Source organism: Serratia sp. CY55921 (genome assembly GCF_052167655.1).
Classification (GTDB): domain Bacteria; phylum Pseudomonadota; class Gammaproteobacteria; order Enterobacterales; family Enterobacteriaceae; genus Serratia; species Serratia ureilytica.
On sequence record NZ_JBJNMU010000001.1, the window covers coordinates 110175 to 223620 of the forward strand.

At 60.5% G+C, this 113446-nt stretch carries 109 protein-coding genes (2 of these 109 only partly in view); 80 read left to right on the forward strand and 29 right to left on the reverse strand.

What is annotated here, in order from left to right; genetic code table 11:
- From fadI to sixA, 3 genes are all read left to right on the forward strand, one after another.
- Positions 1-508, forward strand: partial view of an acetyl-CoA C-acyltransferase FadI gene (gene fadI / locus ACJ8M3_RS00590; protein WP_089197277.1) — the 3' end only. Its footprint begins 803 nt before the window's first position; the window shows 508 of its 1311 coding nt (coding positions 804-1311); its start codon lies beyond the left edge, outside the window; the stop codon is at positions 506-508.
- On the forward strand, positions 508-2673 hold the full coding sequence (gene fadJ / locus ACJ8M3_RS00595) for a fatty acid oxidation complex subunit alpha FadJ (RefSeq protein WP_089197276.1): 2166 nt from the start codon (positions 508-510) through the stop codon (positions 2671-2673). The genes fadI and fadJ overlap by 1 nt, the downstream gene beginning before the upstream one ends.
- A 389-nt stretch (positions 2674-3062) precedes the next feature.
- Positions 3063-3545 (forward strand): phosphohistidine phosphatase SixA, encoded by a 483-nt coding sequence (gene sixA / locus ACJ8M3_RS00600; RefSeq protein ID WP_004936230.1) that lies wholly within the window; start codon positions 3063-3065, stop codon positions 3543-3545.
- A gap of 69 nt (positions 3546-3614) precedes the next feature.
- On the opposite strand, the gene smrB is transcribed toward sixA, so the two are convergent.
- Entirely contained in the window at positions 3615-4145 is a 531-nt protein-coding gene (gene smrB / locus ACJ8M3_RS00605; protein WP_025303720.1) for an endonuclease SmrB, read from the reverse strand.
- A gap of 170 nt (positions 4146-4315) precedes the next feature.
- Here smrB and prmB point away from each other — a divergent pair, with 170 nt between their 5' ends.
- From prmB to ACJ8M3_RS00635, 6 genes are all read left to right on the forward strand, one after another.
- A complete protein-coding gene (prmB, locus tag ACJ8M3_RS00610; protein ID WP_025160157.1) occupies positions 4316-5248 on the forward strand; it encodes a 50S ribosomal protein L3 N(5)-glutamine methyltransferase in 933 nt (310 codons plus the stop codon).
- 65 nt (positions 5249-5313) lie between these two features.
- Complete coding sequence (gene aroC, locus ACJ8M3_RS00615) at positions 5314-6399, forward strand: chorismate synthase (RefSeq protein WP_033643909.1); 1086 nt, start codon at positions 5314-5316, stop codon at positions 6397-6399.
- Between the two features lie 5 nt (positions 6400-6404).
- A complete protein-coding gene (gene mepA / locus ACJ8M3_RS00620; protein WP_025303719.1) occupies positions 6405-7232 on the forward strand; it encodes a penicillin-insensitive murein endopeptidase in 828 nt (275 codons plus the stop codon).
- Positions 7233-7235: 3 nt separating this feature from the next.
- Positions 7236-8042 (forward strand): sulfite exporter TauE/SafE family protein, encoded by an 807-nt coding sequence (locus ACJ8M3_RS00625; protein WP_025303718.1) that lies wholly within the window; start codon positions 7236-7238, stop codon positions 8040-8042.
- 80 nt (positions 8043-8122) lie between these two features.
- Positions 8123-8680, forward strand: a complete 558-nt coding sequence (locus ACJ8M3_RS00630; RefSeq protein WP_033643908.1) for an elongation factor P hydroxylase — start codon at positions 8123-8125, stop codon at positions 8678-8680.
- 32 nt (positions 8681-8712) lie between these two features.
- Positions 8713-8994: a YfcL family protein gene (locus ACJ8M3_RS00635; RefSeq protein ID WP_089197275.1), complete on the forward strand. Its 282-nt coding sequence runs from the start codon at positions 8713-8715 to the stop codon at positions 8992-8994.
- Positions 8995-9034: 40 nt separating this feature from the next.
- On the opposite strand, the gene mnmC is transcribed toward ACJ8M3_RS00635, so the two are convergent.
- Positions 9035-11056, reverse strand: a complete 2022-nt coding sequence (mnmC, locus tag ACJ8M3_RS00640) for a bifunctional tRNA (5-methylaminomethyl-2-thiouridine)(34)-methyltransferase MnmD/FAD-dependent 5-carboxymethylaminomethyl-2-thiouridine(34) oxidoreductase MnmC (protein ID WP_089197704.1) — start codon at positions 11054-11056, stop codon at positions 9035-9037.
- 170 nt (positions 11057-11226) lie between these two features.
- Here mnmC and fabB point away from each other — a divergent pair, with 170 nt between their 5' ends.
- Together fabB and ACJ8M3_RS00650 are read left to right on the forward strand one after the other, a co-directional pair.
- Entirely contained in the window at positions 11227-12447 is a 1221-nt protein-coding gene (gene fabB, locus ACJ8M3_RS00645) for a beta-ketoacyl-ACP synthase I (protein ID WP_016926857.1), read from the forward strand.
- Positions 12448-12659: 212 nt separating this feature from the next.
- Entirely contained in the window at positions 12660-12881 is a 222-nt protein-coding gene (locus ACJ8M3_RS00650; protein ID WP_004936201.1) for a hypothetical protein, read from the forward strand.
- Positions 12882-12932: 51 nt separating this feature from the next.
- On the opposite strand, the gene apbE is transcribed toward ACJ8M3_RS00650, so the two are convergent.
- On the reverse strand, positions 12933-13964 hold the full coding sequence (apbE, locus tag ACJ8M3_RS00655) for an FAD:protein FMN transferase ApbE (protein WP_047025285.1): 1032 nt from the start codon (positions 13962-13964) through the stop codon (positions 12933-12935).
- 153 nt (positions 13965-14117) lie between these two features.
- Between apbE and ACJ8M3_RS00660 the strand changes: the two genes are divergently transcribed.
- Positions 14118-15230 (forward strand): SLC13 family permease, encoded by a 1113-nt coding sequence (locus ACJ8M3_RS00660; protein ID WP_089197274.1) that lies wholly within the window; start codon positions 14118-14120, stop codon positions 15228-15230.
- On the opposite strand, the gene pepT is transcribed toward ACJ8M3_RS00660, so the two are convergent.
- A complete protein-coding gene (pepT, locus tag ACJ8M3_RS00665; protein ID WP_042785118.1) occupies positions 15227-16474 on the reverse strand; it encodes a peptidase T in 1248 nt (415 codons plus the stop codon). The genes ACJ8M3_RS00660 and pepT overlap by 4 nt on opposite strands.
- 217 nt (positions 16475-16691) lie before the next feature.
- On the opposite strand from pepT, the gene ACJ8M3_RS00670 reads away from it, so the two are divergent.
- Positions 16692-17588 carry an endonuclease/exonuclease/phosphatase family protein gene (locus tag ACJ8M3_RS00670; RefSeq protein ID WP_016926861.1) on the forward strand — a complete coding sequence of 299 codons (897 nt, stop codon included), beginning with the start codon at positions 16692-16694 and terminating at the stop codon, positions 17586-17588.
- Between the two features lie 27 nt (positions 17589-17615).
- Here ACJ8M3_RS00670 and pdxR (ACJ8M3_RS00675) read toward each other — a convergent pair whose 3' ends face one another.
- On the reverse strand, positions 17616-19049 hold the full coding sequence (pdxR, locus tag ACJ8M3_RS00675) for a MocR-like pyridoxine biosynthesis transcription factor PdxR (RefSeq protein WP_199560468.1): 1434 nt from the start codon (positions 19047-19049) through the stop codon (positions 17616-17618).
- A gap of 93 nt (positions 19050-19142) precedes the next feature.
- Here pdxR (ACJ8M3_RS00675) and ACJ8M3_RS00680 point away from each other — a divergent pair, with 93 nt between their 5' ends.
- On the forward strand, positions 19143-19598 hold the full coding sequence (locus ACJ8M3_RS00680; protein WP_033643902.1) for a rhodanese-like domain-containing protein: 456 nt from the start codon (positions 19143-19145) through the stop codon (positions 19596-19598).
- Positions 19599-19602: 4 nt separating this feature from the next.
- Here the strand turns inward: ACJ8M3_RS00680 and flk are convergent, their stop codons facing one another.
- Positions 19603-20631, reverse strand: a complete 1029-nt coding sequence (gene flk / locus ACJ8M3_RS00685; protein ID WP_089197272.1) for a flagella biosynthesis regulator Flk — start codon at positions 20629-20631, stop codon at positions 19603-19605.
- Positions 20632-20836: 205 nt separating this feature from the next.
- Here flk and ACJ8M3_RS00690 point away from each other — a divergent pair, with 205 nt between their 5' ends.
- The 4 genes from ACJ8M3_RS00690 to ACJ8M3_RS00705 are packed head-to-tail and all read left to right on the forward strand — an operon-like array spanning position 20837 to position 24491.
- Positions 20837-21199, forward strand: coding sequence for a hypothetical protein (locus ACJ8M3_RS00690; RefSeq protein ID WP_033639760.1), 363 nt, complete (start codon positions 20837-20839; stop codon positions 21197-21199).
- 49 nt (positions 21200-21248) lie between these two features.
- Positions 21249-23285 carry a protein-disulfide reductase DsbD family protein gene (locus ACJ8M3_RS00695; protein WP_089197271.1) on the forward strand — a complete coding sequence of 679 codons (2037 nt, stop codon included), beginning with the start codon at positions 21249-21251 and terminating at the stop codon, positions 23283-23285.
- Entirely contained in the window at positions 23282-23998 is a 717-nt protein-coding gene (locus ACJ8M3_RS00700) for a DsbA family protein (RefSeq protein ID WP_089197270.1), read from the forward strand. Before ACJ8M3_RS00695 ends, ACJ8M3_RS00700 begins: the two co-directional genes overlap by 4 nt.
- Positions 23991-24491 carry a protein disulfide oxidoreductase gene (locus tag ACJ8M3_RS00705; RefSeq protein WP_069100266.1) on the forward strand — a complete coding sequence of 167 codons (501 nt, stop codon included), beginning with the start codon at positions 23991-23993 and terminating at the stop codon, positions 24489-24491. Before ACJ8M3_RS00700 ends, ACJ8M3_RS00705 begins: the two co-directional genes overlap by 8 nt.
- Here ACJ8M3_RS00705 and pdxR (ACJ8M3_RS00710) read toward each other — a convergent pair.
- Entirely contained in the window at positions 24488-25954 is a 1467-nt protein-coding gene (gene pdxR, locus ACJ8M3_RS00710) for a MocR-like pyridoxine biosynthesis transcription factor PdxR (protein ID WP_089197269.1), read from the reverse strand. The two genes, ACJ8M3_RS00705 and pdxR (ACJ8M3_RS00710), sit on opposite strands and share 4 nt — an antisense overlap.
- A gap of 172 nt (positions 25955-26126) precedes the next feature.
- On the opposite strand from pdxR (ACJ8M3_RS00710), the gene ACJ8M3_RS00715 reads away from it, so the two are divergent.
- A complete protein-coding gene (locus ACJ8M3_RS00715; protein ID WP_089195014.1) occupies positions 26127-27122 on the forward strand; it encodes a DMT family transporter in 996 nt (331 codons plus the stop codon).
- Between the two features lie 155 nt (positions 27123-27277).
- Positions 27278-27907: a CatB-related O-acetyltransferase gene (locus ACJ8M3_RS00720; RefSeq protein WP_089197268.1), complete on the forward strand. Its 630-nt coding sequence runs from the start codon at positions 27278-27280 to the stop codon at positions 27905-27907.
- 121 nt (positions 27908-28028) lie between these two features.
- Here the strand turns inward: ACJ8M3_RS00720 and ACJ8M3_RS00725 are convergent, their stop codons facing one another.
- The 4 genes from ACJ8M3_RS00725 to ACJ8M3_RS00740 all read right to left on the reverse strand — a co-directional run bounded on the left by ACJ8M3_RS00725 (position 28029) and on the right by ACJ8M3_RS00740 (position 32285).
- Positions 28029-28826, reverse strand: a complete 798-nt coding sequence (locus ACJ8M3_RS00725) for an MrpH family fimbial adhesin (RefSeq protein WP_142075822.1) — start codon at positions 28824-28826, stop codon at positions 28029-28031.
- 502 nt (positions 28827-29328) lie between these two features.
- Complete coding sequence (locus tag ACJ8M3_RS00730) at positions 29329-30846, reverse strand: tripartite tricarboxylate transporter permease (protein WP_004936157.1); 1518 nt, start codon at positions 30844-30846, stop codon at positions 29329-29331.
- 11 nt (positions 30847-30857) lie between these two features.
- Positions 30858-31289 (reverse strand): tripartite tricarboxylate transporter TctB family protein, encoded by a 432-nt coding sequence (locus ACJ8M3_RS00735; protein ID WP_033643891.1) that lies wholly within the window; start codon positions 31287-31289, stop codon positions 30858-30860.
- Positions 31290-31304: 15 nt separating this feature from the next.
- Complete coding sequence (locus tag ACJ8M3_RS00740) at positions 31305-32285, reverse strand: Bug family tripartite tricarboxylate transporter substrate binding protein (protein ID WP_033643890.1); 981 nt, start codon at positions 32283-32285, stop codon at positions 31305-31307.
- A gap of 274 nt (positions 32286-32559) precedes the next feature.
- Between ACJ8M3_RS00740 and ACJ8M3_RS00745 the strand changes: the two genes are divergently transcribed.
- From ACJ8M3_RS00745 to ACJ8M3_RS00755, 3 genes are all read left to right on the forward strand, one after another.
- On the forward strand, positions 32560-32889 hold the full coding sequence (locus ACJ8M3_RS00745; RefSeq protein ID WP_033643889.1) for a hypothetical protein: 330 nt from the start codon (positions 32560-32562) through the stop codon (positions 32887-32889).
- 167 nt (positions 32890-33056) lie between these two features.
- Entirely contained in the window at positions 33057-33731 is a 675-nt protein-coding gene (tctD, locus tag ACJ8M3_RS00750; protein ID WP_033643888.1) for a transcriptional regulator TctD, read from the forward strand.
- Entirely contained in the window at positions 33718-35136 is a 1419-nt protein-coding gene (locus tag ACJ8M3_RS00755) for a sensor histidine kinase (RefSeq protein ID WP_033651954.1), read from the forward strand. Before tctD ends, ACJ8M3_RS00755 begins: the two co-directional genes overlap by 14 nt.
- Here ACJ8M3_RS00755 and ACJ8M3_RS00760 read toward each other — a convergent pair.
- Positions 35133-36053: a DMT family transporter gene (locus ACJ8M3_RS00760; RefSeq protein ID WP_046687555.1), complete on the reverse strand. Its 921-nt coding sequence runs from the start codon at positions 36051-36053 to the stop codon at positions 35133-35135. The two genes, ACJ8M3_RS00755 and ACJ8M3_RS00760, sit on opposite strands and share 4 nt — an antisense overlap.
- A 117-nt stretch (positions 36054-36170) precedes the next feature.
- Between ACJ8M3_RS00760 and ACJ8M3_RS00765 the strand changes: the two genes are divergently transcribed.
- From ACJ8M3_RS00765 to hisP, 15 genes are all read left to right on the forward strand, one after another.
- Positions 36171-36944 carry an AraC family transcriptional regulator gene (locus ACJ8M3_RS00765; RefSeq protein WP_033643885.1) on the forward strand — a complete coding sequence of 258 codons (774 nt, stop codon included), beginning with the start codon at positions 36171-36173 and terminating at the stop codon, positions 36942-36944.
- A 53-nt stretch (positions 36945-36997) separates the two neighbouring features.
- Positions 36998-38119 (forward strand): 4-phosphoerythronate dehydrogenase PdxB, encoded by a 1122-nt coding sequence (gene pdxB, locus ACJ8M3_RS00770; RefSeq protein ID WP_033651952.1) that lies wholly within the window; start codon positions 36998-37000, stop codon positions 38117-38119.
- 110 nt (positions 38120-38229) lie between these two features.
- Positions 38230-39240: an aspartate-semialdehyde dehydrogenase gene (locus ACJ8M3_RS00775; protein ID WP_033643883.1), complete on the forward strand. Its 1011-nt coding sequence runs from the start codon at positions 38230-38232 to the stop codon at positions 39238-39240.
- Positions 39240-40061, forward strand: coding sequence for a tRNA pseudouridine(38-40) synthase TruA (truA, locus tag ACJ8M3_RS00780; RefSeq protein WP_046687554.1), 822 nt, complete (start codon positions 39240-39242; stop codon positions 40059-40061). The genes ACJ8M3_RS00775 and truA overlap by 1 nt, the downstream gene beginning before the upstream one ends.
- A gap of 78 nt (positions 40062-40139) precedes the next feature.
- The gene (locus ACJ8M3_RS00785) at positions 40140-40802 is read left to right on the forward strand and encodes a DedA family protein (protein ID WP_004936130.1); all 663 of its coding nucleotides are present in this window, start codon (positions 40140-40142) and stop codon (positions 40800-40802) included.
- A 232-nt stretch (positions 40803-41034) separates the two neighbouring features.
- Positions 41035-41943, forward strand: a complete 909-nt coding sequence (gene accD / locus ACJ8M3_RS00790; protein ID WP_033643880.1) for an acetyl-CoA carboxylase, carboxyltransferase subunit beta — start codon at positions 41035-41037, stop codon at positions 41941-41943.
- 191 nt (positions 41944-42134) lie between these two features.
- On the forward strand, positions 42135-43400 hold the full coding sequence (folC, locus tag ACJ8M3_RS00795; protein WP_033643879.1) for a bifunctional tetrahydrofolate synthase/dihydrofolate synthase: 1266 nt from the start codon (positions 42135-42137) through the stop codon (positions 43398-43400).
- On the forward strand, positions 43401-44153 hold the full coding sequence (gene dedD, locus ACJ8M3_RS00800) for a cell division protein DedD (RefSeq protein ID WP_033643878.1): 753 nt from the start codon (positions 43401-43403) through the stop codon (positions 44151-44153).
- Positions 44154-44387: 234 nt separating this feature from the next.
- Positions 44388-44888 (forward strand): colicin V production protein, encoded by a 501-nt coding sequence (cvpA, locus tag ACJ8M3_RS00805; protein WP_004936119.1) that lies wholly within the window; start codon positions 44388-44390, stop codon positions 44886-44888.
- Positions 44889-44909: 21 nt separating this feature from the next.
- Positions 44910-46427 (forward strand): amidophosphoribosyltransferase, encoded by a 1518-nt coding sequence (purF, locus tag ACJ8M3_RS00810; RefSeq protein WP_033632500.1) that lies wholly within the window; start codon positions 44910-44912, stop codon positions 46425-46427.
- A 140-nt stretch (positions 46428-46567) separates the two neighbouring features.
- Positions 46568-47140 carry a UbiX family flavin prenyltransferase gene (locus ACJ8M3_RS00815; protein ID WP_033643877.1) on the forward strand — a complete coding sequence of 191 codons (573 nt, stop codon included), beginning with the start codon at positions 46568-46570 and terminating at the stop codon, positions 47138-47140.
- 304 nt (positions 47141-47444) lie between these two features.
- Positions 47445-48227, forward strand: coding sequence for a histidine ABC transporter substrate-binding protein HisJ (gene hisJ, locus ACJ8M3_RS00820; protein ID WP_033643876.1), 783 nt, complete (start codon positions 47445-47447; stop codon positions 48225-48227).
- 82 nt (positions 48228-48309) lie between these two features.
- A complete protein-coding gene (locus tag ACJ8M3_RS00825) occupies positions 48310-48996 on the forward strand; it encodes a histidine ABC transporter permease HisQ (protein ID WP_033635345.1) in 687 nt (228 codons plus the stop codon).
- Positions 48993-49697 carry an ABC transporter permease gene (locus tag ACJ8M3_RS00830; protein ID WP_033643875.1) on the forward strand — a complete coding sequence of 235 codons (705 nt, stop codon included), beginning with the start codon at positions 48993-48995 and terminating at the stop codon, positions 49695-49697. Before ACJ8M3_RS00825 ends, ACJ8M3_RS00830 begins: the two co-directional genes overlap by 4 nt.
- Before the next feature lie 21 nt (positions 49698-49718).
- Positions 49719-50492 (forward strand): histidine ABC transporter ATP-binding protein HisP, encoded by a 774-nt coding sequence (gene hisP / locus ACJ8M3_RS00835; protein ID WP_004936098.1) that lies wholly within the window; start codon positions 49719-49721, stop codon positions 50490-50492.
- 7 nt (positions 50493-50499) lie between these two features.
- Here the strand turns inward: hisP and ACJ8M3_RS00840 are convergent, their stop codons facing one another.
- The 3 genes from ACJ8M3_RS00840 to yfcG all read right to left on the reverse strand — a co-directional run bounded on the left by ACJ8M3_RS00840 (position 50500) and on the right by yfcG (position 52543).
- Positions 50500-51414 (reverse strand): TIGR01777 family oxidoreductase, encoded by a 915-nt coding sequence (locus ACJ8M3_RS00840; protein WP_089197267.1) that lies wholly within the window; start codon positions 51412-51414, stop codon positions 50500-50502.
- Positions 51415-51430: 16 nt separating this feature from the next.
- Positions 51431-51802, reverse strand: a complete 372-nt coding sequence (folX, locus tag ACJ8M3_RS00845) for a dihydroneopterin triphosphate 2'-epimerase (RefSeq protein WP_025303682.1) — start codon at positions 51800-51802, stop codon at positions 51431-51433.
- A 111-nt stretch (positions 51803-51913) separates the two neighbouring features.
- Entirely contained in the window at positions 51914-52543 is a 630-nt protein-coding gene (yfcG, locus tag ACJ8M3_RS00850) for a GSH-dependent disulfide bond oxidoreductase (protein WP_016926886.1), read from the reverse strand.
- A gap of 233 nt (positions 52544-52776) precedes the next feature.
- On the opposite strand from yfcG, the gene yfcE reads away from it, so the two are divergent.
- Together yfcE and yfcD are read left to right on the forward strand one after the other, a co-directional pair.
- Positions 52777-53328 (forward strand): phosphodiesterase, encoded by a 552-nt coding sequence (gene yfcE, locus ACJ8M3_RS00855; RefSeq protein WP_033643871.1) that lies wholly within the window; start codon positions 52777-52779, stop codon positions 53326-53328.
- 100 nt (positions 53329-53428) lie between these two features.
- Complete coding sequence (gene yfcD, locus ACJ8M3_RS00860; RefSeq protein ID WP_004936086.1) at positions 53429-53974, forward strand: NUDIX hydrolase YfcD; 546 nt, start codon at positions 53429-53431, stop codon at positions 53972-53974.
- 53 nt (positions 53975-54027) lie between these two features.
- Here yfcD and ACJ8M3_RS00865 read toward each other — a convergent pair whose 3' ends face one another.
- The gene (locus tag ACJ8M3_RS00865) at positions 54028-55047 is read right to left on the reverse strand and encodes a LacI family DNA-binding transcriptional regulator (RefSeq protein ID WP_033651947.1); all 1020 of its coding nucleotides are present in this window, start codon (positions 55045-55047) and stop codon (positions 54028-54030) included.
- A gap of 310 nt (positions 55048-55357) precedes the next feature.
- Between ACJ8M3_RS00865 and ACJ8M3_RS00870 the strand changes: the two genes are divergently transcribed.
- From ACJ8M3_RS00870 to ACJ8M3_RS00900, 7 genes are all read left to right on the forward strand, one after another.
- Positions 55358-55801, forward strand: a complete 444-nt coding sequence (locus tag ACJ8M3_RS00870) for a PTS sugar transporter subunit IIA (protein WP_033643869.1) — start codon at positions 55358-55360, stop codon at positions 55799-55801.
- Between the two features lie 92 nt (positions 55802-55893).
- Positions 55894-56175 carry a PTS sugar transporter subunit IIB gene (locus ACJ8M3_RS00875; RefSeq protein ID WP_025303676.1) on the forward strand — a complete coding sequence of 94 codons (282 nt, stop codon included), beginning with the start codon at positions 55894-55896 and terminating at the stop codon, positions 56173-56175.
- 23 nt (positions 56176-56198) lie between these two features.
- A complete protein-coding gene (locus ACJ8M3_RS00880) occupies positions 56199-57578 on the forward strand; it encodes a PTS ascorbate transporter subunit IIC (protein ID WP_046687550.1) in 1380 nt (459 codons plus the stop codon).
- Between the two features lie 13 nt (positions 57579-57591).
- Positions 57592-58443: a transketolase gene (locus ACJ8M3_RS00885; protein WP_180336639.1), complete on the forward strand. Its 852-nt coding sequence runs from the start codon at positions 57592-57594 to the stop codon at positions 58441-58443.
- On the forward strand, positions 58436-59395 hold the full coding sequence (locus ACJ8M3_RS00890) for a transketolase family protein (protein ID WP_042785104.1): 960 nt from the start codon (positions 58436-58438) through the stop codon (positions 59393-59395). The genes ACJ8M3_RS00885 and ACJ8M3_RS00890 overlap by 8 nt, the downstream gene beginning before the upstream one ends.
- A 223-nt stretch (positions 59396-59618) precedes the next feature.
- A complete protein-coding gene (locus tag ACJ8M3_RS00895) occupies positions 59619-60089 on the forward strand; it encodes a putative T6SS immunity periplasmic lipoprotein (protein ID WP_229597901.1) in 471 nt (156 codons plus the stop codon).
- An 89-nt stretch (positions 60090-60178) separates the two neighbouring features.
- On the forward strand, positions 60179-60625 hold the full coding sequence (locus ACJ8M3_RS00900; protein WP_046687549.1) for a hypothetical protein: 447 nt from the start codon (positions 60179-60181) through the stop codon (positions 60623-60625).
- 111 nt (positions 60626-60736) lie between these two features.
- Here ACJ8M3_RS00900 and pta read toward each other — a convergent pair whose 3' ends face one another.
- Positions 60737-62896, reverse strand: a complete 2160-nt coding sequence (gene pta, locus ACJ8M3_RS00905; RefSeq protein ID WP_004936066.1) for a phosphate acetyltransferase — start codon at positions 62894-62896, stop codon at positions 60737-60739.
- Positions 62897-62970: 74 nt separating this feature from the next.
- Positions 62971-64173 (reverse strand): acetate kinase, encoded by a 1203-nt coding sequence (gene ackA / locus ACJ8M3_RS00910; RefSeq protein ID WP_004936063.1) that lies wholly within the window; start codon positions 64171-64173, stop codon positions 62971-62973.
- A 358-nt stretch (positions 64174-64531) separates the two neighbouring features.
- Between ackA and yfbV the strand changes: the two genes are divergently transcribed.
- From yfbV to ACJ8M3_RS00930, 4 genes are all read left to right on the forward strand, one after another.
- Positions 64532-64987: a terminus macrodomain insulation protein YfbV gene (gene yfbV, locus ACJ8M3_RS00915; protein ID WP_004936061.1), complete on the forward strand. Its 456-nt coding sequence runs from the start codon at positions 64532-64534 to the stop codon at positions 64985-64987.
- 142 nt (positions 64988-65129) lie between these two features.
- A complete protein-coding gene (locus tag ACJ8M3_RS00920) occupies positions 65130-65624 on the forward strand; it encodes a YfbU family protein (protein WP_033643864.1) in 495 nt (164 codons plus the stop codon).
- Positions 65625-65641: 17 nt separating this feature from the next.
- Positions 65642-66298 (forward strand): sugar phosphatase, encoded by a 657-nt coding sequence (locus ACJ8M3_RS00925; RefSeq protein ID WP_089197266.1) that lies wholly within the window; start codon positions 65642-65644, stop codon positions 66296-66298.
- Between the two features lie 79 nt (positions 66299-66377).
- Positions 66378-68228, forward strand: coding sequence for an SLC13 family permease (locus ACJ8M3_RS00930; protein ID WP_442514596.1), 1851 nt, complete (start codon positions 66378-66380; stop codon positions 68226-68228).
- Between the two features lie 26 nt (positions 68229-68254).
- On the opposite strand, the gene yfbR is transcribed toward ACJ8M3_RS00930, so the two are convergent.
- Positions 68255-68854: a 5'-deoxynucleotidase gene (gene yfbR / locus ACJ8M3_RS00935; RefSeq protein ID WP_025303666.1), complete on the reverse strand. Its 600-nt coding sequence runs from the start codon at positions 68852-68854 to the stop codon at positions 68255-68257.
- Between the two features lie 107 nt (positions 68855-68961).
- A complete protein-coding gene (locus ACJ8M3_RS00940) occupies positions 68962-70176 on the reverse strand; it encodes a pyridoxal phosphate-dependent aminotransferase (RefSeq protein WP_019453720.1) in 1215 nt (404 codons plus the stop codon).
- Positions 70177-71032: 856 nt separating this feature from the next.
- Between ACJ8M3_RS00940 and lrhA the strand changes: the two genes are divergently transcribed.
- The 14 genes from lrhA (at position 71033) to nuoN (ending at position 87751) form a co-directional block, all read left to right on the forward strand.
- The gene (gene lrhA / locus ACJ8M3_RS00945; protein ID WP_033643860.1) at positions 71033-71977 is read left to right on the forward strand and encodes a transcriptional regulator LrhA; all 945 of its coding nucleotides are present in this window, start codon (positions 71033-71035) and stop codon (positions 71975-71977) included.
- Positions 71978-72684: 707 nt separating this feature from the next.
- Positions 72685-73122, forward strand: a complete 438-nt coding sequence (gene nuoA, locus ACJ8M3_RS00950) for an NADH-quinone oxidoreductase subunit NuoA (RefSeq protein ID WP_004936040.1) — start codon at positions 72685-72687, stop codon at positions 73120-73122.
- 15 nt (positions 73123-73137) lie between these two features.
- On the forward strand, positions 73138-73812 hold the full coding sequence (locus ACJ8M3_RS00955; protein WP_004936039.1) for a NuoB/complex I 20 kDa subunit family protein: 675 nt from the start codon (positions 73138-73140) through the stop codon (positions 73810-73812).
- Positions 73813-73908: 96 nt separating this feature from the next.
- A complete protein-coding gene (gene nuoC / locus ACJ8M3_RS00960; protein ID WP_033651942.1) occupies positions 73909-75705 on the forward strand; it encodes an NADH-quinone oxidoreductase subunit C/D in 1797 nt (598 codons plus the stop codon).
- Positions 75706-75707: 2 nt separating this feature from the next.
- Complete coding sequence (gene nuoE / locus ACJ8M3_RS00965) at positions 75708-76259, forward strand: NADH-quinone oxidoreductase subunit NuoE (RefSeq protein ID WP_069100276.1); 552 nt, start codon at positions 75708-75710, stop codon at positions 76257-76259.
- Positions 76256-77602: an NADH-quinone oxidoreductase subunit NuoF gene (nuoF, locus tag ACJ8M3_RS00970; RefSeq protein WP_015378579.1), complete on the forward strand. Its 1347-nt coding sequence runs from the start codon at positions 76256-76258 to the stop codon at positions 77600-77602. Before nuoE ends, nuoF begins: the two co-directional genes overlap by 4 nt.
- Positions 77603-77678: 76 nt before the next feature.
- Positions 77679-80417 carry an NADH-quinone oxidoreductase subunit NuoG gene (gene nuoG, locus ACJ8M3_RS00975; protein WP_080376483.1) on the forward strand — a complete coding sequence of 913 codons (2739 nt, stop codon included), beginning with the start codon at positions 77679-77681 and terminating at the stop codon, positions 80415-80417.
- Entirely contained in the window at positions 80414-81391 is a 978-nt protein-coding gene (gene nuoH / locus ACJ8M3_RS00980; RefSeq protein ID WP_033643858.1) for an NADH-quinone oxidoreductase subunit NuoH, read from the forward strand. The genes nuoG and nuoH overlap by 4 nt, the downstream gene beginning before the upstream one ends.
- Before the next feature lie 14 nt (positions 81392-81405).
- A complete protein-coding gene (nuoI, locus tag ACJ8M3_RS00985; RefSeq protein WP_025160170.1) occupies positions 81406-81948 on the forward strand; it encodes an NADH-quinone oxidoreductase subunit NuoI in 543 nt (180 codons plus the stop codon).
- 13 nt (positions 81949-81961) lie between these two features.
- Positions 81962-82519, forward strand: a complete 558-nt coding sequence (gene nuoJ, locus ACJ8M3_RS00990) for an NADH-quinone oxidoreductase subunit J (protein ID WP_019453717.1) — start codon at positions 81962-81964, stop codon at positions 82517-82519.
- Positions 82516-82818, forward strand: coding sequence for an NADH-quinone oxidoreductase subunit NuoK (nuoK, locus tag ACJ8M3_RS00995; RefSeq protein ID WP_004936014.1), 303 nt, complete (start codon positions 82516-82518; stop codon positions 82816-82818). Before nuoJ ends, nuoK begins: the two co-directional genes overlap by 4 nt.
- On the forward strand, positions 82815-84662 hold the full coding sequence (nuoL, locus tag ACJ8M3_RS01000) for an NADH-quinone oxidoreductase subunit L (protein ID WP_004936005.1): 1848 nt from the start codon (positions 82815-82817) through the stop codon (positions 84660-84662). The genes nuoK and nuoL overlap by 4 nt, the downstream gene beginning before the upstream one ends.
- Positions 84663-84757: 95 nt before the next feature.
- Complete coding sequence (nuoM, locus tag ACJ8M3_RS01005; protein WP_033643857.1) at positions 84758-86287, forward strand: NADH-quinone oxidoreductase subunit M; 1530 nt, start codon at positions 84758-84760, stop codon at positions 86285-86287.
- A 6-nt stretch (positions 86288-86293) separates the two neighbouring features.
- Positions 86294-87751 carry an NADH-quinone oxidoreductase subunit NuoN gene (nuoN, locus tag ACJ8M3_RS01010; RefSeq protein ID WP_033635324.1) on the forward strand — a complete coding sequence of 486 codons (1458 nt, stop codon included), beginning with the start codon at positions 86294-86296 and terminating at the stop codon, positions 87749-87751.
- A 59-nt stretch (positions 87752-87810) separates the two neighbouring features.
- On the opposite strand, the gene ACJ8M3_RS01015 is transcribed toward nuoN, so the two are convergent.
- Entirely contained in the window at positions 87811-88686 is an 876-nt protein-coding gene (locus ACJ8M3_RS01015; protein WP_047574272.1) for a LysR family transcriptional regulator, read from the reverse strand.
- Between the two features lie 288 nt (positions 88687-88974).
- On the opposite strand from ACJ8M3_RS01015, the gene ACJ8M3_RS01020 reads away from it, so the two are divergent.
- A complete protein-coding gene (locus tag ACJ8M3_RS01020; RefSeq protein WP_060660434.1) occupies positions 88975-90210 on the forward strand; it encodes an MFS transporter in 1236 nt (411 codons plus the stop codon).
- A gap of 130 nt (positions 90211-90340) precedes the next feature.
- Complete coding sequence (locus tag ACJ8M3_RS01025) at positions 90341-90850, forward strand: DUF1097 domain-containing protein (RefSeq protein ID WP_033643854.1); 510 nt, start codon at positions 90341-90343, stop codon at positions 90848-90850.
- Here the strand turns inward: ACJ8M3_RS01025 and ACJ8M3_RS01030 are convergent.
- Positions 90830-91813 (reverse strand): LacI family DNA-binding transcriptional regulator, encoded by a 984-nt coding sequence (locus tag ACJ8M3_RS01030; RefSeq protein ID WP_089197264.1) that lies wholly within the window; start codon positions 91811-91813, stop codon positions 90830-90832. The genes ACJ8M3_RS01025 and ACJ8M3_RS01030 overlap by 21 nt on opposite strands.
- A gap of 268 nt (positions 91814-92081) precedes the next feature.
- Between ACJ8M3_RS01030 and idnO the strand changes: the two genes are divergently transcribed.
- The 8 genes from idnO to menE all read left to right on the forward strand — a co-directional run bounded on the left by idnO (position 92082) and on the right by menE (position 100343).
- On the forward strand, positions 92082-92846 hold the full coding sequence (gene idnO, locus ACJ8M3_RS01035) for a gluconate 5-dehydrogenase (protein WP_033643852.1): 765 nt from the start codon (positions 92082-92084) through the stop codon (positions 92844-92846).
- A gap of 23 nt (positions 92847-92869) precedes the next feature.
- Positions 92870-93901, forward strand: a complete 1032-nt coding sequence (idnD, locus tag ACJ8M3_RS01040) for an L-idonate 5-dehydrogenase (protein WP_033643851.1) — start codon at positions 92870-92872, stop codon at positions 93899-93901.
- Positions 93902-93982: 81 nt separating this feature from the next.
- Positions 93983-94294 (forward strand): stress response protein ElaB, encoded by a 312-nt coding sequence (elaB, locus tag ACJ8M3_RS01045; protein WP_033643850.1) that lies wholly within the window; start codon positions 93983-93985, stop codon positions 94292-94294.
- A gap of 380 nt (positions 94295-94674) precedes the next feature.
- Positions 94675-96351 (forward strand): 2-succinyl-5-enolpyruvyl-6-hydroxy-3-cyclohexene-1-carboxylic-acid synthase, encoded by a 1677-nt coding sequence (menD, locus tag ACJ8M3_RS01050; protein WP_089197262.1) that lies wholly within the window; start codon positions 94675-94677, stop codon positions 96349-96351.
- Entirely contained in the window at positions 96348-97118 is a 771-nt protein-coding gene (gene menH / locus ACJ8M3_RS01055; protein ID WP_089197261.1) for a 2-succinyl-6-hydroxy-2,4-cyclohexadiene-1-carboxylate synthase, read from the forward strand. Before menD ends, menH begins: the two co-directional genes overlap by 4 nt.
- Before the next feature lie 11 nt (positions 97119-97129).
- Positions 97130-97987: a 1,4-dihydroxy-2-naphthoyl-CoA synthase gene (gene menB, locus ACJ8M3_RS01060; RefSeq protein WP_089197260.1), complete on the forward strand. Its 858-nt coding sequence runs from the start codon at positions 97130-97132 to the stop codon at positions 97985-97987.
- Positions 97987-98970, forward strand: a complete 984-nt coding sequence (menC, locus tag ACJ8M3_RS01065; protein WP_033643847.1) for an o-succinylbenzoate synthase — start codon at positions 97987-97989, stop codon at positions 98968-98970. Before menB ends, menC begins: the two co-directional genes overlap by 1 nt.
- Positions 98958-100343, forward strand: a complete 1386-nt coding sequence (gene menE, locus ACJ8M3_RS01070) for an o-succinylbenzoate--CoA ligase (protein WP_089197259.1) — start codon at positions 98958-98960, stop codon at positions 100341-100343. Before menC ends, menE begins: the two co-directional genes overlap by 13 nt.
- Before the next feature lie 44 nt (positions 100344-100387).
- Here menE and katA read toward each other — a convergent pair whose 3' ends face one another.
- Positions 100388-101824, reverse strand: a complete 1437-nt coding sequence (gene katA / locus ACJ8M3_RS01075) for a catalase KatA (protein ID WP_042785089.1) — start codon at positions 101822-101824, stop codon at positions 100388-100390.
- A 338-nt stretch (positions 101825-102162) separates the two neighbouring features.
- Here katA and ACJ8M3_RS01080 point away from each other — a divergent pair, with 338 nt between their 5' ends.
- A complete protein-coding gene (locus tag ACJ8M3_RS01080) occupies positions 102163-102702 on the forward strand; it encodes a YfaZ family outer membrane protein (protein WP_033643844.1) in 540 nt (179 codons plus the stop codon).
- Positions 102703-102763: 61 nt separating this feature from the next.
- Here ACJ8M3_RS01080 and tyrP read toward each other — a convergent pair whose 3' ends face one another.
- On the reverse strand, positions 102764-103972 hold the full coding sequence (tyrP, locus tag ACJ8M3_RS01085) for a tyrosine transporter TyrP (RefSeq protein WP_004935940.1): 1209 nt from the start codon (positions 103970-103972) through the stop codon (positions 102764-102766).
- Positions 103973-104217: 245 nt separating this feature from the next.
- Between tyrP and ACJ8M3_RS01090 the strand changes: the two genes are divergently transcribed.
- Complete coding sequence (locus tag ACJ8M3_RS01090) at positions 104218-105414, forward strand: nicotinamide mononucleotide deamidase-related protein YfaY (RefSeq protein ID WP_033651929.1); 1197 nt, start codon at positions 104218-104220, stop codon at positions 105412-105414.
- A gap of 3 nt (positions 105415-105417) precedes the next feature.
- Here the strand turns inward: ACJ8M3_RS01090 and ACJ8M3_RS01095 are convergent, their stop codons facing one another.
- Entirely contained in the window at positions 105418-106626 is a 1209-nt protein-coding gene (locus ACJ8M3_RS01095; protein WP_232094465.1) for an FAD-dependent oxidoreductase, read from the reverse strand.
- 116 nt (positions 106627-106742) lie between these two features.
- Between ACJ8M3_RS01095 and ACJ8M3_RS01100 the strand changes: the two genes are divergently transcribed.
- Both ACJ8M3_RS01100 and ACJ8M3_RS01105 read left to right on the forward strand, forming a co-directional pair.
- A complete protein-coding gene (locus tag ACJ8M3_RS01100) occupies positions 106743-107564 on the forward strand; it encodes an AraC family transcriptional regulator (RefSeq protein WP_033643841.1) in 822 nt (273 codons plus the stop codon).
- Between the two features lie 231 nt (positions 107565-107795).
- The gene (locus ACJ8M3_RS01105) at positions 107796-107948 is read left to right on the forward strand and encodes a Hok/Gef family protein (protein WP_004935921.1); all 153 of its coding nucleotides are present in this window, start codon (positions 107796-107798) and stop codon (positions 107946-107948) included.
- Between the two features lie 59 nt (positions 107949-108007).
- On the opposite strand, the gene yfaE is transcribed toward ACJ8M3_RS01105, so the two are convergent.
- From yfaE to ubiG, 4 genes are all read right to left on the reverse strand, one after another.
- Entirely contained in the window at positions 108008-108268 is a 261-nt protein-coding gene (gene yfaE / locus ACJ8M3_RS01110; protein ID WP_015378558.1) for a class I ribonucleotide reductase maintenance protein YfaE, read from the reverse strand.
- Positions 108269-108271: 3 nt separating this feature from the next.
- Positions 108272-109402, reverse strand: a complete 1131-nt coding sequence (gene nrdB / locus ACJ8M3_RS01115; RefSeq protein ID WP_019453694.1) for a class Ia ribonucleoside-diphosphate reductase subunit beta — start codon at positions 109400-109402, stop codon at positions 108272-108274.
- A gap of 67 nt (positions 109403-109469) precedes the next feature.
- Positions 109470-111758 (reverse strand): class 1a ribonucleoside-diphosphate reductase subunit alpha, encoded by a 2289-nt coding sequence (gene nrdA / locus ACJ8M3_RS01120; protein ID WP_033632525.1) that lies wholly within the window; start codon positions 111756-111758, stop codon positions 109470-109472.
- A gap of 438 nt (positions 111759-112196) precedes the next feature.
- Positions 112197-112922 (reverse strand): bifunctional 2-polyprenyl-6-hydroxyphenol methylase/3-demethylubiquinol 3-O-methyltransferase UbiG, encoded by a 726-nt coding sequence (gene ubiG, locus ACJ8M3_RS01125; RefSeq protein ID WP_033644327.1) that lies wholly within the window; start codon positions 112920-112922, stop codon positions 112197-112199.
- A gap of 212 nt (positions 112923-113134) precedes the next feature.
- On the opposite strand from ubiG, the gene gyrA reads away from it, so the two are divergent.
- Positions 113135-113446, forward strand: the 5' end (the start) of a protein-coding gene (gyrA, locus tag ACJ8M3_RS01130) for a DNA topoisomerase (ATP-hydrolyzing) subunit A (RefSeq protein WP_033643840.1). The gene runs 2331 nt beyond the window's last position; only the first 312 of its 2643 coding nucleotides appear in the window; it begins with the start codon at positions 113135-113137; the stop codon falls past the right edge of the window.

A 113446-nucleotide genomic window follows, 5' to 3' on the forward strand; every position in this document is an offset into this window, starting at 1 on the left:
TGCGGCCAACAGCACGCCGTTGACCGACGGTGCGGCGGCGGTACTGATGATGAGCGAATCGCGCGCCAAAGAGCTGGGGCTGCAGCCGCTCGGCTATCTGCGCAGTTTCGCCTTTGCCGCCATCGACGTGTGGGAAGACATGCTGCTGGGGCCCTCCTACGCCACGCCGCTGGCGCTGGATCGCGCCGGCATCGGCCTGGCCGATCTGACGCTCATCGACATGCATGAAGCCTTCGCCGCGCAAACGCTGGCCAACCTGAAGATGTTCGCCAGCGAAGCGTTCGCCCGCGAGAAGCTTGGCCGCAGCCAGGCAATCGGCGAAGTGGACATGGACAAATTCAACGTATTGGGCGGTTCTATCGCCTATGGTCACCCGTTCGCCGCCACCGGCGCGCGCATGATTACCCAGACGCTGCGTGAGCTGAAACGCCGCGGCGGCGGGCTGGGCCTGACCACCGCCTGCGCCGCCGGCGGGTTAGGGGCCGCGATGATCGTGGAGGTGGAATGATGAGCGTCGAAAACGCATTGCACGAGCAGCGCGCCAAACCGTCGGCCTTTCAACTGACGATCCGCCCCGACAACATCGGGGTGATCACCATCGACGTGCCGGGCGACAAGGTCAATACGCTCAAGGCCGAGTTCGTCGAACAGGTTAACGACGTGCTGATCCGCGCGCAGCAGCATACTGCGCTGGAAGGGCTGGTGATCGTTTCCGGCAAGCCGGACTCGTTTATCGCCGGCGCTGATATCACCATGATCGCCGCCTGCACCAGCGCCAAAGAGGCGGAAACGCTGGCCAAGAAAGGGCAGAGCACGCTGGCGCAGATCGCCGCCTTCCCGGTACCGGTGGTGGCGGCCATCCACGGCGCCTGCCTGGGCGGCGGGCTGGAATTAGCGCTGGCCTGCCACGGCCGCGTCTGTTCGCTGGATGACAAAACCGCGCTCGGTCTGCCGGAAGTGCAGCTGGGCCTGCTGCCGGGCTCCGGTGGCACTCAGCGCCTGCCGCGCCTGATAGGCGCCGCCAAGGCGCTGGACATGATCCTGACCGGCAAGCACATTCGCGCCCGCCAGGCGTTGCGCATGGGGCTGGTGGACGACGCCGTGCCGCAATCGATTTTGCTGCAGACCGCCATCGAGCGGGTGAAACAGGGCTGGAAGCATCAGCGCGAGCTGCCGTGGCAGGATCGTCTGCTCAACGGCCCGCTGGGCAGAAATCTGCTGTTCAGCATCGTGCGCAAGAAAACGTTGGCGAAAACGCACGGTAACTACCCGGCGGCGGAGCGCATCATTCAGGTGGTGCGCACCGGGCTGGATCACGGCAGCGCCAGCGGCTATGAAGCCGAAGCGCGCGCCTTTGGCGAGCTGGCGATGACGCCGCAATCGGCGGCGTTGCGCAGCCTGTTCTTCGCTTCCACCGCGCTGAAAAAAGAGCGGGGCGGCGATGCTCAGCCGCGCGCCTTGCATCGCGTCGGCATTCTCGGCGGCGGCCTGATGGGTGGCGGCATCGCCTGCGTCACCGCCACGCGCGGCGGTTTGCCGGTTCGCATCAAAGACATCAATGAAACCGGCATCAATCATGCGCTGAAATACAGTTGGGACGTGCTCGGCAAGCGGGTGCGCAGCAAGCGCATGCGCCCGGCGGAACGGCAAAAACAGATGATGCTGATCTCCGGCTCTACCGATTACACCGGCTTCGAGCAGGTGGATATCGTGGTCGAGGCGGTGTTTGAGGATCTGGCGCTGAAGCAGCAGATGGTGGCCGAGGTCGAAGCGAACTGTGCACCGCATACCGTGTTCGCCTCCAATACTTCCTCGCTGCCTATCGGTCAAATCGCCGAACAGGCCCAGCGGCCGCAGCAGGTGATCGGTCTGCACTACTTCAGCCCGGTGGACAAAATGCCGCTGGTGGAAGTGATCCCGCACGCTGGCACAAGCGAAGAGACTATCGCGACCACCGTGGCGCTGGCGCACAAGCAGGGCAAGACCGCCATCGTGGTGGGCGACAGCGCCGGTTTTTATGTCAACCGCATCCTGGCGCCGTACATCAACGAAGCGGCGCGCTGCCTGCTGGAAGGCGAGCCCATTGAATCGCTGGACAAAGCGCTGGTGGACTTCGGCTTCCCGGTCGGCCCCATCACCCTGTTGGACGAAGTGGGCATCGACGTCGGCACCAAGATCATTCCGGTGCTGGTCGAGGCGCTGGGGCCGCGCTTCGCCGCGCCTGCCGCGTTCGATGCGGTGCTGAAGGACGGGCGCAAAGGGCGCAAGAACGGCCGTGGCTTCTATCTTTACCCGAGCGAGGGGCAGCAGCGTCAGCGGCGTAAGCGCGCGGATACCTCATTGTATACGTTGCTCGGCGTCACGCCGAAGGCGCACATGCTGCCGGCGACCATTGCCCAGCGCTGCGTGATGATGATGCTGAACGAAGCGGCGCGCTGTCTGGATGAAGGCGTGATCCGCAGCGCGCGCGACGGCGACATCGGTGCGGTATTCGGCATCGGTTTCCCGCCGTTCCTTGGCGGCCCGTTCCGCTATATGGATGAACTCGGCGCCGAGAAAGTGGTGAAGACGCTGGACTACCTGCGTCAGCAGCACGGCGAGCACTTCGCGCCGTGCGAGCGCCTGCAGCGCATGGCGCAGCAGGGCGAACGTTTTTACCCGCTGGGGAGTTGAACGCAGGGCGGCCCGATTTGCACTATAGTTGCAACAGGGCCGCGTTGTGATCGCCATCACTCCTTGCGACAGCGTCAGCCCGTGAGGCTGTACAGCAAGGCTGCGGCAGCGGTAAGTTAGCTTGAGCGCCATCAATAATTTTCATGGCGAAAAGGTTAAAATTTAACCCGTTGAATTGATTGTTCTATGAGCAATCGAGGTTTGCCCGGGGAGGATTGCTGTAAAAAACAGCGTTTTCTTTACGCAAACTTTCAGGCAAAATGCCCGGCCGCCATAAAGAGACGGCGCGTTATCGTTTTAAAGCTTTGGCTTTGGGGTTGTAAAACTCGGCGGTACAGCACGCACGGCGTTTCTGTATAGCGTTACTTTGTCAACAACAGCGGTGCAATATGCAAGTTTTGATTATGCGTCACGGAGAGGCGGCGCTCGAGGCAGCCAGCGATGCGGTAAGGCCCCTTACCCTGTGCGGCCGCGACGAGTCCCGTCAGATGGCGGCCTGGTTGAACACCAAGTCTGTAGATATTGAACGCGTGCTGGTCAGCCCCTATCTGCGGGCCGAACAGACGCTGGCGACGGTGCGTGAAGCCTTGACGCTGCCGGAGGGCGAAGAAGTGCTGCCCGAACTGACGCCGGGCGGGAACGCCGAACAAGTCGGCAGCTATCTTCAGGCGCTGGCGATGCAAGGGGTGAGCTCGGTGCTGATCGTGTCGCACCTGCCGCTGGTGGGGTATCTGGTGGCGGAACTGTGTCCGGGCGAGTGCCCGCCGATGTTCGCGACCTCGGCGATCGCCAACGTCGATCTGCCGGCGGACGGCAGCTACGGCAAATTTGAATGGCAGGTCAGCCCGTCGCAGGTGATGGCCAAAGTGTGAGCCGCGGATGCGGTGCGGAATAAACTCAGGGCGATGTTTGACATCGCCCTGAGTCGTTTCTGCGGGAGGCTATTCTGCCAGCTCCACCAACAGCAGGACGGCGGCGTTGCCGCCCCATTCCTTCGGCGCCTGATGGAACGCCAGCACGTCGGGATGCTGCGCCAGCCACAGCGGCGTTTGCTGTTTGAGAATGTGTTTGCCGTGCCCGTGCATCACGCAGGCACAGTGTACATGCTCGCGTTTGCAGGCGGCGATCAGCGCCCCCAATTCCTGCTTGGCCTGCAGCTGAGTCAGGCCGTGCAAATCAAGAAACAGCTCCGGCGAATAATCGCCGCGTCGCAGCTTCTTCAGCTCATACGGGCTGCTGCCGGGGCGCACGTAGCGCGTCGGGCCTTCCTCTTCCAACTGCGGCTGATATTCATCTGAAAAATAATAGCTGGCATCGACCTGCTCCTGCAGCAGCCGCTGCGGCGCGACCTGTTTGACCTTGAGCTTCGGCGGGCGGTGGACGATGGTGTCCTGGCGCAGCTTTTTTGCGCCTGCCACCGACTCTCTGAAGAGCTGTTGTTCGTCTTTGCTCAGAGGGGGCTTGTTCTTCATGCTTCATTCACCGGAAATCGTTTATTTCGCTAGTTTACCTTGTGAATGAGCGCTGTCGACGCAAAACTCGGGCCAGAGTGAAAAGCGCGAGGGGCGCGCGTGATTTGTCGCGGGCTTCATGGCAAACTATGCGGCTAAATCATGAAACACAGCGCCTGCCGGAGGGCAAATTGGACAAAATTTTCGTCGACGAAGCAGTGAACGAACTGCACACCATTCAAGATATGCTGCGCTGGACGGTAAGCCGTTTCAACGCCGCCAATATCTATTATGGTCACGGAACCGACAATCCGTGGGACGAAGCGGTGCAATTGGTGCTGCCAAGCCTGTTTCTGCCGTTGGACATTCCGGAGGACATGCATACCGCTCGTCTGACTTCCAGCGAGCGCCATCGCATCGTTGAGCGCGTGATCCGCCGCGTCAACGAGCGTATCCCGGTCGCCTACCTGACCAACAAGGCCTGGTTCTGCGGCATGGAATTCTACGTCGACGAACGCGTGCTGGTGCCGCGCTCGCCGATCGGCGAGTTGATCAACGATCGTTTCAGCGCGCTGATCCCGCACCCGCCGCGCCATATTCTCGACATGTGCACCGGCAGCGGCTGCATCGCCATCGCCTGTGGCTACGCTTTCCCGGAAGCGGAAGTGGACGCGGTGGACATCTCCAGCGAAGTGCTGGCGGTGACCGAGCGCAATATTCAGGCGCACGGCGTCGAGCACCAGGTGATCCCGATCCGTTCCGATCTGTTCCGCGACGTTCCCGCGATCCAGTACGATCTGATCGTCACCAACCCGCCGTACGTCGATGCGGAAGACATGTCGGATCTGCCGCAGGAGTTCCGCTTTGAGCCGGAACTGGGGCTGGCGGCGGGCAGCGACGGCCTGAAGCTGGTGCGCCGCATCCTGGCCTGCGCGCCGGACTACCTGACCGACGACGGCGTGCTGATTTGTGAAGTGGGCAACAGCATGGTACATCTGATGGAACAATATCCGGACATCCCGTTCACCTGGCTGGAATTCGAAAACGGCGGCGACGGCGTGTTCATGCTGACCAAACAGCAGCTGGTGGATTGCAAGGATCACTTCAGCCTCTATCGCAGCTAAGCCGCATTTCCAAGGCCCGCATGGCGGGCCTCATAACGATAAAAGACTAACGGTAAGGAGCCGTGATGGCAGGAAACAGTATTGGGCAGATTTTCCGCGTCACCACCTTCGGTGAATCTCACGGGGTGGCGCTGGGTTGTATCGTCGACGGCGTGCCGCCCGGCATCCCGCTCACCGAAGCCGATTTGCAACACGATCTGGACCGCCGTCGTCCGGGCACCTCGCGTTACACCACCCAGCGTCGCGAACCGGATCAGGTGCGCATTCTCTCCGGCGTATTCGAAGGCGTGACCACCGGCACCAGCATCGGTCTGATCATTGAAAACACCGATCAGCGCTCGCAAGACTACAGCGCCATCAAAGACGTGTTCCGTCCCGGGCATGCCGACTACACCTACGAACAGAAATACGGTCTGCGCGACTATCGCGGCGGCGGCCGCTCTTCGGCGCGTGAAACCGCCATGCGCGTCGCGGCGGGCGCTATCGCCAAGAAATACCTGCAGCAGAAGTTCGGCGTGCAGGTGCGCGGCTATCTGGCGCAGATCGGCGACGTGACCTGCGAGCTGAAAGACTGGGATCAGGTCGAACAGAACCCGTTCTTCTGCCCGGATCCGGACAAGCTGGAAGCGCTGGACGAACTGATGCGCGCGCTGAAAAAAGAGGGTGACTCCATCGGCGCCAAGGTCAGCGTGATTGCGGAAAACGTGCCGGTTGGCCTGGGCGAGCCGGTGTTTGACCGCCTCGATGCCGATCTGGCGCACGCGCTGATGAGCATCAACGCGGTGAAAGGCGTGGAGATCGGCGACGGATTCGCCGTGGTGACCAAACGCGGCAGCGAAAACCGCGATGAAATCACCCCGGAAGGCTTCCAAAGCAACCATGCTGGCGGCATTCTCGGCGGCATCAGCAGCGGCCAACCGGTGATCGCGCATCTGGCGCTGAAGCCAACCTCCAGCATCATGGTGCCGGGCCGCACCATCAATCGCCACGGGGAAGCGGTGGAAATGGTGACCCGCGGTCGCCACGATCCGTGCGTGGGCATCCGCGCCGTACCGATCGCCGAAGCGATGATGGCGATCGTGTTGATGGATCACCTGCTGCGCCAGCGTGCGCAAAACGGTGATGTGGTTTCCGACGTGCCTCGCTGGTAATCGCCATGAAAAACTGGATGTTGGGCCTGGTGGCCCTGACGGCCTCCGCTTCCGCCATGGCGCTGACGCCGTGGCAGAAAATCGACCATCCGGTGGCCGGCGCGCCGCAGGCGGTGGGCGGTTTCGCCAACGGCTGCATCATCGGCGCGCAGCCGTTGCCGCTGAATTCACCGGACTATCAGGTGATGCGTACCGACCAGCGCCGCTATTTCGGCCATCCGGATCTGCTGGCGTTCATACAGCGTCTCAGCAGCAAAGCGAACCAGAAAGCGCTGGGCACGGTGCTGATCGGCGACATGGCGATGCCGGCCGGCGGGCGCTTCAGCAGCGGCCACGCCAGCCACCAGTCTGGGCTCGACGTCGACATCTGGCTGCAGCTGCCGCGCCAACGCTGGAGCGCGCAGCAATTGCTCAAGCCGCAGCCGATCGACCTGGTGTCGGGCGACGGCAAACAGGTGGTGGCCAGCCAATGGCAACCGCAGATTGAGTCGCTGATCAAACTGGCGGCGCAGGATGCGGACGTGACGCGCATCTTCGTCAACCCGGCGATCAAGCAGCGTCTGTGCCTGGACGCCGGCGCCGATCGCGCCTGGCTGCACAAGGTGCGGCCGTGGTTCGGCCACCGTGCGCACATGCACGTGCGTCTGCGTTGTCCGGCCGGCAGCCTGGAGTGCCAGGAGCAGGATACGCCGCCGCCGGGCGATGGCTGCGGCGCCGAACTGGCGAGCTGGTTCGTACCGCATCAGCCGAACGCGAAGCCGGGCAAACCCGTGCCGCCGCCGTTACCGCCTACCTGTCAGGCATTGCTGGATCACCATTTCTCAGCGGAATAACACATGGACTGGTTCGTCATTGGCCCCGAGATGCTCGGGGTGTTGTTTGCGGTAGCGCTGCTGGCGGGGTTTATCGACTCCATCGCCGGCGGCGGCGGATTACTGACGGTGCCGGCCTTGCTGGCAGTGGGGGTTCCTCCGGCGCAGGCGCTGGCGACCAATAAGCTGCAGTCGGTCGGCGGCTCTTTCTCCGCCAGTCTGTACTTCATTCGTCGGCGAGCGGTGAACCTCAACGACCAGAAGCTGACGATTTTTCTGACGCTGATCGGCTCGATCGCCGGTGCGATTCTGGTGCAGCACATGCGCGCCGATTTGCTGCGGCAGATGTTGCCGCTGCTGGTGATCGGCATTGGTCTCTATTTCTTGTTGATGCCGCGACTGGGTGAGGAAGATCGTCAACGCCGCCTCGGCGCCTTGCCGTTCGGGCTGGTAGCCGGCGGTTGCGTCGGGTTTTACGACGGTTTCTTCGGCCCCGGCGCCGGCTCATTCTACGCGCTGGCCTATGTGACGCTGTGCGGTTTTAACCTCGCCAAGTCCACGGCGCATGCCAAGGTGCTGAACTTCACCTCCAACGTCGGCGGGCTGGCGCTGTTCATCATCGGCGGCAAGGTGGTGTGGAGCATCGGTCTGGTGATGCTGGTGGGGCAGGTGCTGGGGGCGCGTCTGGGGGCGCACATGGTGCTGACCCGCGGGCAGAAGCTGATTCGGCCGATGATCGTGATCGTCTCGCTGGTGATGAGCCTCAAGCTGCTGTACGACAATCACGGCGCGGAAATTCAGCAGTGGTTGACCGCCTTGGTGCACGGTTAAAGATGAAGAGGGGGCGTTGCTTACGCGCCCTGTCTTATCGGGTATAATGGCCTCTTTATTTTTGTGGTTATAGAGTTTTTATGTCAGACACGCAGACCCGTCATCGCTATGAACAGCTGATCGAGATCTTCAATCAGTGCTTCAGCGATGACTACAACACCCGCCTGGTGAAGGGCGACGACGAACCTATCTACCTGCCGGCCGACGACGAATTGCCGTATCACCGCATCGTGTTCGCCCACGGCTTCTACGCCAGCGGCCTGCATGAAATTTCGCACTGGTGCATCGCCGGCGAAGCGCGCCGCCAACTGGTGGACTTCGGTTACTGGTATTGCCCGGACGGGCGCGACGCGCAAACCCAGAGTGAATTCGAAGCGGTGGAGATCAAACCGCAGGCGCTGGAATGGATGTTCTGCGTGGCGGCCGGTTTCCCGTTCAACGTCAGCTGCGACAACCTGAACGGCGATTGCGAACCGGATCGCATCGCGTTCCAACGCAAGGTGCGCGCCCGGGTATTGGCGCTGCTGGAGCAGGGAATACCCACAAGGCCTGCGCGCTTTATTCAGGCGTTGCAATCGTTCTACAATACGCCACCGTTGGCGGCCGAGCACTTTCCGTATCCGGAAGATCTCAACTGACGCCACAGCCCGTTATTTAATGAGGAAATTTGATGATCGCAGAATTTGAAGCGCGCATTTTGGCGCTGATTGATGACATGGTAGAGCACGCCAGCGATGATGAACTGTTTGCCGGTGGCTACCTGCGCGGTCATCTGACGCTGGCGGTGGCCGAGGCGGAAGAGCAGGGCGAACACACCGCCGAAGCGCTGAAAACGCGGGTGGAGGAGAGCCTGCACAAAGCGATCGCCGCCGGGGAACTCTCGCCGCCGGATCAGATCCTGGTGCGCGGCATGTGGGAAAACCTCTATCAGGCTGCAACCCCTGCCGCCTGATCGTCATGCCGGGGCGCGTCGCCGCGCCCCTCAAGGTTGATTAAACCGCACGTCCTTTCAGCAATTTCCGCACCCACATCCGATTCGGATTCAACGCCGCCAGCAGGCGCGCATCACCCGGCAACGGTTCGCCGAACAGCTGCGCCGCCAAAATTTCCGCCGCCAACGGCGCCGAGCACAAGCCGCGCGAGCCTAACCCGCCGATAGCGAACAGACCGGGATAGACCGGCGCATCGGCGACGGTTTCGCCGCGCTGGTTCTGCCGCTGCAAATCCTGATACTGTGCCAGCGTGGCCTGATAGTCCGGCAGCGCGCCGACCATCGGCAAATGATCGCGGGTGGCGCTGCGCACGCCGCAGCGCGCCTGATGAGCGCTGACGTCCACCTGCTGCGGCCAGGACTGCTCCGGTAGACAGCGCAGCAGGCGCTCGCGGTTCTCCTGTTGCTCCTGCTCGCGGTAGTCGGTGGCGATGTCGCCGCGCTGGTAGCTGGCGCCAATGCAGTGGTGGCCGTTGTTGGCATTAACCGGCGTCAGGTAGCCGTCGTAACACAATACCTGTTTCAATTGACCGAGGGCCGGCGAGCTTGGGATATGCGACACCTGCCCGCGTACCGAATACAGCGGCAGGGCTTCCGTCGGCGCCAGTTCGGCCAACCGATGGCCGTTGGCCAGGATCACCGTCGCATGGCATCGGCTGTCGCCGTTGGCGAAATCGATGCGCCAGCCGTTTTCTTCCTGCGTCAGCCTCTGTGCATCGTGCCGGTAGTGGCAGACCAAGCCCTGACGCTGCGCCAGCGCGATAGCGCCGCGCGTCAGCTCGGCCGGGCAGAGCCAGCCGCCTAGCGGGTAGGTGATGCCGCCAAAGCCGGTATCAACACCGCACCGTTCGCTGAGCGTCTCGCGGTCGGCCGCCATCGCCAAGGCCTGCGGCCAGTCGGTTTTCAGCATATTGGCGATCTTGGCGCCGCTCTTTTCGTCATAGGCCAACTGGCTGACGCCGCACCACTGGTGATCAAAGGCGACGCCTTGTTGCAACAGGGCATCGTACTGGCGGCGGGCGAAGGGAAACGCGGCGCTGAAAAAGCTCTCCAGCGCGTCGCCGCTGCCGTTCAGCAAAGGATAAATCGCGCCCTGGCGGTTGCCGGATGCGCCCTCGGCCGCCTGCTCATCGGCGCAGTACAGCGTGACGGTGGCGCCGCGGCGCAGCAAGGCCAGCGCGGTGAGCGCGCTGGCGACGCCGCCGCCGATCAGGGCGATGTCGGCGGTGTTATCCGTCGCCGGGCGTCGATACCAGGGCGCCGGATGTGCGGCGGGCTGCGCATCGGCCGGGAGCTCGCCGGCGAGCATCTCACGCTTTTGGCCGAAGCCTTTGCAGCGGTTGACCTGAAAACCGGCCTGTTGCAAGCCGCGGCGCACGAAGCCGGCGGCGGTAAAGGTGGCGAAGCTGCCTCCCGGCCGGGCGAAGCGCGCCATGGCGACGAACAGTTGATCGGTCCACATGTCGGGGTTTTTTGCCGGCGCGAAACCGTCGAGGAACCAGGCATCCACCTGGTTATTCATGCTGGCGTCAAACTGCGGCAGCAGATCGTTGACGTCGCCGAACCACAGATCGAGCGTAATGCGGCCTTCGGCTAACAGCAGGCGATGGCAACCCGGCAACGGCAGCGGCCACTGGGCGCGCAGCTCGTCGGCATAAGGCGCCAACTCCGGCCAGCGTGCATGCGCCGCCGCCAGGTCAGCCTGCTGCAGGGGGAATTTTTCGAAGCTGATAAAGTGCAGGCGCTGCAGCGTCGCGTCCGGCTCGGCTTGACGGAAGCCGGCGAAGGCCTGCCACAGCGTGAGGAAATTGAGCCCGGTGCCGAACCCGGTTTCCGCCACGACAAACAGCGAACGCGGATGGGCGGCGAAACGTTGCGGCAGCCGATTGCCGTGCAGGAAGACGTAGCGAGTTTCTTCCAGCCCATCCTGATTGGAAAAATAGACGTCATCAAACTGTTTCGAAACAGGTGTACCCTGTTCGTTCCAGGTTAGCGTTGCGGTTTGGATGGGGGCGTGGTTCACGGTCAATGGCTCGAAATTCAAGGGATGCCGCGAATTCTAACGGCGCTGGCGCCCCGGCGCAAACTGGACAACAATAAAGCTGAAAAACGCTGATCGGACTTGTTCGGCTTACATCTGTACGCTAAAGTGCGATGCAAAATCCCGTAGGTAAATAGTGGAAGAGGTATTGAATGAAACGTGCAGTGATTACTGGCCTGGGAGTTGTCTCCAGCATTGGTAATAACCAGCAGGAGGTCCTGGCAAGCCTGCAGGAAGGACGTTCTGGGATCACTTTCTCCCAGGAGCTGAAAGATTCCGGCATGCGTAGTCACGTATGGGGGCAAGTTAAGCTCGACACTACCGGCCTGATCGACCGCAAGGCGGTGCGTTTCATGAGCGACGCTTCCATTTATGCCTTCCTGGCGATGCAAGAAGCGATCGCGTCTTCCGGACTGAAGGAAGAAGAGTATCAAAACAACCCGCGCGTAGGCCTGATCGCCGGTTCCGGCGGCGGTTCTCCGCGCTTCCAGGTGTTCGGCGCCGATGCGATGCGCAGCCCGCGCGGCCTGAAAGCGGTTGGCCCGTACGTGGTGACCAAGGCCATGGCTTCCGGCGTTTCCGCCTGCCTGGCAACGCCGTTCAAAATCCACGGCGTGAACTACTCCATCAGCTCCGCTTGCGCCACCTCCGCGCACTGCATCGGCAACGCGGTTGAGCAAATCCAGCTGGGCAAACAGGACATCGTGTTCGCCGGCGGCGGCGAAGAGCTGTGCTGGGAAATGGCCTGCGAGTTCGATGCGATGGGCGCGTTATCCACCAAATACAACGACACGCCGGAAAAAGCGTCCCGCACCTATGACGCCGATCGTGACGGTTTCGTCATCGCCGGCGGCGGCGGCATGGTGGTGGTTGAAGAGCTGGAGCACGCGCTGGCGCGCGGCGCGCACATCTATGCGGAAATCGTCGGCTACGGCGCGACTTCCGACGGCGCCGACATGGTTGCCCCTTCGGGTGAAGGCGCAGTGCGCTGCATGAAGATGGCGATGCAGGATCTGGATGCGCCGATCGATTACATCAACGTGCACGGCACCTCTACGCCGGTAGGCGACGTGAAAGAGCTGGGCGCCATTCGTGAAGTGTTCGGCGACAATACCCCGGCCATCTCCTCCACCAAGGCGATGACCGGCCACTCGCTGGGCGCCGCGGGCGTGCAGGAAGCGATCTACAGCCTGCTGATGCTGGAGCACGGCTTTATCGCACCGAGCATCAACATCGAAACCCTGGATGAACAGGCGGCCGGCATGAACATCGTGACTCAGCCGACCCAGCGCGAGCTGACCACCGTGATGTCCAACAGCTTCGGCTTCGGCGGTACCAACGCCACGCTGGTGATGCGCAAACTGGCGAAATAATCCCGCCGGCACGTCATTCCGCCAAAAAGCCCGCGTTTTCGCGGGCTTTTTACTGCCCGAAGCCCACCGGCCGGGCGCTCGGAGTTTTCCCAAATCACATCCCCTGACACATCATTACCTCGCCATTACACGCGTTGGGCATACAATAGCCAGGTAGCGTGATTATCGCTCGGCGTAGCTTTCTAAAGTGATCGAACATTGAGGCAAGAAGTATGAAAAAGTTAATTGCGGTTGGGTTACTGTCGGCCGTGTTGGCCGGATGCGCCACCGATTCTCCCTGCGTGCCGGTCTACGATGACCAGGGGCGTCTGGTGCACACCAACACCTGTATGAAGGGCACCACTCAGGATAACTGGGAAACCGCGGGCGCGATCGCCGGCGGTGCGGCGGCGGTTGCCGGTCTGACCCTCGGTATCATCGCGCTGACCAAGTGATCGGCGCGGAACAGGAATAAGCCCGGCCATTGCGCGCCGGGCTTTTTTATCTCACTGCACTAAAAATGCTTTGAACTGCGGCGTCATCACGGCGCTGAAACCGTCGTCGGTTTTGCTGATCAGGTAGACCGCCAGCCCTTTCTCTTCTGCGAGCTGCAACGCTTTCTCCGGGCCCAGCACCATCAAGCCGGTATCCCAGCCGTCGGCCTCGAGTGCGGTCGGGGCGATCACCGTGGCGGAAACCAGTCGGTGGTTTATCGGCCTGCCGGTGGTCGGATCGATGACATGGGAGTAACGCTGGCCGTTTTGTTCGAAGTAGTTGCGGTAGCTGCCGGCGGTGCTGATGCCGTAACCGTGCAGATCCACCAGCGCCTGCACCGCATTTTCACGATCGGTCGGCTTTTGGATCGCCACCCGCCAGGGTTTGCCCTGGCCGTTGACGCCGCGTGAAGAGACCGCGCCGCCTACCGACACCAGGTAGTTGGTAATGCCGTGACGGTTCATCAGGCGCACCAGCTCATCGGCACCATAGCCTTCGCCCAGCGTCGAGAGATCGACATACATGCCCGGCAGATCTTTTTGCAGCCACTCCCCGCGATTGTCGCTGATCAGCTTTAGGTGCTGCAGGCCGATGTTCTGCTTCGCCGCGTCGATCTGCGCCTGTTCCGGCACCTTGACCGGATGCTTGTCTGGGCCGAACCCCCACAGGTTCACCAGTGGGCCGACGGTGATGTCCATGGCGCCGCCGGTATCGCGGCCGATGCGTTGGGCCATCAATACGATGTCCGCCATGCCGCGCGGGATAGGCTGCGGCTCGAGGCTGGCGCTGCGGTTAAACCGCGACAGCACCGAATCGGCGCGGTAGGTAGAGATATCGTCGTTGGCCCGTTCGAGCACCGTGTCGATCTGCCGCTGCAGCTCTTGTTTGCCGATCGCGACGTCACCGCTGACCTTAACGCTGTAGAAGGTGCCCATGGTCTTGCCGTCGATATCGATTTGCGGGCGAGAGGCGGGATCGTCACAGGCGGCGAGCAGGGCGCATAAGGCGCTGAGCAACGCCCCTTTAGCGAGCAGGGAAGCCATAACATGTCCTTTGAAAACCGTGAAAGCCGCTACAAATAAAGTAAAGCGCGGCAAATGAAAAGCGGATAAAGGTAAAATAGCATTTTGCTGGCGCTGAAGCCGCGTCTGAGCTAACGTCTGCCCATTCTTTTCGGTGAGGTTCACACTGCCGCTATGAGTTCAACCGCCATTTCTCGGCTTATCCACCCCTTTGTCAAAGATCGCTTCTTGCATACATTGCTGCTGGCCGGCGTGGTGATGTTCGCTTTTCATCCGCAACCGCTGTCGGCGCTGGGTGGTTTCATCGACTGCCGTACCCTCATCACCCTGTTGGGGCTGATGCTGCTGACCAAAGGGGTGGAGGTCAGCGGCTACTTCGATTTTGTCGGCCGCAAGATTATCAACCGCTTGCACAGCGAACGGCGGCTGGCGCTGTTCCTGGTGTTTTCCGCCGCGCTGCTGTCGTCGTTTCTTACTAACGATGTGGCGCTGTTTATCGTCATTCCGCTCACCATCACGCTGAAAAAGCTGTCGGCGCTGCCGGTGGGCCGTTTGATCATCTTTCAGGCGCTGGCGGTGAACGCCGGTTCGCTGCTGACGCCGATCGGCAACCCGCAAAATATCCTGCTGTGGAGCCGCTCCGGCCTTTCTTTCCTCGGCTTCATCGGCCAGATGGCACCGTTTGGCGCCGCGATGATGCTGAGCCTGTTGGCGTTGACCTGGTTCAGCTTCCCGGCGCGCGACATCGTGAAAACGCCGAATACCGAGGGCTACCCCTATCAACGGCCGCTGTTGCTGAGCTGCGTGGGGCTGTATGCGATCTTCCTGCTGTGCCTGGATATCGGTCTGCCGCTGTATGGGCTGCTGGCGGTGTTCGCCGGCTTTTTGTTGCTGGCGCGCCGGGTGCTGTTGCAGATCGACTGGAGTCTGATTTTCGTGTTCGCCGCCATGTTCATCGATGTCGGCCTGTTTACCCGTTTGCCGCCGCTTCAGCCGGCGTTCGCCGCCATCGCCGGGCTGAGCGAGGGGAGCGTGTATGCGTTGGGCGTCGGGCTGTCGCAGATCGTCAGCAACGTGCCGGCCACCATACTGTTGCTCAACTATGTGCCCTCGAGCGCTCAGTTGGCCTATGCGGTCAACGCCGGCGGCTTCGGGTTGGCGATCGGATCGCTCGCCAACCTGATTGCGCTGCGCATGACGGGGGAGCGCAAGATCTGGTTGCGCTTCCACTATTATTCGCTGCCGCTGTTGGTATGGGCCGCGTTGCTCGGCTGGGTGATGAGCTAAGCCGGTTGGCCGCTTTGTCGCGCGGCCAGCAGGCAAATGCTGCGGGTCACCTGATAGGATTTCACGAAGGCGCTGACGGGTAAAAACTCGAAGCGCGAGTGGAAGTTATGCGCGCCGGTGAAGTAATTGGGCGTCAGGATGCCACGGCTGGAGAGCGCCGCGCCGTCGGTGCCGCCGCGCATCGGGATCACCTTCGGCGGGATGCCGTGGGCGGCGAGGGCGCCGAAGATCAGATCGATGGCGCGCCGGTCCTCGCCGATGGCGTTGCTGATGTTGCTGTAGATGTCGCTGACGCTGCAGCTGACGTTGGCCCGCGGATAGTTGGCCGCCACCTGGCGCACGGTCTCCTCAAGGCGGGCTTTGCGTGCCTCGAACGCCGCGCGATCGAAGTCGCGAATCGACACCTTCAGCGTCGCCTGATTGGCGTTGGCGGCCAGATCGGTGAACCAGAAATAGCCCTCGCGCCCTTCGGTGTGCTCCGGAGTATCCTGCACATCGAATCGGTTAATGATGTCGTTGGCGATGCGTATCGGGTTGATTAATACGTTTTTCGCCGACATCGGGTGGGCGGTCACCCCCTCGATGCGGATCTCCGCCGCCGCCGCGTTGAAATTCTCGTACACCACTTCACCCAGTTCGCAGCAGTCGATGGTGTAGGCGAAATCGACGGGGAAACGCTGCAGATCCAGCGCCTTGGCGCCGCGCAGGCCGATTTCTTCGTCCGGCACGAACGCCACCACGATATCGCCGTGGCGATCGGCCGCGGTCAGGTTGGCCAGCAGCGTCATCACCACGGTGACTGCCGCCTTATTGTCGGCGCCCAGCACGCTGGTGCCGTCGCTGAACAGGATCTCTTCGTTCCGGTAGGGCAGGATCTCCGGATGCTCGGCGGTACGCAGCCAGATGTCCTGCTCGGCATTCAGGCATAAATCCTCGCCGGTGAAGCGCAGGCGCTGCGGGCGAATCTCGGGCGACAGGCCGACGTCCACGGTGTCGATATGCGTGATGAAGCCGATGCGCGGCGCGCCGGGTTGGGTGCCGGGCTTGCGGGCGGTCACGGTGGCGTGCTCGTCGATTTGAACGTCGGCCAGGCCGAGCCGGCGCAGCTCGTCCGCCAACAGTTGCGCCATCTCATGCTGCCCCGGCGTGCTGGGCAGGGCGGTTGCGGCGGCGTCGCTCTGGCTGGTCACCGCCAGATAGCGGAAGAAACGTTCGGTAAGCTGTTCGGCAATCGGGCTGGTCATCGGAACTCCTCGCGGTTGGCAATCTACCGGTTTTAAAACGAAATCAGCCGATTGTCCAACGGCGCAATGCGTAAACCGCCAGAATGCGAAGCATCGCGCAGAAACGAAAAATAGCGGTGCAACTAGGAAATAGTCGCAGGTTTCTGCGGCAAAATCGGTGTTAGCTGTGGGCCGGGAAGCGCCCGCATAACACTTATCTGTCCCTCAAGGAGAATTCATGCACACCGGTCACGCTTTGCTCATCACCTTACTGTCCCTGGGCATCTCTCACAGCGCCTGGTCGTCCGCCGATACCGGGCACGCCAACAGCAACGCCAACAGCCGCGAGGTGGCCAGCGCGTTGGGCGGCCTGAAGAACAAAACCTACGAACTGGAACAGGCGCCGAAGATCCGCGTCGCCAGCTTCAATATCGCCGCCGGCAAGGTCAGCGACATGACCGCTATCGCCAAGGCGATTCGCGCGATGAACGTCGACGTGGTGGCGCTGCAGGAGGTGGATAAACTCACCGCCCGCAGCGGGCGGGTCGATCAGGCGGCGGAACTGGCGAAGCTGACCGGCATGCAGGCGGTGTTCGGCCGGGCGATCGATTTCGACGGCGGTGAATACGGACTGGCGTTTCTCTCGAAGTATCCGCTGCACGACGCCGTGATCTATCCGTTGCCGTCCGGCCAGCGCGAGCAGCGCATCGCCTTCAGCGCCAAGGTTGATGTGCCGGAGTTCCCGACGCCGATCACCCTGTTCAACACCCACCTCGATACCAAGGAAGATCCGACGATGCGTCTGGATCAGGTGCGGGAGCTGAACGATCGCACCATCGAAGTGCGCGGCATCAAACTGCTGTTCGGCGACATGAACGACGTGCCGGGCAGCGTCACCTGGCTGGAGCTGAGCCGCTATTGGAACGATATCATGCCCAATGGGCAAGATGGCCGCAGCTGGCCGGCGGAAAACGCCGAAATCAAGGTGGATTACATCTTTAGCGGCAATGCGCAGCGTTGGCATCTGGACAGCCTGACGGTGCCGAACGCCAGCGGCGATTGGAACGGCGTGCACTGGCCGGCGGTGAGCGATCACCTGCCGCTGGTGGCGGAGATGCGCCTGACCGAGCAATAAGCCGGCCGGCGTCTCTCCGGGGCAGGGCTAAGCCGCGGCGATCCGCGCCAGCCGCTCGACGGCGCTGCGGATCTCGCCCGGCGTCAGGGCCGAAAAACCCAGCAGCCAGCCGTCGCGCTGGGCCTGAATCGTTTGGTATTGCGCCGTTAACCCGGGCGTAAGGACGCCGAGCCGCCGCGCCTGTTGGCTGAGCGCCGCCTCCCGGCCGGGCGGCAGCCAAACGCTGAGCTGCAGGCCGCCGGCGGCGGGAGCGGCCGTGGCGAAGTGGCTCAGCTTTTCGCGCACTTCCGTCAGCAGCACATCGCGCCGGCTGTGGTAGAGCTGGCGCATGTAACGAATATGCGCGGCGAAGTGCCCCTGGCGGATGAACTCGGCGGTCACCGCCTGCATCAATTGCGCGCTGTGGCCGTCATAGACCGTGCGTGCGGTGACGAAGGGGGCGACCAGCGCGGGCGGCACGATCAGGTACGCCAGCCGCAGCGAAGGGAACAACGATTTGGAGAAGGTGCCGAGATAGAGCACCCGGCCATGGCGATCCAGGCCTTGCATCGCCGGAATCGGCAGCCCGTCGTAGTGAAACTCGCTGTCGTAATCGTCCTCAATGATCCAGGCCTGTTGCCGCTCCGCCTGCGCCAGCAACGCTAAGCGGCGTGCCAGGCTGAGGGCCGCGCCGGTCGGGTATTGGTGCGAGGGCGTCAGATAAATCAAACGCGGATCGGGCAAGGAAGGTTCTGCTCGCAGGCCATCGCCGTCTACCGCCACCGGCGTCAGCGTGGCGCCGGCGCTGATAAAGGCGTTTCTCGCCCCGGCGTAACCCGGCTCTTCCATCCAGACGCTGTCGCCGCTGTCCAACAGTAAGGTGGCGATCATTTGCAGCGCCTGCTGCGAACTGGTCAGCACGATAACCTGGCTCGCATCGCAGACTACGCCACGCGTTTGGTTGACGTGGGTGGCAATGGCTTCGCGCAGCGGCAGATAGCCTTGCGGATCGCCGTAGCGCAGCAGGCTTTCCCCCTGCAGGCGCAGGCGTTGAGCGGTCAACTGCTTCCACAGGGCCAGCGGAAACGCGCGCAGGTCCGGCGAGCCGGCAGCGAAGGCCTGAGGGTTCTGCGGATCGCGGCAGCCGCCGGTGTGCACGATCTGTTGGCCGCGCAGCGAAAGGCGCGGCATGGCGGTGCGGGTCGCCGGCGGCGGCGATTTGGCGATGCGGATAGCCACAAATGTGCCCTGGCCGACGCGGCGCTGCAAATACCCCTCCGCCTCCAACTGGCCGTACGCTGCTTCGACGGTCACCCTTGAGAGGTTCAGATCCCCAGCCAGCACTCGGCTGGAGGGCAGCCGTTGCCCAACGCTCAATGCGCCGTGGTGGATGGCCTGCCGCAATGCCGCACACAGACGATCGCGCAGCGTGCCGATGGCCTGGGGCGATTGCTGAAACAGCGTGATCAGCGTGTGCCGCATAATGGGTCTTATCATGAGTAAAAAATGGGTATCAATCATAAGACCAAAATCGGGCACTATTGTCATCTGTCTTGATCAACGGGAGTGAGTGATATGTCGAAAGAATCCTTGGTGCTGGCCTTTCCGCCGGCAGCGCCGGAAGAGAGCCTGGCCTATCTGGCGGCCAAGCTGAGCCGCTATGCGGATGCCTGGGACGTGGCGGAAGATTTGCGCAATGGCGTGGACGGGATGGTGGTGATCGACACCCGTGCGGAGGCGCTGTACGCCGCCGGGCATATCCCCGGCGCGCTCAGCTTGCCGCATCGCCTGATGGATGAAGCCGGCACGGCGCACCTGGATCGCCAAAAGGTGTATGTGACCTACTGCGACGGCATCGGCTGCAACGGTTCCACCAAAGGCGCCTACAAGCTGGCGAAGTTGGGGTTTAGGGTGAAGGAGTTGATTGGCGGGCTGGATTTCTGGCTGCGCGACGGCCATCCGTTGGCCATCGGCGAACTGCCGGGGTCACTGCGCTCCCGGGCGGCCGCAGCGGACTGCGGCTGCGCCTGAGGCGTTAAAACACCAGCGCCAGCACGACGGCCAGCGTCAACAGCAGCAGGATCAGCGCCACGGCGGGCTTGCTCAGCGCTTTTTGCAGCGGCAGAGGCAGGGCGGCGATCAGCGGGTTGAGCAGCGGCTGCGGTTCGACAGGGGGGCTGGCGATCGGCTGCGCCTGGCCGGCTTTCTCCAGACGGCGGGCAAACAGCTGATGAATGGCGTCGCTCATTTGCGGATGCGTCAGCGGCGCGTTGGCGCCGCAGTTGAAGCGCGTCTGGCAATAGTCGTTCATCTGCTGCAGTTCTTGCTCATCCGCCGGCTGTTTGAGCGCCGCCAGCAGGTTGTTCAGCGTTGGCGCGTTCTGCGGGCTGAGCGCCACCTTCACCTGTAAAAACTGGTTCAGCAGCTGGAAGTGGCGCGCCGGCAGCGGATCGTTGGTTTTCACGCCCACCAGATCGAACAGCGTTTGCCAAATTTTAGCCGGCGCTTCACCGGTCGCGGCGCTGAGTTTGGTGACCTGCTGCTGCAGGCTTTGATGCTCTGCGGGCAGCAGCGGGCGATCGCTGGTGGCGGTTTGCTGCGGTTGGGGAATGGTCAGGCCGCCGGTCTGCAACAGATTCAGCACCTGCTGCAGCTGCGGTGGGCTTAGCTGGCTCAACACCGTATGGCCGAACCGTTGACGAATAAAGTCACTGACCGCCTGGCGATTATTGCCCTGCGGCAGCAACTCGGCCAGCTGTTGCAGCAGTTGGCGCCCGGCATGGTTTTGCTGCGCCTGCGTCAGGCGCGTTTGCAGCAGCTGTTCCGCCGGTTGAAAATGGCGCGCCAGCAGTTCGCCGCCTTTGTCGGCGCCGAGATCGTGACGCAGAGACGCCCAGATCTCCGCCGATTTTACCGGGCTGAGCGTCATGATTTTCACGATCAGTTTTTCCAGCGTTGTGCGCTGCGCCGGAGAGAGGGGTTGATCGTCAGTGGCCGCCGTTTTGCCCGGGGAAGGGGGGCGCTCGCCGGCGATTGGGGTGCCCGGCCCACTCAAAGGTTGCATATCACCAGTCCTTCGCTGTGTATCCCCGCAGTGTGCCTGGAGGAGAGAATCGTCATTGTACCCGGCGAAAAGCGCAGGCTTACCCTCTATGATACCTGTAATTCGCCGCCATCAATACCGCCGCTCAGACATTTCTTTACCGACAAAACGTTGCTAATCGCGTCTGCGCCGCTAAGATAACCCCAGATCTGAACATGAGGATGGCATGGTTAAACGGCAGCGGATTGCAAAATGGTTTTTATGCCTGGCTTGCCTGGTGGTGCTGACGTGCATGACCCAGCGCATGGCGGGCCTGCATGCGCTGCAGCAAACGCTGGGGATCCCGGCCGCCACCGCCGTTCAATCCAGCGACGCCGCCGCCGAAGCGCAGCCGACGCCCTGTGAACTGAGCGCCAAATCATTGCTGGCCGCGCCGCCGGTAATGTTCGAAACCGTGCTGTTCGGGCTGGGTCTGCTGCTGGCGCTGTTGGCGCCGACCATTGCCGCGCGTCTGCGCATTCCTCCTCCTCGCGCCATTTCTCCGCCCACCCTCAGGGTGCACCTACGATTATGTGTCTTCCGTGAATGAGTTAATCGCCCGTTTTTCGCGGTGAATTAATCATTTATGGAGAATTAACATGTTAAAAATTATCAGGCTGGCCTGCGCTTGCCTGTTTATGCTGTGGCTGCCCGCCTTGCAGGCGGCGGACAGCGGCTGGCTGCAAAATCCGGCCAACGATCATGCCAAGGTGCGGCTGCGCGCCGACACGTCACAGCCGGGAGAGACCCGTCTGCTGCTGTCGGTCGAGCTGCAAAAAGGCTGGAAAACTTACTGGCGTTCCCCGGGTGAAGGCGGCATCGCGCCGGCTATCGTCTGGCAAGGCCACCCACCGCCGGCGATCTGGCACTGGCCGACGCCGCAGCGTTTCGAGGTGGCCGGCATTTCCACCCAGGGCTATCACGATCGGGTCACGCTGCCGATCGTGGTGCCAGGCCCGGTATCCGGCCCGCTGGCGGGCACCCTGACGCTGTCCACCTGCAGCAACGTCTGCATTCTGACCGACTACCCCTTCAGTCTGGATCTGACGGCGCCGAACGATCCGCAGTTTAATCACGACTTCGCGCAGGCGATGGGGCAAGTGCCGATCGCCGCCGGGTTGACGGATAACGTCAAGGCCGGGTATCGCAGCGGCGAGCTGCAGATTGCCGCCGAACGCGCCGCCGGCTGGCAACAGCCCGCGCTGTTCTTCGATACGCTGGCGGATGCCGATCTCGGCAAGCCGAAGGTCGAGACCGACGGCGCTCAGCTGTTGGCGCGAGTGCCGGTCAGCGACGGTTGGGGAGAGGCGGCGCCGGATCTGCGCGGCAAAACGCTGACGCTGGTGATCGACGACGGCGGCATGGCGCAGCAGATAACGCTGCCGATCGGCGAGCCGCTGGCCGCGCCGGCCGGTGCGGCGTTCCCGTTATGGCAGGCGGTATTGATGGCGCTGGCGGGCGGGTTGATCCTCAATCTGATGCCGTGCGTCCTGCCGGTGTTGGGCATCAAGCTCGGTTCCATCCTGCAGGTGGAGCGGCGCGATCGGCGCAGCGTACGGCTGCAGTTCCTGGCGTCGTCGCTGGGTATTGTCGCCTCGTTTATGGCGTTGGCCCTGCTGATGACGCTGCTGCGGCTCGGCAACCACGCGCTCGGTTGGGGCATTCAGTTCCAGAATCCGTGGTTTATCGGCTTTATGGTGCTGGTGACGCTGCTGTTCAGCGCCAACCTGTTCGGCCTGTTCCATCTGCGCCTCTCATCCGATCTGAATACCTCGCTGGCCACCCATAACGGGCACGGTCTGAGCGGCCATTTCTGGCAGGGCGCGTTCGCCACGCTGCTGGCGACGCCGTGCTCGGCGCCGTTTCTCGGCACGGCGGTGGCCTTCGCGCTGGCGGCGTCGTTGCCGGTGCTGTGGGGCATGTTCATCGCGCTCGGCATCGGCATGAGCCTGCCGTGGCTGCTGATCGCCGCCTGGCCGTCGCTGGCGCTGCGGTTGCCGCGTCCCGGCCGCTGGATGAATACCGTCAAGCTGGCGATGGGGTTGTTGATGCTGGCGTCGTCGCTGTGGTTGCTGAGTCTGCTGAGCAATCATATCGGCGTGCAGGCTACGCTGTGGCTGGGGGGGTTGGCGCTGCTGGCACTGCTGCTGGCGGTGTGGCGCCGGCAGGGGGCACGGTTGGCGGCCAAGCTGGCGGCGGGCACGTTGGTGCTGGCGGGCGCCGTCTTGCTGGCCGGCTCGCTGACCGCCGGTCTGTGGCACCAGCCGTTGCAGGATCGGGTGCAGTGGCAACCGCTGAGCGAACAGGCGATCGCCGAGGCGCTGGCGCAACATAAACGGGTGTTCGTCGACGTCACCGCCGACTGGTGCGTGACCTGTAAAGCCAACAAATTCAATGTGCTGCTGCGCGATGACGTACAGCGGGCGTTGAGCGCCGATGATGTGGTCGCGCTGCGCGGCGACTGGAGCCGCCCGTCGGCCGACATCAGCGCCTTCCTGCAAAGGCGCGGCAGCGTCGCCGTGCCTTTCAACCAAATCTATGGCCCCGGCAGCCCGGACGGCGTGGTGCTATCCCCGCTGTTGACCCGTGACGCCGTGCTGCAAACGCTTTCCCATGCCAAAGGAACCGAACAATGAAAAAGTTACTGATTTTACTGATGATCATCGCCGCCCCGGTGTGGGCCGCCGAGCCTTTCACCCCGGCGCAAGAGGCGCGTATCAAAGAGATGATCCGCGAAACGCTGGTGTCCAACCCGGACATTCTGGCGCAGGCGGTGGACGCCTGGCAGCAGCAAACCGCAAGCCAGCAAATCAGCCAGGCTATCAAGCAGAATGCCAAAACGCTGTATCAGGATCCGGCCAGCCCGCGCCTCGGCGCCGCCAACGCGAAACTGACGCTGGTGACCTTTACCGACTATAACTGCCCGTACTGCAAGCGGTTTGATCCGATGCTGGAGAAAATCGTCAAGCAATACCCGGATGTGGCGCTGGTGGTGAAGCTGTTGCCGTTCAAGGGCGAAAGTTCGGTCAGTTCGGCGCGCGTGGCGCTCACTACCTGGCAGCAGCACCCGGAGCAATTCTGGGCCTTGCATCAGCGGCTGATGGCGAAAAAGGGCTTCCACGACAACGCCAGCATCGCCGCCGCGCAGGAGAAAACCGGCGTCAAGGCGGTGGCGCCCAGCGAACAGAGCATGACCACGCTGCGCACCAATATGGAGCTGGCGGAACAACTGGGCGTGCAGGGGACGCCGGCGACGCTGATCGGCGATCGGATGCTGCCGGGGGCGGTGTCGTATGAAGAGCTGGAAGCGATGGTGAAACAGCAGCTGGCGAAGGCCAACCATGGCTAAGCTCAAGCGCTGGGGGCGCGAGTTGCTGCTGCTGGCGCTGATCGCACTGGCGGTGATCACGGTGATGGATTGGCTGAACGCACCGCAGGCGCCGCCGGCCTTCGATGCCCAGACGCTGAGCACGTTGGACGGCGAGCGCGTGTCGTTGGCGCAGCTCAGCCATGAGCGGCCGCTGCTGGTTTATTTTTGGGCCAGCTGGTGCGGCGTCTGCCGCTTCACCACGCCGGACGTCGCCCGTTTGCAGGCGGCGGGCGGCAACGTGCTGACCGTCGCGCTGCGCTCAGGCGACGATACCCAGGTGAAACAGTGGCTGGCACGCAAACGGCTGGCGCTGCCGGTGGTCAACGATCCGGCCGGTACGCTATCGGCGCAGTGGCAGATTGGCGTGACGCCGACCTTCGTGGTGATCTCGCAGGGCAAGGTGGTGCAGAGCACCACCGGCTGGACCAGCTACTGGGGGATGAAGCTGCGGCTGTGGTGGGCCGCCGTCTAACCGGCGTTTTTCTCTGCTATCACTTCCTCAATCGCCCGGCTAAGCCGGGCGATACCTTCTTCAATCTGCGGCGGCGAGTTGGCGGCGAAGTTTAGCCGCAGACTGTGCGCGCCCAGCTGTTCCTGGGCATAAAAGCATTCGCCGCGCGCGAAAGTGACGCCGTGCCGCCAGGCCACCGGCATCAGCTCGGTGGTGGTCACCGTCGCGGGCAGCGTCAGCCAGATAAACAAGCCGCCTTGCGGCGTTTCGAAACGGCACCCCGGCGGCAACCGCCGTTGCAACGCGTCGATCATCACTTCCAGATGCAGGCGATAGACGCGCCCGGCGCGGCGCAGCTGCTTGTCGTAACGGCCGACGGTGACAAACGCGTCCAGCGCCCGCTGGATCAGGCTGGAACTGGTGAAGCTGTCAACGTGCTTGCGCCGCGCAAAGCGCTGATAGTGCTCGCTGTCCGCCACCAGATAGCCGATGCGCATGCTGGGCAGCAGCATCTTGGAGAAGGTGCTGACGTAGATCACCGCGCCCGGCTGCGCCAGCGCACGCAGCGACGGCAGCTGTTTGCCCTGGTAACGCAGATCGCCGACGAAGTCATCTTCCAGGATCACCACGCCGGCCCGTTGGGCGATTGCCAGCAGGCGCCGCCGGCGAGCTTCGCTCAGGCAACGGCCGGTCGGGTTGTGAAAGTTGGGGATGGTGTAGATCAATTTGGGGCGGTGGCGTTCCAGCAACTCGGGCAATCGTTCGACCAGCATGCCGTGGCGATCGCCCGGTACGGTGACGATATTGATGCGGTGCTGGCGCAGCAGGCCCAGCGCTTCGGCGTAGGTCGGTTCTTCGACGATCACCGTATCGCCCGGCGCCAGCAGGCTTTGCACCACCAGGCTGATGGCATGCTGCGAGCCGTTGGTGATCAGCACCTGTTCCGCCTGCGTGGGGATGCCCTGCGCGCTGAGAATGCGGCTCAGCGTATCGCGCAGCGGGTAGTAGCCGCAGTATTCCCCGTAGCTGAAGGCCTCTTCCGCGTGGCGGCTGAGCACCGACAGCAGCACTTTGCGAAACGCCTCCAGCGGAAACACCTTAGGGCTGCCGACGCCGGCGGCGAAGTTGATCAGCCCCTCCGGCAGCGGGGCGTCGGCGTAGCCGTCCAGCCGCGAGGTGAGGGTGGTGAAGCTCTCCAGCGGGAAGGGGGCATAGCTGCTCGGCCGGGCCGGGCGCGTTTGCGCCTGCGGGTGCGCAACGTAGGCGCCGCTGCCGCGCCGCTGATGCAAAAAGCCCTTGGCCGCCAGTTCAGCGTAGGCGTTGTCCACCGTTAAACGGCTGACCGCCAGTTCGGCCGCCAGCGTGCGCGTTGAGGGCAGCTTGTCGCCATCCACGAACACGCCGGTGAGGATGGCGCGCCGCAGCGCTTCTTCGATCTGTAAATAGAGCGGAACGTCCTGCTCGCGATCTAACGGAATGTGCATGCGAAATTGGCCCGGTTAGGGAGAGAGCTTTTTACTATACCCCATGTCAACAGGGCTTCAAGCGCAGAAAAGTGGCCTGCATGACAAGGCCGAAAAGTGGCTATAGTGGGAAAATATGGCCGCGTTACACTGTGCGCCTGAGCATTTATGTCGCCATTTTCCCGAGGATCTCATGTCATTACCGTCAGGCGTTTCCGCCCGGCCTTTGCTGCCCGGCGCGCGTCTCTTTCAGGGCAGCCGCCAGGGTTACGTCATCGCCATTATCAGCGCCATGCTGCTGGCCTTTACCGCCATCATCATCCGCGCGCTGACCGAATACTATCACCTGCCGACCTTCGTGCTGGCGTTCTGGCGCGCGGCGTTGGTGGCGCTGGTGCTGTTGCCGCTGCTGTTGGTGGTGAAACCGCAGTGGGCGCGTCTGCGCCGTGAACAGGTCTTGTTCTACGCGCTTTACGGGCTGCTGCTGGCGCTGTTCAACAGCCTATGGACGCTGTCGGTGGCGCTGAACGGCGCATCGGTGGCGACCATTCTGACCTACTGTTCGGTGGGCTTTACCGTGTTCCTCGGCTGGGTGATGTACAGCGAACGCCTGACGCTGCGCCAACTGCTGGTGATCGCCATCAGCCTGGGCGGTTGTTTCCTGGTCAGCAACGGCGACAGCATGGGCAACCAGCACTTCGATTTGTTGGGGCTGCTGGTGGGGATGCTGTCGGGCATCGGCTATACCCTGTATACCCTCGGCGGGCGGGTGGCCAGCGAACGGGGCTATCCGGTGTGGAACACCATTTTGTACGTTTTCGGTTTTTCGGCGCTGTATCAGCTGGTGTTCAACGCGGCGCTGACGGCGTTCCCGCTGGCAGCGTTCCACGGCATGGCCGGCGATCTGTGGTTCCTGTCGCATGGCGCGCAGGGCATTCAGTGGAGCGGCTGGCTGTTGCTGCTGGCGCTGGCCGCCGGGCCGACGCTGTTGGGCTTCGGGTTGTATAACATCAGCCTGAAAACGCTGCCGCTGGCCGTAGCCAACCTGATCCTGTCGTTGGAGCTGGTTTTCACCGCGGTGATCGCCTATTTCCTGCTGGGGGAAAACATGAATCAGCTGCAGCTGCTGGGCAGCGCGTTGGTCATGGGCGGGGTGTTGCTGTTGAAAAGCAAGACCGCTGAGGCGTGATCGGTTACCATTTCGCCTCGCAAGAGAGGCGGTAATCATGAATAACCCGAGATTGAAACGAGCGCTTATCGCTTGAAGGGCCGTGTTGAGTGAACGACAACACGGCCACAGACATTCCGTTCCGTGGCTTTATTCCCGTAACAAGAGAATACGCCATGTCCGAAAAACACTGGTCCAACACCGAACTGCTGCATCAGACGGTGACTAACCCGAATATTATCGTCAAAGGCACCCACAGCTACTACAGCGACTGCTGGGATAACGGTTTCGAACGCTCGGTGGTGCGCTATCTGCACGGCGACGCGGTCAGCCGGCAATGGCAGCCGCTGGGCGAAATAGATCGCCTGCTGATCGGCGATTACGTGTGCATCGCGGCCGAAGCGGTGATCCTGATGGGGGGCAATCACACCCATCGCATCGACTGGTTGAGCCTGTACCCGTTTATGGCAACCATCAAACAGGCGTACCGCCCCAAAGGCGATACCCGGCTGGGTGACGGTTGCTGGATTGGCATGCGGGCGATGTTGATGCCAGGGGTATCGATAGGCGAAGGGGCGATCGTCGCCGCCGGCAGCGTGGTGACCGGCGACGTTGAACCTTATGCCATCGTCGGCGGCAATCCCGCGAGGTTTATCCGTTGGCGATTCGCGCCGGAAATCATCGCGCGGTTGCTTGCGTTGCGCCTCTATGATTTGTCCGAGGCGGACTTTGCGCAGGTGCAGCCTTTGCTGGCCGATAATGATATTGCGGCCTTAGAGCGGGCGGTATGCAACATTGAGCGTTAGCTAATGAAACACGGGATAATAACGCTGCGCAAGCTCGATTAAGGCCCGAGATAATCGGGCCAAGTGTACCAGAAACACTGCGGCTGTTAATCCTCGTTCCACGACAGCCGTAGTGCCGCATTTATAGAAATGCAATGTATACAATAGCATTACCTGAGAAAGGCCCTGGGTCGACGGTATCATGGGCTGTCAGTTTTGCTTTTAGGCTGATATTTCTTTGTTGGCCGCCAACCAGATAATAATCCACGCCTGTCCATGCAGAGTTGCCATCTAAAAAAAGCGTTGAATAAAATTTCTTGTTGCTTCTTAAATAAATATTCCCCTCGCCCAATGTAGATTGAGAGTAAATTTTTATCGTGCCTGATTGAGTGCATCCGATTGTTCCATAAATCGTTCTCTCCATCCCGGAAATCTCGTCTTGTGAAAGCGTATCAAAATCTATCACTGTAGGAAGATTCACATCACAAGATTGGTTTTGTGGTGGTAATATGCCGCAAACAGAATTAGGCCATAAACTCGCACCGCCGGATATTGCCGGCGTTCGTATATAGAACATCCCAACACAGCTGGCATCTCTGCCATTCACGAGGTAAGGCTGCGAGGTCCATGGAATGCCGAAGGTGTTCTTCCAGGCGATCTCCACTTCTTTTGCTGTTCTATAATTTTCAATCCGAAGACAATTTTTGGAGTCTACACATGAGCCGTGTAGTCCAGGATATCGAGTACTGTATTTTACATCAGGGCCAATAAAACAAGACGTCCACCCATAGCAAGGGTTGAGATCAGAAGGGCTCTCATCCCACGCAACCAGCGATTGAACAACCGTCAGGTTAACAAAAGAGACCGGGAGCATATAGGCGCCAGCTAAAGCTTGCTGAGATAATAAAGAGGCGAAACAAAAAATAAATACTCTAAACATTATAATCCCTCATTTTACATTGATCTTCCTTATTGATTGTTCATCTATAATGTTGCCCATATTGTGACAGGTTTACAGAGGATATCGTCATCACATTACCATGTGCCTGATTGAACGGCAATAATATGGTCTCTGGCGTTGTTCGATGAGCTTTGGCTAGGTTTATAATATTTTATTTTTTATGATTAAATAAAAAATCATAATTCAGATTTATATAATGGCTCAGTGTGCTTGCGTCACGTTCTCCATAAATACCGATATAAAAAGTTCGTGTAGGGGGCAGATTCAGGGGTAAAATTTGATGGCCTTCGCCAGGTTAAAAACGGTGTCGAGGAGGTAACAGACATCTTTAATGGAGCAATCGCGTACAACAAAGGCTATTGCGAGTTTAGGCATGAAAAATCCAGAGTCAAAAGTCTGGCTCTGGATTTTTTCTCTGCTCGACTTATGCAAGCATCCTCAAACGATCGGCATTAGGGAACATATCCCCGCCCGTTTCGTGTTACTCGGCTTTGGCCTCGGTCGCCAGATGGCGGCGTTTGCGCATCAGGCGCAGCAGCGGCGGCAGCGCCAGCACCGCGACCGCCAACACCAGCAGCGTTTGCGCGATGCTGCTGCTCCACAGGATGCCGAATTCACCGTTGCTGATCGACAGCGCGCGACGCAGATTCTGCTCCAGCATCTCACCCAGCACGAAGCCCAGAATCAGCGGCGACATCGGAAAGTGCATTTTCCGCAGAATATAGCCGAACACCCCCAACCCGACCATCAACAGCAGGTCGAAGGTGGTGCTGTGCACCGCATAAACCCCCACCGCGGAAACCGCGGCGATCGCCGGCACCAGGAACCACAGCGGGATGGTCAGCATGCGGGTGAACAGGCCAACCAGCGGCAGGTTCATGATCAGCAAGATGACGTTAGCGATCAGCAGCGCGGCGATCAGCCCCCAGACGATATCCGGTTGTTCGGTAAACATCGCCGGACCGGGGGTGATGTTATACAGCGTCAGCGCCCCCATCATCACCGCCGTGGTGCCGGATCCGGGCACCCCCAACGTCAGCATCGGAATGAACGAACCGCAGGCCGAGGCGTTGTTGGCCGCTTCCGGCGCCGCTACGCCGCGGATGTCGCCCTTGCCGAAGGTGTCGCTGTTGCCGCTGATTTTCTTCTCGGTCATGTAGGTCAGCGCGCTGGCGATGGTGGCGCCGGCGCCCGGCAGAATGCCGACGAAGAAGCCGATCACCGACGAACGCAGGGTCGGGCCGGCGCACTGCGCCGCCTCTTTGCGGTTGAACAGCAACCGGCCGGTTTTACGCACCAGCTTTTGCCCGGCGCTGGTGCTTTCCAGCATCAGCAGAATTTCACTGACCGAGAACAGGCCGATCACCACCACGATAAACTGCACGCCGTCGGAGAGGTGCACGCTGTCGAAGGTAAAGCGGTAAACGCCGGTGTTGGCGTCGACGCCCACCGTCGCCAGCCCCAGGCCGATCAGCGCCGCCAGCAGCGATTTCAGCGGGTTTTGGCTCATCATGCTGCCGAGGCAGGCGATGGCGAACACCATCAGGGCAAAATACTCCGCCGGGCCGAAGGCCAGCGACCAGCGGGCCAGCAGCGGCGCGAACAGAATGATGCCGCCGATGGCGATCATCGAGCCGACGAACGAGCTGACCGCCGAGATGGACAGCGCCACGCCGGCGCGCCCCTGCTGCGCCATCGGGTAGCCGTCCAGCGCGGTCATGATCGCCGCCGCATCGCCCGGCACGTTGAGCAGAATCGACGAGATGCGCCCGCCGTACTCGCAGCCGATATACACCGTCGCCAGCAGGATCAGCGCCGATTCGGCCGGCAGTTTGAGGGCGAACGCCAGCGGCAGCAGGATCGCCACGCCGTTGATCGGCCCCAACCCTGGCAACAGGCCGACGATGGTGCCGACGAAGCAGCCGATCAGGGCGATAATCAGGTTTTGCGGCACCAGCGCCACTTCAAACCCTTGGGTCAAATACATCCAGGTATCCATCATCGCTCCCGTTAGCTCAGCCAGGCGCCGAGCGGCAGTGTGACATCGAGAAGTTGGTCAAAGGCGTAGTACAACGCTGCGCCCATGATGACGCCGGAGATGGCCGCCGCCGGCAGGCTGGCCTGAAACAGCAGGCCGATGCTGAACGTCAGCAGCGCGGTCGCCAGCGGAAAGCCGAGCCATTCAAACCCCCAGGCATACAGCACCAGGGTGATCACCAGCACCAGCAGCCGCTGCATCACCTTGTGATGCGGCCATTCCACCGCCTGCGGGCGGCGCAGCAACAGCAGCGCCGCGCACAGCGCCATCAGGCTGAGGATCGCCAGCGGGAACGGGCGCGGCCCCAGCGGTTCATAGCTGTATTCGCTCTGGATGCCCCAGCCGATGAACAGCCCGCCGATGCACAGCAGCAGCCAAAAGCCGGCAAAAATACGATCGCTCATGGTTTTCCCCTGCGGTTATTTGGCCAGGCCGAACACTTTCGCCTGCTCACGGTATTGGGCAACCTGATTCTTCACGTAGGCGTCCAGCTCTTTGCCGGTCAGGTTGAATTCGAACAGGCCGCGCAGATCGCGCTGCTGCTTGAATTCGTCGGTCGCCATCATTTTCTGGAAGGTGTCGATCCACCACTGATACTCTTCATCGCTGACTTTCGGCCCGACGTAGAAGCCGCGAATGATCGGCCACACCAGGCTGTATCCTTGCTCTTTGGCGGTGGGAATATCGGCCAACTGGCCCGGCAGACGTTGCTCGGCATACACCGCCAGCACGCGGATCTTGTCGCCCTGCAGGTAAGGCACCATTTCGCTCAGATCGCCGGATACCGCCTGGATGTGGTTGCCCAGCAGCGCGGTGACCGGTTCCCCGCCGCCCTCGAACGCCACGTAGCGCATCTTGCGCGGATCCACGCCGACTTCGCGCGCCAGCAGCGCGGTTTTCATCCAGTCCTGGCTGCCGATCGAGGCGCCGGCGCCGAACACCACGCTGTTGGGATCTTTTTGGAAAGCGTCCATCAAGTCTTTCAAGGTTTTGTAAGGCGAGTCGGCGCGCACCGCGATCATGCCGTAGTCGGTACCGACCGCCGCCAGCCATTTCACGTCGTCCACGTTGTAGCGGCCGAACTTGCCCTGAGCCAGGTTGAGCAGCGAACCGCCGGAGAAGGCCACTACGGTGCCGAACTCCGCCGGGCGTTGCGCGACGATGGCGTTGTAGGCCACCGCGCCGACGCCGCCGGGCATATAGGTGACGCGCATCGGTTTATCAATGGCCTTGGTGTCCTGCAGCGATACCTGAATCAGTTTGCAGGTCAGATCGAAGCCGCCGCCGGGTTTGGCCGGCGCAATGCATTCGGTGCGTTTGGGCGCTTCCACGGCAAAGGCCTGAGAGACCGCCAGCAACAGGGCGGCGGCGGTAAAGGTGCGGGTCATTATTTTTTTCATTGTGACTTACCCTCGGTATTGTCTGATGGTGAATCCCGCCGAATGCGGTTGCGGAATTGTTAAAACAACAACCTTTCATTTACCTTTCAGTGGCCGGAAAAGTTTCCAGTCTGTGATTAGGGTCTCTTGTCGCGAGCGAACGGCGGGTGCGCTAACATAGAATGGGCGCAGAGAACAGCGCGCAAAACCGGCCAAAACCCTGCGTAATGTCAGGATTGCCGATAGTCGTTCGCGTTAAAATCATCTGTAATAAAATGAATAGAGATGCAGTGATATGTTTTCGTTAGGGAAATTGTTTGGCGGCAGGGACAGCGCCAAGGTATGTGCGATTAAACGGTTGCCAGAGGTCTACGCCGAGATGGCGGGAGAAGCCGGGCAGTGTCGTTTGAAGCGCTTGCGCCCTGAGATTGGCGTATTTGAGTTGCATTTCGTCAACGCCGACGGTGAAAAGTATGCTTGCCAGATGACCGCCTGCGTGACCGGCATCGATCTGGTGTTTGCCGCCAACAACCGCTCCGTGCTGGTTTCTTCGCCGTTTACCGCCGACAAGCTGTGTCCGGTGTTGGATCTTGCTCTCGCCGATAGCCCCATCACGCTGATCTGAGGCGTCACACGAGCGCGCCCCAGTACGCATAATTGTGTGCCAGCTCCCAAAACTGGCGGCGCGGCGCTCTTTTATCCCCTTATTTTCCATGCCATTCTCTGTTATCGACCTGTTAACAGACGCCGCATCGATGTCTGGTTGTTCAGGTAAATCAATGGAATGGGAACATGCGACTGTTATTGGTTGAAGATCACCCCGAGCTGTCTCACTGGTTGCAAAAGGCGCTGACCGGCGCCGGATTTGCCGTCGACGTCGCGCCGGACGGCGTGGCCGCCGACCACCTGTTGCTTAATGAACGCTATGCGCTGGCGGTGCTGGATGTGGCGTTGCCGCGTCTGAACGGTCTCGATTTGCTGGCGCGCCTGCGCAAGCGCGGGCAGGATCTGCCGGTGCTGTTGCTGACGGCGCGCACCGACGTGACCGACCGGGTGAAAGGCCTGAATCTAGGGGCGGACGACTACCTGACCAAACCGTTCGAACTGGACGAGCTGGAGGCGCGCATTCGGGCGTTGCTGCGCCGCAGCGTCGGCGCCGCGCAGCCGGCGTTGCAATACGGCGCGTTGACCTATCATGACGAAGGTTATTTCCTGCTGGAGAGCAAACCGCTGGCGCTGACGCCGCGCGAGCTGGCGGTGCTGACCGCGCTGATGCACCGGCGCGGCCGCCCGGTGGCCAAGCAGCAGCTGTTTGAGCAGGTGTTTACGCTGTCTGACGAGGCCAATCCGGAGAGCATTGAGCTATACGTACACCGTTTGCGGAAAAAGCTGCAGGGCAGCGACGTGGCGATCGTCACGCTGCGTGGTTTGGGCTACAGCCTGGAGCTGTGCAATGCGGTGGTTTAACGCGCCGCGTTCGCTGTTCTACCAACTGCTGTTGTTTTTTGGCCTGCCGCTGCTGGCGTTGGGCGGCATCTCTATCTACACCCACTATTTCAGCGCCATGAGCGCCGCCACCCTGGCTTACGATCGCACGTTGTTGGCGTCGGCGCGTACCGTGGCGGAGCGGCTGGTGGTGCGCGAAGGCAAGCTGGCGGTTGATGTGCCCTATGTGGTGCTCGACAGCTTCGAGCGCAACATGAACGATCAGCTCTATTACGAGGTGATCTCGCCGCAGGGGAAAAGCATCTCGGGCTATGACGACTTGCCGTCGTTGCCGCCCCACATTCCACGCTCCACCCTCTATCCGGCATTGGTGCATTTCTACGATGCGGAATACCTCGGCCGGCCGATCCGCGTGGCGGCGCTGTTTCAACCGGTCAACGAGTCGGGCGTGAGCGGCATGGCGACCATTCTGGTGGCGGAAACCCTGGAATCGCGTCGTTACCTGGCGCGGCAGATGATGATCGCGGCGCTGTTGAGCCAGGGCACGGTGGTGGTGTTGACCCTGATCCTGGCGTTCGCGCTGCTCAAGCGGGTGTTGAAGCCGATGCGTAAACTCTCCGGCATCATGCTGCGGCGCGATCCGGGCGAACTGACGCCTTTGCCGCGGGTTCTTCCCTGGTCGGAGATGCAGCCGCTGCTGGTGGCCTTTAATCGTTACATCGAACGGCTGCGGCTGATGGTGGCGCGTCAGGAACGCTTCAGCGCCGACGCCTCTCACCAGCTGCGCACCCCGCTGGCGGTGCTGAAGACCCAGGTCGGGGTGGCGCTGGCCAGCGATCGGCCGCAGCAGTGGCGCGAAAGTCTGCAGGCGATGAGCGCGACGCTGGATAACACCGTGGCGCTCACCGACCGTCTGCTGCACCTCTCGCGCCTGAAAGCCAGCGAGCACAGCGCCGATCGCAAGCTGCAGCCGGTCAATTTGGCGCAGGTGCTGCGCGACGCCTGTTTCTCTCGCTTGCCGCAGGCGCGCAGCAAACAGATCGATCTCGGTTTCGAGGGTGAAGCGGCATGTCAGGTCGCGGGGGAGCCGCTGCTGTTGGCCGAGCTGTGTGCCAATCTGCTGGACAACGCGCTGAAATACACGCCGCGTCAGGGCGTGGTGACCGCCCGCCTTACGCGGGACAAGGCTACGGGGGAAGGGGTGCTGGAGATAGAAGACAGCGGCCCGGGCATCGCCTTGCAGGACAAGGCGTTGGCGCTGCAGCCGTTTCATCGTTTGGACAACGTGGGCGATCAGCCGGGCGCCGGTTTGGGATTGGCGTTGGTGAAGGACATCACCGCGTATCACGGCACCCGCCCGGAGCTGTTGAGCTCCGCCGCGCTGGGCGGCCTGTTGGTGCGGGTGCGTTTCAGGTTGCTGGCTTAGGCCTGTTCTTTGCAGGAATCTGCGCCTGCCGCCGGGGCTTTGGCTTTACGCGTCAGCGGCGTGCGCAGCCGCTGCGACAGGATCACGCCCAGCAGGGTGATGCCGCCGCCGATCAGGTGGTAACCGTGCAATTGTTCATGCAGGAACAGTACCGCGATAGCGGCGGTAAACACCGGCGCCAGGTTCATGAAGATCGAGGTGGTGTTGGCGCCCAGGCGCAGGACGCCCTGGATCCACAGGTACGGCGCGATGATCGAGGCCGGAATGCCGGCGAACAGCACCAGCGGCAGGTTATGGCCGTTCAAGCCGACATCCTTCGCCATCAGGAAATTCGGCAGCAGCAACAGCACGCCGAACAGGATCTGCACGTAGAGCGATTGCCAGTTCGGCAGCGCGATGGCCCAGCGTTTGGTCAACACGCCATACAGCGCGTAAGAGGCGGTGGCGAGCAGCATCATCAATTCCCCTTTGCCGATACCGTGCTGCAACAGCGCGCCGGGCTGACCGCCGCTGACCAGCCAGATCAAACCGCAGAAGGAGAGAATGCTGCCGAGCAGCACGCCGACGGTCGGCGCAATGCGCAGCAGTACGATGCTGATCAGGATGGTCAGCAGTGGGATCAGCGACACGATGATGCCCATAAACAGCGCGCTGACGCTGTGCGCCGCGTAATAGGCCAGGCTTTGATACAGCACCATGCCGAGCAAGCCGAGGATCATCAGCTTCCACCAGTTGGCGCGCACCTGCGCCCAGTTGCGAAGCACGCCCGGCAGCACAAACGGCGTCAGGGCGATCAGCGCCAGCAGCCAGCGGTAGAGCGAGATGGCTGCCGGATCGATGGCGGTGGCGGAGAGTTTGCTGACGACGGCGTTAATCGACCAAATCAGCACGGCCAGCAGGGGGAAAAGCATATTCATGACAATTATTCTCAATAGCGTCCAACATGCTGGCTAGTCTACGCGTGTCCGGTTTATCATATATAACGATATTCAGACAAAAATCGGCGTAAATAAGACAAATCACGAGACGAAACCATGCCAGAAATCCGCCATTTCCCCGAGTCGCTGATCCCGGCGCCAAACCCGGTGCAGTTTCGTTGCGAGGAGTTCAACGTCCGCACCGAATTCCAGCCGCACAGCCATACCTGGGGCCAATTGATGTGGGTCAAAGCCGGGGTGATGGTGCTGCGCATCGGCGGGCAGCGCTTTCTGGCGCCGCCGGAGTACGTGCTGTGGACGCCGGCGGGCATCGAACACTCCTGTTACAACCAGCGGCTGGCGCAGTGCCGCATGGTGGACATCGCGCCGGCGCTGTGCGCCGGCATGCCGGCCGATCCTTGCCTGGTCAATGTGACGCCGATCTTTCGCGCCATCGCCGAGGATTTCTATGCGCGTAAACAGTACATTCCGCAGGCGGAGGCGGATTTGCGCCTCTGCCAGGTGCTGATCGACCAACTGCATCTGTCGCCGCGCCAGCAAACCTATCTGCCGTCGTCGGACGACAAGTTTTTGGCGCCGGTGCTGGAAGCGCTGGAACATTGCCCGGCGGACAACACTTCGCTGGCGACGTGGGCGAAGCGGGTATACACCACCGAGCGCACGCTGTCTCGCCGCTGCCAGCAGGATTTGGGCATGCCGTTCAGCGAATGGCGCCAGCGCCTGCGGTTCCTGCACGCCGTGTCGCTGCTCGAACAGGGCAAAACCGTGCAGGACGTGGCGCTGGAGGTCGGTTACAGCTCCGCGTCGGCCTTTATCGTCATGTTCCAGCAGATCGCCGGCACCACCCCTGAGCGCTTTCGCCGTGCCTGATTCAGTGGCACACTATTTCGCAGACAAATAGCCGTAAACCGTCGGAGAACGCAGTGAAAATTCTGGTTGATGAAAATATGCCGTATGCGGCCGAGCTGTTCAGCCGCCTGGGCGACGTGCGGGCGGTGCCGGGGCGTCCGATCCCGCTTGAGGCGCTGGCGGATGCCGACGCGCTGATGGTGCGTTCGGTCACCAAGGTCAATGAAGCCTTGTTGGCCGGCAGCCGCATCGGCTTTGTCGGCACCGCTACCGCCGGCACCGATCACGTCGATGACGCCTGGCTGCAACGGCAGGGCATCGGGTTTTCCGCCGCGCCGGGCTGCAACGCCATCGCGGTGGTCGAGTATGTGTTCTCCGCATTGATGCTGCTGGCCGAGCGCGATGGCTTCCAATTGCGGGATAAAACCGTCGGCATCGTCGGCGTGGGCAACGTCGGTTCGCGTCTGGACGCGCGCCTCAAAGCGCTGGGCGTGCGCACGCTACTGTGCGATCCACCGCGCGCCGATCGCGGCGACGCCGGGGAATTCTGGCCACTGGAGAAATTGGTGGCCGAGGCCGACGTGCTGACCTTCCATACGCCGCTGAATAAATCCGGCCCGTATCATTCATTGCACCTGGCGGACGCCGAGCTGCTGGCGGCGTTGCCGGACAATCGCATTCTGATCAACGCCTGTCGTGGGCCGGTGGTGGATAACGCCGCGTTGCTGCAGGCGCTGGAAAAAGGCAAAAAGCTGAGCACGGTGCTGGACGTGTGGGAACCGGAGCCGGATCTCGCCTTGCCGCTGTTGGCGCGGGTGGATATCGGCACCGCGCACATCGCCGGGTATACGCTGGAAGGCAAGGCGCGCGGCACCACCCAGGTGTTCGAAGCGTTCAGCCGCCATCTGGGGCAGCCGCAACAGGTGGCGCTGGCCTCGCTGCTGCCGGTGCCGGAGTTCAGCCAGATCCGTCTCAACGGCCCGCTGGATGAAGCGCGGTTAAAACGATTGATGCACTTGGTGTATGATGTGCGCCGCGATGATGCGCCGCTGCGCAAAGTCGCCGGGCAACCGGGCGAGTTCGATCGCCTGCGCAAGCACTACCAGGAACGCCGCGAGTGGTCTTCGCTGGCCGTGCAATGCGATGACAGCGCCAGCGCCGAGCTGCTCGGCAAGTTGGGCTTCAGCATCGCGTAGCGCGTAAGGTTGTCTTAAGCCAACGCCGCTACAGTGAGCGGCAAAGATTATCGGGCGGTGACTGCACTGCCCGTCTGCTTTTATGAATGAAATACTCTGGAGAAAACCCAATGTCTGACGGCTGGAATATCGCGCTGCTCGGCGCCACTGGCGCGGTAGGTGAAGCGTTGCTGGAATTGTTGCAGGAACGCCAGTTCCCGGTGGGTGAGCTCTATCCTCTGGCAAGCGAACGCAGTGCGGGCGCCAATGTGCGCTTCAACGGCAAGTCTCTTCTGGTGCAAAACGCCGAAGAGTTCGATTGGTCGCAGGCGCAGCTGGCCTTCTTCGTCGCCGGCAGCGACGCTTCAGCGCGCTATGCCGAAGAGGCCGGCAACATGGGCTGTCTGGTGATCGACACTAGCGGCCTGTTCGCCATGGAACCGGATGTGCCGCTGGTGGTGCCTGGCGTTAACCCGCAGGTGCTGGCGGATTACCGCAACCGCAACATCGTCGCGGTGGCCGACAGCATGGTCAGCCAACTGCTGACGGCGATCAAACCGCTGACCGAACAGGCGGGGCTGTCGCGCCTGCACGTCACGACGCTGATGTCGGTATCCTCGCGCGGCAAGGCGGCGGTGGACGATCTGGCCGGCCAGAGCGCGCGGCTGTTGAACGGCATCCCGGCCGAAGAAGGCGTTTTCACTAAACAGCTGGCGTTTAATATGCTGCCGCTTGTCGCCGACGAGCAGGGCAGCGTGCGCGAAGAACGCCTGATCGTCGATCAGGTGCGCAAGGTGCTGCAGGACGAAGGGTTGCCGATTTCGGTGAGCTGCATCCAGTCGCCGGTGTTTTATGGCCACGCCCAGGTCGTGCATCTGGAAGCGCTGCGTCCGCTGTCCGCCGAAGAGGCGCGCAGCGAGCTTGAAGAGGTCGAAGACGTTCAACTGAGTGAAGAGGATGATTACCCGACTCAGGTCACCGAAGCTTCCGGCAGCGATGCGCTCAGTATCGGGTGTCTGCGCAACGATTACGGCATCCCCGAGCTGTTGCAGTTCTGGACGGTGGCGGACAACGTCCGCTTCGGCGGCGCGTTGATGGCGATCGAAACCGCCGAGCGTCTGGTGCAGGAGCAGATGTACTGATGTCTGAGGTGGTCTCGCCCGCTCAGCCGACGCTGAAGGTAGCGCTGGGCATCGAATATGACGGCAGCCATTACTACGGCTGGCAGCGGCAGCAAGAAGTGGCCAGCGTGCAGGAACGGCTGGAGCAGGCGTTGAGCAAGGTGGCGGATGCGCCGATCAACGTGCTGTGCGCCGGGCGCACCGACGCCGGGGTGCACGCCACCGGGCAGGTGGTGCACTTTGAAACCACCGCGCGCCGCAAGGACGCCGCCTGGACGATGGGCGTCAACACCCATTTGCCGCCGGACATCGCGGTGCGCTGGGTGAGCCCCGTCGCCGATGATTTTCACGCGCGTTTCAGCGCCACCGCGCGCCGTTACCGCTATATTATTTTCAACCATCGCTACCGGCCGGCGGTGTTGCAACAGGGGGTGACGCATTTTTATCACCCGCTGGACGCGGACCGCATGCATCGGGCGGCGCAGGCATTGCTGGGCGAGAACGACTTTACCTCGTTTCGCGCGGTGCAATGCCAGTCGCGCACCCCGTGGCGCTGCGTAAAACACGTTAAGGTTACGCGCTACGGCGAATATATTGTGGTAGATATCAAGGCGAATGCCTTCGTGCATCACATGGTTCGCAACATCGTCGGCAGCCTGATGGAGATCGGCTGCGGCAATCAGGATGAGAACTGGATGGCCGAGCTGCTGGCGCTGAAGGATCGCAATCTGGCGGCGGCGACGGCGCGAGCCGAGGGGCTGTATCTGGTTTCCGTGGACTATCCCGACCACTTTGGCATCCCGCGGCCGCCGATGGGGCCGCTGTTTTTACCCGACGATTAAACGCCGGCACGCCTGAAAGCGTCGCTCCCTTGTGCTTCTGCCGGGTGATTGAAACGCCCGGTATCAATGAGAGAATTTATGGACATCATCAAGTTTATTATTGATTTCATTCTGCATATTGATGTGCACCTGGCCGAACTGGTCGCACAATACGGCATGTGGGTCTACGCTATTCTGTTCCTGATCCTGTTTTGCGAGACCGGTTTGGTGGTGACGCCGTTCCTGCCGGGGGATTCTTTGCTGTTCGTCGCCGGCGCGCTGGCGGCTTTGCCGACCAACGACCTGAACGTGCACACCATGGTGGCGTTGATGGCCGTGGCGGCGATCATCGGCGATGCGGTGAACTACACTATCGGGCGGTTGTTCGGCGAGAAGCTGTTCAGCAACCCGAATTCGAAAATCTTCCGCCGCAGCTACCTGGATAAAACGCATCAGTTTTATGAGAAGCACGGCGGGAAAACGATTATTCTGGCGCGATTCGTGCCGATCGTGCGTACTTTTGCGCCGTTCGTCGCCGGCATGGGGCATATGTCCTATCGCCACTTCGCCGCCTACAACGTGATTGGCGCACTGGTTTGGGTGCTGCTCTTCACTTATGCTGGCTACCTGTTCGGCGATCTGCCGGTGGTGCAGGAGAACCTGAAACTGCTGATCGTCGGGATCATCATCGTTTCGATTCTGCCGGGCGTGATTGAAATTTGGCGCCACAAGCGCGCCGCCGCCCGCCAGCAAAAACAATAAAAACATCGCTCAACCTGTCGGTTCGACCAGTTTTTTGTCCACAGCGTCGGGCCGATATGGTTTAATGAGCGACATTATGGTCTGTTCCTGCGAACAACCCTGAAGCCGATGCCTCGGTCGCGCGCTTGCCGCGCGGCGAACGGGCATTTTTTCATTGGGGGTGTTTTCAGGGGGATTGTTAAAGCATGAACAGCGGACTGGCGTGTGCCAGGTTCAAACAGAAAGGTCATCGATGAGCTGGATTGAACGAATTCTTAACAAGAGCAATATCACACAAACCCGTAAGGCGAGCATTCCTGAAGGGGTCTGGACCAAATGCGACAGCTGCGGCCAGGTTCTCTACCGCGCCGAGCTGGAGCGTAATCTGGAAGTGTGTCCGAAGTGCGACCACCATATGCGTATGAGCGCGCGCGCGCGTCTGCATACCCTGCTGGATGAAGGCAGCGAAGTGGAGCTGGGCAGCGATCTGGAGCCGAAAGACGTTCTGAAATTCAAGGATTCCAAGCGCTATAAAGATCGTCTGGTCGCCGCACAGAAAGCGACCGGCGAGAAAGATGCGCTGGTGGTGATGAAGGGCACGCTGTACGGCATGCCGATCGTCGCGGCGTCCTTTGAATTCGCCTTCATCGGCGGTTCGATGTCTTCCGTGGTTGGCGCGCGTTTCGTGCGTGCGGTTGAGCAGGCGCTGGAGGACAACTGTCCGCTGGTGTGCTTCTCCGCCAGCGGCGGCGCGCGCATGCAGGAGGCGCTGATGTCGCTGATGCAGATGGCGAAAACCAGCGCGGCGTTGGCCAAAATGCAGGAGCGCGGCTTGCCGTACATCTCCGTGCTGACCGACCCGACCATGGGCGGCGTCTCCGCCAGCCTGGCGATGCTGGGCGACATCAACATCGCCGAGCCGAAAGCGCTGATCGGCTTTGCCGGCCCGCGCGTGATCGAGCAGACCGTGCGCGAGAAACTGCCGCCGGGCTTCCAGCGCAGCGAGTTCCTGATCGAAAAAGGCGCGATCGATATGATCGTTCGCCGCCCGGAAATGCGCCAAACGCTGGCGAGCATTCTGTCCAAGCTGACCAACCAGCCGCAGCCGCATTTCGATGAGGCCGCGCCGGTCATTGAGCCGGAGCAGCAGGCCGACGCCTGAGGCAAAGACGGATCCCGCCCGGGTTCAGCCGCCACTTTGTGGCTAAGTGACGGCTGATGCCCGTTCCCTGCCGGCCGCGGCCTATGACGTTGCGGTTTGCAGGTGGGCGGCAGTGACGAAGCGCATCGCCTTTACCGCGGTGAGGGTGGTGCCCTGATGGATTAATGAACCCAAGTTCAGTGATGGGACTCATGCAAAACCACCAAATTCCCCAAGCCACGTCGCCATTGAGCTCGTGGCTTTACTATCTGGAACGTCTGCACAGCCAGGCGATCGAACTCGGCCTCGAGCGCGTACAGCGCGTCGCGGCGCATCTGGACTTACTGACCCCCGCTCCCACGGTGTTCACCGTTGCCGGCACTAACGGCAAAGGCACGACCTGTCGCACCCTTGAAGCTATTCTGCTGGCCGCCGGCCTGCGCGTCGGCGTTTACAGCTCACCGCATCTGGTGCGCTACACCGAGCGCGTGCGCATTCAGGGGGAAGAACTGAGCGAAGCGGAGCACAGCCGCTCGTTTGCCGCCATTGAAGCCGGCCGCGGCGAAACGTCGCTGACCTATTTCGAATTCGGCACCCTGTCGGCGCTGCAGCTGTTCAAACAGGCGCGGCTGGACGTGGTGATCCTGGAAGTCGGCCTGGGCGGACGTCTCGACGCCACCAACATCGTCGATCCGAGCGTGGCGGTGATCACCAGCATCGCGCTCGATCACACCGACTGGCTGGGCAACGATCGCGAAAGCATCGGCCGTGAAAAGGCCGGCATTTTCCGCAGCGGCAAGCCGGCGGTAGTGGGCGAACCCGACATGCCGGACAGCATTCGCCAGGTCGCCGAAACGCTGGGCGCGCCGCTGTATCGCCGCGGTGAAGCCTGGAGTTTCAGCGAGCAGGGCGATCGCTGGCAGTGGCAGGGCGGCGACACGCTGCTGACCGATCTGCCGACGCCGAACGTGCCGCTGGCCAACGCCGCTACCGCGCTGGCGGCGCTGAACTGTTCCCCGCTGGAAATCGACGAGCGCGCGATCTTCACCGGGCTGCAGCAGGCGACGCTGCCGGGGCGTTTCCAGATCGTGCGGCGGGAGCCGATGCTGATCCTCGATGTGGCGCACAACCCGCACGCCGCCGGCTATCTCGCCGGGCGTCTGGCCAAGCTGCCGCGCGACGGCGGCAAGGTGCGCGCGGTAGTGGGCATGCTGTCGGACAAGGACATCGCCGGTACGCTGGCCTGCCTGAGCGAGCAGGTGGATGAATGGTACTGCGCACCGCTCGACGGCCCGCGCGGCGCCAGCGTCGAACTGCTGGCGCAACATCTGGCGGAACCGCGACGCTTTAATGATGTCGAAACTGCCTGGCGGCAGGCTATGCAGGATGCTGATAAACAGGATATTGTGATCGTCTGTGGATCGTTCCACACCGTTGCGCAGGTGATGGCGGCGTCAGACGAGATGCGGGGAGTGTGAGTGGCGAGTAAATTTCAGAACCGACTGGTCGGAACCGTGATTCTGGTGGCGCTGGGGGTGATCATCCTGCCAGGGTTGCTGGACGGCAAAAAGAAGCATTACGAGGATGAATTCGCGGCCATTCCTTTGGTGCCGAAGGCGGGCGACGTCGAAGAGAACGACGTGTTGCCGCCGGTGACGCAGCCGTTGCCGGCGCAGCCGCCGGAAGGGGCGGGGGCGCTGGTCGAGCAGCAGGCGGCCAACGAAGCGGCGGCGCAACAGGCGGTGCGACAGAATGCTCAGCAACCGACGCAGGTGGCGCCGCCGCCGGTCGAGACGCGTCCTCAGCCGGTGCAGCAGCAGCCTAAGCCGAAACCGGTGGAAACCAAACCGGTAGAGGTGAAACCGAAACCGGCGCCGCAGCCGAAGCCGGTGGAAGTGAAACCGACGCCAAAGCCGGAGCCGAAACCTGAACCGACGCCGAAGCCTGAGCCGGCACCGCAGCCGAAACCGGCGGAAGAAAAAGCGCCGGCCGGGCAAGCCTATGTCGTGCAGCTCGGGGCGTTGAAGAATGCCGCCAAGGCGAACGAGATTGTCGCTTCGCTGCGTCTTTCGGGCTATCGCGCCTTCACCGTGCCGTCAACGCCGGTGCAAGGGCAGATCACCCGCATTTACGTCGGCCCGGATGCTTCCAAGCAGAAGCTGCAGGCGGCATTGCCGTCGCTGAACTCGATCAGCGGGCTGAGCGGGCAGGTGAAGCCGTACGGTCGTTAAACCCCGCAGGGGCGCAGCAGGATGCGCCCCTGAATTAAGGAGTGGTGGAGAGATCGCTAGAGAAACCGCGCTTTTTACAGGCGAAATCACCTATGTAGGCGCGGCGATTGGGAATTTTTTAATCGCCGCTTTTTATTTGTAACGTGGTAGGAAATCCCCTACGCAAACGTTTTCTTTTTCTGTTAGAATTCGCCGCGAATTGGATGCAGGGGCGATTCATCATTGGAATAGTTCATGGTCTGGATTGATTACGTCATTATAGCGGTGATTGGATTTTCGGCTCTGGTGAGCCTGATCCGAGGGTTTGTTCGCGAAGCATTGTCACTTGTGACATGGGGATGTGCGTTTTTTGTTGCCAGCCATTTCTACTCTTACCTTGCGGTCTATTTCACTCGTTTTGAAGATGAACTGGTGCGAAACGGCATCGCGATCGCGATTTTGTTCATCGCGACCCTGATCGTAGGGGCTATTGTTAACTATGTGATTAGCTCACTGGTAGAGAAAACCGGGCTGTCGGGCACCGACAGGGTGCTGGGCATCTGCTTCGGCGCATTGCGCGGCGTGTTGATCGTTGCGGCGATCCTGTTCTTCCTGGATACCTTTACCGGCTTTTCACAAAGTGCCGACTGGAAACAGTCGCAGCTGATTCCCCAGTTCAGTTACGTCATCAGGTGGTTCTTTGACTACCTGCAGAGCACGTCGAGTTTCTTGCCGACCCAATTGCCGGGGCGGTAGCGCTGATGAGGAAAAGACAACATGTGCGGTATTGTCGGTATCGCCGGTTTTATGCCGGTAAACCAGTCGATTTATGATGCGCTGACGGTGCTTCAGCACCGTGGCCAAGATGCCGCAGGCATCGTCACCATTGACGCCCACAACGGGTTCCGTTTGCGTAAAGCCAACGGCCTGGTGAAGGATGTATTTGAGGCGCGCCATATGCAACGCTTGCAGGGCAACATGGGCATTGGCCATGTGCGTTACCCGACGGCCGGCAGCTCGAGCGCCTCTGAGGCCCAGCCTTTCTACGTCAACTCGCCGTTCGGCATTACGCTGGCCCACAACGGCAACCTGACCAATGCCCATGAGCTGCGCCAAAAGTTGTTCGAAAGCGGCCGCCGCCATGTCAACACCACCTCCGACTCGGAAATCCTGCTGAACGTGCTGGCCAGCGAGCTGGATCGCTTCCCGCATTATCCGCTGGAGGCCGACAACATCTTTACCGCGGTTGCCGCCATGCATCAGCAACTGCGTGGCGCTTACGCCTGCGTGGCGATGATTATCGGCCACGGCCTGCTGGCGTTCCGCGACCCGTACGGCATTCGTCCGCTGGTGATCGGCAAACGCACGCTGGAAGATGGCCGCAGCGAGTATATGGTGGCTTCCGAGAGCGTGGCGCTGGATACCCTGGGCTTTGAATTCCTGCGCGACGTGGCGCCGGGCGAAGCGGTGTACATCACCACCAAAGGCCAGCTGTTCACCCGCCAGTGCGCAGAGAATCCGAAAACCAATCCGTGCCTGTTCGAATACGTCTATTTCGCGCGCCCGGACTCCTTTATGGACAAGATCTCGGTCTACAGCGCCCGCGTACGCATGGGCCAGAAGCTGGGCGAGAAGATTGCCCGCGAATGGGAAGATCTGGACATCGACGTGGTGATCCCGATTCCGGAAACCTCCTGCGACATCGCGTTGGAGATCGCGCGCATTCTCGACAAACCCTACCGCCAGGGCTTTGTGAAGAACCGCTACGTCGGCCGCACCTTCATCATGCCGGGCCAGCAGGCGCGTCGTCAGTCGGTGCGCCGCAAGCTGAACGCCAACCGCGCCGAGTTCCGCGACAAGAACGTGCTGCTGGTGGATGATTCCATCGTGCGCGGCACGACCTCAGAGCAGATCGTCGAGATGGCGCGCGAAGCGGGCGCCAAGCGCGTGTACCTGGCTTCCGCCGCGCCGGAAGTGCGTTTCCCTAACGTCTACGGCATCGACATGCCGAGCGCCAACGAACTGATCGCCCACGGGCGCGAAGTGGATGAAATCCGCCAAATCATCGGCGCCGATGGGCTGATCTTCCAGGACCTCGACGATCTGATCGAAGCGGTGCGTGAAGAAAACCCGGACATCACCCAGTTCGAATGCTCGGTATTCAACGGCATCTACGTGACCAAAGACGTCGATCAAAGCTATCTGGAATACCTGGAGTCGCTGCGCAACGACGACGCCAAGGCGCTGCGGGGACAAACCGAAGCGGAAAATCTGGAACTGCATAACGAAGGCTAACCGCCTGCGTTGATCCATCAGGGGGCATCGCCGCGTCTGCGGCGGTGCGCCTTGCTCCTGTGAACTTGCTTATCCCTCGCCATTGCGGCAAAGTCTGCCTGATCTTATTTTTTACTTTTTTACGGCAGAGGCCATTCTTCATGAAACGACTCATCATCGGCATTTCCGGCGCCAGCGGCGCGATCTACGGCGTGCGCCTGTTGCAGGTCTTGCGCGACGTCGCAGAGGTGGAAACCCATCTGGTGATGAGCAACGCTGCAAGGCAGACGCTGGCGCTGGAAACGCCGTACAGTCTGCGTGAAGTGCAGGCGCTGGCCGATGTGGTTCACGATGCGCGCGATATCGCCGCCGCCATCTCTTCCGGTTCCTTCAAAACCCTGGGCATGGCGATTTTGCCTTGTTCAGTCAAAACGCTGTCCGGCATCGTCAACAGCTACAGCGACGGACTGCTGACCCGCGCCGCCGACGTGGTGCTGAAAGAACGCCGCCGCCTGGTATTGTGCGTGCGTGAAACGCCGTTGCACCTTGGGCACCTGCGGCTGATGACGCAGGCGGTGGAAATGGGCGCGGTGATCATGCCCCCGGTGCCGGCGTTTTATCACCAGCCGAAAAGCGTGGAAGACATCATCGATCAGACCGTCAATCGGGTGATCGATCAGTTTGATATCGAATTGCCGGCCGATCTGTTCACCCGTTGGCAGGGTGCTGATTAACATTTTTATCCCCAAATTGGTACATTTGTGCAACACCGCACTGAATTAGGGCGGCGCATGCACCATAATGATCCCACTTCATCACGTTCACTGTTTCATGGCGCCGTCCTGTCGCGGCTGCCAGTGGCGCGGCCCCGAGCGGCCGATTTAATTTTGCGGTTATCGTCCCAGGAAACAGTATTGTGAAGGCCGGAGCCGTTCCCTCCGCCCGTAGCACCTAATGTGGCACGATTACTGCAAATTGATTTGGTGGGGAAAAGTAATGCCCGTAGTGGCATCAAAAAAATCAATTTGAGGGTAATTTATGAAAAAGCTGGTTAAGGTTCTTCCTTTAGTCTTGGCTTTGGCGGCCGCAAACAGCGCATTCGCCGCTATCCCATCGACATTGAAGATTGGCACCGATCCGACTTATGCGCCGTTTGAATCCAAAAACGCCAAAGGCGAGCTGGTCGGCTTCGATATCGATTTGGCCAAAGAGCTGTGCAAACGCATAAATACCCAATGCACCTTCGTGGAGAGCGACTTTGACGCGCTGATCCCATCCCTCAAGGCGAAAAAGATCGACGCTATCATCTCTTCGCTGTCCATCACCGAAAAACGCCAGCAGGAAATCGCCTTTACCGACAAGCTGTATGCCGCCAACGCCCGCCTGATCGCGCCGAAGGGGTCTAAGCTGTTGCCTACCGTGGATGCGTTGAAAGGCAAGAGCGTGGGTGTGCTGCAGGGCACGACCCAGGAAGCCTACGCCAACGCCATGTGGCAGCCGAAGGGCGTCACCGTGGTGCCTTATCAGAACCAGGATCTGGTCTACGCCGATCTGGCCTCCGGGCGCATCGACGCCGCCTTCCAGGATGAAGTGGCGGGCAGCGATGGCTTCCTGAAACAGCCGCCGGGCAAAGACTATGCGTTCGCCGGCGAATCGGTGAAGGATGACAAATTCTTTGGCGTCGGCACCGGCATGGGGCTGCGCAAAACCGATACCGAGCTGAAAGCGGCGCTGGACAAAGCCTTCGCCGAGATGCGCAAAGACGGCACCTACGATAAATACGCGAAAAAGTACTTCGACTTCGACGTCTACGGCGGCTAATCCGCTAACCGTTCCATGCTGTGACTGCGGGGCCGGTGCGCCGGCTCCGATGGTTCGGATCCTAGACGACAGGGTGAAGTAGATGCTGCAAGGCTATTCCCAACTGATTTTCGAGGGGGCTCTGGTGACGCTGGAGTTGGCCCTCAGTTCCGTATTGTTGGCGGTGGTGATCGGGTTGATCGGCGCCGGCGGCAAACTCTCCCACAACCCCCTTATTTCCGGCCTGTTCGGCGCTTACACCACGCTGATCCGCGGCGTGCCCGATCTGGTGCTGATGCTGCTGATTTTTTATGGCCTGCAAATCGCCTTGAACAACATCACCACGCTGCTCGGTTTCTCGCAGATCGATATTGACCCGCTCGGCGCCGGCATCATTACCCTCGGCTTTATTTACGGCGCGTACTTTACCGAAACCTTCCGCGGCGCCTACTTGGCGGTGCCGAAAGGGCAGATTGAGGCGGCGACGGCCTACGGCTTCAGCGGCGCGCAGATCTTTCGGCGCATTTTGTTCCCGGCGATGATGCGCTTCGCCTTGCCGGGCATCGGCAACAACTGGCAGGTGATCCTGAAGGCAACGGCGCTGGTGTCTATCCTTGGCCTGAACGACGTGGTGAAAGCCACGCAGTTGGCGGGGAAAGGCACCTATCAGCCGTTCTTCTTCGCCATCGTAGCCGGCGTGGTTTACCTGATTTTCACTACCGTTTCCAACGGCGTGCTGTTGTGGCTTGAACGGCGTTACTCACTGGGCGTCAAGAGGGCCGAGCTATGATCGAGATTTTGCAACAGTATTGGCAGTCGCTGCTGTGGAGCGATGGCTACCGTTTCACCGGCGTGGCGGTCACGCTGTGGCTGCTGATCGCCTCCGTGGTGATGGGCGGGTTGCTGGCGATCCCGATGGCGGTGGCGCGCGTCTCTTCCCTTCGCTGGGTGCGTTTCCCGGTGTGGCTCTACACCTACGTGTTTCGCGGCACGCCGCTGTACGTGCAGTTGCTGGTGTTCTACTCCGGCATGTACAGCCTGGAAATCGTGCGCGGCAGCGAGTTTCTCAACGCGTTTTTCCGCAGCGGGCTCAACTGCACCATCCTGGCGCTGACGCTCAACACCTGCGCGTATACCACCGAGATCTTCGCCGGGGCGATCCGCTCGGTGCCGCACGGTGAAATCGAGGCCGCCAACGCTTACGGTTTCTCGCGCTTCAAGATGTATCGCTGCATCATTTTGCCTTCGGCGCTGCGCACCGCGCTGCCGGCCTACAGCAACGAAGTGATCCTGATGCTGCACTCCACCGCGCTGGCGTTTACCGCCACCGTGCCGGACCTGCTGAAGATTGCGCGCGACATCAATGCCGCGACCTATCAGCCGTTTTACGCTTTCGGCATTGCGGCGGTGTTGTACCTGATCATCTCCTACGTGTTAATCAGCCTGTTCCGCAAAGCTGAAAAACGCTGGATGGCACACGTTAGTCACTGATAAATGACGGGAAGAAAAACCATGTCTGAGAATAAATTAGCCGTCACGGAACTGCACAAACGCTATGGCGATCACGAGGTGCTGAAGGGCGTCTCGCTGGCGGCCAACGCCGGGGATGTGATCAGCATCATCGGCTCCTCCGGCTCCGGCAAAAGCACCTTTCTGCGCTGCATCAACTTCCTCGAGAAGCCGAGCGAAGGCTCGATCAGCCTGAACAACGAAGATATTCGCATGGTGCGCGACAAGGACGGCCAGCTGAAGGTATTCGACAAGAAGCAGCTGCAGCTGCTGCGCACCCGCCTGACCATGGTGTTCCAGCATTTTAACCTGTGGAGCCATATGACGGTGCTGGAGAACGTGATGGAGGCGCCGGTGCAGGTGCTGGGGCTGAGCAAGGCCGACGCGCACGAGCGCGCGGTGCGCTACCTGGATAAAGTGGGCATAGACGAGCGGGCGCGCGGCAAGTACCCGGTGCACCTGTCGGGCGGCCAGCAGCAGCGCGTCTCCATTGCCCGCGCATTGGCGATGGAGCCGGAGGTGCTGCTGTTTGACGAACCGACGTCGGCGCTGGATCCCGAGTTGGTGGGCGAGGTGCTGCGCATCATGCAGAAGCTGGCGGAGGAGGGAAAAACCATGGTGGTGGTGACGCACGAAATGGAATTTGCGCGCCACGTTTCGAACCACGTGATCTTCCTGCACAAAGGGTTGATCGAAGAGCAGGGCCCGCCGGCCGAGCTGTTCGGCAATCCCAAAAGCCCGCGCCTGCAGCAGTTCCTGTCCGGCGCGTTGAAGTAACCTCAGATCAGCGGGCTTCGGCCCGCTGATTGACAACGTCATCCAATGCCTGTTCCAGCTCCAGATAACGGAAGTGGAAACCGGCCTCTTCCAGGCGCTTCGGCACCGCCCGCTGGCCGCCGAGCACCAGCACCGCCGCTTCCCCCATCAACAGCCGCATGACGAACGCCGGCACCCGCAGAAACGCCGGGCGATCGAGCACGTTGGCCAATTGGGCGGCGAATTGCTCGTTGTGCACCGGGTAGGGAGCGACCATGTTGAACGGGCCGGTCAGGGTGGCGTGATCCAGCAGATAAATAATGCCGTTGACCATGTCTTCGAGGTGGATCCACGGCAGGTATTGGCGACCGTCGCCGATCGGGCCGCCGAGCCCGAAGCGGAACGGCGGCAGCATTTTGGCCAGCGCGCCGCCCTGTGGCGCCAGCACCACACCGGTGCGCAGCAGGCAGATGCGGGTGGCGTCGCTTTGCGCCTGCAGCGCCAGCGCTTCCCAGCGTTGACACAGCTGGTGGGTGAATTCGTCGTGCGGCGGCTCCTCTTCGGTCACCACCGCCTGCCCCTGATCGCCGTAGTAGCCGACGGCGGAACCGGAAATCAGCACGCCGGGGGGCGTGCTGCCGGCCTTGATCAGCTTCGCCAAGCGTTCGGTCAGATCCCAGCGGCTGCGGCACAGCCGCTCTTTCTGCTGCGCGCTCCAGCGCTTGTCGGCGATAGGTTCGCCGGCCAGGTTGATCACCGCGTCAAATTCATCCAGCGATTGCCGGTCGTCCAGCGTTCGCCAATAGCTCGGCCGGTCGCCCAGCCGGGCTCGGGCTCGCCGTTCGTCTCGGGTCAGCACCGTAATGTGGTAAGAAAGCGCCAGCAGTCTTGCCGTCAGGCTGCTGCCTATCAATCCCGTTGCGCCGGTGATCAGGATCCGCATGGTCGACCTCCCTGAATTAGTCCCGGCGGTAGCTCATGGTCATGGAAACCGAGTCGGCGTAGCGCAGGGCCAGAAGTTTATCTATCTCCACTTCAGCATAGGTCACCCAGGCGTGTTCTTTTACGATATCGAGCACATCCTGCGTTAATTTTTCCAGCAACGCGAAACGGTTATCTTCCACATGGCGGATGATCGCTTTGGTGATGGTGCGGTAGTTGAGCGCATCGGCGATATCTTCGCTGTTGCGCGCCTTGTCCGCCGGGTAGTGGATCACCACGTTGATCAGGACGTCCTGTCGGTTGTTGATTTCCTCTTCCTTGATACCGATGAACGTGCGCAGCCGCAGATTTTTAATGCGAATAACGGCGTCGGGTTGACTGAAAGACATCAGAGATTCTCCATAGGTCTGATTATTAGCGTTCAGAATACACGGAAAGTAGGGAAATGATAACGCAGGGACAATGTGACTCCCCGGCCGACGGGGAGTCGGGGGAGGCACTTAGGCTTGTTCGGCCAGTTTGTAGGCGCGCTCGGTCGCCGGGCGATTGCTGATGCGCTCGAACCAGTTGCGCACCGCCGGGTAATCCGCCAGATCGATGCGCTGGCGCGGATGCGACACGACCCACGGGTAGGTGGCGATATCGGCGATGCTGTAGTTATCGCCGCCCAGGTACGGGTGTTTTTGCAGTTCAGCTTCCAGCACGCCGTACAGCCGCTTGGTCTCCAGATGGTAACGCTCGATGGCGTAAGGCACCGGCTGCGGCGCGTAGTGGTTAAAGTGGTGATTCTGCCCGAGCATCGGCCCGAATCCGGCCACTTGCCAGAACAGCCACTGCAGGGTAGCGGCGCGTTCGCGCAGGCCCTTGCTCAGCAGCTTGCCGGTCTTCTCCGCCAGATACAGCAGGATTTCCCCGGATTCGAACAGGCTGATCGGCGCGCCGCCGTCCACCGGTTGCTGATCGACGATCGCCGGGATTTTGTTGTTGGGAGAAATGCTCAGAAAGTCCGGCTTGAACTGCTCGCCGGCGCTGATGTTTACGCGATGGATACGGTAGGGTAAGCCGACCTCTTCCAAAAACAAGGTGATCTTGTGACCATTGGGAGTAGGCGCGTAATACAGGTCAATCATGTTGCCTCCTGCGGTAAGGTGATCTGTAATTCATTACACGTTGCTGCGGTCTTCGCCGCGCACAAAGGTATATCAGAGATCCAACAATAGCAGCTAAGGATAGCAGGCTATGTGGGATTCGTCCGATGCTATCTGCGCAGTTGGATCACAATTCTCCACCGGGGCGGGCGGCGGTTTGCCGCACGGCGCCGGCGCGGTAAAATGGCGCTTATTTCCCTCTATAGGACAAGGTTATGAAGCTGATGTTCGCCTCGGATATCCACGGTTCGCTGCCGGCTACCGAACGCGTGCTGGAATTGTTCGCACAACACGGCGCCGACTGGTTGATTCTTCTGGGTGATTTGCTGAATCACGGCCCGCGCAACGCGCTGCCCGCCGGGTATCAGCCCGCTCAGGTTGCCGAACGATTGAATCGCTATAGCGACAAGATCATCGCCGTTCGCGGCAATTGCGACAGCGAGGTCGATCAGATGCTGCTGACGTTTCCCATCGAGGCGCCCTGGCAACAGGTTTTACTGCAAAAAAGACGATTGTTTTTGACCCACGGTCACCTTTATCATCCCTCGGCACTGCCGCCGTTATCCTGCGGTGACGTCTTGGCCTATGGCCATACGCATCTGCCGCAGGCGGAGCGGCAGGGTGAGATCTATTGCTTCAATCCGGGCTCGGTCAGCATCCCGAAAGGGGGCTTTCCCGCCAGCTACGGCATGTTGGAAAGCGGCACTTTGCGCGTGCTGACGCTCGACGACGGCAAGGTCGTCGCGGAGGTGGCGTTAACACGCTAAACGCACTAATTTATACACACACAATAAAAATCTTTGAAAAACACTCATTGATTAACCAGCGCGCGGGATTGCATCGCGCCAAAATAGAAGGTTTTAGAGGATGGCGGAACAGGGTCAGGCTGCAGATACCGAGTGGGTTGATATCGTCGACGAGCAAAACGAGGTGATTGCTCAATCCAGTCGTCAACAGATGCGGGCGGAGCGGCTGCGTCATCGTGCTACCTATATTGTGGTGCATGATGGGATGGGAAAAATTCTGGTGCAGCGTCGCACCGAGATCAAGGACTTCTACCCGGGCTGGCTGGACGCGACGGCGGGCGGCGTAGTGCAAAGCGGTGAAAACGTGCTGGATTCGGCGCGCCGCGAGGCGGAAGAGGAGCTGGGCATCGCCGGCGTGCCTTTCGCCGAGCACGGTCTGTTCTACTTCGAGGAAGAGCAGTGCCGGGTGTGGGGGGCGCTGTTCAGCTGCGTATCGCACGGGCCGTTCGCGCTGCAGGAAGAAGAAGTGGCCGAGGTGTGCTGGCTGACGCCGGAAGAGATCACCGCCCGCTGCGACGAGTTTACCCCGGATTCGCTGAAGGCGCTGTCGCTGTGGCTGACGCGCAACAATGAACAGGATTACGGCAAGCCGCTCGACAATCACTGAGCCGCCTGCGCATGGAAAAGCCGGTCATCGACCGGCTTTTTTTACGGGCGGATTCAGCAGCTGTCGCGGCGGCACAGCGTGGCGGGCAGGGAGCCTGGCGGCTGCCAGGGATGCTCGTTCAGCCGCGCCAGCAGCGCCTGGCCGGCCTGAATGCCGATATCGCGATGCGGAATGGTCATGGTGGTCAGCGGCGGCTGGCACACCCGGCTGAACTCGCTGTTGCCGAAGCCCACCACCGCCAGATTATCCGGCACCTTGATGCGCCGCCGCTGGCATTCATACAGCACGCCGCCCGCCAGTTCGTCCGACGCGCACACCAGCGCGTCCAGCTCCGGCCAGGCCAGCAAAAATTCCGGCAGCTGCTGCGCGCCGGTGCTGAAGCTGGCGGGCTGCGCGGCGTTGATGACCCGATGCGGCGACATATGGTTGCGCAGCAGCGCCTTGTGCCAGCCCTGCAGGTGCTGCTGGAAAATCCACTGCTCCTGATTGGCGCACAGCAGCCCGATATTCTGGTAACCGCTGGCGATCACCGTTTGCGTCAGCTGATACATGGCCGCCACGTAATCGATGCCGATGCTCATGTCGATCGGATCGGCGCGTACGGCGCCGATCTCCACCACCGGAATGTTGGCGGCGATCAACGCGTTGCGGGCATTTTGCGAATGCTCGACGCTGAGCAGCACCGCCGCCGCCAGGTTGTAAGAGAGCAGCGTCTCCAGCAGTTTCTCCTCGCGTTCCAGGTGGTGCTGCGACTCCGCCAGCATGATGTGATAGCCGGCGGGCTGCAGCACTTTCTGCAGGCCGGCGAACATCTCGGCGCAGCCGGATTCGGACAGGCTGGGCACCACCATGGCGATGGTGTAGGACGAGGCCGAGGCCAGCGAGCTGGCGGCCAGGTTGGGCAGATAGCCCAGCTCGTTTACCGCCGCGTCTATCTTCTCGCGCAGTTTGTCCGAAACCTGTTCCGGCGTGCGCAGCGCGCGCGACACCGTCATGGTGCCGACGCCCGCCAGCTGCGCTACGTCAGCCAACGTCACCCTGCCTGTGCTGCGGCGTTTTTTACCGATCGACATGCCTAATCCCGACTGAAATGCGCGCGCGGCGCATAAAGATTGTGATGGTGGGAAGCCGACGGCGCGGCTTCGACGATCCCAGTATGCGGCACATTCTACCCCGTAACCCGGAAGAGCGAGAAAAAATTGTGGTTAACGCCGCGCCGCGGCATGGCGTTTTGATAGCGCTATCACAGTTCTGCATGATAGCGCTTTGGTAGCGCTATCTTTGTGATGCCAATCACTGTGCAGCCGAGAGGGGTTGATTAAAGTTTTACCGTCGTCGGTGAATTAATCACCGGCCGAAACCATCAACGCTTGGGAGGGTAACGTGCTGAAAGAATGGCTGACCGCCGATCATATACAGCTGTGCGAACGGGTGGAGGACTGGCGCCAGGCGGTAACGCTGAGCGCGCAACCGCTGCTGCAACGCGGCGTGATTACGCCGAATTACCTGACGGCCATCTTTCATCAGCAGGAGCAGCTTGGCCCCTACTTCGTCCTGGCGCCGGGCATCGCCATGCCGCACGCGCGGCCGGAGCAGGGCGCCAACGCGCTGGGGCTGTCGCTGTTGAAGATCCACCAGGGCGTGAATTTTCATTCTGCGGATAACGATCCGGTTCAGGTGGTGGTGATGCTTTCCGCACCCGACGGCAACAGTCACATTGAAATGATTTCGCAGTTGGCGGAATTATTTTCCGATAACACGGCGATGGAGGCGTTATTTCACGCCACAGATAAACGGCAAATTGAGGATATTATCGCCCGCTATTAACGTTTAATCACCAGGAACATTATTAATGCCCATAACGCCGGGAATATTCCCGGCGGCGCTACCCTACACGCTAAATTCAACAGGTGGATATCATGAAAATCATGGCGATTTGCGGTTCAGGCCTCGGCAGCAGCTTTATGGTGGAAATGAACATTAAAAAGGTGCTGAAAAAGATGGGGGTGGAGGCCGAGGTCGAACACTCCGATCTGTCGTCCGCCACTCCCGGCGCCGCCGACGTGTTCGTGATGGCGAAAGACATCGCCGACAGCGCCAGCGTACCGGCCGAGCAGCTGGTGGTGATCAGCAACATCATCGACATTAATGAGCTGGAAGCCAAGCTGCGCGCTTACTTCGAAGCCCACTCAATCATCTGAATAAAACGATTGGCGAGGTGGATATGTTTATCCAGGAAACGCTTAAGTTTGTGGTGGATATATTAAAGGTGCCTTCGGTACTGGTCGGGCTTATTGCGCTGATCGGTTTGCTGGCGCAAAAGAAATCATTTTCCGACGTGGTGAAAGGCACGGTAAAAACCATTCTCGGCTTTATCGTTTTGGGCGGCGGCGCCACGGTATTGGTCGGGTCGCTCAATCCGCTGGGCGGCATGTTCGAACACGCGTTTAATATTCAGGGCATCATTCCGAATAACGAAGCCATCGTCTCCATCGCGTTGGAGAAATACGGTGCTTCCACCGCGCTGATCATGGCGTTCGGCATGGTGGCGAATATCGTGGTGGCGCGCTTTACCCGATTGAAATACATCTTCCTCACCGGCCACCACACCTTCTACATGGCCTGCATGATCGGCATCATCCTGACGGTGGCGGGCTTCGAGGGCGTACAGCTGGTGTTCACCGGCGCGCTGACCCTGGGGCTGGTGATGGCGTTCTTCCCGGCGATCGCCCAACGCTATATGCGCCGCATCACCGGCAACGACGATATCGCCTTCGGCCACTTCGGCACCCTGGGCTATGTGCTGTCCGGTTGGATCGGCTCGAGAGTGGGGAAAAACTCGCGCTCGACCGAAGAGATGAACCTGCCGAAAAACCTCAGTTTCCTGCGCGACAGCTCCATTTCGATCTCGATGACCATGATTGTCATCTACCTGATCCTGGCGATCTGCGCCGGGCGGGCCTATGTGGAAAGCGAGCTCAGCGGCGGCCAGAACTACCTGGTGTATTCGATTATCCAGGCTATCACCTTCGCCGCCGGGGTATTCATTATCCTGCAGGGCGTGCGCTTGATTCTGGCAGAGATCGTGCCGGCGTTCACCGGCTTCTCGGAAAAACTGGTGCCTAACGCGCGGCCGGCGCTGGATTGCCCGGTGGTTTACCCCTATGCCCCCAACGCGGTGCTGATCGGCTTCCTGTTCAGCTTCCTCGGCGGGTTGGCCGGGCTGTTCCTGCTGGGGCAACTGAAGATGGTGTTGATCCTGCCCGGCGTAGTGCCGCATTTCTTCACCGGCGCTACCGCCGGGGTGTTCGGCAACGCCACCGGCGGGCGGCGCGGTGCGATGCTGGGCGCTTTCGCCAATGGTCTGCTGATCACCTTCCTGCCGGTGCTGCTGTTGCCGGTACTGGGGGCGCTGGGCTTTGCCAACACCACCTTCTCCGACGCCGACTTCGGCGCGATCGGCATCCTGCTGGGCAACATGGCGCGCTTTATGTCGAAGGAGATGATCATGCTGGCGATTGTCGCCGTGTTTGCGCTGCTGGTGGCGCATAACTTCCTGGGAAAACGCAAAGGCGCGCCGGCCGCTGACCGCGTCGAGAAATAACGAGGGCAGAGTGATGAACGACACAACGAGCGAAATGGAAATTGAAGAGCTGCGCGCCCTGGCGCGCGCCATCCGCCTGGAAACATTGAAGGCGTTGACCGGGCTGGGGTTTGGCCACTACGGCGGCTGTATGTCGGTGGTCGAGACGCTGGCGGTATTGTACGGCGGCGTGATGCGCATCGATCCGGCGGATCCGGACTGGCCGGAGCGCGATGACTTCGTGCTGTCGAAGGGGCACGCCGGCCCGGCGCTGTACAGCACGCTGGCGATCAAGGGCTACTTCCCGCTGGCGGAGTTGCAAACCCTCAATCAGAACGGCACGCGCCTGCCGAGCCATCCGGACCGGCTGCGCACGCGCGGCGTGGACGCCACTACCGGCTCGCTGGGGCAGGGTGTGTCGATCGCCGCCGGCATGGCGCTGTCCCATCGGCTGGCGGGGCGCCGCAATCGGGTGTTCAGCATCCTCGGCGACGGTGAACTGAACGAAGGGCAGTGCTGGGAGGCGTTCCAGTTTATCGCCCACCACAATCTGAACAACCTGACGCTGTTTATCGATTACAACAAACAGCAGCTGGACGGCGCGCTGGACGAGGTGATCCAACCGTTCGATCTGGCCGCCAAGTTCCGCGCTTTCGGCTTTGAGGTGCAGACCATCAAGGGCGACGACATTGCGGCGCTGCTGGCGGCGGTGAGGCCGGCGCGCGGCGGAGAACAGCGGCCGCTGGCGATCGTGCTCGACAGCATCAAGGGACAGGGGGTGACCTATTTGGAAAACCTGTCGAACTCACACCACCTGCGCCTGACGCCGGACGTGCAGCAGGAGATTGAAAAAGCCATCGCCGAACTGGAGGCCGCCCATGTTTAACGTAGTGACGCAGTTGGAAAACGACGCCGTCGAAATGCGCAAAGTCTATGCCGGCGCGGTGCGGCGGCAGATTGAAGCGGGCGCGCCGATCATCGCGCTGGAGGCGGATCTGATGAGCTCCATGGCGATGGACGGCGTGCATAAGGATCACCCGCAGCACGTGATTAACTGCGGCATCATGGAGGCTAACGTGATCGGCGTCGCCGCCGGGCTGTCGCTGACCGGCCGGGTGCCGTTCGTGCACACCTTTACCGCCTTCGCCAGCCGCCGCTGTTTCGATCAGCTGTTCATGTCGCTGGATTATCAGCGCAACAACGTCAAGGTGATCGCTTCCGACGCCGGGGTGAGCGCCTGCCACAACGGCGGCACCCACATGTCGTTCGAGGATATGGGCATCGTGCGCGGGCTGGCGCACTCGGTGGTGCTGGAAGTGACCGACGCCACCATGTTCGCCGACATTCTGCGCCAGCTGATGGATCTGCGCGGCTTCTACTGGGTGCGCACCATCCGCAAGCAGGCGACGCGCATCTACCAGGACGGCTCGCGCTTTACCATCGGCAAGGGCAACCTGCTGCGCGACGGCGACGATATCACGTTGATCGCCAACGGCATCATGGTGGCGGAGGCGCTGAAGGCGGCGGAGATGCTGGCGCGGCAGGGCGTCAGCGCGGCGGTGATCGATATGTTCACCCTCAAGCCTATTGACCGTGAACTGATCAAAACCTACGCGGCCAAGACCGGACGCATCGTCACCTGTGAAAACCACAGCATTCATAACGGGCTGGGGTCGGCGGTGGCGGAGGTATTGGCGGAGGAATGCCCGACGCCGATGCGGCGCGTGGGGGTGAAGGAGCGTTACGGCCAGGTGGGCACCCAGGCGTTTTTACAGCAGGAGTACGGCCTGACCGCCGAGCACATTCTGGAGGCTGCCGGGCAGCTGCTGCAAAAATAGTTCTCGAGTCAATAACAACTGCTGTAACGAATGAGGTCTGGTGCTCTGGACAAAGCACATAGCTTCCTGCCCAGTATCTGAGTCATGACTCACGCGTTATCAACTGAGAAGCCCCTTAGGGGGCTTTTTGTTTTTAATGGATAATAGATGGCCAATGCTTAGGTAAAAAGAGATAATAAAAATAGTATAATAAATACAATTAGTTATATTCATGGAGTGAATAATGATAACAGCAAGAGGCTCGTTCAGAAGGCTGACGCTAGGCGAGATCACGCTATCCCGTTCTACGCTCATCATGATGATGTTGCTCAGTGGCTGTATGCTTGAAAAGCAACGTTTTTACACTGCGGATATTACGCTGAGGGGAAATGATCTCTGTTTCTCTTTACCGCAAACCGACCCAACACAGAGTGGCAGGGTCAGTCTGGTCAGTATCGCTATTGAACACCGGTTGGGTAGCCAAACGCATGAACTCTGGCGTAGGACCATTCTACCGCCGAAGCCCGTTGAGACGATTACGCCCGGCCAATGTATCCCATACTCGTTCAAGGCATTTGAGAGCAATGTGCCATATACCGTGGCAATCAGTACCGTAGATCCTCAGGATGCAGATTCCAAACGTTTCTGGCAGCGCAGTTTCTCGCTGAAAATCAGTGACGGCCAGATTTCGCAGGTTATTGCCAGCGCGAAGTAATAAAGCCAGAGAAGGGATGAATGAGATGACTGGGGCAGCAATGTGTGTGAAGCGGGGTGATTGGTATAACGCTTGAGAAGGAATTGATTATGCAACTCGGCATGGTTACTAAATGGGCTCATCGGCTATTGACGACGGTTTTGTTGGTTATTGTCGTTGGCTTTGCGGGGTATTGGTATGCCACCCGCGATACTTATGACGATAAGCTCTACAGCAAAAAGCAGTTGACCGACGAGATTTGGCTCTATGTCACCGAGTACCAGAATGCGGGGGCCACCGACACGGATGTGTATCGTTACTATTTGAACGGAAGCCTGGATGGCGACCCTATCAACGTGCTGAGTCAAAGCGCGCCAATTTTGACGGCGGATCGGGCTGATGCAACTATCCGCGGCGAGGGCAACCGCGTCACCATCAATTTTTCCGGGAAGGTGTATTCCTTTACGAATTCGGCATTTTTCTATGCCACGAACAGCCAAATCCCCATCATGCCTACCATTGATTTTTCTGCACGGGGCGTCAGCGCCTGGCGATGATGGTGGGTGCTGCGGATTTGGCGGGTATTGTCTAAAACAGCATCATCACCAAGAATATCAGGCATAAAAAAGCCAGTCAGGATTACCTGACTGGCTTTTTTTAACGGTTTATTACGCCTTGGCGGCGGCAGCGTCAGCCTGGGAAGACTGGATCGCCGTCAGCGCGACGGTGTAGACGATATCGTCAACCAGTGCGCCGCGCGACAGGTCGTTCACCGGCTTGCGCATGCCTTGCAGCATCGGGCCGATGGAAACCAGGTCAGCGGAGCGCTGTACCGCTTTGTAGGTGGTGTTGCCGGTGTTCAAATCCGGGAAGATGAACACGGTCGCCTGGCCGGCCACCGGTGAGTTCGGCGCCTTGGACTTGGCAACGTCGGCCATGATGGCGGCGTCGTACTGCAGCGGGCCGTCGATGATCAAATCCGGGCGTTTTTCCTGCGCCAGACGGGTCGCTTCGCGCACTTTCTCTACGTCGCTGCCCGCACCGGAGTTGCCGGTGGAGTAGGAGATCATCGCAACGCGCGGCTCGATGCCGAAGGCCGCGGCGGAATCCGCAGACTGGATGGCGATTTCAGACAGCTGCTCGGCGGTCGGATCCGGGTTGATCGCGCAGTCGCCGTAGACCAGTACCTGGTCAGGCAGCAGCATGAAGAACACGGAGGAGACCAGCGAGCTGCCCGGTGCGGTTTTGATCAGCTGCAACGGCGGACGGATGGTGTTGGCGGTGGTGTGAACCGCACCGGAGACCAGGCCGTCGACTTCGCCTTGTTCCAGCATCAGGGTGCCGAGCACCACGTTGTCTTCCAGCTGCTCGCGCGCGACCACTTCGGTCATGCCCTTGCTCTTACGCAGTTCAACCAGACGCGGCACGTAGTTTTCACGCACGGCGACCGGATCGACGATTTCGATGCCTTTGCCCAGCTCAACGCCTTGCGCCGCCGCGACGCGCTGGATCTCGTCCGGGTTGCCGAGCAGCACGCATTCCGCGATGCCGCGTTCGGCGCAGATGGCCGCCGCTTTCACGGTGCGCGGCTCATCGCCTTCCGGCAGCACGATGCGCTTGCCGGCTTTACGCGCCAGCTCGGTCAGCTCGTAACGGAACGCCGGTGGAGACAGGCGGCGTGAACGCTCGGAGGTGGCGGTCAGCGAATCGATCCACTCGGTGCTGATGTGGCTGGCCACGTAGTTCTGCACTTTCTCGATGCGCTGGTGGTCGTCCGCCGGCACTTCGAGGTTGAAGCTCTGCAGGCTCAGCGAGGTCTGCCAGGTGTTGGTGTCGACCATGAACACCGGCAGGCCGGTCTGGAAGGCGCGTTCGCACAGCTTCTTGATCGGCTCGTCGATGGCGTAGCCGCCGGTCAGCAGGATGGCGCCGATTTCCACGCCGTTCATCGCCGCCAGGCAGGCGGAGACCAGTACGTCAGGACGGTCTGCGGAGGTCACCAGCAGGGAGCCAGGGCGGAAGTGTTCCAGCATGTGCGGGATGCTGCGCGCACAGAAGGTCACGGACTTCACGCGGCGGGTCATGATGTCGCCTTCGTTGACCACGCGGGCCTTCAGGTGGCGAGCCATGTCGATGGCGCGGGTGGCGATCAGATCGAAGCTCCACGGCACGCAGCCCAGAACCGGCAGCGGGCTGTTGGCGAACAGCTGCGCAGGATCGACGTGGGCGATGCTGGCCTTGGTGGAGTCGTCGAAGATTTCGGACAGGTCAGGACGGGTGCGGCCCTGATCGTCGACCGGCGCGTTCAGCTTGTTGATGATAACGCCGGTGATGTTTTTGTTCTTGCTGCCGCCGAAGCTGGTGCGCGCCAGTTCGATGCGCTCTTTCAGCTGCGCCGGGGAGTCGTTGCCCAGCGCCAGCACGAAGACGATCTCGGCGTTCAGGGTTTTGGCGATCTCGTAGTTCAGCGCGTTGGCGAACTGATGCTTGCGGGTCGGCACCAGGCCTTCGATCAGCACCACTTCCGCGTCTTTGGTGTTCTCGTGGTAGCGCGCCACGATCTCTTCCATCAGCACGTCTTGCTGGTTGGAGCTCAGCAGGCCCTCAACGTAGTCCATGCGCAGCGGTTCGGCCGCCGGAATGGTGGAGTTGCTGCGGATGATGGTGGTGGTCTGGTCGAGTGCGTTGTCGCCGGTGCGCGGTTGAGCGATAGGTTTGAACACGCTCAGACGAACGCCTTTTTGCTCCATGGAGCGGATGACACCCAGGCTGACGCTGGTCAGGCCGACGCTGGTGCCGGTGGGGATCAACATAATAGTACGTGACACAGAATAGTCCTCTTCACGATTAACATGAGGCTAAAACAACACCGTCAGCCTGGGCTGACGGTGTTTTGAGAGCATTACGCGGTCAGGCGGGATGCGTCCTGCGCGATGACCAACTCTTCGTTGGTCGGGATCACCAGCGCCAGGCGGCTGCCGTCTTTGGTGATGGCGCCGGATTTGCCGAAGCGAGCGGCCATGTTGCGGTCGTGGTCGATTTCGAAGCCCAGCAGGCCCAGTTTGTTCAGGGTCAGCTCACGCACCATGCCGGCGTTCTCGCCGATGCCGCCGGTGAAGATCACCGCGTCCAGACGGCCTTCCATCAGCGCGCTGTAGGCGCCGACGTATTTGGCCAGACGGTGGCAGAACACGTCCATGGCGCGTTTGGCGTCGGCTTTGCTGTCGTAGTTGTCTTCAACGTAACGGCAGTCGCTGGTGACTTCGGTCAGGCCCAGCAGGCCGGATTCTTTGGTCAGCATCTTGTTGATCTGATCAACGCTCATGCCCAGAGAATCGTGCAGGTGGAAGATGATAGCCGGATCGATGTCACCGCTGCGGGTGCCCATTACCAGGCCTTCCAGCGGGGTCAGACCCATGGAGGTGTCAACGCACTGGCCGTTGCGCACTGCGGTGACGGAGCCGCCGTTGCCCAGGTGGCAAGTGATCACGTTCACTTCTTCTACCGGCTTGTTCAGCATCTTCGCGGCTTCTTGAGTCACGTAGAAGTGGCTGGTGCCGTGTGCGCCGTAACGGCGAACGCCGTGGTCGCGGTACAGGCTGTACGGCAGGGCGTACAGGTAAGATTCTTCCGGCATGGTCTGGTGGAACGCGGTGTCGAACACGGCAACGTTCTTGTCAGCCAAGTGAGGGAAGGATTTCAGCGCTTCCGCGATGCCGATCAGGTGAGCCGGGTTGTGCAGTGGTGCAAACGGCACGGAATCTTTGATACCCTGCAGAACTTCGTCGTTGATCACGGCGGAAGCGGTAAACTTCTCGCCGCCGTGCACGATGCGGTGGCCGATAGCGGTCAGCTGCGCAGAAAGCTCTGGTTTTTGTGCCAGAATAGTATTAACAATGAAGTTCAGCGCTTCGCTGTGTGCAGCGCCGGCCCCCAGGGCAGCTTCGTGTTTGGCGCCGTCCATTTTCCACTTGATGCGAGCTTCAGGCAGGTGGAAACACTCGGCCAAACCGGAGAGGAATTCGTCGCCGTTAACGGCATCGATGATGGCGAATTTCAGAGAAGAACTGCCGCAGTTAAGAACCAGTACTAGCTTACTCGACATGGAAGTACCTACTTAAATAGTCGTGTTGTTAAAAGAAAATCGAACACACGTGGTGAATTAATCGTCAATCAGACAACAAGCGTAGCGCATAGTGCCGATGACATTTATGATTAACATCATGTGAAGTGCACAAATCACAGGATGATGGAAAAACCGATGATTTCTCTGCGGTTTAAATAATCTTGATTTTTATAGGGCTAAAAGTTGACAAAATTTACGTCATCTTCTACCGGCCACAAGGCCGGCTTAGGATACCGATAGCCCGGTGCAAACACAAAATAAATTTAAAGCTTCAAATTTTTTAGTATGGGCTCTGGCAGCACGCTTTTAGTTTCTTTACGTGACGTTGAGGTACGCAATGACGAGCAAACCGTCCGGTTCCGTAAGCTGGTTTCAGGTCTTCCAGCGCGGGCAGCATTATATGAAAACCTGGCCGTCAGACAAACGTCTGGCACCGGTCTTTCCGGAGAACCGCGTTGCGCGTGCCACCCGTTTCGCTATCCGTTTCATGCCGCCGTTGGCGATTTTCACGCTGACCTGGCAGATCGCGCTGGGCGGCCAGCTCGGCCCGGCGATCGCCACCGCGCTGTTCGCCTGCAGCCTGCCGATGCAGGGCTTGTGGTGGCTGGGGCGCCGTTCTGTTACGCCGCTGCCGCCGACGCTGCTGCAATGGTTCCATGAGGTGCGCAACAAGCTGACGGAAGCCGGGCAGGCGGTGGCGCCGCTCGAGGGCACGCCCACCTATCAGACGTTGGCCGATCTGCTTAAGCGCGCCTTCAAGCAGTTGGATAAAACCTTCCTCGACGATCTGTAAATGAAAAAGGCCGCGCTGATGCGGCCTTTCTCGTCAAAGCGCCAATAACCCCGGTTTAAATCAAAGAACGGTCGAGTTGTGATTTCCTGCGTTCTTGCGCTGTGCGATGCTCCCGCCATCATACAGAAATGAGGAAATCCTGATGGAAATGACCCATGCCCAGCGCCTGATCCTGTCGAATCAGTACAAGATGATGACGCTACTCGATCCGGACAACAGCGATCGTTATCGCCGGTTGCAAACCATCGTCGAACGCGGCTTCGGCTTGCAAATGCGCGAGCTGGATCGTGACTTTGGTGAACTGAGCGAAGAGGTATGCCGCACCATCATCAACGTGATGGAGATGCACCATGCGCTGCAGGTTTCCTGGGGCAATCTGAAAGAGAAACAGGGGCTGGACGAGCGCCGCCTGGCGTTTCTCGGCTTCGACGCCGCCACCGAGGCGCGCTACCTGAGCTATGTGCGTTTCCTGGTCAACACCGAGGGGCGCTATACTCACTTCGATTCCGGCAGCCACGGTTTCAACGCCCAGACCAAAATGTGGGAAAAATACCAGCGTATGCTGGCGATCTGGCTGGCCTGCCCGCGCCAGTATCACTTGAGCGCCGTTGAGATAGCGCAAATCATCAATGCTTGATTAAAAAGAGGTTTTCTGTGGAGTGTAAGGGTTTTCTGTTCGATCTTGATGGCACCCTGGTGGATTCGCTGCCGGCGGTAGAGCGCGCCTGGACGCACTGGGCCGAGCGTCGCGGCGTCGATCCGCAAGCGGTGCTGGACTTCATTCACGGTAAACAGGCCATTACTTCTCTGCGCCACTTTATGCCGGGTGAAAGCGAAGCGGAAATTCAGCGCGAGTTCCAACTGCTGGAGCAGGTGGAAGCGCAGGATACCGAAGGCGTTCGCGCGCTGCCGGGCGCCATCGCGTTGTTGGAGCGCCTGAACGCGCTCGGCATCCCTTGGGCGATCGTCACCTCCGGTTCGGTGCCGGTGGCCGGCGCTCGCCGCCAGGCCGGCGGTTTGCCGCAGCCGGCGGTGTTCATCACCGCCGAGCAGGTTAAACACGGCAAGCCTCAGCCCGATGCCTACCTGCTGGGCGCCGAACGTCTGGGGCTGGCGCCGCACGAGTGCGTGGTGGTTGAAGACGCGCCGGCCGGCATCCTCTCCGGCCTGGCGGCGGGCTGTCAGGTGATCGCGGTCAACGCGCCGGCGGATGCGCCGAAGCTGGAGCAGGTCGACCTGCGGCTGGATTCGCTGGCGCAGATCGCTGTCGATAAAACGGCGCAGGGCGCGATCGTTCGTCGGCTGGCCTGAGCGGCATTATCTTCACCCTAATTGATTAGACCCCGCTTCGGCGGGGTTTTTTTATGCTATTTTTTAGACCCTTGGACATTTGCCGGATGAGGCCGTTTTGAACAGCGAATTACTGTGGGTGCTGAGTTTACTGCTGATTGCCATCGTGCTGTTTACCACCAACAAGCTGCGCATGGATGTGGTGGCGCTGTTGGTGATCATCGCCTTCGTGCTGAGCGGCACGCTCAGCCTGCAGGAGGCGACGGTCGGTTTCAGCGATCCCAACGTGATTTTGATCGCCGCGCTGTTCGTGATCGGCGAAGGGTTGGTGCGCACCGGCGTGGCCTATCAGGTGGGGGACTGGTTGGTGAAAGTGGCCGGCAGCAGCGAAACCAAAATGTTGATGCTGCTGATGGTGACGGTCGCCGGGCTGGGCGCGTTCATGAGCTCGACCGGCGTGGTGGCGATCTTTATCCCGGTGGTGCTCAGCGTGACGGCCAGAATGAAGATCGCGCCGGGGCGGTTGATGATGCCGCTCAGCTTCGCTGGGCTTATCAGCGGCATGATGACGCTGGTGGCCACGCCGCCCAACATGGTGGTCAACAGCGAACTGGTGCGTGAAGGCATCCATGGTTTCGGTTTCTTCAGCGTGACGCCCATTGGTCTGGTGGTGTTGGCGATGGGCGTCGGCTACATGCTGATCGCCCGGCGTTGGCTGGGCAGCGGCGACACGGGCAAAGCCGGCGATGACTGGCAGCGCCGCACCTTCCGCGATTTGATCCGCGACTACAAGCTGACCGGGCGCGCGCGGCGGCTGGCTGTCCGCAGCGCTTCGCCACTGATCGGGCGTTCGCTGGATGAACTGCACCTGCGTGCGCGCTATGGCGCCAACGTGGTGGGCATCGAGCGCTGGAAACGCTTTCGGCGGGTGATGGTCAGCGCCTCCGGCAGCACCGAGCTGTGCGAGGGCGACGTCCTCTTGATCGACATGTCGGACAGCCAGGTCGATCTGCGCGAATTCTGCGGCGAGCAGCGGCTGGAGCCGATGGTGCTGCGCGGTGATTACTTCTCTGAACAGTCGCGCAACGTCGGCATGGCCGAAGTGTCGCTGATCCCGGACTCGGCGCTGCTGGGCAAAAGCCTGCGCGAAGCGGCGTTCCGCAGCCGCTACGATCTGAACGTGGTGGGCATCCGCCGCCACGGCGAGACGCTGGGCGGCAAGCTGGTGGACGAATCGCTGGAGCTGGGCGACATTTTGCTGGTGATCGGCGACTGGAAGGCGATCCGTCAACTACAGGCCAAAACCCACGACTTTATCGTGCTCAACCTGCCGGCTGAAGTGGACGAAGTGGCACCGGCCATCACGCAGGCGCCGCACGCGCTGTTTTGCCTGGCGCTGATGGTGGCGATGATGCTGACCGACGAAATCCCCAACCCGATCGCGGCGCTGATCGCCTGCCTGCTGATGGGCAAGTTCCGTTGTATCGACATGGAGAGCGCCTATAAGTCGATCCATTGGCCGAGCATCATTTTGATCGTCGGCATGATGCCGTTCGCGCAGGCGCTGCAAAAGACCGGCGGCGTGGATCTGATCGTCCGCGGGCTGATGGACGTCGCCGGCGGCGCGGGGCCGCGCGTGATGCTGCTGTGCCTGTTCGTCTTGTGCGCCACCATTGGCCTGTTTATTTCCAATACCGCGACGGCGGTGCTGATGGCGCCGATCGCCATTGCCGCCGCGCGCGAAATGGGCGTCTCGCCATACCCGTTCGCGATGATTATCGCCATCGCCGCGTCCGCCGCCTTTATGACACCGGTCTCTTCACCGGTCAACACGCTGGTGCTGGGGCCGGGCAATTACAAGTTCGGCGATTTCGTGCGTCTCGGCGTGCCGTTCACCCTGTTGGTGATGGCGGTCAGCGTGATTGTGGTGCCGTGGCTCTACGGCTTTTAGCGGCGCAGCGAGGCTGCGCCGGGGGGTTACAGCGAGCTGTCGAGGCTGATTTCATCCAATGACAGGCTGAAACTGGGAATGAACACGTCCATGAAGTAGTCCATTTCCGGGCTGCGGCGCTGTTCCAGGGTTTTATCCAGCCGCGCCTTGGCCAGGGTAAATTCGTTGTTGCCGGCAGACAGCTCCTCCAGGCATTTCAGGTAGGCGCATAATGCGTCCGCCTGCTTTACCACCTGCTTTTCATCTTCGCTGTAATAATGCTCATCGAGAATGGTGCGAAAATCGTTGCGCAGCTCCGCCGGGATCATGTCCAGCAGCTTTTGCTGGGCGATCTTTTCGATCTTCTTGTACTCATGGGCGATCTGCGGATTGTAGTATTTGATCGGCGTCGGCATGTCGCCGGTGATCACTTCGCTGGCGTCATGGTACATCGCCAACAGCGCAACGCGGTCGGCGTTGAGGTTGCCGTTGAATTTGCGGTTCTTGATCACCGCCAACGCGTGGGCGACAAAGGCCACCTGCAGACTGTGTTCGGAGACGTTCTCGGTGCGCACGTTGCGCATCAGCGGCCAGCGGTTGATCAGTTTCAGGCGGGACAGATGGGCGAAGAAATGGCTCTGACTCATGGTGCTCTCTTTAACGGCAAGTGAGGGCCCCATTGTGAAGCAGTGTCGGCGAATTTTGCAACCGGGCTGTGAGGGAAGGGCGCAGCGAGGCGCTGCGCCCCTGATGATTATTGGTGATAGCCTTCCAGGAAGCGGCCCAGCTTGCCGACCGCCATTTCCAGTTCGTCTACGCGCGGCAGGGTGACGATGCGCACGTGATCGGGGTAAGGCCAGTTGAACGCGGAGCCCTGCACCAGCAGCACTTTTTCCTGCAGCAACAGATCCAGCACCAGCTTCTGGTCGTCATGGATGTTGAAGCGTTTGGCATCGATGCGCGGGAACATGTACAACGCGCCCTGCGGCTTCACGCAAGAGACGCCCGGGATGTCGTTGAGCAATTCCCAGGTGCGGTTGCGCTGTTCGTACAGGCGGCCGCCGGGCTGAATGAATTCGCTGATGCTCTGATAACCGCCCAGCGCGGTCTGAATCGCGTGCTGCATTGGCACGTTGGCGCACAGGCGCATCGAAGCCAGCATCTCCAGCCCTTCGATATAGCCTTTGGCGTGCTTTTTCGGCCCGTTCAGCACCATCCAGCCCTGGCGGAAACCCGCCACGCGGTAGGTCTTCGACAGGCCGTTGAAGGTCACGGTCAGCAGATCCGGCGCCAGCGCGGCGATCGAGTGGTGCTCTGCTTCGTCGTACAGGATCTTGTCGTAGATCTCGTCGGCGAAGATGATCAGGTTGTGTTGACGGGCGATCTCGACGATCTGCTCAAGCAGCGCTTTGCTGTAGACCGCACCGGTCGGGTTGTTCGGGTTGATGATCACGATGCCGCGGGTGCGCGGGGTGATCTTGCTGATGATGTCGTCCAGATCCGGGAACCAGCCGGCCTGCTCATCGCACAGGTAATGTACGGCCTTGCCGCCGGACAGCGACACTGCGGCGGTCCACAGCGGATAGTCCGGCGCCGGCACCAGCATTTCGTCGCCGCTGTTGAGCAGCGCCTGCATGGACTGAACGATCAGCTCGGAGACGCCGTTGCCAATGTAGATATCCTCAACGGTCACGTCACGCATGTTGCGCGCCTGATAGTGCTGCATGATCGCTTTACGCGCCGAGAAGAGGCCTTTGGAATCGGAGTAGCCTTGCGCCGTGGGCAGATTGCGGATCACGTCGACCAGGATTTCGTCCGGGGCGTCGAAGCCGAACGGGGCAGGGTTGCCGATGTTCAGTTTCAGGACTTTATTGCCTTCTTCTTCAAGACGTTTAGCTTCTTTAAGCACCGGGCCGCGAATGTCATAGCAGACGTTGTCCAGTTTGCTGGATTTCTCAATGGGGGACATAAAAAGTTGAGCCTTTTGCTGGGATAGGGGCGCTCCTACCGTGGGACGCCGCAACCCGCCCAATGTACTCCTGGCGTAGTTGCTTTTGAAGGGTTTTGCACGCCTTTGGTGCAAATGCATGTCGTAACGGGGGATTTTAGTTATGATAAGCAAAGGTAAAGTTATTTTGTGGTTCATAATTTCATGAACTATAATTTTACTAGGGTTTTGTTCTGTGAAATCGAGCGTCGTTCAACGCGACGCGCTGGCGTCAGCGCTTGGGTGTGGAGAACTGATAAGCCGTAAGGGAGAATGGTTTTCAGTAACTGTAAAGGAACGATAATACCGGAGTTGTCTGATAGCGGGTTGTCAGATGACACACCACACTAAGAAAAATGGCATATTTACATAAGCTTTACTTTATATTTTATCTTAAGCATTGTTTATGTGGTTATGAGAATATTATTTAAAGTAAAAATCTTACTGATTGAATTTATTAAATTCATTGCGTGGTGACACGAAGTCGGTGCCGTTAATTATTTATATTTCTTGCTCGTAAATGCAGTCTGAACGCCAGTTGATAAGGGTTATCAGTAGCACGAATGGAGTGGAAATTAGGCAGTATGAATGAGTAAAATCTCAGGCCCGGTGGGGGTTTTCCCCGTATGCCGGCATTTAGTCCCCCGCGTTCTATAAGCAGCATCGATAGATCGCATTTCAAAAAGCGATAGAGGTAACGAATCATAAGTAATTTTTTTGCCCTCCACTTATGAGTGGGGTACTGTCATAACAGGCTCCGTCCTTTTTCAACGGCGTCTGAGAAACACACCAGGGTAGTAGTTCGTAAATTAGAATTTAAAAAAGTGAAGAATACACTATGACAACTGCAAATCGTCCGATACTTAATCTCGACCTCGATCTGCTAAGAACCTTTGTTGCGGTTGCTGATTTGAATACTTTCGCAGCGGCGGCTGTCGCCGTTTGCCGTACTCAATCAGCCGTCAGCCAACAAATGCAGCGATTAGAGCAACTGGTCGGCAAAGAACTGTTTGCCCGCCATGGGCGCAACAAACTTCTGACTGAGCATGGTATTCAGCTTCTCGGTTATGCCAGAAAAATCCTGCGCTTTAACGATGAAGCCTGTACCTCTCTGATGTACAACAATATTAAAGGTGTTCTGACCATCGGCGCTTCCGACGACACCGCCGATACCATTCTGCCTTTCCTGCTGAACCGCGTAACCGCCATCTATCCGAAGCTGGCTATTGACGTGCGCGTGAAGCGCAGCACGACGATGGTCGATCTGCTGGAGGAGGGCGAGATCGATCTGGCGGTGACCACGGCCGATCCCGAAGGGCATCCGCACATCGTGCTGCGCACGTCGCCGACGTTGTGGTACTGCGCCGCCGATTACCATTACCAGGCCGGCGAGCCGATCCCGCTGGTGGTGATGGACGAGCCAAGCCCGTTCCGTTCGCTGGCGATCAAGCAGTTGGACGAAGCCGGCATCCCGTGGCGCATCGCCTACGTCGCTTCCACGCTGTCCGCGGTGCGGGCGGCTTGCAAGGCCGGCCTGGGCGTGACCGCGCGGCCGATCGAGATGATGAGCCCTGACCTGCGGGTGCTGGGCGCGGCGGAAGGTTTGCCGCCGTTGCCGGATACCCAGTATGCGCTGTGCAAAAACGCGCAGTGCAGCAACGAGCTGGCGATGGCCATCTTTAGCGCGATGCAGGGCGGCAATGACGGCTATGGCTTCAACGGCGCGGAAGGCGGTCTCCAGAGCGATCAGGATGACGCCAGCCTGGTGGACGAAGAAGAATAACGCTGCGGCGCGATATCTGATGAAAACCTCTGCTTCGGCGGAGGTTTTTTTTGTCCTTTTTTTACCTAAAATTGTATTTATATGTGTTTGGTTTGTTTTTTTAATTGAGTTGGATGTTTTGTTAACTTTTAAGCGTTACTGAAAAGAGAGTTTGGCCGGGTTTAATACGCTAAGTTCGTTTTTTGAGCAATAAGATTGAATGGGTTAAAGGCATGGTAATAGCAGGGTTATTTTGTTAGCTTATAGCGGCCGTTTTTGCGGCTCAATTTGAGGAAAATTGTTAAAGGGCCACACTTTTTTTGAGGATTTATGCTGAAAACGTGTCCTGGATCAAAAAAATACCCCTAGGTAGTGAGTGGAAGAACAGGGAATTCCTGAGACAATGGTATAGTAAAACTGAAATGTGCATGTTGGTTTATATCTATCTGTTTCTACACAAAAATTAACTGACACGATTTAGCCTGTCCCTGGCGCATCAAATGTTAATCAAATGATACGTATGTAAACTAGTGTGTAGATACTTTTGTCAAAGTTGACAAAAGGTTATAGAAAGGAGTAAAAAGCCCACAGAAAAACGCTGCCTAACTCGCTGTAAAAGCAGTTTGTTTGTGTGGTTATTTATCCTTCCCTTAAATCGATGTGGCGCACTAACTGCCGGTGACAAGAGCAGTGCGATCGACGCCACTTTTGATGAGTAAGCATAGAGTATGTCAACAACCACTGAAGTTATCGCTCATCACTGGGCGCTCGCCGTATTTCTCGTTGTGGCTATCGGGCTCTGCGGCTTAATGCTGCTGGGCGCGTTCTTCTTGGGCGGGAGAGCCCGGGCGCGCGCCAAACACACCCCGTTTGAATCAGGCATCGACTCGGTCGGCACGGCGCGCATGCGTTTGTCCGCCAAGTTCTACCTGGTGGCCATGTTCTTCGTTATTTTCGACGTTGAAGCCTTATACCTGTATGCCTGGTCGGTCTCGATTCGCGAGAGCGGCTGGGTAGGCTTTATCGAAGCCGCCATTTTCATTTTGGTGCTATTGGCCGGTCTGGTTTATCTGGTGCGCATCGGCGCGTTGGATTGGACTCCGGCGCGTTCCCAACGCCGCAGCAAACCGAGCACGATCACTAACACCAACAGTCATCCGCAGTAACAGCGAGGCATTAAGATGGACTATACGCTCACCCGCATAGACCCGAACGGTGAGAACGACCGTTATCCCCTGCAAAAACAGGAGATCGTCGCCGATCCCCTGGAACAACAGGTCCACCGCACGGTTTACATGGGTAAACTCGAGCATGCGCTGCATGACATGGTGAACTGGGGGCGTAAAAACTCTATTTGGCCGTATAACTTCGGCCTTTCGTGCTGTTACGTGGAGATGGTGACGTCGTTTACCGCCGTTCACGACGTGGCGCGTTTCGGTGCGGAAGTGTTGCGCGCCTCCCCGCGTCAGGCTGACCTGATGGTGGTGGCCGGCACCTGCTTCACCAAGATGGCCCCGGTCATCCAACGTCTGTACGAGCAGATGCTGGAGCCCAAGTGGGTGATCTCGATGGGCGCTTGCGCCAACTCCGGCGGCATGTACGACATCTATTCCGTGGTGCAGGGCGTGGACAAGTTCCTGCCGGTCGACGTGTACATTCCCGGCTGCCCACCGCGTCCGGAAGCCTACATGCAAGCGCTGATGCTGCTGCAGGAATCCATCGGCAAAGAACGTCGCCCACTGTCGTGGGTTGTCGGCGATCAGGGCGTTTACCGCGCCAATATGCAGTCTGAAAGAGAGCGTAAACACGGCGAGCGCATCGCGGTGACCAACCTCCGGACGCCTGACGAGATTTAAGACGTTCATTTAACGTCCATCTTAGTGCGCTATTGGTTAACACAGCGAAAAGTGAAACTTGCGGCGAATAACCCTTTAGTGTGGTGAAAAAAAATTATGACAGATTTGACGACGCACGACGCCTTGCCTGCCTGGCAGACCCGAGATCACCTTGACGACCCGGTGATCGGCGAACTGCGCAACCGTTTTGGGCCGGAAGCCTTTACTGTTCAGGCCACCCGCACCGGCATGCCCGTGGTATGGGTTAAACCTGACCAGTTACTGGAAGTAATGACGTTCCTGAGAAAACAGCCGAAGCCGTATGTCATGCTGTTCGATCTGCATGGCGTGGACGAACGTCTTCGCACCCACCGCGACGGCCTGCCCGCTGCGGATTTCTCCGTTTTCTACCATCTGATTTCCATCGAGCGCAACCGCGACATCATGCTGAAGGTGGCGCTGTCTGAAAAAGACCTGCACGTGCCGACGGCCACCAAGGTGTTCCCAAACGCCAACTGGTATGAGCGCGAGACCTGGGAAATGTTCGGCATCACCTTCGACGGCCACCCGCACCTGTCGCGCATCATGATGCCGCAGACCTGGGAAGGGCACCCGCTGCGCAAGGACTACCCGGCGCGCGCCACCGAATTCGATCCTTTCGTGTTGACCAAGCAGAAAGAAGATCTGGAGATGGAAGCGCTGACCTTCAAACCGGAAGACTGGGGCATGAAGCGCGGCACCGAGAACGAAGACTTCATGTTCCTCAACCTCGGCCCGAACCACCCGTCTGCGCACGGTGCGTTCCGCATCATTCTGCAGCTGGACGGCGAAGAGATCGTCGACTGCGTGCCGGATATCGGTTATCACCACCGCGGCGCCGAGAAGATGGGCGAGCGTCAATCCTGGCACAGCTACATTCCGTACACCGACCGCATCGAATACCTCGGCGGCTGCGTGAACGAAATGCCTTACGTGCTGGCGGTTGAAAAGCTGGCCGGCATCAAGGTGCCGGAGCGCGTTGACACCATTCGCGTGATGCTGTCCGAACTGTTCCGCATCAACAGCCACCTGCTGTACATCTCCACCTTCATTCAGGACGTCGGCGCGATGACCCCGGTGTTCTTCGCCTTTACCGACCGCCAGAAGATCTACGATCTGGTGGAAGCGATCACCGGCTTCCGTATGCACCCGGCCTGGTTCCGTATCGGCGGCGTCGCGCACGATCTGCCGCGCGGCTGGGATCGCCTGCTGCGTGAATTCCTCGAATGGATGCCGAAGCGTCTGGATTCCTACGTGAAAGCGGCGCTGAAGAACAGCATTCTGAAAGGCCGTTCCATCGGCGTCGCGTCTTATAACGCCAAAGAAGCGCTGGAATGGGGCGTGACCGGTGCCGGTCTGCGCGCCACCGGCGTCGAGTTCGACGTGCGTAAATGGCGCCCGTACTCCGGCTACGAGAACTTCGACTTCGAAGTGCCGGTCGGCGACGGCAACAGCGACTGCTACACCCGCGTGATGCTGAAGGTGGAAGAGCTGCGCCAGAGCCTGCGCATCCTCGAACAGTGCCTGAACAATATGCCGGAAGGCCCGTTCAAGGCCGATCACCCGCTGACCACGCCACCGCCGAAAGAGCGCACGCTGCAGCACATTGAAACGCTGATCACCCACTTCCTGCAGGTTTCCTGGGGCCCGGTGATGCCAGCCAACGAATCATTCCAGATGATTGAAGCCACCAAAGGGATCAACAGCTACTACCTGACCAGCGACGGCAGCACCATGAGCTACCGCACCCGGGTACGTACGCCGAGCTTTGCGCACCTGCAGCAGATCCCATCGGTCATCCGAGGCAGCCTGGTTTCCGACCTGATCGTCTATCTGGGTAGTATCGATTTTGTAATGTCAGATGTGGACCGCTAACTATGCATGATCAAAAAGACAATCACGCAGTCAACGATGCGCTCGAGCCCATCAATGCAGCCGCTCCTCAGAGCGGCGTTGATGCATTTGTACTGAGCGCGCAAGAACGTGATGCGATCGAGCACGAAAAGCACCATTACGAGGATCCGCGCGCCGCTTCCATCGAAGCACTGAAAATTGTGCAGAAGCAGCGCGGCTGGGTTCCGGACGGTGCGATTTACGCCATCGCGGAAGTGCTGGGCATCCCCGCCAGCGACGTAGAAGGCGTGGCCACGTTCTACAGCCAGATTTTCCGTCAGCCAGTAGGACGTCACGTGATCCGTTATTGTGACAGCGTTGTTTGTCACATCACCGGTTACCAGGGCATTCAGGCCGCTATCGAGAAGAAGCTGAACATCAAACCGGGTCAAACCACCTTTGATGGCCGCTTCACGCTGCTGCCGACCTGCTGTCTGGGCAACTGCGATAAAGGGCCGACCATGATGATTGATGACGACACGCACAGTCAGCTGAAGCCTGAAGATATCGAGACGCTACTGGAGCAGTATCAATGACCAAGCACATTGTACGCACTCCCGAAACGCATCCGCTGACCTGGCGTCTGCGTGATGACAAGCAGCCGCTGTGGCTGGACGAATACCGCAGCAAAAACGGCTATGCCGGCGCAGAGAAGGCCCTCAAAGGCCTGGCCCCGGACGAGATCGTCGGCCTGGTGAAAGATTCCGGGCTGAAGGGCCGCGGCGGCGCGGGCTTCTCCACCGGTTTGAAGTGGAGCCTGATGCCGAAGGACGAATCCATGAACATCCGTTACCTGCTGTGTAACGCCGATGAGATGGAGCCGGGCACCTATAAAGACCGCCTGCTGATGGAGCAGCTGCCGCACCTGCTGGTGGAAGGCATGCTGATCTCCGCGTTCGCGCTGAAAGCCTACCGCGGGTACATCTTCCTGCGCGGCGAGTACATCGAAGCGGCGGCGCACCTGCGTCGCGCCATCGCGGAAGCCACCGAAGCTGGCTATCTGGGCAAGAACATTCTCGGCACCGGGTTTGATTTCGAGCTGATCGTCCACACCGGCGCCGGCCGTTACATCTGCGGTGAAGAAACCGCGCTGATCAACTCGCTGGAAGGCCGCCGCGCCAACCCGCGTTCCAAGCCGCCATTCCCGGCCAGCGCCGGCGTCTGGGGCAAGCCGACCTGCGTCAACAACGTCGAAACGTTGTGCAACGTGCCGGCCATTTTGGCGAACGGCGTGGAGTGGTACACCGGCATCTCCGGCAGTGAAGACAAAGGCACCAAGCTGATGGGCTTCTCCGGCCGGGTGAAAAATCCGGGCGTCTGGGAGCTGCCGTTCGGCACCACCGCGCGTGAAATCCTGGAAGATTACGCCGGCGGCATGCGCGACGGTCTGCGTTTCAAAGCCTGGCAGCCGGGCGGCGCGGGCACCGACTTCCTGACCGCCGATCACCTCGATCTGCCGATGGAATACGGCGCGATCGGCAAAGCCGGCAGCCGTCTCGGCACCGCGTTGGCGATGGCGGTAGACCACGAGATCGGCATGGTGCCGCTGGTGCGCAACCTGGAAGAGTTCTTTGCCCGCGAGTCCTGCGGCTGGTGTACGCCATGCCGCGACGGCCTGCCGTGGAGCGTGAAGATCCTGCGTGCGTTGGAAAACGGCGAAGGGCAGCCGGGGGATATCGAAACCCTCGAACAGCTGTGCCGTTCCCTCGGCCCGGGCAAAACCTTCTGCGCCCACGCGCCAGGTGCCGTAGAGCCACTGCAAAGCGCGATTAAATATTTCCGTGAAGAGTTCGAGGCGGGTATCGCCGTGCAGCACTTCGGCAACGCGCATGCGATTGGCGGCATTCAGCCGAACAATCTGCTGAAGCAACGCTGGTAAGCCGACTCGCCCGAACACGGCCAGAATTTTTGATTAACGCCTGCCGCAAGGCAGGCCACTTGGAAGCATGCTGACTATGGCTACGATTCATGTAGACGGCAAAGAGTATGAGGTAGACGGAGCGGACAACCTGCTGCAGGCTTGTCTCTCCCTCGGCCTTGATATTCCTTACTTTTGCTGGCATCCGGCGCTGGGAAGCGTCGGCGCTTGCCGCCAATGTGCGGTAAAGCAATACCAAAACGCGGAAGATACGCGCGGCCGTTTGGTGATGTCCTGTATGACCCCGGCATCCGATGGCACCTTCATCTCCATCGATGACGGCGAAGCGAAGCAGTTCCGTGAAAGCGTGGTCGAGTGGTTGATGACCAACCACCCGCACGATTGCCCGGTCTGTGAGGAAGGCGGTAACTGTCACCTGCAGGATATGACGGTAATGACCGGCCACAGCTTCCGTCGCTACCGCTTCACCAAGCGCACCCACAACAACCAGGAGCTGGGGCCGTTTATCTCGCACGAGATGAACCGCTGCATCGCCTGCTATCGCTGCGTGCGTTACTACAAAGACTATGCGGACGGCACCGACTTCGGCGTGTACGGCGCGCACGACAACGTCTACTTCGGTCGCCCGGAAAGCGGCACGCTGGAAAGCGAGTTCTCCGGCAACCTGGTGGAAGTGTGCCCGACCGGCGTCTTCACCGACAAAACGCACTCCGAACGCTACAACCGTAAATGGGACATGCAGTTCGCGCCGAGCATTTGCCAGCAGTGCAGCATCGGCTGTAACACCAGCCCGGGCGAGCGCTATGGCGAGCTGCGCCGTATCGAAAACCGTTACAACGGCAGCGTGAACCACTACTTCCTGTGCGACCGCGGCCGTTTCGGTTACGGCTACGTCAACCAGAAAGATCGTCCGCGTCAACCGCAGCAGCTGCGCGGCGACGACTGGATAACCCTGAACGCCGAGCAGGCGATGCAGGGCGCGGCGGACATCCTGCGTCAGGCGAAGAAAACCATCGGCATCGGCTCCCCGCGCGCCAGCCTGGAAAGCAACTTCGCACTGCGCGAGCTGGTCGGCGCCGAGAACTACTACACCGGTATCGCTCAGGCGGAGCAATCACGCCTGGCGCTGATGCTGAACGTGCTGAAGAACGGCGGCGTTCATACGCCGGCGCTGCGTGAGATCGAAGATTACGACGCGGTGCTGGTGCTGGGCGAAGACCTGACGCAAACCGGCGCGCGCATCGCGCTGTCCGTGCGTCAGGCCGTCAAGGGTAAAGCCCGCGCGATGGCGGCGGCGCAGCGCGTTGCCGACTGGCAGATCGCGGCGGTGCAGAACATCGGCCAGCACGCCAAGTACCCGCTGTTCACCACCAACGTCGACAACACCCGCCTGGACGACATCGCCGCCTGGAACTACCGCGCGCCGGTAGACGAGCAGGCACGCTTCGGCTTCGCCATCGCGCACGCGCTGGATAGCGCAGCGCCGGCGGTGAACGATCTGGCCGATGGCCTGAACAAGAAAGTCGACATCATCGTGCAGGCGCTGACCGGCGCACGCAAACCGCTGATCATTACCGGCAGCAACGCCGGCAGCGAAGCCATCATCGAAGCGGCGGCCAACATCGCCAAAGCGTTGAAGGGCCGCGGTTCCGACGTCGGCATCACCTTCGTGGCGGGCGCCGCCAACAGCATGGGCCTGGCGATGATCGGCGGTGGTTCGCTCGATCAGGCGCTGGAACAGCTGGCGAGCGGCGCAGCCGATACCGCCATCGTGATGGAAAACGATCTCTATCGCCATGCGCCGGCGGCGCAGGTGGACGCAGCGTTGGCCAAGGTCAGCAACCTGATCGTCGCCGATCACCAGCGCACCGCGATCATGGACAAAGCCAACCTGATCCTCTCCTCGGCCAGCTTTGCCGAGAGCGACGGTACGCTGATCAACCAGGAAGGCCGCGCGCAGCGCTTCTTCCAGGTATACGATCCGGCTTACTACGACGACGCCAAGAAGAATCAGTTCACCGTGATGCTGGAAAGCTGGCGCTGGATGCACTCGCTGCACTCCACCTACACCAGCCGCCATGTGGACTGGACTCAGCTCGATGACGTGATCGCCGCTTGCGTCGCCGCGTTGCCGCAGCTGCAGGGCATCGTCGATGCCGCGCCGGACGCGACTTTCCGCATTCGCGGTCAGAAGCTGGCGCGTTCGCCGCACCGTTCCAGCGGCCGTACCGCCATGCGCGCCAACATCAGCGTGCACGAGCCGCGTCAGCCGCAGGATAAAGACACCATGTTCGCCTTCTCGATGGAAGGGAACAACAGCCCGCTGGCCGATCGTCAGCAGATCCCGTTCGCCTGGGCGCCAGGCTGGAACTCACCGCAGGCATGGAACAAGTTCCAGGCCGAAGTGGGCGGCAAACTGCGCCACGGCGATCCGGGCGTGCGCCTGATCGAAGCGGGGGAGGGCAGCCTCGGTTACTTCGACCGCGTGCCAGCCGCCTTCAATCCGAACGACGGCTGGCGTGTCGCGCCTTACTACCACCTGTTCGGCAGCGATGAAATGTCGCAGCGCTCTCACGTGATCCAGCAGCGCATGCCGGAAGCCTACGTGATGGTCAACCCGGCCGACGCGGCGACGCTTGGCGTCAACGCGGGCAGCCTGGTGGAGTTCAGCTGTGCGGGCCAGACCTTGCGTCTGCCGGTGCGTCTGAGTGAAACCCTGACCCAGGGCCAGGTTGGTTTGCCGCTCGGCTTGCCAGGGATCCCGCCGATCTTGGTGGGTGCTAAGGTAGACAATCTGCGGGAGGCGGCACGATGAGCTGGTTTACCCCTGAGGTGATCGACATTCTGATCGCCGTTCTTAAAGCGGTCGTGATCCTGTTGGTGGTCGTGGCGTGCGGGGCGTTCATGAGCTTCGGCGAACGCCGCCTGCTCGGCCTGTTCCAGAACCGTTACGGACCGAACCGCGTAGGCTGGGGCGGCTCGCTGCAGCTGGTCGCCGACATGATCAAAATGTTCTTCAAGGAAGACTGGGTGCCGAGATTCTCCGACCGGGTGATCTTCACCCTGGCGCCGATGATCGCCTTTACTTCCCTGTTGCTGGCATTTGCTATCGTACCGGTCAGCCCGACCTGGGCGGTGTCCGATCTCAACATCGGTATTCTGTTCTTCCTGATGATGGCCGGCCTGGCAGTGTACGCCGTGCTGTTCGCCGGCTGGTCGAGCAACAACAAATACTCGCTGTTGGGCGCGATGCGCGCTTCTGCGCAAACCCTGAGCTACGAAGTGTTCATCGGCCTGTCGCTGATGGGCGTGGTGATGCAGGCGGGTTCGTTCAACATGCAGGCTATCGTTGAATCCCAGGCGCACGTCTGGAACGTCATTCCGCAGTTCTTCGGCTTCGTGACCTTCGCGATCGCCGGCGTGGCGGTGTGTCACCGTCACCCGTTTGACCAGCCGGAAGCCGAGCAGGAACTGGCTGACGGTTACCACATCGAATATTCCGGCATGAAGTTCGGTCTGTTCTTCGTGGGGGAATACATCGGTATCGTCACCGTGTCCGCCCTGATTGTGACGTTGTTCTTCGGCGGCTGGCAGGGTCCGTTCCTGCCGCCATTCATCTGGTTCGCGTTGAAAACGGCCTTCTTCATGATGATGTTCATCCTGATCCGCGCCGCGCTGCCGCGTCCGCGTTATGACCAGGTGATGTCTTTCGGCTGGAAAGTGTGCCTGCCGCTGACGCTGCTGAACCTGCTGGCAACCGCCGCGGTCATTTTGTACAACGCTCAATAAGGGGTGAATAAACCATGACATTGAAAGAGTTAGTGGTTGGTTTCGGCACCCAGGTGCGCAGCATTTGGATGATTGGCATGCATGCCTTCGCCAAGCGTGAAACCCAGATGTACCCGGAAGAACCGGTTTACCTGCCGCCGCGCTACCGCGGCCGCATCGTGCTGACGCGCGATCCGGACGGCGAAGAGCGCTGCGTCGCCTGTAACCTGTGTGCGGTTGCCTGCCCGGTCGGCTGTATCTCGCTGCAAAAAGCGGAACAGAAAGACGGCCGTTGGTATCCGGAGTTCTTCCGCATCAACTTCTCGCGCTGCATTTTCTGTGGCCTGTGCGAAGAGGCTTGCCCGACTACCGCTATCCAGCTGACGCCGGATTTCGAATTGGGTGAGTACAAGCGTCAGGATCTGGTGTACGAAAAAGAAGATCTGTTGATCTCGGGGCCGGGTAAATATCCGGAATATAACTTCTACCGGATGGCCGGTATGGCGATTGACGGCAAAGCCAAAGGCGAAGCCGAAAACGAAGCCAAACCGATCGACGTCAAAGGTCTGTTGCCCTAAGGAGCCAGCAAGCATGGAAATTGCATTTTATCTGGCAGGTTTGATTGCGGTGGCCGCGACGATTCGCGTGATCACCCATACCAACCCTGTGCATGCGCTGCTGTATCTGATCGTCTCGTTATTGGCGATCTCGGCAGTCTTCTTCTCTCTCGGCGCCTACTTTGCCGCCGCGTTGGAAATCATCGTTTATGCGGGCGCCATCATGGTGCTGTTCGTGTTCGTGGTGATGATGCTGAACCTCGGCAACGTGCAGCAGCAAGAGCGCGACTGGATGAAGCCGACGGTGTGGATCGGGCCTGGCCTGCTGTCGCTGGCGCTGCTGGTGGTATTGATCGTCGCGATCCGCAGCGTATCCGATCAGGGTATCAGCGGTGAGATGGTCGACGCGAAGGCGGTGGGCATCAGCCTGTTCGGGCCTTACGTACTGGCGGTTGAGCTGGCTTCAATGCTGCTGTTGGCGGGTCTGGTTGTCGCCTTCCATATCGGCCGCGAGCATAAGCCTGGCGAGGTGCTGAGCAACGCGCCGGCGAGTGGCGAAATGGCGAGAAGAAAATCGGAGGAGCAAGCATGATCCCTCTTCAACATGGCCTGATCCTGGCGGCTATCCTGTTTGTGCTCGGGCTGACCGGGCTGCTGGTGCGCCGCAACCTGCTGTTTATGCTGATCAGCCTGGAAGTGATGATCAACGCTGCGGCGTTGGCGTTTATCGTGGCGGGAAGCTACTGGGGCCAGGCGGACGGACAGGTGATGTACATCCTGGCGATCAGCCTGGCGGCAGCCGAGGCCAGTATCGGCCTGGCGCTGCTGCTGCAGCTCTACCGTCGTCGTCATACCCTGAATATTGATACTGTCAGTGAGATGCGCGGATGAACCTATTATATTTAACAATTCTGCTACCGCTGATCGGGTTCCTGCTGTTGGCATTTTCCCGCGGTCGTTGGTCTGAAAACACGGCGGCCACCGTCGGCGTGGGTTCTATCGGCCTGGCTGCGCTGGTCACGGTGTATGTGGCGATGGATTTCTTCGCCCAGAAAGCCGCTGGCGTGCAGCTGTTCGAGCAAAGCCTGTGGACCTGGATGGCCGTCGGCAACTTCAATATCGGCGTGACCCTGGTGCTGGACGGCCTGTCGCTGACCATGCTGTCGGTGGTCACCGGCGTCGGCTTCTTCATCCACATGTTCGCTTCCTGGTACATGCGCGGTGAAGAGGGCTATTCGCGCTTCTTCGCTTACACCAACCTGTTTATCGCCAGCATGGTGGTATTGGTGCTGGCGGACAACCTGCTGCTGATGTACCTGGGTTGGGAAGGCGTGGGCCTGTGCAGCTACCTGTTGATCGGTTTCTACTACAAAGATCCGGCCAACGGGGCGGCGGCGATGAAAGCCTTTATCGTGACCCGCGTGGGCGACGTGTTCCTGGCGTTCGCGCTGTTCATCCTCTACAACGAGCTGGGCACGCTGAACATCCGCGAGCTGATGATCCTGGCGCCGCAGAAACTGGCGGTGGGCGACACGGCCATCACCTGGGCGACCCTGATGCTGCTGGGCGGCGCGGTCGGTAAATCGGCGCAGCTGCCGTTGCAAACCTGGTTGGCGGACGCGATGGCGGGCCCAACCCCGGTTTCCGCACTGATCCACGCGGCGACCATGGTGACCGCGGGCGTCTATCTGATCGCCCGCACGCACGGCCTGTTCCTGATGGCGCCGGAAGTGCTGCACCTGGTGGGCATCGTCGGTGCGGTCACTCTGCTGCTGGCCGGCTTCGCCGCGCTGGTGCAGACCGACATCAAGCGCGTGCTCGCTTACTCCACCATGAGCCAGATCGGTTACATGTTCCTGGCGCTGGGCGTGCAGGCATGGGACGCGGCGATCTTCCACCTGATGACCCACGCGTTCTTCAAGGCGCTGCTGTTCCTGTCATCCGGTTCGGTGATCCTGGCTTGCCACCACGAGCAAAACATCTTCAAGATGGGCGGTCTGCGCAAGAGCATCCCGCTGGTGTACGTCTGCTTCCTGGTGGGTGGCGCGGCGCTGTCTGCGTTGCCGCTGGTCACGGCCGGCTTCTTCAGTAAGGACGAGATCCTGGCGGGCGCGATGGCCAACGGCCACATCAACCTGATGGTTGCCGGCCTGGTCGGTGCGTTCATGACCTCGCTGTACACCTTCCGTATGATTTTCATCGTGTTCCATGGCGAAGAGAAAATCAAAGCGCATGCCGGTAAAGGCATCACTCACCACTTGCCACTGCTGGTTCTGCTGGTGCTGTCCACCTTCGTCGGCGCGATGATCGTGCCGCCGTTGCAGGGCGTGCTGCCGGAGACCACCGAGCTGGCGCACGGCAGCGTGCTGCGGCTTGAAATCACCTCCGGCGTGGTGGCTATCGTCGGCATTCTGCTGGCGGCCGCGCTGTGGCTGGGCAAACGCAGCCTGGTCAACAGCATCGCCAACAGCGCGCCGGGTCGTTTCTTCTCGACCTGGTGGTTCCATGCCTGGGGCTTCGACTGGCTGTATGACAAAGTGTTCGTCAAGCCGTACCTGGGCATTGCGAAGCTGCTGCAACGCGATCCGCTGAACTCGCTGATGAATCTGCCGGCCGTCTTCTCCCGCTGGGGGAACCGCGGTCTGACGGTGAGCGAGAACGGTCAGGTGCGTTGGTATATAGCGTCTATGGGTGTGGGTGCAGTGGTCGTATTGGCTCTGTTGATTTTGGTTTAATTGAATAATTTAAACAGACGCATTTTTCGGGCGTAGCGCCGGGCAGGCGCTACGTACAAAGTTTGAAATTATTCGTATAAGGGACACAAAACGCCATGCTATTACCTTGGCTAATTCTTATCCCCTTTATCGGCGGTCTGCTGTGCTGGCAGCTTGAGCGCTTCGGTACTAAGGTGCCGCGCTGGATAGCGCTGATCGCAATGGGGCTGACGTTGGCGCTCTCTCTGCAGCTGTGGATGCAGGGCGGCTATACATTGACCACGCCGAAAGGCATTCCGCAGTGGCAGAGCGAATTCCTGCTACCGTGGATCCCGCGCTTCGGCATCTCCATCCACCTGGCGCTGGACGGTCTGTCGCTGCTGATGGTGGTGTTGACCGGTCTGCTGGGCGTGCTGGCGATCCTCTGTTCCTGGCGTGAAATCCAGAAGTATCAGGGCTTCTTCCACCTCAACCTGCTGTGGATCCTGGGCGGCGTTATCGGCGTGTTCCTCGCCATCGACATGTTCCTGTTCTTCTTCTTCTGGGAAATGATGTTGGTGCCGATGTACTTCCTGATCGCGCTGTGGGGTCACAAGGCGTCGGACGGTAAAACCCGCATCACCGCGGCGACCAAGTTCTTCATCTACACCCAGGCCAGCGGTCTGGTGATGCTGATTGCGATCCTGGGCCTGGTGTTCGTGCACTATAACGCCACCGGCGTGTGGACCTTCGATTACGAAGACCTGCTGCAAACGCCGATGTCCCACAACGTGCAATATATGCTGATGCTGGGCTTCTTCATCGCCTTCGCGGTGAAAATGCCGGTGGTGCCGCTGCACGGCTGGTTGCCGGATGCGCACAGCCAGGCGCCAACCGCAGGTTCCGTCGACCTGGCGGGCATCTTGCTGAAAACCGCGGCCTACGGCCTGCTGCGTTTCAGCCTGCCGCTGTTCCCTGAGGCTTCGCACGAGTTCGCGCCAATCGCCATGTGGCTGGGCGTGATCGGCATCTTCTACGGCGCCTGGATGGCGTTCGCGCAGACCGACATTAAGCGCCTTATCGCTTACACCTCGGTATCGCACATGGGCTTCGTGCTGATCGCCATCTACACCGGCAGCCAGCTGGCTTACCAGGGCGCGGTTATCCAGATGATCGCGCACGGCCTGTCCGCCGCCGGCATGTTTATCATCTGCGGCCAGCTGTATGAACGTCTGCATACGCGCGACATGCGTCAGATGGGCGGCCTGTGGGGGCGCATCAAGTTCATCCCGGCGCTGTCGCTGTTCTTCGCCGTGGCTACGCTGGGGATGCCGGGTACCGGTAACTTCGTCGGCGAATTCATGATTCTGTTCGGCAGCTACCAGGTGGTGCCGGTGATCACCGTGATCTCCACCTTCGGTCTGGTGTTCGCTTCGGTTTACTCGCTGATCATGATGCAGCGTGCTTACTACGGTGCGCCTAAATCCGACCAGCCGCTGCAGGGCATGACCGCGCGCGAACTGTTCATCATTCTGCTGCTGGTGGTGTTGCTGGTTCTGCTGGGGGTTTACCCGCAGCCGATTCTGGATACTTCCAACGCGGCGATGAGCAACGTGCAACACTGGTTTGGTTCGTCAGTTTCAGCAATTTCAACAACAAGGCCGTAATTCGCCATGACAATAACTCCTCAACAACTGATCGCACTGCTGCCGCTGTTGATCGTCGGATTGACGGTGGTGGTTGTGATGCTAGGCATTGCGTGGCGACGCGACCACTTTATCAACGCCACCCTGACCGTGATCGGTCTCAACCTGGCGCTGCTTTCGCTGTACTTTGTCGGCCAGGCAGGCCCAATGGACGTCACCCCGCTGCTGCGGGTTGACGGCTACTCGATGTTCTACACCGGGCTGGTGCTGCTGGCGAGTCTGGCGACCTGCACCTTCGCGTATCCGTGGCTGGTCGGCTATCCGGATAACCGCGAAGAGTTCTACCTGCTGGTGCTGATCGCCGCCATGGGCGGCATCCTGCTGGCGAGCGCCAACCATCTGGCTTCGCTGTTCATCGGTATCGAGCTGATCTCGCTGCCGCTGTTCGGCCTGGTGGGCTACGCCTACCGCCAGAAGCGCCCGCTGGAAGCCGCCATCAAGTACATGCTGCTGTCCGCCGCCGCGTCGTCGTTCCTGCTGTTCGGCATGGCGCTGCTGTACGCCGAATCCGGCGATCTGTCGCTGGCCGGCCTCGGCAAGAGCCTGCAGGAAAACATGATGCACCAGCCGCTGATCCTGGCCGGCATGGGCATGATGATCGTCGGTCTGGGCTTCAAGCTGTCGCTGGTGCCGTTCCAACTGTGGACGCCGGACGTTTATCAGGGCGCGCCTGCGCCGGTCTCGACCTTCCTGGCGACCGCCAGCAAGATCGCGATCTTTGCGGTCGTGATGCGTCTGTTCCTGTATGCCCCGGCCGCCGACAACGAAGCGCTGCGCATGGTGTTGTCGATCATCGCGTTCTGCTCCATCTTGTTCGGTAACCTGATGGCCATCAGCCAGACCAACATCAAGCGTCTGCTGGGCTACTCGTCGATCGCTCATCTGGGCTACCTGCTGGTGGCGCTGATTGCGGTGCAAACCCATCAGCTGTCGCTGGAAACCGCCGGCGTTTATCTGGCCGGTTACCTGTTCAGCAGCCTGGGCGCCTTCGGCGTGGTCAGCCTGATGTCCAGCCCATACCGCGGCCCGGATGCGGATTCGCTGTTCTCTTACCGTGGTCTGTTCTGGCACAAGCCAATCTTGTCCGCGGTAATGACGGTGATGATGCTGTCGCTGGCCGGTATCCCGATGACGCTGGGCTTTATCGGTAAGTTCTTCGTGATCGCGATGGGCGTCAGCGCGCACCTGTGGTGGCTGACCGGCGCAGTCGTGGTAGGCAGCGCCATCGGCCTGTATTACTACCTGCGCGTGACCGTCAGTCTGTTCCTCAGCGCGCCGGAATCGCTGCAGCGCGACACCCCGAACAACTGGGCGTTGACCGCCGGTGGCGTCGTGGTGCTGATCTCAGCCGCGCTGGTGCTGCTGTTGGGGGTTTATCCTCAGCCGCTGATTTCGCTGGTGCAGATGGCTCAGCCGACGTTCTGATAACGCTTCAGACGGTAAAAAGGTCGCTTCGGCGGCCTTTTTTTATGGAGAAACGGCACTCAGTCGTAATGGGCGCTAAACGACGTTTCCAGCGCCTGCACCACCGCGCGCACGCGAGCGGCGCGTTGCAAATCGGGGTGCAGCACCAGCCAGATATCCACCCAGTCTTTGCTCTCGGGAAAGAGGCGCACCAGTTCCGGGTCGTGGTCGGCCAGGCACGACAAGAGCAGCCCGATGCCCAGCCCGCTGCGGGTGGCCGAACGTAACAACAGCTGCGAATTGCATTGCAGCACGGCGTTGGGCTCGAACAGGGTCTCGCCGCCGAAATTGCTCCAGTGGCGCGGCACCAGTTCGCGCGGGAACATCAGCAGATCGTGGCCGCGCAGCTGCTCGCCTTTGACCGGCATGCCGCGTTGCGCCAGATAGTGCGGGCTGGCGTACAGGCCCATTTCGATAGTGGCTAAGCGTTTGATGATCAGCTCATCGTCATCGGGGCGCGCGCCGCGGATCGCCAGATCCGCGCTGTGGTAAGCGATATCGGTGATGTTCAGCGCCGTCAACAGCGTGACGGTGATGGCCGGATAGCGTTGCCGCAGATCTTGCAGCGCCGGTATCACGAAGGCTTCGGCCAGGGTATCGGTGGTGGCGATGCGCACGTTGCCGCACAGACTTTCGTCGCCGCCGGCGGCTTTGCGAGCGATCGCCTGCACGGCATTTTCCATCTTCATCATGTCCGCCAGCATGGATTCGCCCAGCGGGCTGAGGGAGAAGGATTTTGGCGTGCGGATAAACAATTTCGAACCCAGCGAGTTTTCCAGGGCGGTGAGACGTCGGCCGACGGTCGCTTGATCAACCTGCAGCTGGTTGGCGGCTTTACGTAACGTGCCGCAGCGTGCGACGGCCAGAAAGAAGCGCGCGTCATCCCAATTCATCATGCCATTTCCTCTCTGCAGATTTGTCGGCGCCAGGGGAGCAGTGCGGGCCGGGCGAACGATACCGGTATCTATCATAAAGCGTTGTTCCGTCTGGAGGGAGAGAAAGACGGTCAACGGCACGCACATCGGCGGTTATTTCTCCGGTGATGCAAGAATGCATCAGGGTGATTCATTCTTGACGATACTTCGCCCGTCGCCGTAACGCTATGATAAGCGCCGTTCCCGGCAGACCGGGTGAGGAAAGACGACGATGGCAGGCCGCCGCCTGCCGACTTTGGGAGTGGAAGCATGTCAGAAAATACCGCCATCCAGGACGCGGCGCCAGCAAACGCACAGGCGTCGCGCACGGCCATTTTACTGTTCCTGGCGCTGGCTTTGATGTCGGCATTGCTGAACAGCAGCGCGCCGACGCCGCTTTATCCGCTGTATCAGCAGCAGCTTGCGCTAAGCTCGGTCAGTCTGACCGTCATCTACGGCGCCTATGCCGCCGGCGTGCTGATCTCTTTGTTCGGCGTCGGCAATCTGGCCGGCAAAGTAAAGGATTTACGCAGCATGATCGTGCCGGCGTTGCTGGTGGTGTTGAGCGGCGCGCTGCTGTTCGCGCTGGCTGATACCTTTGCCATGATGCTGATGGCGCGGCTGCTGGCCGGGGTAGGCACCGGGGCGCTGACCGGCGCGGCGAACATCGCGTTGGTGCGGTTTGGGCCGCGCGACGGCGGTAAAAGCGCGGCGTTAATCGCAACGCTGTCATTCACCACCGGATTAGCGCTGGGGCCGATCTTCAGCGGCATCGCTTTGCAGACCGGTTTTCATCCCACGACGCTGCCGTTCGTTTTCATCATGGCCATTGCCGCCATGGCGGCGTTGGGCGTCATGCTGCTGTGGCCGCGTGGCCAGGTTGCGTCGCCGGCCCGCGCTGCGCCGGCCGAACAGGAAAAAAGCACGCTGCTCGATGGCCTGCGCGCTACCGGCGGTAAATTCTTTGTGTGCGCCGGCGCGCTGTTTGTCTGTTGGGCGCTGGCCGCCAGTATTTTGGCAATCGGCCCCGGCGTGGCGGAAACGCTGTTAGGCATGCACCAGCGTGGCGTCTTTGGCTATGCGATTGCGGTGTATCTGCTGATCGCCGGCATCAGCCAGATCCTGAGCCGCCGCGTTAACGCCCGTCATTCGCTGTTGTTCGGTTGCCTGGCGCAGGTGCTGGCGGCAGTGGTGTTCGCCATGGCGATCCAGTGGCATTCTCTGGGGCTGGCGGCGGTGGGGCTGGTGGTGGCCGGCTATGCCTACGGCGCCATTTTCGTCGGCAGCGCGACCCTGGTGAACTTGATTTCGCCGCCGACCAGCCATGCGCGTTTGCTTTCTCTGTTTTACGTTATCGCTTATATCGCCAACTGGGTGCCGATCTTGCTGGGCGTGGTGGTCGATCGCGTCGATCTGCAGCAGGCGACCCATTTGCTGTTCTTGAGCAGCAGCGCAGTGTGCCTGTTACTGGCATGGAAAACGTCCCGGGTGGGGTTCCCTTGTTAATTATTTTGTGATGAATATCTATTTTTTATAATTAATGGTTCTTTAATTACATTTATGATGTGATTTGTATCGCATAAATTGGCCTGTTTTCGGGTAAACTGCGCGCTTTCTTTTTGCTGCAGGTCACTTTATGAACGTTCTTTTCGCCATTGCCGTCACCACCGGGATCCTGTCCGGCGTTTGGGGATGGGTTGCCGTCAGTCTGGGCCTGATCGGTTGGGCCGGTTTTCTCGGCTGCACGGCCTATTTCGCCTGCCCGCAGGGCGGCCTGAAAGGGCTGTTGATCGGCGCGTTGACCTGCTGCAGCGGCGTTTTCTGGGCAATGGTCATCATCCACGGCAGCGAACTGGCGCCGCAATGGAATTTGCTGGGGTATCTGCTGACCGGCGCCGTGGCGTTCTTGATGTGCATACAGGCCAAACAGCAATGGCTGGGGTTCGTGCCCGGCACCTTTATCGGCGCCTGTGCGACCTTCGCCGGCGGCGGCGACTGGCCGCTGGTGACGCTCTCTTTGCTGGTGGGCCTGCTATTCGGCTATGCGATGAAAAACAGCGGGCTGTGGTGGGCGGCGCGCAGCGAAAAAGCCCGCGCCGCACAGCCGGTCAGCCGGCATGCCGGCTCAAACGGTGCCGCCGAGTGAGAGGCGGTAGTGCAGGTCGAGACGCTCGGCGCAGGGCTCGCCCGCGATCCGCTGCAGCAACAGTTCACTGGCGGCCTTACCCATCTCAAAGCGCGGCGTGATCACGCTGGCGATGCCCGGCGTGGTCGCCTGGCCGATATCCAGACCGTGAAATCCCGATAGCGCAACCTCCTGCGGCACGCGCACGCCGAGACGCAGGCAGGCCTGCAACACGCCTACCGCCAAATCGTCGTTGGTGCACAGGATACCGTCCAACTGCGGGTAGCGTTCGCGCGCCATCGCCAGCATGTCGGCGCCGATCGAAACCGATGAGACCCGATGCGGCGTGATCTGGCGCGGCGTTTGCCCCTGAGCCGCCATGGCGCGGCAGTAACCCTGGTAACGTTTAATGTCGCGGGCGTCGGACATGGCGCCAAAGTAAACGATATGGCGTTTGCCGCTGGCCTGCAGCGCGGCGGTCATGTCATACCCCGCCTGTTCATTGTCAAATCCCACCGCGATCCGCCCCGGCGGCGCGTCGAGATCCATCACCTGCGCGATGGGAATTTTCGCGGCGGCGAGATAGGTCTCAGCGCGCAAGGTGTGCGCCGAATCGGTGAGGATTAGCCCGGCGATTGGATAAGCCAGCAGTTGTGCAATCTGCTCTTCTTCCCGCTGCGGGCTGTAATCGTAGTTCACCACCAGCGTTTGATAACCCCGCGCCTGGGTGACGGATTCGATGCCGGCCAGCAGATCGGCGAAAATCTGGTTATTGAAAGAGGGGATCAACACGCCGATGCGCGGTTTTCTGCCGGCCTGTGCGGTATCGGCGTCAGTGATGTTCAGCTCCCGCATGACCTGCGCAATGCGTTCAGCGGTGTCGGCCGCCACTTTGTCCGGCGTGCGCAGAAAACGGCTGACGGTCATTTTGGTCACGCCGGCCAATTGCGCGATGTCCTGTAGCGTTACGCGGGGGTGTTTCATTCGGTAGCCTTAACGGGCGGCGCGGCAAGGATGGATAGCGGTATGTTAACAAATCGACTTGGTGATAACAACGCATGCGATTTTATTGAAAGTGGCTATTTTTCAATTGGATAGATTGGCTTTGTTCTCTTGCTGTCTGCGTGAGTTCACGTTAAGGGTAACAGGGTTTCGTAACATTATTTTCAGTGATTTCCATCACGTTTTTACCGGTAACAATCGGCTGAGATAGAGGCCTGTCCGATTGGAGGCCTGAAGGCCGGGAATTACCATGAACAACCTGTTTTCTCTGGATAACAAAACCGTCTTGATCACCGGCGCCTCGCGCGGCATCGGTTTTCTGCTGGCGCGTGGCCTGGCGCAGCAAGGCGCGCATATTCTGGTCAATGCCACCACCGAAGAACATGCCCGGCACGCCGCCGATCGCCTGCGCGAAGAGGGGCTGCGCGCCGACGCGGCGGCGTTCGACGTCACCGACTCTCAGGCGGTGCATGCCGCCATCGGCCGTATCGAAACGGACATCGGCGCGATAGACGTGTTGATCAACAACGCCGGCATCCAGCGCCGTCATCCCTTCACCGAGTTCCCGGAGCAAGACTGGGACGACATCATCGCTGTCAACCAGAAGGCGGTCTTCATCGTGTCGCAGACCGTGGCCCGTTACATGGTGCCGCGCCGGCGCGGCAAGATAGTCAATATCGGCTCGATGCAAAGCGAGCTGGGGCGGGACACCATCACCCCTTACGCGGCGTCCAAAGGGGCGGTGAAAATGCTGACGCGCGGCATGTGCGTGGAGTTGGCGCGTTACAACATTCAGGTCAACGGCATTGCCCCCGGCTATTTCAAAACCGAGATGACACAGGCGTTGGCCGACGACCCGGCCTTTACCGCCTGGCTAACCCAGCGCACGCCCGCCGCGCGTTGGGGGGATCCGCAGGAGCTGATCGGCGCGGCGGTGTTCCTGGCCGCCGACGCTTCCAGCTTCGTCAACGGGCAGCTGCTGTTTGTCGATGGCGGCATGTCCGCCGCGGTGTAATCCCTCTTTCGTGGAGTGTTGAGATGAAAATTCAAACCCAGTCCTGCATGGTTAACGGCAAACGAGACGTGGCGGTGATCGCGCAAGAAGTGAATTATCAGGGGCAGGGCACGCTGGTGAAAATCCGCCGCGGCGGCATCTGCGGCTCGGATCTGCATTACTTTCAGGAAGGGAAGGTCGGCAATTTTCAGGTACGCCAGCCGATGGTGCTGGGCCACGAGGCGATCGGCGAGGTGGTCGCCAGCGATTCGCCGCAGCTGGCGATCGGGCAGAAGGTGGCGCTCAATCCCAGCAAACCCTGCGGGCAGTGCAAATATTGTCTGGCGCAGCAAAGCAATCAGTGCGTCGAGATGCGCTTTTTCGGCAGCGCGATGTATTTCCCGCACGTCGACGGCGCTTTCACCCAATACAAGGTGGTGGATAGCGCGCAGTGCATTCCTTACGCCGCCGATCGCGACGACAGGGTGATGGTATTCGCCGAACCGCTGGCGGTGGCGATCCACGCGGCAAAACAGCCCGGCGCGGTGAAGGGTAAAACGGTTTTCGTGTCCGGCGTCGGCCCGATCGGTTGTTTGCTGGTGGCGGCGCTGAAAGCGCTGGGCGCCGCCGAGATCGTCTGCGCCGATCTCAGCCCGCGCTGTCTGGCGCTCGCCGGCCAGATGGGGGCGGACCGCTGTCTGCATGCCGCAGACGACGATTTCAGCGTATATCAGCAACACAAAGGCTATTTCGACATTGCTTTCGAGGCAGCAGGGCATCCGACGTCGCTGCAGCGCTGCCTGGAAGTCACGCGCGCCAAGGGCACCGTCGTGCAGGTCGGGATGGGCGGCAGCTTCCCTGATTTTCCGCTGATGCTGTTGATCGCCAAGGAGTTGAATCTGCTCGGCTCCTTCCGCTTCGTGGAGGAATTCGCGCTGGCGGTGGCCTGGCTGGCCGGCGATGTGGTCGATCCGCTGCCGCTGCTGTCGGCGGAGTTCGCCGGGGACCAACTGGCGCAGGCGCTGGAGTTTGCCGGTGACAAGCGCCAGGCCGCCAAGGTGCAATTAGTGTTTTAGGGTAAAAGTCCGATGGCCGCAGGTGACGATCGTTGTCTATAGTGTAGGAACGCTTAATTTTTCAACCACGGAGATCTCACGATGGCAAGACATACGGATGCTGAGCAAACTACGCTGGATGACGATCTGAGAATGCTGACCGAAACGCTGGAAGAAGTGTTGCAATACAGCGGCGATCGCGCGGATCAGGCCTACATCGACATCAAGTCGCACGCCGAGCAGGCGCTGAGTGAGGTCAAGGCGCGCTGGGTGAACACCGGCGAATCCTACTATGCCCGCGCCAAAGAAGCGGTGCACCGCACCGACGACTATGTGCGGGATAAACCCTGGCACAGCGTGGGCATCGGCGCCACCGTCGGGCTGGTGCTGGGGCTGCTGCTGGCCCGCAAATAAATCACGCCCCAGGGGCGGCGCAAGCCGCCTCGTTCTTTTCTGCAGACTGTGTGCTTCATCCCGCTGTTTCTCCGATAGTTCTTCCATATCCCGCCTATACTTTCCGCTAGCCGCCGCAGGCGGGGCGCTATTCCCCTGTTTTTTGTGCGGACGGATTGAGACCATGTCGCCGCAGGTGTAAAGTGTTTGTGTATTTATTGTTTATTTTTTGTTCTAAATCAAATAATTATCTGGTGTAAACACCCAGGGATATACGGCGTTTTTGCGCTGGCGCAAAAGCCGTGAAAATAACACCTCATATAATACAGAGCGTAACTACAGGCGCGGCGTCCGTCGGCTGCGCCGGGGACGATCTCTGCTAACTGACTTGTGAGCGAACTATGTCGACAAGTGTTTTTAATCGCCGGTGGGCGGCTGTGCTGCTCGAGGCGCTGGCCCGCCATGGGGTGCGGCATGTTTGTATCGCTCCGGGATCGCGCTCCACGCCGTTGACGCTGGCCGCTGCGGCCAACCGATCTTTTATCTGTCATACCCACTTTGATGAACGCGGGCTTGGCCATTTGGCGCTTGGGCTGGCGAAGGCGGCGCGTGAGCCGGTAGCGGTGATTGTCACGTCCGGCACCGCGGCGGCGAACCTTTACCCGGCTTTAATCGAGGCCGGCCTGACCGGTGAGCGGCTGGTGTTTCTCACCGCCGATCGGCCGCCGGAACTGATCGACTGCGGCGCCAATCAGGCGATCCGTCAAAACGGCCTCTACAGCAGCCACCCGACGTTGGCGATCGATCTGCCGCGTCCTACGCCGGATATTCCGGCCGCGTGGCTGGCCTCCAGCGTCGACAGCGCGATGGCGCGCCTGCAGCACGGCGCGTTGCATATTAACTGCCCGTTCGCCGAACCGCTGTACGGCGGCGATGAACGTCAGTATGCCGATTGGTCCGCCGCGCTGGGCGACTGGTGGCAGAGCGATCGGCCTTGGCTGCAGGAAAGCGAGACGCGTGCGGCGCCGTCGCCGCAGCCGGACTGGTTCTTCTGGCGGCAAAAACGCGGCGTGGTGCTGGCTGGGCGCATGAGCGCGGAAGAGGGCGCACAGGTGGCCGACTGGGCCGAGACGCTGGGCTGGCCGCTGATCGGCGATGTGCTGTCGCAGACCGGGCAACCGCTGCCCTGCGCCGATTTATGGCTCGCTCATCCGCAGGCGCAGCGCGTGTTGCAAGACGCGCAGCTGGTGGTGCAGTTCGGCGGCAGTCTGACCGGTAAACGCTTGCTGCAGTGGCAGGCGCAGTGTCGGCCGGAAGAGTATTGGGTCATCGACGAGCTGCCGGGGCGGCTCGATCCGGCCCAGCACCGGGGGCGGCGTCTGCGTGCCGGGGTGGCGCAGTGGTTGGCGCAGCATCCGGCGCAACCGCGCGCGCCGTGGGCCGCCGGGCTGGCGGCCTTGGCGGATAAGGCGCTGACGGCGGCGTCCACGCATCTGCACGATAACTTTGGCGAAGCGCAGCTGGCGCACCGCCTGCCGGAACTGCTGCCGGAGAACGGCCAGCTGTTTCTCGGCAACAGCCTGGTGGTGCGACTGATCGACGCGTTAACCACGCTGCCTGTCGCTTACCCGGTATTCAGCAACCGCGGCGCCAGCGGCATCGACGGTCTGATTTCCACCGCCGCCGGCGTACAGCGCGCCACCGCCAGGCCGATATTGGCGGTGGTGGGCGACCTTTCCGCGTTGTATGACCTCAATGCGCTGGCGTTGTTGCGCCACTGTTCGGCGCCGACGGTGCTGATCGTCGTCAATAACAACGGCGGCCAAATTTTCTCGCTGTTGCCGACGCCGGACGAGGAGCGCCAACGCTTTTACTGCATGCCGCAGAACGTCGAGTTCAGCCACGCGGCGGCGATGTTCCAGCTTGGCTACGCGCGGCCGGAAAACTGGCGCCAACTGCAACAGGCGGTTGAGCAAGGCTGGCGGCGCGGCGGCGCCACGCTGATAGAACTGCAGGTGTCGCCGAGCGCAGGGGCCGAGAGTCTGCAATTCCTGGTACAACAGATGGCGGTGCAATGATGCTGGCGACGCGAATTTTGCAACAGGGCGAAGCGGGGCGTCCGTGGCTGGTATGGCTGCACGGCCTGCTGGGCAACAACAATGAATGGCGGGTGATCGCCGCGCGTTGCCCGGAATGGCCGTCGCTGGCCATCGATCTGCCCGGCCACGGCGATTCCGTGGCGGTGAGCTGCCGCGGCTTCGACGACATCAGCGCGCAAATCGCCGCGACCCTGCAACTGCGCAATATTGAACGTTATTGGTTGGTGGGCTACTCGCTCGGCGGGCGCATCGCCATGTATCACGCTTGCCACGGCCGCCATGACGGCCTGCAAGGCGTGATCGTCGAGGGCGGCAACCCGGGGCTTGAGGACGAACAACAGCGCCGCGATCGTTGCGAGCAGGATGCGCGATGGGCGGCGCGTTTTCGCAGTGAGCCGATTGCCGAAGTCCTGGCGGACTGGTATCAGCAGCCGGTGTTCAAAGAGCTTAGCCATGTGCACCGCCAGGCGCTGATCGCCGCGCGTTCGGTCAACAGCGGCCCGGCGATTGCCGACATGCTCGAAGCCACCTCGCTCGGGAGACAGCCTTATCTGGCGTCGCAGCTGCGCCAACTGACCGTGCCGCTGCGGGTGCTGTGCGGTGAGAACGACCCCAAATTTCAACGGCTGGCGCGCGACGCCGGGTTGCCGTTGCGCATCGTGCCGCAGGCCGGCCACAACGCGCATCTGGCCAATCCGCAGGATTTCGTCGCCGAGCTGCAGACCTTTCTCGTTAACCCTGGTTAAAGGAACCGAACATGCTTTATCCGAATGAAGAATACCTGTATGCCGCTATCGCCTGGCAGGATTGCACCGGCGATTTCGAAGACATTCTGTATCACAAGTCCGCCGACGGCATCGCCAAAATCACCATCAACCGGCCGCAGGTGCGCAACGCGTTTCGTCCGCAAACGGTCAAAGAGATGATCGACGCGCTGGCCAACGCCCGTTACGACGACGGCATCGGCGTCATTATTCTGACCGGCGCCGGCGATAAGGCCTTCTGCTCCGGCGGCGATCAGAAAGTGCGCGGCGACTACGGCGGCTATCGCGACGACAGCGGCGTACATCACCTCAACGTGCTGGACTTCCAGCGCCAGATCCGCACCTGCCCGAAGCCTGTGGTGGCGATGGTGGCCGGCTATTCGATCGGCGGCGGCCACGTGCTGCACATGATGTGCGATCTGACCATCGCGGCGGATAACGCCATCTTCGGCCAGACCGGCCCGAAAGTGGGCTCGTTCGACGGCGGCTGGGGCGCGTCTTACATGGCGCGCATCGTCGGCCAGAAGAAGGCGCGCGAAATCTGGTTCCTGTGCCGCCAGTACGACGCCGCCGCCGCGCTGGACATGGGCCTGGTCAATACCGTCGTGCCGCTGGCCGATCTGGAAAAAGAGACGGTGCGCTGGTGCCGCGAAATGCTGCAGAACAGCCCGATGGCGCTGCGCTGCCTGAAGGCGGCGCTGAATGCCGACTGCGACGGCCAGGCCGGTTTGCAGGAGCTGGCGGGCAACGCCACCATGCTGTTCTACATGACCGACGAAGGGCAGGAAGGGCGCAACGCGTTCAACGAGAAGCGCCAACCGGACTTCAGCAAATTCAAGCGTAACCCGTAATGAGCGGGGCAAACCGCAGCGCGGCGCTATACCGTTACAGCCTGCCGATGGAGGCGGGCGTGGTGCTGCGCAATCAACGGTTGAAAACGCGTGACGGATGGGTGGTGCAGCTGTGTCAGGGCGAGCGTGAAGGTTGGGGCGAGATCGCGCCGCTGCCGGAATTCAGCCGGGAAACGCCGGCGCAGGCCGAACAGGCCGCGTTGGGCTGGCTGCAGGCGTGGTTGGCGGGCAACGAACCGGAGCACAGCGCGCTGCCCTCGGTGGCCTTTGGGCTCAGCTGTGCGCAGGCCGAGCTGGAGCAGCGTTTGCCGATGCAGGCGGATTTTCGCAAGGCGCCGCTGTGCACCGGCGATCCGGATGAGCTGTTCGAGACATTGAGCGCTTTGCCGGGCGAGAAAGTCGCCAAGGTGAAGGTGGGGCTGTATGAGGCGGTGCGGGACGGCATGATCGTCAACGTGTTGCTGGAGGCACTGCCGGATCTGCGGCTGCGGCTGGACGCCAACCGCAGCTGGACCCGCGCCAAGGCCGACGGCTTCGCCAGGTACGTTAACCCGGCGTGGCGCGATCGCATCGCCTTCCTGGAAGAGCCCTGCAAGACCCGTGATGAATCGCGCGACTTCGCCCGGGCGACCGGTATCGCCATCGCCTGGGATGAGAGCGTGCGGGAGGCGGACTTTGTGGTGCAGGCCGAGCCGGGCGTGGCGGCCATCGTGATCAAGCCGACGCTGGTCGGCAGCCTGGCGCGTTGCCAGACGCTGGTGGCGCAGGCGCACGCGGCGGGCCTGACGGCGGTGATCAGCTCCAGCCTCGAATCCAGCCTGGGGTTGACCCAGCTGGCGCGCATCGCCCATTGGCTGACGCCGGATACCGTGCCGGGCCTGGACACGCTGGGGTTGATGCAGGCGCAGGTGCTGCGCCCGTGGCCGGGCAGCGCGTTGCCGCTGCTGGATGTCTCGGCGCTGGAGTGCCTATGGCGCCGTTGAACGATTGGCCGTGGCGACACTGGGCGCGCACTCAGCCGCAGGCGACGGCGCTGATGCTCGGCGAACAACCGCTGAGCTGGCTGGCGTTGCAGAGCCAGGTGGATGAGCTGGCGGCGGATTTCCAGCATCAGGGCGTTGAACCGGGCTGCGGCGTGGCGCTGTGCGGTAAAAACAGCTATCCACTGCTGCTGGCCTATCTGGCGCTGTTGCAGTGCGGCGCACGCCTGTTGCCGCTCAATCCCGCCTTGCCGACGCCGCTGCTGGCGCAGCTGTTGCCGGAATTGGGTATGACCTTTGTCTTCGGCCCGGACTCGTTGCCGGCGTTGCCGGAAGACGTGATTCGATTGACCCCGCCGTCGACCGAGCCGCGTTGGCCAGATCTGCCGACGTGGGATGCGCAGCGTCTGGCGACGCTGACGTTGACCTCCGGTTCCAGCGGCATGCCGAAAGCGGCCGCGCACAGCTATGCCAACCATCTGGCCAGCGCCGCCGGGGTGTTGGAGCTGATGGCGTTTCAGCGCGAGGATTGCTGGCTGCTGTCATTGCCGCTGTTTCACGTCTCCGGACAGGGCATTGTCTGGCGCTGGCTGGCGGCGGGCGCCCGGTTGGCGGTGCGCGAGATGCACCCGCTGAACGAGGCGTTGGCGGGATGCACGCATGCCTCGTTGGTGCCGACCCAGCTGTGGCGGTTGCTGGCGCAACCGCTGGCGGGCATGACGCTGAAGGCGGTGCTGCTCGGCGGCGCGATGATCCCGGTGGAGCTGACCGAGCGGGCGGAGGCGGCGGGGATCCGTTGTTGGTGCGGCTACGGGCTGACCGAACTGGCCTCCACGGTGTGCGCCAAGCGCGCCGATGCGCGGGCGGGCGTCGGCCTGCCGCTCGGCGGCCGCGAGGTAAAACTGGTGGATGAAGAGGTCTGGATCCGCGCCGACAGCCTGGCGCTCGGCTACTGGCGCCATGGGCATCTGCAGCCGTTGGCCGATGAGCAGGGCTGGTTCCCGACCCGCGATCGCGGCGCGATGATCGAGGGGGAACTGCGAATTCTCGGCCGGCTGGACAACCTGTTTTTCAGCGGCGGCGAAGGGGTGCAGCCGGAAGATATCGAACGCGTGCTGGCGGCGCATCCGCAGATCACACAGGCGTTTGTCGTGCCGGTGGCGGACGCCGAATTCGGTCAGCGGCCGGTGGCGGTGATCGACGGGGATCCGTCGCTGTCGCTGGCGACGCTGCTCGCCTGGTCGCAGGATAAGCTCGCCAATTTCCAACGCCCGACGGCATTGCTTCCGCTGCCTGACGAGCTGAAAAACGGCGGCATCAAGATTTCGCGCCGCCGGTTGCAGGCGTGGGTGGCGGAGCGCCTGCGTCAGGCATAAAAAAAGCCGCCCGAAAGGGCGGCTGAGCGAAGGATGACGGCGGGTTATTTCAGTCCCAACGCCTTGGCGACGCCGGCGCCGTAGTCCGGGTGCACCTTGGTGAACAGCTCGACCTGACGGCGCTGGATGTGTTCCGGCACCTGCGACAGTTCGCCGGCGATGCGGGTGAACATGCGCTGGTGCTCTTCGGCGCTCAGCAGGTTGAACAGCGCGCGCGGCTGGCTGTAGTAATCGTCGTCTTCACGATGATTCCAGTGGTCGGCCGCGCCTTCAATGCTCAGCGGCGGTTCGCTGAAGTCCGGCTGTTCCTGGAACAGGCCAAAGCTGTTCGGTTCGTAGGTTGCGCCGTTGCCGCTGTTGCCGTCCACGCGCATCGCGCCGTCGCGATGATAGTTGTGGAACGGGCATTTGGCGCCGTTCACCGGGATCTGGTGGTGGTTGACGCCCAGGCGGTAGCGGTGCGCATCGCCATAGGAGAACAGGCGGCCCTGCAGCATTTTATCCGGCGAGAAACTGATGCCCGGCACCACGTTAGCGGGGTTCATCGCCACCTGCTCAACCTCGGAGAAGTAGTTGTCGGGGTTGCGGTTCAGCTCGAAAAAGCCGACGTCGATCAGCGGGTAGTCGCCGTGCGGCCAGACCTTGGTCAGATCGAACGGGTTATACGGCGTCTGCGAGGCCTCATGTTCCGGCATGATCTGAATTTGCAGTTTCCAGCGCGGGAAGTCGCCGCGTTTGATCGCATCGAACAAATCGCGCTGTGAGCTTTCGCGATCCTTGGCGATGATCGCTTCCGCTTCTTCATCCATCAGGTTTTCAATGCCTTGTTCGCAGCGGAAGTGGAATTTCACCCAGAAGCGCTCGTTGGCGGCATTGATAAAGCTGAAGGTGTGGCTGCCGAAACCGTGCATGTGGCGGTAGGACTTGGGAATGCCGCGATCGCTGAAGTCGATGGTCAGCTGGTGCAGCGATTCCGGCAGGTGAGAGAAGAAATCCCACTTGTACACCGGATTACGCAGGTTGGTATGCGGATCGCGTTTCACCACGTGATTAAGATCGGGGAATTTCAGCGGATCGCGCAGATAGAACACCGGCGTATCGTTACCCACCAAATCCCAGTTGCCTTCTTCGGTATAGAACTTCATGGCGAAACCGCGAATGTCGCGTTCGGCGTCGGCCGCGCCGCGCTCACCGGCGACGGTGGAGAAGCGGATAAACATGTCGGTCTGTTTGCCGACCTCGGAGAAGATTTTGGCGCGCGTGTAGCGGGTGATGTCGTGGGTAACGGTAAAGGTGCCGTAGGCGCCGGATCCTTTGGCATGCATGCGGCGTTCGGGGATAACTTCACGGTCGAAGTGGGCCAGTTTTTCCAGGAACCACACGTCCTGCAACAGCATCGGGCCGCGTTTGCCTGCGGTGATCACGTTATTGTTATCGACAACCGGGGCGCCGGCTGCGGTGGTCAGTCCTTTCTTGCTCATCACTTGCTCCTTATCGTAGTGCAGTTAAGTAAAGACTCGGGCGGTTTAAGCGTTCATCAGCATAGTCCTTTGGCGGGGCTTCTTCCCCTGACCTTGGTCAAAGCCACTACTAGTTGTAGCCCTATTGGCGAGCGACGGCAAATAGGTCTCGGTTATCGTTGGCATCGCCTTGACGAATATGGATTTTTGTTTGCAAATTTTTACATTTATTTGATTATTGAAGAATTTTTTCGCTTTTATCCCTTAAATACTCATTGCGCTTTGGTATAGACTCATGACGTTATTATTTTGCGTTGATTCGATCATTCGGTACGGATGACAAACCAGAGGGAAAGATGATGAAAAAGACTTGGGTCGCGTGCGCGGCAGGATTGCTGTTTGTGACCGGCGCGGCGAACGCCATCAGCGTGTCGGGCGAAGCCGGGCAACACTACACCAACCTGGGCGTTGGTATGAGCACCGGCTCTTCAGGTCTGGGCCTGACCGGCAACTGGGCGCGCAGCGACCATGACGGCAACGTCGGCAGCGTGGGGTTGAACTTCGGCGTGCCGCTGGGGCCGTTGACGGCGACCGTGGGCGCCAAAGCGCTGTACCTCAGCCCGAAAGACGGGAAAAGCGGCGGGGCGGTGGCGCTGGGCGGCGGCCTGGAGTGGGAAATTAACCGTTACTTCAGCCTGCACGGCGAAGGTTATTTTGCCCCTGAGTCTTTCACCAGCGGCGTGAAGGCCTATAACGAAGCCAGCGGCGGCCTGCGCTGGAAGTTCCGTCCGCTGAGCGTGGACGTGGGCTACCGTTACATGCAGATGGAAGGCAAAGACGGGCGTCGCGACAACACCCTGGCCGATGGCCCTTATGTCGGTGTCGGTCTGAGCTTCTGACGCTCAGCAAAAAGGGGCCATTGCGGCCCCTTTCTCTTTATCATTCTTTGTCTTTCGTCGCTTACCCGACCGCCGGCAGCATGCCGCTGGCGATGCCCAGTTGGATGGCGATCACCGTTACCCCACAGACAAACACCAGCGCCAGCGCAGGGGTGCCGCCCCAGACGCGGTACTGCGCCTGATGCTTTTGGCGAGTTTTCCACACCAGCAGCGAAGGCAGCAGCAGCGCCAGCACCGACAGGGCGATGGCGGCGAAACCCAACGCCAGCACGAAACCGCGCGGATAGAACAGCGCGAAGGCCAGCGGCGGCAGGAAGGTGATGGCGCCGGTTTGCAGGCGGCCACGCACGTTATCTTGCCGCTTGAACAGGTCAGCCAGGAAATCGAACAGCCCAAGCGCAACGCCGAGGAACGAGGTCGCCAGCGCCAGATCGGCGAACAGGTGCACCGCCAGTTCAACGTGCGGCGAAGCTACTGCATCACGCACCGCCTGCAACAGGCCATTCAGCCCGGCCTGCTGCGCCAGAATGCCGACGAAGGTGTCGGAGCTGATGCTGCCTAGCGTCGCCAGTTGCCAGAAGATATAGGCGATCAGCGGGATGGCGCTGCCGATGATAAACACCCAACGCAGTTTGCGAATGTTGCCGCCCATGTAGTTGACGATGCTCGGCACGCTACCGTGGAAGCCGAATGAGGTGAAGATCACCGGAATGGCCGATAACGCCAGGCCTTGCTCCAGCGGCAACGTCATCAGATTGGTCTGGTGGATATTCGGCAACATCAGGCCGAGCATCACCACCAGAAACACCACTTTCGCGCTGAACAGGATGCGGTTGAACAAGTCGACCGAGTGGGTGCCGATGCACACCACGCCGCCGGCCACCAGGGTGAACAGCAGGACGCCGAGCGACACCGGGAAGTCCTGCGATGTCCATTGGCTGATGCTGGTGGCGAGCAGTTCGCCGGCGCCGCTAATGTAGGCGGCGGTGAGGGCGTACATCAGGAACATCATGCTAAAGCTGGTCAGCCACTGGCCGCCGCCGCCGAGATAACGTTTGGCGAGCGTGCCCAGACCGGTATCCGCCTGCTCATGCTGGTAAACCTCCACCAGTAACAGCGCGGTGTAACACATCAACAGCCACAGCCCGACCAGTAAGGCCAGCGTGACGCCGAAACCGACGCCGGCCGCCGCCAGCGGCATCGCCAGCATCCCGGCGCCAATGGTGGTGCCCGCCACGATAAAAACACTGCCAAGAGTGCGATTCTTCACGTTTTTTCTCTACCAGCCGAAAGATTTTGAAAATTATAGGTAACGATTTATGAGGATGGCAGGATAGTGGAAGCCCTAATTTGTGTCAAACCGGCGTTACGCGCATTGTAAATTAAAGTTTACAATCTTGCGAGCGGCATGGCGCATGATGAACGACGCGATGGCGGAAATAATCCGACGGCGGCTAGTGAAAAGTTATTTACGGGCTTCTATAGTGGAATGACCAAAAAATGTGGGAGAGATCAATGTTAAGGGTGGAGATGCTCAGCACCGGCGATGAGGTGCTGCACGGGCAAATTATTGATACCAACGCCGCCTGGCTGGCGGACTACCTGTTCCAGCAGGGCGTGCCGATGAGCGGGCGGGAAACGGTAGGGGACAGCCTCTCTGCTTTGATCGAGATCCTGCAGGAACGCAGCCATATCGCCGATGTGCTGATTGTCAACGGCGGCCTGGGGCCGACCAGCGACGATTTGAGCGCGCTGGCCGCCGCGAAAGCCTGCGGCGTAGAGCTGATTGAACGGGCTGACTGGCTGGCGCGTATGGAAGCCTATTTCGCCGAGCGCGGGCGGCCGATGGCCCCTTCCAACCGCAAGCAGGCGCAGATCCCGGCCAATGCGGAAATGCTGGATAACCCGGTGGGCACCGCCTGCGGTTTCGCGTTGCAGCTGAACCAATGCCTGATGTTCTTCACCCCCGGCGTGCCTTCGGAATTCAAAGTGATGGTCGAACAGCAGATCGTGCCGCGTCTGCGCCAGCGCTTCACTTTGCCGGCGCCGCCGCTGTGCCTGCGTCTGACGACGTTCGGTACCTCCGAGAGCGATCTGGCCGCCGAACTGGACAGCCTGCCGCTGCCGCCGGACGTGGTGCTGGGTTACCGCTCGTCCAGCCCGATCATTGAGCTGAAGCTGACCGGGCCGGAAAGCCGGCGCGCGGAGATGGAGCTGGCCTGGCGACGCGTGCGCGAGGTAGCGGGGGACAACTGCATCTTCGAAGGCACCGTCGGGTTGCCGGCGACGCTGACGCAGCGCCTGAATCAGCAAGGGCTGAAGCTGGCGTTGAGCGAGCAATTCAGCGGCGGCTTGATCAACCTGCAGCTGCAGAGCGAAGGCGCGCCGCTGGCGGGGGGAGAGCTGCTGCCGGCCCACTGCATCGAAACGCTGGAAACGACGCTGGCGCGCGCCCGCTCGCTGGCGGAATTGACCGGCGCGCCGTTGGCGTTGGCGGTCAGCGCCATGCGCGATGAGCAGGTGAGCATTGCGCTGCACACGCCGCGCGGCGGGATTGGCCAGACCGTGCGTTATCGCGCGTCGCGCCACGGGCTGCGGCTGCGGCAGGAGTCGGTGGCGATGCTGGCGCTGGATATGCTGCGCCGTTGGCTGAATGGGGGCCAGGCGTGCGGTAAAAACGCCTGGCTGGAGGTGGTGGAAATTATCGAGTGACGCTCATGGCGCTGAGTTGTCTGCCTCACTGTTTTGTTGTAGCCGTTCGGACGCCAGGCGTGAAAGATGTATTGCCGCCGCGCCTCGCGTTTGCAGCTCTGTACCGTAGTTCCTGAGCGCCTGCGCGGCGCTGTCTGAGTGCGCCAGATGCGCCGCCAGGCTGGCGGCGTCTACCAGCGCGGTGTTGGCGCCGAGCCCACCTGCCGGGCTCATGGCGTGCACGGCGTCGCCGAGAAAGGCGATGCGTTCGCTGTGCCATTCCGGCATCGCCGCCGTAACCTGCACCGTCCGCACGCTGAGCGATAGGGGATCCGCCAGCGCTAACGCCGTTTGCAAGGCGGGCGCCCATCCTTGCGAGATATGCCGTACGCGCGCCTGCAACGCGGTGTTCTCCTCCAGTCCCGGGGCTCCGCCGAGACGTTCAGCCGAACCGATACAGGCCCAATAGAGATAGTCGTCGACCGGCGAGAGGCGGCAATCGGGCGCGTAGTCGGCCGCCAGTTGCGCCATGGGGGCCTGAAAGCGCATCGGTTCAACCACCAGCGACACGCCGTCGGCGAAGATCACCGATACGCCGTTCAGCAGCTCAGGGGCCAATTGGGCCCGGGTCGCCGCATCGAGCGGCGTTTTGCCGTAGAGGGTGACCGCACCGCTGTCTTCTGGCCCCGCCTCGGGCAGGCAGCGCCGCCGCACCAGCGAGTTGACACCGTCGGCGGCGATCAGCACATCGACCCGCACGTGTTCGCCGTTGGCGAACTGAAGTTCCACACCCTGCGGCGTTTGTGCAAATTCACGCAAGGTATGGCCGAAACGCACCCGGTCTTGCAGGCCGGCAAGCAGGATCTCGCGCAGCGTTTGGCGATGAATGCCGAGATCGCCGCCCGGTTCTTGCGTTTGGCGCTGGCTGGAGGGCAACCAGTGCTCGGGGCGCCGGCCGGTGAGCGGGGCAAGCTGCGGATCCCATAGATTGCTCTCGCCGCTGTTTTGCGCGCTGCCGGCGCAGAGCAAGCGGTAGTGCGCCGGCGGCAGGCAGGCGGCCAGCGCCTGCTGCCCCGACGGATCGATGCGCAGCCGGTAGCCCTGATCGCGTGCTTGCGGTGTGGTGTCGCGTTCAAACACCGTGGCGTGGATGCCAAAGCGGCGCAGTCCCTGAGCCAGACACAGGCCGCCGGGCCCGGCGCCGATAATGCCAATGCTGAGTGTTGTCATCATGTTCCCTCGTGAGTCAGTGGCCGCAGACGGTCGCGGCCGGAAGCATTTCATTATGTCGGTGCAGGAAAAGGTTGATATAACGGTATCTGGACTAAAAATAGTGATTAGTGGCCAATGTGAATGCGAACCTTCACGCCCTCGACGCTGACTGCAGCGAATGGTCGGCGGGCCCCTGGCTGATCGCCCTTGGCGGCCGCGACGCGGCAGGCCGGGAGTATCGGTTGGGCACGCGCGAATACGACTGGCATCAGCATGTGCGCGGGCAGTTGCTGTGCGTTGAAAGCGGTTTGCTGCATGTAAGCACGGCGCAGGGCGATTGGGTGCTGCCGCCTCAGCGGGCGGGTTGGATCCCGCCGGCGACGGAGCACCGGGTGCAGGTTTGCGGCGCGCTGAGCGGCTGGAGTTTACTGCTGGCGCCGGAGGCCTGCCACGATCTGTCGAATACACCTTGCGTTATCGGCATCAGCGCAGTGCTACAGGCGCTGGCTCAGCGTGCGGAAGGTTGGGACAAACGCAGCGCGCTTACCCTGGAGCAGGAGCGTATGGCGCAGGTGATGCGTGACGAGATACGGCTGGCGCCGACGGAGCCGCTGTACTTACCGATGTCGTCCCATCCGCGCCTGGCCGGCGTTCTGCAGGCCTTGCTGGCGCAACCGGGGAGCGAACGTTCACTGGAGGCGTGGGCTGAATGGGGGGCGATGTCGCCGCGTACCCTGCGGCGGCTGATGATCGGCGAGACGGGGTTGAGTTTTGCCCAGTGGCGTCAGCAGGCTCGGTTGTCATATGCGTTGGCGAAGCTGGCCGAAGGCGAAACGGTGCTGCAGATTGCGGAGGCGCTGGGGTATGCCTCGCCGAGCAATTTTATCGCCATGTTTCGTAAAGCCTTCGGCGATTCCCCGGCGCGTTATTTTTCCACATCGGCGGGAAAGGGGCGCTAAGGGAAATACTTTGAGGATAGTTATATATCCCTGATTAATCATAATCTTATAGGGGATATTCGCGGTGAGGGAATGCTGTTACTCTCTTGACGGGTGCTTGAGACTGTTCGTCTTGGGCATTGTGTGACAAGGCGGATAGATGAAAGCCCCAGACTGACTCTCAATCAGAATGGGGCTGCACATACCGCCTAGACACCGGTATGGTAGCCCCTTCACAGCAAGGAGGCAAGCATGCGCTTAAGGCATGTGTTTCACTCGCTAACCGTTGTATGTATTACGGTTTTGTTATTTATCTGGATGATAAGAGACTCGCTGTGCGAGCTGAAAATCTACCAGGAAAATATCACTATCCTGATCAGGTTGGCGTGTGAGGTGAAGCGGTAATCCTAGGGCGGGGGCAACCCCGCCTTCTGGTCTCCAGGCGCGGTTTCCGGCACCCGACTTTACATTTCCAGCTCGATATCCGTCAGCGGCATGCAGCAGCAGGGCAGGATTTCACCGGCGTTGATAAACGCCAGCGGCTGTTGGCGGTAGGCCACTTCGCCTTTCACCAGCTTCAGACGGCAGGCGCCGCAATAGCCGGAGCGGCATTGGTACTCTACCTGCACATCGTGCAGTTCCAGCACGTCGAGCAGGCAGTTTTCACTGTTAGGGCAAGAGAGCTGCGTGCCGGCGGCGCGCAGCGTTACGGTTGGCGTCGCCATCGCTTACAGTTCGAAGTCGCTCAGGTCGTCGGCGTTGATCTCCGAGTCGATCTGGCCAACCAGGTAAGAGCTCACTTCCACTTCCTGCGGCGCTACCTGCACGTTGTCGGACACCAACCAGGCATTGATCCACGGGATCGGGTTGGAGCGGGTTTCGAACGGCAGACCGAGGCCGACCGCCTGCATGCGGATATTGGTGATGTACTCCACATACTGGCACAGGATGTCTTTGTTCAGGCCAATCATCGAGCCGTCGCGGAACAGGTATTCCGCCCACTCTTTCTCCTGCTGTGCGGCCAGCACGAACAGATCGTAGCACTGCTGCTGACATTCCTCGGCGATCTCCGCCATTTCAGGATCGTCGGCGCCGGAACGCATCAGGTTCAGCATGTGCTGGGTGCCGGTCAGGTGCAGCGCTTCGTCGCGGGCGATCAGTTTGATGATTTTGGCGTTGCCTTCCATCAATTCGCGCTCGGCGAAAGCGAAGGAGCAGGCAAAGCTGACGTAGAAGCGGATCGCTTCCAGCGCGTTCACGCTCATCAGGCACAGGTACAGCTGCTTCTTCAGCGCACGCAGATTGACGGTGACGGTTTTACCGTTCACCTGGTGGGTGCCTTCACCCAGCAGGTGATAGTAGCTGGTCATCTCGATCAGATCGTCGTAGTAGCCGGAAATGTCTTTCGCGCGCTTCTTGATCTCTTCGTTGGTGACGATGTCGTCGAACACCAGCGCCGGATCGTTGACGATGTTGCGGATGATGTGGGTGTAGGAACGGGAGTGGATAGTCTCGGAGAACGACCAGGTTTCCACCCAGGTTTCCAGCTCAGGGATCGAGATCAGCGGCAGCAGGGCGACGTTCGGGCTGCGGCCCTGGATGGAGTCCAGCAGGGTCTGATACTTCAGGTTGCTGATGAAGATGTGCTTCTCATGCTCCGGCAGCGCCTGGTAATCGATGCGATCGCGGGAAACGTCAACCTCTTCCGGGCGCCAGAAGAAGGAGAGCTGTTTTTCGATCAGTTTTTCGAAGATTTCATGCTTTTGCTGGTCGAAACGCGCAACGTTTACCGACTGGCCGAAGAACATCGGCTCTTGCAGCTGGTCGTTTTTGGTCTGAGAAAAAGTGGTGTAAGCCATAAGCCTGAATCCATCGTAACGTGGCTAAATGAAGGGGCCGGAAAATTCCGGCCCGCTAGGTCAAACTTTAGATCTTGCAGGCGCCGCTTTCGCAGTCGTCATCGCCGGCCTTGGCAGGCTGCAAATCTTCCTGGGCGTCTTCCGCACCGTCGCGGGTGTTTTGGTAGTACAGCGTTTTCACGCCGAACTTGTAGGTGGTGAGCAGGTCTTTCAACAGCTGCTTCATCGGCACCTTGCCGCCCGGGAAGCGGGTCGGATCGTAGTTGGTGTTGGCCGAAATCGACTGGTCGATGAATTTCTGCATCAGCCCCACCAGCTGCAGATAGCCGTCGTTGCTCGGCATTTCCCACAGCAGCTCGTAGTTGTCTTTCAGACGCTCATACTCCGGCACCACCTGGCGCAGGATGCCGTCTTTCGACGCCTTGATGCTGATGTGGCCGCGCGGCGGCTCGATGCCGTTGGTGGCGTTGGAAATCTGCGAAGAGGTTTCCGACGGCATCAGCGCAGACAGGGTCGAGTTGCGCAGACCGGTTTCCTGGATCTCTTTACGCAGGGTTTCCCAGTCGTAGTGCAGCGGCTCGCTGCAGATCGCATCCAGGTCTTTCTTGTAGGTGTCGATCGGCAGGATGCCCTGCGAATAGGTGGTTTCGTTGAACCACGGGCAAGCGCCTTGTTCCTGCGCCAGACGGTTGGAGGCTTTCAGCAGGTAGTACTGAATGGCTTCGAACGTTTTGTGGGTCAGGTTGTTGGCGCTGCCGTCGGAGTAGCGCACGCCATTCTTCGCCAGATAATAGGCGAAGTTGATGACGCCGATACCCAGGGTGCGGCGACCCATTGCGCCACGGTGCGCGGCCTTGATCGGATAATCCTGATAATCCAGCAGGGCGTCCAGCGAACGTACCGCCAGGGTCGCCAGCTCTTCCAGATCGTCCAGGCTGTCGATCGCGCCCAGGTTGAAGGCGGACAGGGTGCACAGCGCGATCTCGCCGTTTTCGTCGTTGACGTCTTCCAGCGGCTTGGTCGGCAGTGCGATTTCCAGACACAGGTTGGACTGGCGCACCGGCGCGATCTGCGGATCGAACGGGCTGTGGGTGTTGCAGTGGTCGACGTTCTGGATATAGATACGGCCGGTAGAGGCGCGTTCTTGCATCATCAGCGAGAACAGCTCAACCGCTTTCACGCGCTTCTGGCGAATGCTGTCGTCTTTCTCGTACTGGGTGTACAGGCGCTCGAATTCGTCCTGATCGGCGAAGAACGCGTCATACAGCCCCGGCACGTCGGACGGGCTGAACAGGGTGATGTCTTCGCCTTTGATCAAGCGCTGGTACATCAGACGGTTCAACTGCACGCCGTAGTCCATGTGGCGCACGCGGTTGCCTTCAACGCCGCGGTTGTTTTTCAGCACCAGCAGGCTTTCCACTTCCAGGTGCCACATCGGGTAGAACAGCGTTGCCGCGCCACCGCGCACGCCGCCCTGCGAGCAGGATTTGACGGCGGTCTGGAAGTGTTTGTAGAACGGGATGCAGCCGGTATGGAAGGCTTCACCGCCACGGATCGGGCTGCCCAGCGCGCGGATGCGGCCGGCGTTGATGCCGATGCCGGCGCGTTGCGAAACGTATTTCACAATGGCGCTGGAGGTAGCGTTGATGGAGTCCAGACTGTCGCCGCACTCGATCAGCACGCAGGAGCTGAACTGGCGGGTTGGGGTGCGCACGCCGGACATGATCGGCGTAGGCAGCGAAATCTTGAAGGTGGAAATCGCGTCGTAGAAACGTTTGACGTAGTCCAGACGAGTTTCACGCGGGTAGTTGGAGAACAGGCAAGCGGACACCAGCATGTACAGGAACTGGGCGCTTTCGTAGATCTCGCCGCTGACGCGGTTCTGCACCAGATACTTGCCTTCCAGCTGCTTGACGGCGGCATAAGAGAAGTTCATGTCGCGCCAGTGATCGATAAAGGAGTCCATCTGCTCGAACTCTTCAGCGCTGTAGTCTTCCAGCAGATGTTTATCGTATTTGCCCATCTCGACCATGCGGGTCACGTGAGCGTGCAGCTTCGGCGGTTCGAACTGGCCGTAAGCCTTTTTACGCAGGTGGAAGATCGCCAGGCGAGCGGCCAGGTACTGATAGTCCGGCGCATCGCGGGAGATCAGATCGGCAGCGGCTTTGATGATGGTTTCGTGAATGTCGGCGGTTTTGATGCCGTCATAAAACTGAATGTGGGAACGCAACTCTACTTGAGAAACCGAGACGTTGTGCAATCCTTCTGCGGCCCAATCGATGACCCGGTGGATTTTGTCGAGGTTGATGCGCTCTTTACGGCCATCGCGTTTAGTTACAAGCAGACTTTGGTTCATGTGGTGTTTTACCTGTCCGTATGGTGCCCCTAAGCAGAAGTGTAGTCGCTCTGCTCAGTATGTAAACACTATATATAGGGGTTGTATGTCGGTGAGGTAACAAGATAGTGAGAAAAAACGGCGTTTGCAAGTGAACAAAACCGGCCTAATTTGTGGATAACTTGGGGGTGAAATGTAACTTGCCGTTCGCAGTGCGCGCCGTGACTGGCGCGACAAGCTTGTCAATAAGCGAGATCAGATTTTACTGAAAAACTGAAAAAACCGATCGTTTGGCGTTTTATTAAACGTTAGAAAAAAACGGCATATTGATCTGATTTAATATTCTAAAAAACTGTCTACAACCACGATTTTGATCGAAGTCGCGGAAATTAGGTATTTTTCCTAACAGCGCGTTGGCGCCGAACCCCGATAACGCAGGGCCGGCGCGGTTTACAGCGCTCAGCCTTCGTGCTGGGTGTGCACCATGTAGTTCACGTCAACGTTGCGCCCAAGCTTGAAATGATCGGTGATCGGGTTGTAATGCAGGCCGATCATGTGCTTTTCGCGCAGCGGCGTGCCGTCGACCCAGCCGATCAGTTCGGAAGGGCGAATAAACTTCTTATGATCGTGGGTGCCCTGCGGCACCATCTTCAGCACGTACTCCGCGCCGATCACCGCCATCAGCCAGGCTTTGGTGTTGCGGTTGATGGTGGAAAAGAACACGTGGCCGCCCGGTTTCACCAGTTGGGCGCAGGCGCGCACCACCGAGGCCGGATCGGGCACGTGCTCCAGCATTTCCATGCAGGTGACCACGTCGTAGCGCTGCGGGTTGGCCTGAGCGTGGCTTTCCACCGTCTCCTGCACGTAAGTCACGTTCACGCCGCTTTCCAGCGCGTGCAGCCGGGCGACCTGCAGCGGCTCCCCGCCCATGTCCAGGCCGGTCACTTCGGCGCCTTCGCGCGCCATGCTTTCCGCCAGAATGCCGCCGCCGCAGCCCACGTCGAGCACCTGCTTGTCAAAAATGCCGCCGGCGCGCTGCATGATGTAGTTCAGGCGCAGCGGGTTGATGCGGTGCAGCGGTTTGAACTCGCCTTCCAGATCCCACCAGCGGGAGGCGACGGCCTCGAACTTGGCGATTTCCTGGTGGTCAACGTTTTGCACTCGGCTGGATGATTCTGCGTTCATGGGCTTGTCTGGCTCCTTGTTCTCGTTGCGCGGATTATACATGTTCCGGCGCGGCATCGTCTGCGTCGATGCGTTTTTAGCGCACTAATCTGTACAATTTCCGTGAAACAGCGGCGGTTATTTTCCCGTAAAGCGTGCTTTGTGATATAGTTTTACACCTTTGCCACTATGGCAGCGGGCAGATGAATCATTAGTAGAGGGATAGCAGCTCCATGAGCGACCTTGCCAGAGAAATCACACCGGTAAACATCGAAGACGAGTTGAAAAACTCGTATCTGGACTACGCGATGTCCGTTATTGTCGGACGTGCGCTGCCAGATGTTCGTGATGGACTGAAGCCGGTTCACCGCCGCGTTCTTTACGCGATGAGTGTATTGGGTAACGACTGGAATAAACCATACAAGAAATCGGCCCGTGTCGTCGGGGACGTGATCGGTAAATATCACCCGCACGGTGACAGCGCGGTTTACGACACTATCGTGCGTATGGCTCAGCCGTTTTCACTGCGCTACATGCTGGTGGAC

Coding starts and splice junctions, on each gene's coding strand:
- ACJ8M3_RS00695 (WP_089197271.1), top strand. CDS start 21,249: ATGTTAAAAATTATCAGGCTGGCCTGCGCTTGCCTGTTTATGCTGTGG.
- ACJ8M3_RS00730 (WP_004936157.1), bottom strand. CDS start 30,846: ATGGATACCTGGATGTATTTGACCCAAGGGTTTGAAGTGGCGCTGGTG.
- fadJ (WP_089197276.1), top strand. CDS start 508: ATGAGCGTCGAAAACGCATTGCACGAGCAGCGCGCCAAACCGTCGGCC.
- aroC (WP_033643909.1), top strand. CDS start 5,314: ATGGCAGGAAACAGTATTGGGCAGATTTTCCGCGTCACCACCTTCGGT.
- nuoJ (WP_019453717.1), top strand. CDS start 81,962: ATGGAAATTGCATTTTATCTGGCAGGTTTGATTGCGGTGGCCGCGACG.
- ackA (WP_004936063.1), bottom strand. CDS start 64,173: ATGTCGAGTAAGCTAGTACTGGTTCTTAACTGCGGCAGTTCTTCTCTG.
- ACJ8M3_RS00885 (WP_180336639.1), top strand. CDS start 57,592: ATGAACGACACAACGAGCGAAATGGAAATTGAAGAGCTGCGCGCCCTG.
- ACJ8M3_RS00700 (WP_089197270.1), top strand. CDS start 23,282: ATGAAAAAGTTACTGATTTTACTGATGATCATCGCCGCCCCGGTGTGG.
- ACJ8M3_RS00705 (WP_069100266.1), top strand. CDS start 23,991: ATGGCTAAGCTCAAGCGCTGGGGGCGCGAGTTGCTGCTGCTGGCGCTG.
- ACJ8M3_RS00825 (WP_033635345.1), top strand. CDS start 48,310: ATGCTGCAAGGCTATTCCCAACTGATTTTCGAGGGGGCTCTGGTGACG.
- nuoC (WP_033651942.1), top strand. CDS start 73,909: ATGACAGATTTGACGACGCACGACGCCTTGCCTGCCTGGCAGACCCGA.
- ACJ8M3_RS00865 (WP_033651947.1), bottom strand. CDS start 55,047: ATGTCGATCGGTAAAAAACGCCGCAGCACAGGCAGGGTGACGTTGGCT.
- ACJ8M3_RS00720 (WP_089197268.1), top strand. CDS start 27,278: ATGTCCGAAAAACACTGGTCCAACACCGAACTGCTGCATCAGACGGTG.
- ACJ8M3_RS00765 (WP_033643885.1), top strand. CDS start 36,171: ATGCCAGAAATCCGCCATTTCCCCGAGTCGCTGATCCCGGCGCCAAAC.
- yfaE (WP_015378558.1), bottom strand. CDS start 108,268: ATGGCGACGCCAACCGTAACGCTGCGCGCCGCCGGCACGCAGCTCTCT.
- ACJ8M3_RS00785 (WP_004936130.1), top strand. CDS start 40,140: ATGGACATCATCAAGTTTATTATTGATTTCATTCTGCATATTGATGTG.
- ACJ8M3_RS01015 (WP_047574272.1), bottom strand. CDS start 88,686: ATGATGAATTGGGATGACGCGCGCTTCTTTCTGGCCGTCGCACGCTGC.
- ACJ8M3_RS01080 (WP_033643844.1), top strand. CDS start 102,163: ATGAAAAAGACTTGGGTCGCGTGCGCGGCAGGATTGCTGTTTGTGACC.
- ACJ8M3_RS00630 (WP_033643908.1), top strand. CDS start 8,123: ATGTCAGACACGCAGACCCGTCATCGCTATGAACAGCTGATCGAGATC.
- folC (WP_033643879.1), top strand. CDS start 42,135: ATGCAAAACCACCAAATTCCCCAAGCCACGTCGCCATTGAGCTCGTGG.
- ACJ8M3_RS00895 (WP_229597901.1), top strand. CDS start 59,619: ATGATAACAGCAAGAGGCTCGTTCAGAAGGCTGACGCTAGGCGAGATC.
- ACJ8M3_RS01090 (WP_033651929.1), top strand. CDS start 104,218: ATGTTAAGGGTGGAGATGCTCAGCACCGGCGATGAGGTGCTGCACGGG.
- purF (WP_033632500.1), top strand. CDS start 44,910: ATGTGCGGTATTGTCGGTATCGCCGGTTTTATGCCGGTAAACCAGTCG.
- ACJ8M3_RS00680 (WP_033643902.1), top strand. CDS start 19,143: ATGTCGAAAGAATCCTTGGTGCTGGCCTTTCCGCCGGCAGCGCCGGAA.
- mepA (WP_025303719.1), top strand. CDS start 6,405: ATGAAAAACTGGATGTTGGGCCTGGTGGCCCTGACGGCCTCCGCTTCC.
- nuoF (WP_015378579.1), top strand. CDS start 76,256: ATGACCAAGCACATTGTACGCACTCCCGAAACGCATCCGCTGACCTGG.
- menB (WP_089197260.1), top strand. CDS start 97,130: ATGCTTTATCCGAATGAAGAATACCTGTATGCCGCTATCGCCTGGCAG.
- ACJ8M3_RS00745 (WP_033643889.1), top strand. CDS start 32,560: ATGTTTTCGTTAGGGAAATTGTTTGGCGGCAGGGACAGCGCCAAGGTA.
- elaB (WP_033643850.1), top strand. CDS start 93,983: ATGGCAAGACATACGGATGCTGAGCAAACTACGCTGGATGACGATCTG.
- nuoM (WP_033643857.1), top strand. CDS start 84,758: ATGCTATTACCTTGGCTAATTCTTATCCCCTTTATCGGCGGTCTGCTG.
- pdxR (WP_089197269.1), bottom strand. CDS start 25,954: ATGCACATTCCGTTAGATCGCGAGCAGGACGTTCCGCTCTATTTACAG.
- ACJ8M3_RS00735 (WP_033643891.1), bottom strand. CDS start 31,289: ATGAGCGATCGTATTTTTGCCGGCTTTTGGCTGCTGCTGTGCATCGGC.
- menC (WP_033643847.1), top strand. CDS start 97,987: ATGAGCGGGGCAAACCGCAGCGCGGCGCTATACCGTTACAGCCTGCCG.
- nuoK (WP_004936014.1), top strand. CDS start 82,516: ATGATCCCTCTTCAACATGGCCTGATCCTGGCGGCTATCCTGTTTGTG.
- nrdB (WP_019453694.1), bottom strand. CDS start 109,402: ATGGCTTACACCACTTTTTCTCAGACCAAAAACGACCAGCTGCAAGAG.
- nrdA (WP_033632525.1), bottom strand. CDS start 111,758: ATGAACCAAAGTCTGCTTGTAACTAAACGCGATGGCCGTAAAGAGCGC.
- ACJ8M3_RS00815 (WP_033643877.1), top strand. CDS start 46,568: ATGAAACGACTCATCATCGGCATTTCCGGCGCCAGCGGCGCGATCTAC.
- ACJ8M3_RS01025 (WP_033643854.1), top strand. CDS start 90,341: ATGAACGTTCTTTTCGCCATTGCCGTCACCACCGGGATCCTGTCCGGC.
- ACJ8M3_RS00830 (WP_033643875.1), top strand. CDS start 48,993: ATGATCGAGATTTTGCAACAGTATTGGCAGTCGCTGCTGTGGAGCGAT.
- ACJ8M3_RS00775 (WP_033643883.1), top strand. CDS start 38,230: ATGTCTGACGGCTGGAATATCGCGCTGCTCGGCGCCACTGGCGCGGTA.
- nuoI (WP_025160170.1), top strand. CDS start 81,406: ATGACATTGAAAGAGTTAGTGGTTGGTTTCGGCACCCAGGTGCGCAGC.
- menE (WP_089197259.1), top strand. CDS start 98,958: ATGGCGCCGTTGAACGATTGGCCGTGGCGACACTGGGCGCGCACTCAG.
- ACJ8M3_RS00670 (WP_016926861.1), top strand. CDS start 16,692: ATGCACACCGGTCACGCTTTGCTCATCACCTTACTGTCCCTGGGCATC.
- flk (WP_089197272.1), bottom strand. CDS start 20,631: ATGCAACCTTTGAGTGGGCCGGGCACCCCAATCGCCGGCGAGCGCCCC.
- ACJ8M3_RS00890 (WP_042785104.1), top strand. CDS start 58,436: ATGTTTAACGTAGTGACGCAGTTGGAAAACGACGCCGTCGAAATGCGC.
- yfbR (WP_025303666.1), bottom strand. CDS start 68,854: ATGAGTCAGAGCCATTTCTTCGCCCATCTGTCCCGCCTGAAACTGATC.
- pepT (WP_042785118.1), bottom strand. CDS start 16,474: ATGACCAGCCCGATTGCCGAACAGCTTACCGAACGTTTCTTCCGCTAT.
- accD (WP_033643880.1), top strand. CDS start 41,035: ATGAGCTGGATTGAACGAATTCTTAACAAGAGCAATATCACACAAACC.
- truA (WP_046687554.1), top strand. CDS start 39,240: ATGTCTGAGGTGGTCTCGCCCGCTCAGCCGACGCTGAAGGTAGCGCTG.
- yfcG (WP_016926886.1), bottom strand. CDS start 52,543: ATGATTGACCTGTATTACGCGCCTACTCCCAATGGTCACAAGATCACC.
- ubiG (WP_033644327.1), bottom strand. CDS start 112,922: ATGAACGCAGAATCATCCAGCCGAGTGCAAAACGTTGACCACCAGGAA.
- ACJ8M3_RS00760 (WP_046687555.1), bottom strand. CDS start 36,053: ATGAATATGCTTTTCCCCCTGCTGGCCGTGCTGATTTGGTCGATTAAC.
- fabB (WP_016926857.1), top strand. CDS start 11,227: ATGAAACGTGCAGTGATTACTGGCCTGGGAGTTGTCTCCAGCATTGGT.
- apbE (WP_047025285.1), bottom strand. CDS start 13,964: ATGGCTTCCCTGCTCGCTAAAGGGGCGTTGCTCAGCGCCTTATGCGCC.
- hisP (WP_004936098.1), top strand. CDS start 49,719: ATGTCTGAGAATAAATTAGCCGTCACGGAACTGCACAAACGCTATGGC.
- ACJ8M3_RS00955 (WP_004936039.1), top strand. CDS start 73,138: ATGGACTATACGCTCACCCGCATAGACCCGAACGGTGAGAACGACCGT.
- hisJ (WP_033643876.1), top strand. CDS start 47,445: ATGAAAAAGCTGGTTAAGGTTCTTCCTTTAGTCTTGGCTTTGGCGGCC.
- yfcD (WP_004936086.1), top strand. CDS start 53,429: ATGGCGGAACAGGGTCAGGCTGCAGATACCGAGTGGGTTGATATCGTC.
- ACJ8M3_RS01095 (WP_232094465.1), bottom strand. CDS start 106,626: ATGATGACAACACTCAGCATTGGCATTATCGGCGCCGGGCCCGGCGGC.
- ACJ8M3_RS00840 (WP_089197267.1), bottom strand. CDS start 51,414: ATGCGGATCCTGATCACCGGCGCAACGGGATTGATAGGCAGCAGCCTG.
- smrB (WP_025303720.1), bottom strand. CDS start 4,145: ATGAAGAACAAGCCCCCTCTGAGCAAAGACGAACAACAGCTCTTCAGA.
- ACJ8M3_RS00715 (WP_089195014.1), top strand. CDS start 26,127: ATGTCATTACCGTCAGGCGTTTCCGCCCGGCCTTTGCTGCCCGGCGCG.
- pdxR (WP_199560468.1), bottom strand. CDS start 19,049: ATGCGGCACACGCTGATCACGCTGTTTCAGCAATCGCCCCAGGCCATC.
- katA (WP_042785089.1), bottom strand. CDS start 101,824: ATGAGCAAGAAAGGACTGACCACCGCAGCCGGCGCCCCGGTTGTCGAT.
- ACJ8M3_RS00725 (WP_142075822.1), bottom strand. CDS start 28,826: ATGTTTAGAGTATTTATTTTTTGTTTCGCCTCTTTATTATCTCAGCAA.
- sixA (WP_004936230.1), top strand. CDS start 3,063: ATGCAAGTTTTGATTATGCGTCACGGAGAGGCGGCGCTCGAGGCAGCC.
- ACJ8M3_RS00880 (WP_046687550.1), top strand. CDS start 56,199: ATGTTTATCCAGGAAACGCTTAAGTTTGTGGTGGATATATTAAAGGTG.
- menD (WP_089197262.1), top strand. CDS start 94,675: ATGTCGACAAGTGTTTTTAATCGCCGGTGGGCGGCTGTGCTGCTCGAG.
- ACJ8M3_RS00690 (WP_033639760.1), top strand. CDS start 20,837: ATGGTTAAACGGCAGCGGATTGCAAAATGGTTTTTATGCCTGGCTTGC.
- nuoA (WP_004936040.1), top strand. CDS start 72,685: ATGTCAACAACCACTGAAGTTATCGCTCATCACTGGGCGCTCGCCGTA.
- ACJ8M3_RS00740 (WP_033643890.1), bottom strand. CDS start 32,285: ATGAAAAAAATAATGACCCGCACCTTTACCGCCGCCGCCCTGTTGCTG.
- ACJ8M3_RS00920 (WP_033643864.1), top strand. CDS start 65,130: ATGGAAATGACCCATGCCCAGCGCCTGATCCTGTCGAATCAGTACAAG.
- ACJ8M3_RS00755 (WP_033651954.1), top strand. CDS start 33,718: ATGCGGTGGTTTAACGCGCCGCGTTCGCTGTTCTACCAACTGCTGTTG.
- cvpA (WP_004936119.1), top strand. CDS start 44,388: ATGGTCTGGATTGATTACGTCATTATAGCGGTGATTGGATTTTCGGCT.
- menH (WP_089197261.1), top strand. CDS start 96,348: ATGATGCTGGCGACGCGAATTTTGCAACAGGGCGAAGCGGGGCGTCCG.
- nuoH (WP_033643858.1), top strand. CDS start 80,414: ATGAGCTGGTTTACCCCTGAGGTGATCGACATTCTGATCGCCGTTCTT.
- folX (WP_025303682.1), bottom strand. CDS start 51,802: ATGTCTTTCAGTCAACCCGACGCCGTTATTCGCATTAAAAATCTGCGG.
- ACJ8M3_RS00875 (WP_025303676.1), top strand. CDS start 55,894: ATGAAAATCATGGCGATTTGCGGTTCAGGCCTCGGCAGCAGCTTTATG.
- ACJ8M3_RS00635 (WP_089197275.1), top strand. CDS start 8,713: ATGATCGCAGAATTTGAAGCGCGCATTTTGGCGCTGATTGATGACATG.
- tctD (WP_033643888.1), top strand. CDS start 33,057: ATGCGACTGTTATTGGTTGAAGATCACCCCGAGCTGTCTCACTGGTTG.
- lrhA (WP_033643860.1), top strand. CDS start 71,033: ATGACAACTGCAAATCGTCCGATACTTAATCTCGACCTCGATCTGCTA.
- nuoN (WP_033635324.1), top strand. CDS start 86,294: ATGACAATAACTCCTCAACAACTGATCGCACTGCTGCCGCTGTTGATC.
- ACJ8M3_RS01030 (WP_089197264.1), bottom strand. CDS start 91,813: ATGAAACACCCCCGCGTAACGCTACAGGACATCGCGCAATTGGCCGGC.
- yfcE (WP_033643871.1), top strand. CDS start 52,777: ATGAAGCTGATGTTCGCCTCGGATATCCACGGTTCGCTGCCGGCTACC.
- ACJ8M3_RS00650 (WP_004936201.1), top strand. CDS start 12,660: ATGAAAAAGTTAATTGCGGTTGGGTTACTGTCGGCCGTGTTGGCCGGA.
- idnD (WP_033643851.1), top strand. CDS start 92,870: ATGAAAATTCAAACCCAGTCCTGCATGGTTAACGGCAAACGAGACGTG.
- ACJ8M3_RS01105 (WP_004935921.1), top strand. CDS start 107,796: ATGCGCTTAAGGCATGTGTTTCACTCGCTAACCGTTGTATGTATTACG.
- nuoL (WP_004936005.1), top strand. CDS start 82,815: ATGAACCTATTATATTTAACAATTCTGCTACCGCTGATCGGGTTCCTG.
- idnO (WP_033643852.1), top strand. CDS start 92,082: ATGAACAACCTGTTTTCTCTGGATAACAAAACCGTCTTGATCACCGGC.
- nuoE (WP_069100276.1), top strand. CDS start 75,708: ATGCATGATCAAAAAGACAATCACGCAGTCAACGATGCGCTCGAGCCC.
- ACJ8M3_RS01020 (WP_060660434.1), top strand. CDS start 88,975: ATGTCAGAAAATACCGCCATCCAGGACGCGGCGCCAGCAAACGCACAG.
- ACJ8M3_RS00625 (WP_025303718.1), top strand. CDS start 7,236: ATGGACTGGTTCGTCATTGGCCCCGAGATGCTCGGGGTGTTGTTTGCG.
- yfbV (WP_004936061.1), top strand. CDS start 64,532: ATGACGAGCAAACCGTCCGGTTCCGTAAGCTGGTTTCAGGTCTTCCAG.
- ACJ8M3_RS00900 (WP_046687549.1), top strand. CDS start 60,179: ATGCAACTCGGCATGGTTACTAAATGGGCTCATCGGCTATTGACGACG.
- ACJ8M3_RS00940 (WP_019453720.1), bottom strand. CDS start 70,176: ATGTCCCCCATTGAGAAATCCAGCAAACTGGACAACGTCTGCTATGAC.
- nuoG (WP_080376483.1), top strand. CDS start 77,679: ATGGCTACGATTCATGTAGACGGCAAAGAGTATGAGGTAGACGGAGCG.
- ACJ8M3_RS00660 (WP_089197274.1), top strand. CDS start 14,118: ATGAGTTCAACCGCCATTTCTCGGCTTATCCACCCCTTTGTCAAAGAT.